Below are 110,470 nucleotides of genomic sequence, written 5' to 3'. Positions count from 1 at the left end.
CGCCGCTCTTCCTCTCTGCGCGGACGGGCCCCCCGCCCCGGGGGGAGGGCGCCGCCGTGCTTTGTCCGGGCCCAGCCGTCCATCCTGGCGCGAGCGGCCGCGGCGCCGTCCACTTCGCCCGGGTCACGCGGTACATCGGTGCAAGATCACCGCGCGGGTGGGCGGCGGAGTTAGGCTGCACCTCATGCGTAGGGGCCGCGTGGGGTTCGTGTCGCTGCTGACGGTGGCGGCGGGGCTGCTCGGCGGGTGCATGGCGGAGGGGCCGCCGCCGCGGGTGTGGGCAGCGTCGGTGTGCTCGGCGCTGAACCCGTGGCGGGACGAGATCGCCACGCTGACCACGCGCGCGCAGCAGCAGACTCCGCAGGCGACCACGCCCCAGCAGGCCAAGGAGAACCTGGTCCGGATGCTGGAGGGCGCCCGCGACGCCAGCGAGAAGGCCCGCGGCAGGGTCGAGGCGGTGGGTGTGCCCGAGGTGGACGACGGCCCCGAGATAGCCGACGGGGTGACCGGCTCGCTGGCCAAGGTGCGCGACGCGTACGGCCGCGCCGGCGAGGCGATGCGCGCCCTGCCCACCGACGACGCGGCGAAGTTCTACGACGACGTCTCCGCGGTCATGGTGACGCTGCAGCGCGAGTACGACGCCAGCGCGCTGGACACCGGCTCGCTGCGCTCGACCGAGCTGCAGCAGGCCTTCGGCGAGGTGCCGGAGTGTCTCTGAACCGCCAGCTCGCCATGTTCTCCGCGGAGTCGGCCCGGCCGTCCGCGTACGACCTGTCGGGGCTGCTCATCGGGCCCGGCCAGGTGACGCGGATGGGCGGCACGGCGCGGGTGTCGGTGGTGGTGGAGGCGGCCTGGCGGGTGCACGCGCTGGCGGCCGAGTTCACCGCGCGCGGCCTGGAGACCAGCTGGGAGCCGGCCGCGATCGAGGGCCACTTCGGCGTGCGCACCGCGTACACCGGGATGCTGGCGCCGCTGGCCGAGGCGTGGCTGCGCGGCGCGGGCAAGCGCCCGCCGGCGGGCTTCGCGCTGGACGGGGCGCGGCTGCGGCTGTGGTTCGCGGCCGCGGGCACGGTCGACCCCGAGGGCGACGGCGCGGTGCTGCGGCTCGGCGCGAACGACGAGCACTGCTCGGCGGTGGCGCTGCGCGCGTTCACCGCGCTGGCGTGCGTGGCGGAGCTGGGCCGCGGCCCGGCGCTGCGGATCAGCGGGCGGCGCCGGGTGGCCCGGCTCCGCGAGCTGATCGGCGAGCGTCCCGCCGCCGCCCCGCCGGGCGCCTGGCCGGGCGACCGGCCCGAGCCGGAGAACCTGCCGGACCCGGCGGAGGACGCCGCGCGGCCTGATCGTGTGCCGCGCGCGCCGCGCCGCCCGAGCGCCGAGGCGCCGGGCCAGTTGACCGCCGACGCCGACTGGGCCGCGGGCGGGTCGACGGCGGGCGCCGACCCCTCCGCAGGCGGCGAGACGATCGTGGCGGGTCAGTTGACGGCGGGCACCGGCCGTGCCGCGGGCAGCGAGCTGACCGGGCCGTAGCGGGCCACCGGCGCCCCGGTGACGTGCGCCCAGTACCGGTCGCCGTAGGACCAGTGCCACCACTCCGTGGGGTAGTTGACCATGCCGACCGAGGTGAGCGCGTCGGCCAGATACCGGCGGTGGCGCGCGGCCTCGGCCGAGACGTTGGCGGAGTCGGTGTGGCAGGCCTCGCTGTCGGTGTCGTTGACCTGCGTGCCCATCCACAGCTCGGTGCCGTCGGCGGTGCACAGCGTGAGGTCCACCGCGGCGCCCGCGACGTGCGGCGCGACCTCCGGCGGGGAGATGTAGCGGCTGGCGCGGCGGTGATACCAGCTCTCGTCGTGGCCGGGCTGGATGGCGCGCAGCCGGTCCTTGTGCGCCTCGAAGTAGTGCCGCTGCAGCGACATCGGCCGGTAGCACTCGACGATCAGCAGCCGCAGCCCGGCGGGCAGCAGCGTCTGCGCGGTGACCAGGCGGTCCACCACGCTCAGCCGGACATGCGCGTAGGCGCCCGCGGAGTCCGCGAGGCGCGAGTCGAGGCGCAGTGCGCCCACGGTGCGTAGATCCACCAGACGTTCGTCGCACTCGGCGACCGGTGTCTCCACGACGGCAGCATCCGACAGCAGCACCATCTCCGCCACGGCATCCCCTCCCCGGAGCAGGCAACGATCGGCGCGTCCGACGGTCCCCCGTCCGGCCGGTCGCTCCCTGGCGCCGGGCCGGGTGGCTCGCCCCGTGCCGAGCCACCCGTACCTCCGACAGGAAGAAGAGTCGCAGGGACCGCTGGAACTTTTCTGTAATCGCCGCAGCGGGGCGCGGAATCAGGCCGTGAGCTCGTGGTATTCACGGGCGCCGTGGTCGTGGAACACCCGGCGGGCGTGCTCGCGCGCGATCCGCGCCCCCGCGTCGTCGCCGCGGGCGGCCAGCAGCAGCGCCCGGTCGCGGTCGATGCGGGCCTGCCAGACCGGCACCTCCATCGACTGCCAGATGTCGCGGGCCGCGTCGAGGCAGGCCTCGGCCAGGTCGAGGCGGTCCTGCGCGAGATGGAGCTGGCCGAGCACGCGCAGGGTGGCGCCCTGCCCCCAGCGGTCGCCCATGGTGTGGCTGATCGACAGCGCCCACTCCAGCCGGGGCAGCGCCTCGTCGGGCCGGCCCTGGCGCAGGTGCGTCTTGGCCAGCGCCCGCACCGCGTACGCCTCCATCAGCTCGTCGCCCAGCTCGTGGAAGATCGCGACGGACTCGTCGCAGCGCTGCTCGGCCTGCGCCCACTCGTCGCGGGCCCGGTGGTAGAGCCCGAGCGTGCGCAGCGTGTGCCCCTCGCCCAGCCGGCTGCCGGCCCGCCGGTACGCCGCCAGCGACGCGTTCAGGTCGGCCAGCGCGCCCGGGTAGTCGCCGAGTTCGAGCCGCACCGACCCGGCGATGCGCCGGGAGTACCCGATGCCGATGTCGTCCCCGGCCTGCTCCAGCAGCGCCGCGGCCTGGTCGAGGAAGTGCACCCCCTCGGCGAACCGGCCCGGCTCGCGGCAGGCGATGCCCAGCCCGGCCAGCGCGGCGGCCTGTCCCGGCGGGTCGCCCAGCTCGCGGAACAGGCTCAGCGAGGCCCGGAAGTGCTGCCGCGCCTCGGTGTAGCGGTCCTGGTCGTAGCGCAGCTGGCCGAGCTCGGTCAGGATCACGGCCTCGTCGTGCGGCTTGCCCGCGCGCCGGGCCGCGGTCAGCGCCGCCTCGATCACCCGGGTGCGCGTGTCGAACCGGCCCGCGCCCATGAACGCCGACGCGTTGCGCGCCGAGGCGAACTCGCAGACCAGGTCGTGCAGACCCAGGGCGAGCGCGCGCTCCACCCCGGAGGCCAGCGCGGACTGCTCCGCCTCGAACCAGTCCCAGGGGTCCGCGATGACCAGCGCGGTCAGCTCGTCCGCGACGTCGTGCGGGCGCATCGGCCGCCGCCAGCGGATCTCGGCGGGCGGCGAGTCGGCGGCGGTGCGGTGGATCAGGGCCAGCCAGCCGCGCAGCGCCCGGGCCACCGCCTCGGCCAGGTCGTCGGCGGGCTCCTCCAGCGCCGCACACTCGCGGGCGTACAGCCGGATCAGGTCGTGCAGCCGGTAGCGCAGGCCGCCCATGCGGTCGACCCCGATGAACTCGACCAGGTGCGCGTCCACCAGCTGCTCGACCAGTTCCTCGGCCGCGGCGAGGCTCGTCTCGACCAGCCAAGACACCACCCAGGGCGAGAAGTCGGGCACGCCGAACCAGCCGAGCCGGCGCAGCGTCGAGCGGGTCTGCGGGTCGAGCGCGCGGTAGCTCAGCTCGATGCTGCTGCGTACGCCGACGTCGCCGGCGGACAGGTGGTTGAGCCGCCGGCTCTCGTCGGCCAGCCGGTCGGCCAGCGGCTTGAGCGGCAGCGCGCGGCGGCCCGCCAGCCGGGCGCTGACGATCCGCAGCGCCAGCGGCAGGTTGCCGCAGTACGCCGTGATCCGGCGCGCCGCCTCGACGTCCTCGTCGACCCGCGCGTCGCCGGCCAGGCGGCGCAGCAGGAGCAGCGCCTCCTCTTCGTCGAGCACCCGCAGGTCGGTCAGCGTGGTGCCGGACAGCCCGGCGAGCCGGTCCCGGCTGGTGATGACGACCGCGCAGCCGGGGCGTCCCGGCAGCAGCGGGCGCACCTGCTGCTCGGAGACGGCGTCGTCGAGCACGATCAGCATCCGCCGCTGGGCCAGCAGCGTCCGGTAGAGGTCGGCCCGCTCCCCGGTGCCCTCGGGCAGCTGCGCCTGCTCCACCCCGAGCGCGCGCAGGAACCGGGCCAGCACCTCGCCCGGGTCGGCCGGGGCGTCGCTCATGCCGCGCAGCTCCGCGTAGAGCTGGCCGTCGGGGAAGTCCTCGGCGAGCCGGTGCCCGACGGCGACGGCCAGGGTCGACTTCCCGGTGCCGCCCGGCCCGGCGATGATCTGCGTGGCCGGTGCGCCGCCCGCCGGGCGCAGCGCCGCCGTCAGCGCTCCGAGCTCGGCGGCCCGGCCGGTGAAGTCGGCGGGCACCGGCGGGAGCTGGGCCGGCACCGGCCGGACCGTGCCCGGCCCGGCCTGCTCCGGCGAGGCGGCCAGCTGCTCGGTCTCCCCGCGCAGGATCGCGTGGTGCAGCGCCGTCAGCTCCGCGCCGGGCTCCACGCCCAGCTCCTCGATGAGCGCCTCGCGCGCCTCGCGGTAGCAGGCCAGCGCCTCGGCCTGCCGGCCCAGCCGGTAGAGCACCGTCATCAGCTGGCCGCGCAGCCGCTCGTTGGTGGGATGCCGTCCGACGAGCACCGTCAGCTCGCCGGCCAGGTGCCCCCATTGGCCCGCCGCGATCTCCGCCGCGATGCGCTCCTCGACCGCCGCCGTACGCAGCCCGTCCAGGCGTGCCGCCTCGGCCGCCAGGCCGGAGTCCTCCAGCCCGGACAGTGCCGGGCCCGTCCACAGCTCGCCCGCCCGGCGCAGCAGCGCGGCGGCGCGCGGGTGGTCGCCCGCCGCCGCGGCGGCCCGTCCCTCGCCCAGCAGCCGGGCGAAGACCGCGCTGTCGAGGGTGTCGGGGTCGACGCGCGCGACGTACCCGGGGGAGGCGGTGGTGATGACGTCTCCGGCGCCGTGCCTGGCGAGCGCGCGGCGCAGCGTGGACACGTACGTCTGGATGAGCGCGCGGGCGGTGTCGGGCGGGTCGTCGCCCCACAGGATGTCGACCAGGCTGCCGGTCGCCACGACCCGGCCGTGCTCCAGCAGCAGGGCGGCGAGCAGCGCCTTGGGCTTCGCGCCGCCGAGCGGCACGGGCTGCCCGCCGTCGTGGGCGGAGACGGGGCCGAGCAGCCGGAACTCCACCGCACACCCCTTCGCCGCGCCGCACGCTCGGCACAGCGTAGGCCGCCGGATGCGGGTCCGGCCAGCTCACGAGCACTGATCAAGGACCAAGGGCGGTGTCGCGGCGGTCTGGCGGTCTGCTCGCAGTGACGGTGGCGCTACCAGCGGGTTGGCGGAGTTTCGCCATGGCGCAACTCCGCCACCGTGACCTATTCACCTGTGCCGTGGTAGGCCGGTAGACCCTTGTCATGTTCTCCCCCTCGTCACGTTCCCCCCTCTGGCGCAGGCGCTGGCGGCTGATTTCCGCGGCCAGCACGCTGCCGCTGCTGGCGGCCGGCTCGGCTGTCCTGCAGGCGCCCGCGCAGGCCGCCCCGCAGCGGCCCGCGGTGCAGGCCAAGCCCACCGCGACCCACCAGGTCACGCTGGTCACCGGTGACGTCGTCACGGTCACCACGCTGGCCGACGGCAAGCAGATCGCCGACGTCGACCGCCCGGACAGCGCCGTCGGCGGCGTCCGCATGCAGCAGATCATGGGCGACATCTACGTCATCCCGGACGAGGCCCTGGGCCTGCTGGCCGCGGACAAGCTCGACAAGCGCCTGTTCAACGTCACCGACCTGATCGAGATGGGCTACGACGACGCGAAGTCGGGCGGCGTGCCGCTGATCGCGACGTACGCGCCGAGCAAGGCCCGCACCGCGACCGAGCCCGCCGCCCCCCAGGGCAGCAAGGTGGTCCGCCGGCTGAAGGGCATCCGCGGCGCCGCACTGAAGGCCGACAAGAAGCAGGCCCGCACCTTCTGGACCGCCGTCGCACCACAGGGCAGTGCGACGCAGCCCCAGACGGCCGCGGCAGCCCGGCCGAAGCCGGTGCTCGGCGCCGGGGTCGCGAAGCTGTGGCTGGACGGCCGGGTCGAGGTCAACCTCAAGGAGAGCGTGCCGCTGATCGGCGCGCCCGAGGCCTGGGCGGCCGGCTACACCGGCGACGGGGTCAAGGTGGCGGTGCTGGACACCGGCATCGACGTCAACCACCCGGACCTGAAGGACCAGATCGACGCCACCGCGAGCTTCGTGCCCGGTGAGGCGATCACCGACATCAACGGGCACGGCACCCACGTGGCCGGCACCATCGTCGGCACCGGCGGCGCGTCCGGCGGCGACAACAAGGGCGTCGCCCCCGACGCCGACCTGATCGTCGGCAAGGTGCTCGGCGGCGTGGAGGGCTACGGCCAGGACTCCTGGATCATCGCCGGCATGGAGTGGGCCGCCCAGCAGGGCGCCGACGTCGTCAACATGAGCCTCGGCGACAGCTACCCGACCGACGGCAGCGACCCGATGTCGCAGACGGTCGACGCGCTGTCCGCGCAGTACGGCACGCTGTTCGTGATCGCCGCCGGCAACGCGGGCCCGGAGAGCATCTCCACCCCGGGCGCGGCCGCCTCGGCGCTGACCGTGGCCGCCACCAACAAGCAGGACGAGCTGGCGTACTTCTCCAGCACCGGCCCGCTGGCGTTCTCCGGCGGCATGAAGCCGGACATCGCGGCGCCCGGCGTGGACATCACCGCGGCCCGCTCGCAGGAGATGACCGACGGCGGCGAAGGCCTCTACCGCACCATCAGCGGCACCTCGATGGCCACCCCGCACGTGGTCGGCGCGGCGGCGATCCTGGCCGAGCAGCACCCGGACTGGACCGGCGCGCAGCTCAAGGAGCACCTGATGAGCACCGCGAAGGGCCTGGCCGAGTGGTACTCGCCGTACGAGGTGGGCACCGGACGCCTGGACGTGGCCGCCGCCGTGCGCGCCACCGTCCGCGGCACCGGCTCGCTCTTCTTCGGCAACTACACGTGGCCGCACGAGCCCACCGACGTGGCCGTGACGAAGGACGTGACCTTCACCAACACCGGCGCCACCGACGTCACGCTGAACCTGGCGCTGACCAACGCCGGCGGCCCGTTCACGCTCGGCGCGTCGACGGTGACCGTCCCGGCCGGCGGCAAGGCCACGGTCCCGGTCACCGGCGACCCGCAGGTGGCCTCCGCGGGCCGTCACGTCGGCTACGTGGTGGGCACCGACGCGAGCACCGGCCAGCCGGTGACCCGCACCTCGGTGGCGCTGCTGAAGGAGGAGGAGCGCTACAACCTGACCATCAAGCTGGTCGGCCGCGACGGCAAGCCCGCCTCGGGCTACGTCGGCATCAACCTGGCCGGTGACCAGTGGCCGTGGTCGGCGTACATCGAGGGCTCGCTCACCATGCGGATGATGCCGGGCACCTACTCGGTGGTCGGCGCGCTGGACGTGCCCGGCGAGAAGCCCGACCGCTCCGGCATGGTCGTGCTGGCCGACCCGGAGGTCGTGCTCAACGGCTCCGGCGCCGAGGTGGTGCTGGACGCGAGCAAGGCGCACCTGCTGGAGACCGCGGCGCCGCAGCGCACCGAGGACCGCCAGCGCAAGATCGACCTGAACATCCACTACCCGAACACCGACTCCTGGTACGACTTCCGCAACGCGTTCCAGATCCCACCGGCGGTCGACGACCTGTACGTGGCGCCGACGGAGCCGATGACGCAGGGCGGTGAGTTCGTGCTCACCACGCGCTGGCGCAAGGGTGAGCCAATGCTCGACCTGAGCGTGCTGGGCGGCCGGGTCCGCTTCGACGCCCTCACCCAGCCGGGCGGCCTGCAGGACACCGGCACGGACACCCTGCGCACGGTCTTCGCCGGCAAGGGCGCGGCGGCCGACTACGCCAAGGTCAACGCCAAGGGCAAGGTCGCGGTCATCCAGCGCAGCGACGAGGTCGCGCCGGAGGAGCGCACCGCGGCCGCCATCGCGGCGGGGGCGAAGGCGCTGGTCGTCGTCAACGACGGCGTCGGCGGCCTGATGGAGTACGTCGGCGAGTCGACGATCCCGGTGGCCACCGTGCACCGCGACGCGGGCAAGGCCGTCATCGCGATGGCGAAGTTCGGTCTCCCGCTGACGGTGAAGCGGACGGAGTACACGCCGTTCGTCTACGACCTGACCCGCGACTACCCGGGCCAGGTGCCGGACCGGCCGCTGGTCTACAAGCCGACCCAGCGCGAACTGGCGAAGATCGACAACCGGTTCTACAACGGGGCGACCCCCGGTGACGGCAGCGGCTACCGCTACGACCTGACCCTGTCGCCCTCGCTCGGCTTCCACGAGCGCGAGTGGCACCCGGGCACCCGGGTCGACTGGGTGACCCCGGACCAGGTCTGGGTGGAGTCGCACGGCCAGAACGTCGCGGGCAACCTGCCGTGGGCCATGGTGTCGGGCACCGACACGTACCGGGCGAACACCACCACCCGTCTGGACTGGTTCGCCCCGCTGAGCCGTCCCGCCCAGAGCAACTCGTTCGGGGTGTACAACTCCCGGGCGCGGGACTACATGACCTGGAACGTGCAGGCCTGGGCCTCGTCGGCGGAGAACATGCGGCTCGGCGGCTACCTGCCGTGGGGCGAGACCCCCTCGCAGCTGTGGGTGTACCAGGGCGACACCCTGATCGAGCACAACGACATGAGCGGGGACATGCAGTTCGGCCAGGTGCCGCCGGGCAACCTGCCCTACCGCGTGGTGCTGGCCGCGGAGCGGCCCGGTGACGTCTTCCGGCTGTCGACCCGCACGCACACCGAGTGGACGTTCATGTCCGACACCGTCGACTCGGACTACTTCCAGCGGTTCTCGGTGCTGAACCTGGACTACAAGCTGGATACCGACCTGCACGGCGACGTGAAGGCGGGTGACGTGCAGCAGATCTCGCTGCATCCGGTGTCGATGGACGGCGGCACCGTGCCCGGCGCCGTCACCAAGGTGACGCTCGACGTCTCCTACGACGACGGAGCCAGCTGGCAGAAGGTGACCCTGACCAAGGGCGCCGGCGGCAGGTGGACCGGTCAGTTCAAGACCGCGAAGAAGGCGGGCGGCTTCATCTCGGTGCGCGCGAGCGCCGAGACGAACGCCGGGTACAGCGTGAAGAACGAGGTCATCCGGGCGTACGGCCTGCGATGAGCACCAAGAACGGGCCCCGGGGAGGCGACTCCCCGGGGCCCTTCCCGTCGCACCCCTCGCCATCAGGGGCTATTCAGGATCCACCGGCATGGCGCATACTCTCCCCGCTGCGACGCGCGGAAGGGGGTCGGTCGCCGATGCTGGGAGCGCTCGGGCTCGCACCCGACGAGGAGGCCGTCTACCGTGCGCTGCTCGCCCGGCCGAGTGCCACCGCGATGCTGCTGGCCGACGCCTTGGAGCTGCCCGAGCCGGCCGTCGACAAGAGCCTGAACCGCCTGGTCGACTGGGGCCTGGCGCTGCGCTCCGGTGGTGAGGCGTTCATCGCCGCGCCGCCGGCGATGGCGCTGGGCGCGCTGATCACCGAGCGCCGCGACGGGCTGCGCATGGCGGAGCAGGCCCTGGTGTCGCTCGCCGAGGAGCACCGCGCGTCCGTCGCCGGGCGCAGCATCAACGACCTGATCGAGGTGGTGACGGGCGTGGACGCCATCCGGCTGCGCTTCCAGCAGGTGCAGCAGGCGGCCCGGCGGGAGATCCGCAACTTCGTCACCGCGCCCTACATCGCGGTGCGGCCGGGCCAGAACTCCCAGGAGGACGCCGCGGCCCGCCGCGGGGTCCGGTTCCGGGTGGTGCTGGAGCGCGCCGTGCTGGCCGAGCCGGACATCGTCGCGGAGGTCGTCGACTCGCTGCACCGCGGGGTCGAGCTGCGGGTCGTCGACAGCCTGCCGATGAAGCTGATCCTGGCCGACGAGGACCTGGCCCTGGTGCCGATCACGGCCTCGCTCGCCACGCCGCCCGGCAGCGAGCCCGGCGCCGTGCTGCTGCACCGCAGCGGGCTGCTCTCCGCGCTGGAGGCGCTGTTCGAGACGGTGTGGCTGCGCGCGTACCCGCTGGAGCTGTCCGCCTTCGGGGGTGAGCTGCCCTACACCGAGCAGGAGGGCGACGGCCCGACCGAGCTGGACCGCCGCATCCTGTCGCTGCTGCTGTCCGGCCTCACCGACCAGGCCGTGGCGACCCAGCTCGACCTGTCCCTGCGTACGCTGCAGCGCCGGCTGCGCCACCTGATGGACCTCGCCGGCGTCGAGAGCCGCATGCAGCTCGGCTGGCACGCCGCCCGCCACGGCTGGGCCTGAGTGAAGGGTCGATGGGTCCCGACATCCACGGTAGTGTGGATGTCGTGGTGGTGGCATACGAGGACCTTCCGTTCAGCGAGTTCCTACATCGGCCGGGAGCTGCGGCCAAACGCTTGAGCGCGGTCCGCGCGCTGCGGTTGCGGCGCCGCGACGACGTCGACCTGGCACTGATGCGCGTGGACCAGATGGAGCGGGATGGTGTGGTGGTCGACTTCACGGCCCGCCTGCTGGCCAGCCTGGTCCGCACCCAGCCGGTGGACGTGGTCTGGGTGGCGGTCCGAGACGCACTGCCGTGGACGACGTTCCTGCCGGAGCACGACCAGGATGCGATGCTCACCGAGCTGGTCGAGGTGGCTCGGGGTGCGGCGAGCCTGGCCAACCTGTCGCCGGTCGCGGTGCTGCTGGAACAGTGGCGGCACACCGCGGAGGTGTACGCGGACCCGGCGCTGCTGGAGATCCTGCGACGTGAGCCCGAAGGAGATCTCGGGGCGGTGCCGGTCCCGGATGGCGACCGTTGAGCCCCAAACGCGGAGAACGGGCCGCGCCCCCGCCCGTCGAGGGCGAGTTTGACCTGCGCTTCGCCAACTCCGCCGCAGCCGATGGCTGGGACCAGCTCGCCCGCCAGGTCCCCGGCAATCTCCGGCGCGCCCACGACGCGATCCGTGCGTCTCCCCGCTCCATGGCCGCGCCCGACCGGCAGCACAGGCTGAAAGGTTCGCTCGGCACGGGGTTGTGGAAGGGCGAGGCTTACGAGCGCTGGCAGTACGAGGTCAGTGGCGGTGGCCGTGTCTGGTACCTGATCGACGACGAACGACGCACCGCCTGGCTCACGTATGCGGGCACGGGGCACCCGAGCGAGACCGAATGACCAGCGTACGGTCACGGCGATATCCGAGCGGGAATCCCCGTTGTCCGGATTGTGGCCTGGAGTATCGTGTCAGCGGTCACAGGAATGTGCCCGTACGTCGATGGGGTGCGTGACCCCCGGCGCACACTGAGCGTTACCTTGGACATCCGCGGCCGGTGTCGCAGCGCCGAGACGCCCGCCGCAGCCCGACCGCTGCGTAACCTCAGACGAGCCACCTCAGACCGAGCCGCCGGATTCACGGCGGTATCAGCCACCCGGACCACCGCGGAGAGAGAACGTGCCGACAGCTGCCAGGAACCGTCTCGTGATCGTCGAATCACCGGCGAAGGCGAAGACGATCTCGGGGTACCTCGGCCCGGGTTACGTCGTCGAAGCGAGCCTCGGGCACATTCGTGACCTGCCCGCAGGCGCGAAGCAGATGCCCGAGAAGTACAAGAAGGAGCCGTGGGCCTACCTCGGCGTCGACGTCGACAACGGCTTCGCTCCCGTATATATCGTCAACCCGGACCGGGCCAAGCACGTCACGCGCCTGAAGGCGCTGATGAAGGACGCCGACGAGGTCCTGCTCGCCACAGATGAGGACCGCGAGGGCGAGGCCATCGCCTGGCACCTGGTGGAGACGCTCAAGCCCAAGGTCCCGGTCAAGCGGATGGTCTTCCACGAGATCACCAAGCCGGCCATCCAGGCCGCGGTGGCCAACCCGCGCGACATCGACCGCGACCTGGTCGACGCGCAGGAGACCCGGCGCATCCTGGACCGGCTGTACGGCTACGACGTCTCCGCGGTGCTGTGGAAGAAGGTCCAGCGCGGCCTGTCCGCGGGTCGGGTGCAGTCGGTGGCCACCCGCATCGTGGTCGAGCGGGAGAAGCAGCGGATGGCGTTCCGCGCCGCCGACTACTGGGACATCACCGCGACGCTGGCCGTCGACAAGGCGAGCCAGACCGGGCCGCGCACGTTCACCGCGACGCTGATCGCGCTGGACGGCGACCGGATCGCCACCGGCAAGGACTTCGACCCGACGACGGGCCGGCTGCGTCCCGGCTCGGGCGTGGTGCAGCTCGACGGCGACGGGGCGCGGGGCCTGGCAGCCCGGCTCGACGGCCGGCCGTTCACGGTCACCCGGGTCGAGGAGAAGCCGTACCGGCGCAAGCCGTACGCGCCGTTCATCACCTCGACGCTGCAGCAGGAGGCGGCCCGCAAGCTGCGCTTCTCCTCGGCGGCGACGATGCGCACCGCGCAGCGGCTGTACGAGAACGGCTACATCACCTACATGCGTACCGACTCGGTGAACCTCTCCGAGTCGGCCATCGCCGCGGCCCGCACGCAGATCGCCGAGCTGTACGGCTCGGGCGCCGTGCCGCCGCAGCCGCGCCGCTACTCGGGCAAGGTGAAGAACGCGCAGGAGGCGCACGAGGCGATCCGCCCCGCGGGCGACACCTTCCGCACCCCGGGCGCGGTGCGCGGCGAGCTGTCCACCGAGGAGTACAAGCTCTACGAGCTGATCTGGCAGCGCACCATCGCGTCGCAGATGTCCGACGCGGTCGGCATGACGGTGAGCGTGCGCATCCGCGCGACCACCCCGCAGAACGAGGACGCCGACTTCGCCGCCAGCGGCCGGACCATCACCGACCCCGGCTTCCTGCGGGCGTACGTGGAGTCGTCCGACGACGAGTCCGCCGAGGCCGACGACGCCGAGCGCAAGCTGCCGGTGCTGGTCAAGGACCAGCGGCTGACCGAGGAGGGTCTGGAGGCGGTGGGCCACACCACCCAGCCGCCGGCCCGTTACACGGAGGCCTCGCTGGTCAAGGCGCTGGAGGAGCTGGGCATCGGCCGCCCGTCGACGTACGCGTCGATCATGCAGACGATCCAGGACCGCGGCTACGTGACCAAGCGGGGCCAGGCGCTGATCCCGACCTTCGTCGCGTTCGCGGTGATCGGGCTGCTGGAGCAGCACTACCCGCGGCTGGTCGACTACGGCTTCACCGCGGCGATGGAGGACCAGCTCGACCAGATCGCGGGCGGCGACGCCACCGCGCTGGAGTTCCTGACCTCCTTCTACTTCGGCTCGCCGACCGCCGAGGAAGGCTCGGTCGCGCAGGCGGGCGGCCTGAAGAAGCTGGTCACCGAGCACCTGGGCGCGATCGACGCGCGCAGCATCAACTCGATTCGGCTGTTCACCGACGACCAGGACCGCGACGTCGTGGTGCGGGTCGGCCGGTACGGGCCGTATCTGCAGCGCACGCCGCAGGGCGGCGGCAACGGCAAGGGCCCGGTGGGCGGGAACATCCCCGAGGAGGGCGACCCCGACACCGAGACCGCGGCCGAGGGCGACCGGGTGTCCATCCCGGAGGGCATCGCGCCCGACGAGCTGACCCCGGAGAAGGTCGAGGAGCTGTTCCTCGGCGGCGGCGGCGAGCGCAAGCTCGGCGAGCACCCGGAGACCGGCGAGCCGGTGGTGCTCAAGTCCGGCCGGTTCGGGCCGTACGTCTCCAGTGGCGAGGTGAACTCCTCCCTGCTGAAGAACCAGTCACCCGATCAGGTGACATTGGCCGACGCGCTGCGGCTGCTGTCGCTGCCGCGCCTGGTCGGCCGGGACGCCGAGGGGCAGGAGATCTTCGCCAAGAACGGGCGGTACGGCCCGTACATCGAGCGTGCCGGGGACTCCCGCTCGCTGGAGAGCGAGGACCAGCTCTTCACGGTCACCCTGGAGCAGGCGCTGACGCTGCTGGCCGCCCCGAAGCAGCGGGGCCGCCGGGCCGCCCAGCCGCCGCTGCGGGAGATGGGCGTCGACCCGCTGACCGACAAACCGCTGGTCATCAAGGACGGCCGGTTCGGGCCGTACGTCACCGACGGCGAGTCCAACGCGTCGCTGCGTCGTGGGCAGACCCCCGAGGGGCTGACCATCGAGCAGGCTTCCGAGATGCTTTCGGAGAAGCGGGCCAAGGGCCCGGCGCCGAAGAAGGCGCCCGCGAAGAAGGCCGCGCCGGCCAAGGCGACGAAGGCCGCGACCAAGGCCACGGCGGCCAAGAAGGCGACCACGGCCAAGGCGGCGACCGCGAAGAAGGCCGCCAAGAAGGCCACGCCGAGCGTGCCAAAGAAGGCCGCGGCGAAGAAGACGACGGGCTGACCGCTTACCGACCCTGCCCAGGGTCGTTGACTCTGGGTAGGGTGTCGAATGCGAGCGTGGCGCCGGTTCTCGGAACGCACGCCACGGTGAGGAGCGGATCAGTGTCCACACCAGCTGTCAGCGCCGGGCCGCTGCGCCGGGTCCCGGTGCAGGGCCGCAGTGTCGCGCGGGTGCAGCGCATGCTCGACGCGTGCGCTGAGTTGATCGACGAGGTCGGTTACGACGGCCTCAGCACCACGCTGCTGGCCGAGCGCGCCGGTGTCGCGATCGGTTCGGTCTACCAGTTCTTCCCGGACAAGCGGGCCATCGTGCAGGCGCTGACCCTGCGCAACGTCGAGGCCTACCTGGAGCGGCTGGCCGAGCGCATCCCCGCGGGTGAGCTGGCCCACTGGTGGGACGGCGTCGACGGGGCCATCGAGGAGTACATCGAGCTGCACCGCAGCGTGCCCGGCTTCCGGACGCTGCACTTCGGCGACGTGGTGGACGTGCACCTGATCGACCCGGAGCGCGACAACAACGCGGTCATCGCCGACCACCTGGCCGATCTGCTCATCCGCTTCCACAACGCGCCGGACTCGGCGGACCTGCGCTTCGCGCTGACCGTCTCGGTGGAGGCCGCCGACGCGCTGATCAAGCTCGCGTTCCGCCGTCACCCCGACGGCGACGCCGCGGTGCTGGCAGAATCGAAGCGGCTGGTGCGCGGCTACCTCCAGGCGTTCGCTCTCACCTGAGATCGGCGCTGGTGAGCCGTACCACTCCCTCATTTTTGTGGCAAGTCTTCAGGGTCGAACCAGGGTAGGCCCTCGCCGGGGCAGGACTAGAGTGAAGCCGCAGGACGCCCGGGCGCTATTGCCATGGCCGCGGTCAGCGCACCCGCTGACCCGAGTCGAGCGGGCAGTGACGCGGGAGGCAGTGCCATCAAGGACAGGGCCAGCAGTACGCCGGGAACGGGAGCGGACGCCGCACCGTTCCCGGCCGCCGTCGCGCAGGCGGATCTGAACGGCGCCGCCGAGCTGCGGGCCATCCTGCGCATCCGCCCCTTCCGCCGGCTCTGGCTGGTGCTGAGCGTGGCGTCGCTCGGTGACTGGCTGGGCCTGCTCGCCACCGCCACCTTCGCCTCCGCGCAGGTCAGCGGCAACGCCGCGAAGGGTCTGGCGTTCGGCTCGGTCATCGCCGTGCGCCTGCTGCCGGCGCTGGTGCTCGGGCCGCTGGCCGGGGTGATGGCCGACCGGTGGGACCGTCGCTACACCATGGTCATCTGTGACCTGGTGCGCTTCGTGCTGTTCTTCACGATCCCCACCGTCGCGCTGTACTCCACCGACGCCAAGATCACTGTCGGCTGGGCGGCGGTGGCGACCTTCATCATCGAGGCGATCACGCTGATCTGGATCCCGGCCAAGGACGCCGCGGTCCCGAACCTGATCCCCCGCGCCCGGCTGGAGGCCGCGAACCAGCTCACCCTCATCACGACGTACGGCATCACGCCGGTGCTCGCCGCGGCGGTGCTGGCCCTGCTCAACCAGCTCTACCAGTCGCTGGAGAAGTCCGGCGTCACCGTCGCGGCCTGGGCCGACCCGTCCAGCCTCGCGCTGTACTTCCTCGCCTTCTCCCGCCTGGCCACCGCGCTGGTGGTGTTCTTCGGCATCCGGGAGATCTCCGGCCACAACGGCGGCGCCAAGCAGAGCGACAGCATGCTGCGCCAGTTCGTCGACGGCTGGCGCTTCATCGGCACCACCCCGATGGTGCGCGGCCTGGTGCTGGGCATCCTCGGCGCGTTCGCGGCGGGCGGCGTGGTCATCGGCACCGGGCAGTTCTTCGCCTTCTCGCTGGGCGGCGGCGACGCCACCTTCGCCATCCTGTTCGCGGCGATCTTCATCGGCCTCGGGCTGGGCATCGCGCTCGGCCCGCGCCTGATCGGCGGCCTGTCCCGGCGGCGCTGGTTCTGCCTGAGCATCATGCTCGCCGGCGCGTCCGTGGCGCTGCTGTCGCTGGTCCCGCACCTGTCGCTGGCCGTCATCGGCGCGCTGCTGGTCGGCTCCGGCGCGGGCATGGCCTTCCTGTCCGGCACCACGCTGCTCGGCGGCGAGGTCGACGACGAGGTGCGCGGCCGGGTGTTCGCCGTGGTGCAGACCGGCACCCGGGTCGTGCTGATGCTCGCGATCTCGCTGTCCGGCGTGCTCGTCGGCCTGGGCGGCTCGCGCGACGTCGGCAACACCGGCGTGCCGATCTCCTCGACCCGGGTGCTGCTCGGCGTCGCGGGCGTGCTCGGCGTGCTGGCGGGTTTCTGGGCGCTGCGCCAGATGGACGACAAGCCCGGCGTGCCGCTGCTGCCCGACCTGATCAGCTCGATGCGCGGCCGCCCGCTCGGCCTCGCCGAGGTCAAGCCGGGCACCGGCGTGTTCATCGTGTTCGAGGGCGGCGAGGGCGCGGGCAAGTCGACCCAGATCGGGCTGCTGGCGCAGGCGCTGGCCGCCGAGGGGCGCGAGGTCGTGGTGACCCGCGAACCCGGCGCCACCGAGGTCGGCGCCCGCATCCGCAAGATGGTGCTGGAGACGCACACCACCACGTCCGGGCCGGTCGGCGCGGCCGCGCTCGCCCCGCGCGCCGAGGCGCTGCTCTACGCCGCCGACCGGGCCCACCACGTGTCCACCGTGGTGCGCCCCGCGCTGCGGCGCGGCGACATCGTCGTCTCCGACCGCTACGTCGACAGCTCCCTGGCCTACCAGGGCGCCGGGCGTACGCTGCCGGTCGACGAGGTCTCCTGGCTGTCCGCCTGGGCCACCGGCGGGCTCAAGCCCGACCTGGTCGTGCTGCTCGACGTCGACCCGAAGGTCGGCCTGGCCCGGGTCGGCCGCCGCGGCGAGGCCGACCGGCTGGAGCGCGAGTCGCTCGACTTCCACGAGCGGGTCCGGCAGGGCTTCCTCGACCTGGCCGCCGCGGATCCGGCCCGCTACCTGGTGCTCGACGGCACGCGGGACCAGGCGCAGCTCGCCGCGGAGATCGCGGCCCGGGTCGCCCGGCTGCTGCCCCCCGCGCCGCCGCATGAGGAGTCCGGTGACGGCACGGCGGGCCAGGCGCAGCCCGGTCCGGTCGGCCGGGTGCCCGCCCCGGGCGAGCCACCCACCGTCGACGGCACCCCGGCTGAGTTACGGGCCGGGCGCGGCTGACGCCTGACTCCGCACCGGCCGTCCCGGGCGGGTGCCGGCCGGGCACGTGGCGTCGACCGTGTCAGGACTCCCACGTACTGTCGGAGCGTGCGACGAAGTGAGGCCCGGCCCGGCGAGGGGGCGCAGTGAGCGACGTCTTCACCCAGCTCGTCGGGCAGCCCGACGCCGTCACCACGCTGCGCGCGGCCGCGGCCGCGGCGTCCGCCGTCATCCGGGGCGAGACCGTCGGCGCGGGCGCGATGACCCACGCCTGGCTCTTCACCGGCCCGCCCGGTTCGGGGCGGTCGGTCGCCGCCCGCTCCTTCGCCGCCGCGCTGCAGTGCACCGACCCGGCCGCCGGGCCCGGCTGCGGCCACTGCGACGGCTGCCACACCACCCTCGCCGGCACCCACCCCGACGTGCGGCTCGTGGTGCCCGACGGGCTGAGCATCCCGGTGGCGCAGATGCGCGAGCTGGTGCTGCGCTCGGCCACCACCCCGGCCAACGGCCGCTGGCAGGTGCTGCTCATCGAGGACGCCGACCGGCTCACCGAGGCCGCGGGCAACGCGCTGCTCAAGGCCGTCGAGGAGCCGCCGGACCGGACGATCTTCCTGCTCTGCGCGCCGTCGGACCACCCCGACGACATCTCCGTGACGATCCGCTCGCGCTGCCGCGTGGTGCCGCTGCGCCAGCCCGCCGCCGACGCGGTCAGCGCGCTGCTGGTCGAGCGGGACGGCGTCGACCCGAAGACCGCCGCCTGGGTCGCCGCCGCGGCGCAGGGCCACGTCGGGCGGGCCCGCCGCCTCGCCGGGGACGGGCAGGCCCGCGACCGCCGTGCCGCGGTGCTCGCCGTGCCGCGCCAGCTCACCGGCGTGGGGGCCTGCTTCGACGCGGCCGCCGCGCTGATCGAGGCCGCCGAGGCCGAGGCCGCCGCCGCGGTCGCCGAGACCGACGCCGCCGAGCGGGCCGCGCTGGAGACCGCGCTGGGCGCGGGCGGCACCGGCAAGGGCGCCGCGGGCGCCGCCCGGGGCATCGCCGGGCAGCTCAAGGACCTGGAGAAGCGGCAGAAGTCCCGGGCCACCCGGGCGCAGCGCGACGCGCTCGACCGGGCCCTGCTGGACCTGGCCGGCTTCTACCGCGACGTGCTCAACGCCCGCTGGGGCGGGCCGGTCTCCCCGGTGCACGCGGACACGGCCGCGCTGGCCGAGGCCGCCGCGCAGCGCTGGACCGCCGAGAGCACCCTGCGCCGCCTCGAATCCGTGCTGGCCTGCCGCACCGCCATCGACGCCAACGTCAAGCCCCGCATCGCCGTCGAGGCCATGATGCTCGAACTCTGGCGCGGCTGACCCACTCCCGCCCGTTGTCCACAGGCGGTTATCCACAGGGGTGTCCGGGGGCGGGCATTTACCGGTAGCGTTTCGTCGGTACGCCGTCACCGTCCGATGAGGAGTCACCGCATGCCCCGGGAGATCGACGACGCCTGGATCGAGGAGGCGATCGCGTCATACCGGCGGATCGAGCAGCGGCAGGCGAGCCTCGCCCGTGCCGTCGCCGAGCTGGAGGTGACCGTCCGTGACCCCGAGGACCTGGTCGAGGTGGTGGTCGGCGGGGACGGCGCGGTGCGCCGGGTGGTGGTCACCGGCTCCCTGGACGGGCTGACCGGGCCGCAGCTGTCCCGCGCGATCCAGCAGGCGATCACCGCCGCGCACGACGCGGCGGCATGGGCCCGGCGCAAGGTGTACGAGGAGACGTTCGGCGACTTTACGGCGCTCGGAGGTGCCCGGTGACGGACGAGCTGGCAGCAACGGTCGACGCGCTCGCCGACGAGATGTCGCGACTGCGCACAGCGCTGCACCGCGCCGCCCCCGGGCCGCTGCGGCTCGACGTGCCGGGGCGCATGGCGAGCCTGGCCGGCGCCGCCGACCGGGCACACGGCGCCGCGTGGTCGGCGCACCTCGACGCCGCGAGCGGGTTCGACACCCGGCTGCGGGAGCTGGCCGGCAAGGTCCGCACCGCCGGAGCGAACTACCGCGCGGCCGACGAGGCGAGCGAGGTGGCGTGATGGACGTGCTCACCCACCTCTACGCGAACACGGCGGGGCTGCTCGCGCGCACCGACGACGCGCTGGCGCGCTGGGGTGCGCCGCAGACGCACGAGGTCTGGCCGCTGCTGCGCCGCACCGGTGCGCTGCCCGGCGACGCGGTGGCGGCACTGGCGGGCTGGTCCCCGCAGCCGTGGCGCGACCGGGCCGAGGAGCTGCGGCGGCAGGCCGACGCGGCCGAGGCCCTGGGTGAGCGTGCCGGTGGGCTGCCCGGCTGGGAGGGGGCCGCGGGCACCGCATTCCGCGCTGCGGCCCGGCAGCTCGACCGGGACGTCACAGCCTGGGCGGGCGGGCTGCGGGCCGACGCCGCCCACCTCGACGACCTGGCCAGGTGCCTGGCCGCCGGCCGCTCGCGCACAGCCCGCACGCTGGCCCTGGTGGCGGGCAGCGCCGAGGCCGTCACGCTGGTCACCGCACCCGCCGCCGGGGTGCCGGTCGGGCTGCCGCTCGCCAGCGTCCTGCCCGGGATGGCGGTGCCCGGCGCGGTGCTGGCCGGCACCGCGGTGGGCGGGCTCGGGCCGGACGGCGCCGGCCCCGTCGCCTGGGCGCGGGCCGCGGCCGAGATCGGCGCGGCGCTGCTGCGCGCGATCGACACGACGCTGACCGAGCTCGACGACCTCCTGGCCGCCGGCCCCGCCCCGGCGGACCGGCCGTCCGCGCAGGCCGCCCCGGCGGCGCACGTCCCGCCGACCGACACCACCCTGCGCATCAACCTGTAGCCGAACCACGCGGCCACCTGCCCGCGCTGTCCCGCGGCTCCCGCTGCCAGCGAGGCCCGCGCGCCACGCGCTGTCCCTGCGCCCGCGCTGTCCCGCGCCACGCGCTGTCCCCGCGGCTCGCGCGCCCACGGCTCGCGCGCCCGCGAAGATCGCGGAATTCGGTCAGAACTTTGAGTCTGACCACAGGATCTGACCGGAATTAGCGATCTTCGCCGCGAATCTGCCTGCCGGCGCCCGCGCGTCCGCCCGCGCCGGGGGGTGATCGCCGCGCCCAGCCCGGGCCGGTGGCGGCCGACACCGCCGGCCGCCGCCCGGAACCGCCGCCGCGCCCAGTGCCTGGACCGGCCGGGAAAGACGGCGGTGGCGGTGGACATCCCGTCCACCGCCACCGCGCTGCGCGTCGAGCTTCAGAAGGAGCGTCAGCCCAGCAGATCCTCCGGCCCGCTCGCGGTGCGGCGGCGGGTCAGCAGGAGCAGGAACCGGCCCGCCACGAACAGCAGGGTGCCGGTGCCCGCGATGAGGGCGATGCTCGTGCCCGTACGCGGCAGGCTGCAACCGGGACCGCCGCAGCCGTTGTCGTCGTCGTCATCGTTGCCGGAGGCCGGGGACGGGGTGGTGCCGCCACCGCCGCCGGGGCTGTCCGGGGTCGGGCCCGTGGACGGACGGGCCGTGGGGCTGGCGCTCGCCGCCGTACGCGCCGGGGCGGTCGCCGAGGCCTTGAGCAGGCCCAGGCCCAGGTCCAGCACGGTGGCCCGCTGGCCGTCCTGGCGGCCCAGCCCGATCAGCTGCACCCGCAGCGACGCTGCCTGCGCGGTCGCGCCGCGGTCGGTGACCCGCTTCTCCAGCTCCCCGATCGAGATCTTGACGATCACGATCTCGCAGAGGCCGGACAGGTTGCCCAGGCCGCCGCCGAGCAGCCCGCCCAGGTCGGGCAGGCTGCCGAGCTCCGGCAGGGCGGGCAGGCCGGACTCGCCGCCGCTGCCGCCGCCGAGGCCCTTGACCAGCTTGGTCAGGTCGTTCACCGGCAGGCCAGCGAGCAGCTTGCCCAGCGGGTCGGCGTCCAGCAGCGGCAGGCCCAGGGCCTCGGCGCGTTCGCGTACGCCGGAGGGGTCGAGGGCGCCGAGCAGGCCGCCGGAGGACGGGGCGGGCACGGCGATCTCGATCTCGCGGTGCAGGCTGTCCAGGGTCCGCGTGCCGATGCCGGGTCCGGTGATCCGCAGCAGCGGCGCGTCGTACTTCACCTGCGAGGTCGCGGCCTTGCCGGTGGCCAGCACGGTCAGCGCCGGCGGCTTGACCACCTCCACGTCGATCGCCCCGCCGAGCAGCTCCACCTCGGCCAGGCCGATCTGGGCGTACGCACCGGAGGCGAGCACCCCCGCGTGGCGTACCGTCGCGGTCTGCGTGGTGGCGGAGAGGGTGTGCGGGACGGCGGCCAGCGCGCCCCGGCTGCCCGGCAGCACCGCGGCGTCGACCAGGGCGGCGTCGGCCTCACCGGCCGGGCCCTCGGCCTTGCCGCAGCCCATGCCCTCGGTCCAGCGGGCGTGCGCGGCCAGGTCGCCGGTGCCCGCCTTGACCAGGCCGAGGTCGACGGTGAGCGCGTTGTTGCGGACGGCCCGCTGGTGCGACGGCGGCGCCTGCTGGTAGACCTTCGCGTCCAGCGGGCCGGTGGGCAGCTTCAGCCCGAGCAGGCGCGCGTCGGCGTAGCGGGCCGTCGCGGCGCTGTGCACCGGGTTGGTGGCGGACATGCCGCTGTCGGCCGACGCGATGGTCAGGTCGGCGACGGTCGGCACCTTCACGCCGAGCGGGCCGAGGTTCAGCGCGCCCACCTTCAGCAGGTCGGCGCCGGCGCGCGCGGCGTATCCGGCGGGCCGGTCGCACACCCCGGCCGTGGCCGGGGCGGACAGGACCGCCAGTGAGCTGAGCGAGACGAGAGCGACCGTGCTGGCTGCGGCGAAATGGCGACGCATGCTTCCTCCGGGGCGACGGGCACGCGGGGGTGCGTGCCTACGACGTGGCCCAACGAAGGCTTTCGGGCGTGGTTACGGCGGACGGGTGACACCTATCCGGAAGAGCTAACGACGAATCAACCGAAAAGGTACGCAACTAGATCTGTTCCGCCCGTCGCGGAACTTCACCCCGAACCCTCGGCATCAACGCCGATGGCTGATTCCGGGCTAGGGTGTGCGGATGGGCTTGCTGTGTGCCGTCACCTTCAACAAGTACGGGCGGCTGTACTACCTCGACCCCGCCGAGTTCCGCCCGCGCGTCGGGGACAAGGTGCTGGTGCACACCGATGACGGCCCCGAGGTCGCCGAGTGCGTGTGGGCGCCCGAGTGGAGCGACGAGGACACCGCGGGCTTCCCGAAGATCATCGGGATGGCCGCGGCCGACGACGTCGACCGCGACGAGCTGATCCGCCGCCGCAAGGCGGAGGCGCGGGTCGCCGCGAACCGGCTCATCCGCGAGCATCAGCTGCCCATGAAGGTCATCGCGGTGGACCATGTGCCCGGCGGCCCGGCGTCCGGCGACGACCCCGGCCCGAGCCCGCGCACCACGGTCTACTTCACCGCCCCGCACCGGGTCGACTTCCGCTCGCTGGTGCGCGACCTCGGCGCGACCCTGCATTGCCGGGTGGAGCTGCGCCAGCTGTCCGCGCGCGACTCGGCGAAGGTGCAGGGCGGGATCGGCTCCTGCGGGCGGGACCTGTGCTGCTCGACGTTCCTCACCGAGTTCGAGCCGGTCAGCATCCGCATGGCCAAGGACCAGGACCTGCCGCTCAACCCGATGCGCATCTCCGGGGCGTGCGGCCGGCTCATGTGCTGCCTGAAGTACGAACATCCGCTGTACCAGGACTTCCAGGCCACGGCCCCGGCGATCGGGGAGCAGGTGGTCACGGCCGACGGCGAGGAGGGGCGCGTGGTCGGGCACTCCGTGCCGCGCGACGCCGTGGTGATCAGGCTCGCCGCCGACGGCTCCCGCACCGTCTGCCCGAAGGCGTCGGTGTGCGGGAGCCGCAAGGCGTACGAGGACCGCTACGCGGTGTGACTCGGGTCCTCCGCGTCGGAGGGCAGGACGGCGGGCGGGGCGGCGTGCTGCTTGGCCGGGGCCAGCGTGATGACCTCGTCCACCAGCCGCGGCTTCAGCGGGGTCGCCGGGCGGAACCAGGAGCCGCTCGGCTGCGCGACCCACTTGCGGGAGACGGAGTCGACGCCGACGACGTAGATGCTCATGGTGCCGTCGGGGGCGAAGCGCATGCGCAGGAAGCACTTGAAGTCCTCGATGCCCTGCCCGGCGAACAGCTCGTTCACGTTCACCTTGAACGACGCCGCGATCAGCAGGTACAGCGACACCAGCAGCGCCGCCGCCACCCCGGCCGGGGTCAGATAGACCACCACCGCCAGGGCCGCCTGCACCGCGGGCTTGTAGTGGTCGAACGGCAGCATCCGCCACAGGAACAGCCCGCCCACGCCGAGCGCGAGATGCGCTATGCCGTGCAGGCCGCCCAGCACTATCGGTTTCAGCCGCGCCTCGCCCTCGGTGAGGCCCACCGCGAAGAACACCGTGGCGGCCATGACCGCCGCCGTCATCAGGAAGATCGGCACGGTGAGGATGCGCCCCGCCGCGTTGTTGAACGACAGCATGAGCATCGTGTGCATGATGCCGAGCATCGTGGCGAAGCCCGGGTTGCGCCACGGCAGCCGGGCGAAGACCCCGCTGCCCAGCCAGCGCGAGCGCAGCTTCGTCGGGTACGTCTTCTGCAGCTTGTACGGCCTGCCCAGGCTCTGCCGGCGCACCTGCGAGTGCCGCGGCGGCACGGTGATCTCCTCCGGCAGGTGGTTGGTCGCCGCCATGTAGGCGCCGCCGCCACCGCAGGTGATCAGCTGGCGGCCGATGTCGGACTGCGCGTACCGCGCGTAGTGGTGCAGGTCGCCGCTGAGCATCACCGCCACGTCCGCGCCGGTCGGGTCGATCACCGTACGCAGGAAGTAGTCGATGGTGTCGTAGTAGAGCGGGTGCTCCTCGGACTGCACCCAGGCCGGCTGCGGGGTGACCAGGATGATCCGGTCGCCCTCCTCGATATTGGCGGCCACGCCCCGGAAGTACTCCAGCTGCGGGTCGTCCATGTACGCCGCGCCCTGCGCGTCCAGCGCCAGCAGCCACCAGCGGTGCGGCAGCTGCAGCGCGAAGTAGCTGCGGGTCTGCTTGGTGCGCCAGCCGCCGATGCGCGAACCCTCGCGCCGGGCGAACAGCCGCAGGAACGCGGTCAGGCCGTCGTACCAGTCGTGGTTGCCGGGCAGCGCGAACAGCGTCGGCGGGTTCTCCGCCGGCACCTGCGGCAGCGCGGCCCGGTACGGGCCCTCGAACCGGTCCTCGTACGCCTTGCCGCTGGCGGTCGGGTAGACGGAGTCACCGCCGAGCACCAGGATCCGCCCGCGCGGCAGCGTCTCGCCGCCCGCCTCGATCTGCTCCTGCGCCAGCAGGTACGCCATCGTGTAGGTGGGGTTGAACCCGTCGCCGAGGTCGGCGATGTAGTCCAGCCACAGCTCGTCGTCGTTCACGTGGTCGTCGTGAACCTTGGTCGGGAAAGCGTTCTGCAGCTCGCGCTTGTCCAGATAGGCACCGAACTGCGCGGCGAACGCGACGCGTACGCCCGTGGCGGCCAGCTGCAGCGGGCTGAGCCAGGCCACCGGGCCCTGCGGGGTGAACCCGAGCTCGGCCGGCTCGAGTTTGCTCGGACGATGCGTCCGGCCGTCGACCGGCGTCGGGTCGGAGGGACTGCGCGGAGGGATCACGGTCACAGCAGGGCAGCCTAGTCCGCAGTGGACCGCATGACACCAGCCCAACGGGCATTGCATGCCCGGATGCCGCCAACCGGACAGCCCTGCCGGTCCCGTCGCCAACGCCGCGGTGGCGCTTCCGCGCCGGGTGGGTCAAGATCGCTCGTTTGGGTCAGAACCTGGAGTCACACCCGAGGTTTCGACACCGAACGGCGATCATCGCGGCCGCGGCCGCGGGCTCAGCGCTGGGCGACCAGCGGAAGTTAGGCTAACCTAACCGCATGTTGATCGTTGAGGGGAGCGCCCCCACCACCCGCGCCGCCCGGTACCTCAAGCAGGTGCTGAGCCACTTCAGCCACAAGATCGACGTGGAGCTGGCCGAGGACCGCGGCACCGCCGCCTTCGGCGCCGGCCGTGCCGAGCTGACCGCGACCGCCGACGCCCTCGTGGTCCGGATCGAGGCCGAGGACGCCGAGAAGGCCGCCACCGTCGAGCGGGTGATCGTGAGCCACGCCGAGCGCTTCGGCGAGAAGGACGGCCTCAAGTTCGGGCAGTTCACGCCGGTCGCAGCCTGAACATGTGACCCGCCGCCTACCCGTTGGCCGAGGCCGCCCTCGATCGCGTATAGTGATGCGACGTTGCCGCCTTAGCTCAGTCGGTAGAGCGTGTTACTCGTAATAACAAGGTCGACGGTTCGATTCCGTCAGGCGGCTCCACTGGTCAAGGGCCGGTTCTCCACCACGGAGAACCGGCCCTTGATCGTTTGCGCCCCCGGATTCGACCCGCGGGTGTCGGTCGCCGCAGAGAAACCCGGTTCATCACCGCTCACGCCTGATCTTGCGGGTCGCCTCGACGTCGATCGTCTTCGTGATCGTCGGCGAACTATGGTCCAAGACATCCCGAGTGTTCTCGATGGGCCTTTCCGGGTCATGCAAGATCGTCGCGCAGGAGTGCCGAAGATCGTGAAAACAGATCCGGGTACGCCCGCCCGGACCTGTGGTCGGCCGAACAGGCAATTGCCACCTCCGTCCAATGTGGCGTACATCTATCGAGGCGCATTCCAGCGCCCAGCATCCGACGGGGGTATGCCATGAAACTGCGCTTCACCAGAACCTTCGGTCGGCGGTTCACGACCGTCGCGGCCACCGTGGCCGCCGCGCTCGTGCTGACCGCAACGCCGGCCAACGCCGTCACCACCGACAACCTGAGCGACACCGCGACGTGGGGGTGGACGTCGGCGGTCATCACGTGGGGGGACGACTCCTTCCACGCCGGCCTCAACATCAATGTCAACGACAGCAAGACCGACGGCGTGTGCGTGAAGGGCCGGATCTCCTTCTACGACTACGACGGCTCCACGGTGCTGTCGAACTGGAGCACCAACGACTGCAGCGTCAACGGCGATGCCGAGTACGGCTACAGCAACAACATCAACTTCTACCCGAAGACGGTCTACTCGGCCTCCCTCCAGCTGTGCCAGTACAACGAGTCCAACGGCACCACGCTGAACTGCCGCACGCGCAAGTACGCGTACCGCTGACGATCCCGACCCGGCGCGATCTCAGCTGAACCTCGGACGCCGGGACAGGGTGCCGTGACCTGGCATCCTGTCCCGGCTTCACTCGCCTGGCCGGGGCGAGCGGGCGCTCAGCCCGTCACCCTGCCGGCGCCTGCGGGGAGCGAAGAGGCGTGCGCGTGCACCCACCAGGCGAGCGGGAGTGCGGTCAGCCCCACCGCCTGGATCGCGAGCAGCGCCGCGACGATGCCCCAACGGTCTGCCACCAGGCCGGCGCCGAGGGCGACGAGCCCGTAGAGCACGCTGCCGAGCAGCGCCGCGAGCGAACCCATCGTCGCGCGCTCCCGATCGGTGAACTCACGCTGCAGCATCGTCTGCTGGGCGATCGTCGACATGCCGTAGGCCGGTGACCCCAGCAGCACGGGCGAGAACACCGTCGGCTTGACCAGCGCCACGAAGTTCGCCACGTTGTCGAACACCTCCCCGGACAGCAGCGTGCGGGCCGCGCCCACCCGGCCGATCACCCGACCGCTGACGCGGAAGCCGACGAAGGCCACGCCATGGCCGAAGGTGCGCCACAGGCCCAGCGCCCAGAGCGGCCACAGCCCTGCCACGAAGACAGGCGACAACTGGGCCGCGCTTTCGCTGCTGAAACGGAGCGCCGACACCAGGGTCATCCGGCGGAGCACCGGACTGCGGCGGATGCCGCGCAGGGCCGATCCGAGGTGGCCCAGCACGTTCGACTCCAGCGGGCCGTGCACCCGCGGTTCCCGGACCCGCAAGGCGACGAGCACGCACAGCACCTGCGGCACGACCGACAGCACGACCACCGAACGCAGCGACCACGCGCCGGCGACCACGCCGCCGATGGGCGCCGCCAGGGCGAGCGCGATCTGGAACATCGAGTTCACCCGGCCCGAGTGCCGGGGGAACTCGTCCTCGCGGCCGGCGGCGAGCAGCGTGTCGTAGAGCAGGGACTCGTTGTTGCCGCTCCACAGTGCGGCCGCCAGTCCCTCCAGCACGACGGCTGCCAGGAGGAGGCCGTAGCCGGAAGCGCCGGCGTAGCCGAGGTGGGCGGTCACCATGACGACGGCGCCGGCGATCATCGTGCCGCGTCGGCCGAGGCGGTCGGAGAGCACCCCGGTGGGGACTTCGAACGCCGCCGAAGACAGCTTCTTCACCGCAAGGAGGCTGGCGGCCGCGGTGTACGAGTCGGTGACCTGCGCGAAGTAGATGACCATGATCGGCCCGTACATGCGGAAGTCGCCGCAGAAGTTGAACCAGCTCAGCAGACGGACGTTGCGGATGACGGTCTGGTCGGCGGGGTTCGGGGCAGGCGGAGCCGACCTCGACCGGCCGGATCTCCTGCCGAACGGGGCGGCGATCAGGCGTTCGACCAGGACACGGACAAGGAGCAGGGAAGAATGACGAGCGGACACAGCAGAACTCCCGGGAAGGCGAACGGAGACGCCGAACAGCGCCAAGGGCCGGTGACACGTGTCACCTCGCCCCGGCGACCGGGATGGGTGCTGGCTCTGCTGCTAGATGTGCGGCGTCACAAGCCTGCGACCGCGGTCGTCACGGGGCGATCGGAAGCTCCGGCCATCGTCACAGACATCAGTGCTCCTCAATTCCGCCGGGCGGACGCGATTGCGCAACAGCGCCGACTCTAGCGGCCGAAGAACTCACGCGCCTGTCACAGCTGAGCCCGGCCGCGCTTCACGGCCGATGCAGAGCGTTGTCCGACGGTGAGGCGGCTGCTTAGGTGGAGCCCATGCCGGTGGCAGCGTCATGAGGGTGATCGTTCTCGGGGGGACCTGGTTCGTCGGGCGGGCCGTCGTCGCGGCGCTGCTCGCGGCCGGGCACACTCCGCTGGTCGTCCATCGGGGCCGTGCGGAGCCGCCCGGCCTCGCCGATGTCGAGCATCTGCATGCCGAGCGTCGGTCGTGGCCGGCTCGCCGGGACGCTTTCGCGGCGTTCGAGCCGGACGCGGCGATCGATGTGTCCGCCGGGAACGGGGCGGGCGCCCGCGCGGCGCTGGAGGCACTGCCACCGGGTATCCGGCTCGTCGCCCTGTCCAGCGTCGACGTCTATCGAGCGTACGAAGGGATGCTCACTCGCCGGCACACCGACGCCGTCCCGTTGACCGAGGTCTCCGCCCTGCGCACCGTCCGTCACGTGGAGGGTCCGCACTGGGAGAACCTCGAGCTGGAGGAGGTCTACCTGGCCGCCGGCGCCGTGATCCTCCGCCTCGGCGCGGTCTACGGCGAGCACGACTACCAGCGCCGCTTCGAGCCGGTCCTGCGGCGCATCAGGGGCGGACGCGCGCAGCTGCCCGTGGGCGCCGGCAACTACCTGTTCAGCCGGGTCTACGTGGGGGACGTCGCGCAGGCGGTGCTCGCGGCCCTCGCCGCAGAGCAGCGGCACGTCGGCTGTTTCAACATCGTGGAAGCGCAGACCGCGCCGATGAGGCTGTTCTACGAACAGATCATCGCCGCGGCCGGTGCCGATCTCGAACTCGTCCGCGTCGCCGACGAGGTGCTGCCGGCGGACCTCCGGGCGTCCGGGGCCGTCGGCCAGCACGTCCTGGCCGGCGCGCAGAAGGCACGCGAGGTGCTCGGATGGCGGGACTCCGAGCCGCACGCAGCGCTACGACGCTCCGTGCGGTGGCACCTCGATCACCCGCCGAAGGACTGGGACACCGACTTCTCGCCCGACGACGCGGCGCTCCGTCAGGCGGCTCGCTGACGTTCGGGCCCGGGATCCCTGGGTCCGGGGCCCGAACGTGGGCGCGGGTCAGGCCGGGACGAGGTCCCAGTACGCCCCGTGCCGGTGATACGTGTGGTCGCAGCGGATGCAGGTCGCCGACCGGGTGCTCCACTCCAGGCGGGTCACGCAGGACGGGCAGACCACCCGGCGGGCCAGGCCGGCCAGCTCCGGCGGCAGGTCGGCGGTGTGCCCGCCGGGCCGGTCGTACGCGGGGCGCGCCGGGTCGTTGCGCCGGGCCACGAGGAACTGGCTCGGTCCCCACCAGCCCCGGCCGCAGGTCTGCACGGCCGCCTCCAGGCCGTACACGAACGGTTTGGCCAGCCTGTTGGCGCGTGGGGCGACCTTCTCCCACTGCCGGAAGTTGTTCACGCTCGCGCCCAGCGAGGTGCGCCAGCCCAGGTCGTCGAGGCGGTCGCGGACCGCCCCGAGCTGGTAGTTCCAGAACTGCTCGGCGACGCCCATGGCGACCGGCCGCCGGTCGCGGACCTCGCGCAGCCGCCCGCCGCGCAGGCCCCGGGCCAGGCCGAGGACGTGGTGCTTGATCGGCACGTCGACCAGCCAGCGGTCGCCGACGGTGCGGCTCATCTCGACCAGCCCGCGGTTCAGCTCGGACAGGTGGTGCAGCACCCGGACCACCATGCCCGCGTCGAAGGCGAAGTCGCGGAACGGGATGCGGTAGAGGTCCGCCCGGACCAGGTGCAGGCGGCCCGCGGCGATCTCGGCGGCGTACCGCTCGCCGGCGTTGCGCAGGTTGGTGGCGGAGTAGTCGAGGATCACGGCGTGCGCGCTGCGGGGCAGGTAGTGCGCGGCGTTGCGGCCGAAGGCGCCGCCGAAGTCGGCGAACCAGGCCGGTCGGCCGAGCTTCGGGACGAGGCGGCGCAGGACGCGCTGCTCGGCCCAAAGCTCGTAGTCGCGCCCGGCCCAGTAGTCGCGGTAGTCGTACCCGTCGGCGTCGTAGTCGATGACCTCGATGGGTGTGGTGGCGGTCTGCATGGCGTCCCTCCCGTCCCGAGCCGGGCTAATTGCCCTAATCAGGAGAGTAAGTTACATCACACCCAGAAACCCCATAAACGCCCACAAACCCCTTTGGTAACGGTCTTCGTGCGGGTTTCCCATCACGTGGCCGTTCGCATCCGGACCCTTACGGAGCCGCCGTCTCGGCCGCGGGCTGGAGGCCGGGCTGTCCAGGAGTGGCGGCGGCCGGGCCGCGGAGGGCGGCGAGTTCGGCGGCGCGGGCGGCCTCTTCGGCCTCCTTGCGGGCCAGGCCCTCGCGGCCGTCGTACTTGAGGAACGCGGGCAGGGCGGCGGCGAGCGCGCCGGTGCCGGCCACGCACAGCACGCCGCCCCAGACCACGGCACCGGCCGGGCCCCACCAGCGGGCGCTGAGCCCGGCGCGGGTCTGGCCCAGCATCGGGCCGGTCAGGTACGACAGCATCTCGATGCCGGCCAGGCGCCCGCGCAGGTGGTCGGGGATGGTCTGGTTCCAGATGATGCTGCGGAACAGGCCGGAGATCATGTCCGAGGCGCCCGCGACGACCAGGCCCAGCAGCGCCAGCCACAGCGAGCCGGCCAGGCCGAACAGCACGATGCCCAGGCCCCAGGCGCCCGCGGCCACCAGCACGGCCAGGCCGTGCCGGTGCACCCGCGCCGTCCAGCCCGAGGTCAGCGTGACCAGCATCGAGCCGGTGGCCAGGGCGGCGTAGAAGAGGCCGAGCACCGACGCGCCGCCGTAGCGGTCGGCCACCCACGGGTAGAGCGCCACCGGGAAGGCGAAGAACATCGCGTTGATGTCGATCAGGTACGTGCCGATCAGCTCGGGACGGCTGCGGGCGTACTTCACGCCCTCCACGACCGAGCGCAGCGAGGGGCGTTCCGCGGCCTCCGGTGGGGCGATCGCCTTGACCATGGCGAAGCAGATCAGCGACACGGCGAAGGTGGCCAGGTCGAAGGCGAACACCCAGGCCACGTCCAGGTTGGCGATCATGAGGCCGGCCAGCGTGGGCCCGGCGATCTGCGCGATCTGCCAGCGCAGCGAGTTGAGCGCGCCCACGGCGGGCATCTCACCGGGTGGGGCCAGCCGCGGCATCATCGCGTCCATGGCCGGGCGGTGGATGCCGTCGACGGCGGCGGCCAGGCCCGCGATGACGAACAGCACCCACACCTGCGGGGTGCCCACCAGCGCGTTGAGCAGCAGCAGCGCGGCGAGTACGGCCAGCGCCGCCTCGGCCCAGAAGACGAGCTTGCGGCGGTCCACGTAGTCGGCCAGCGCGCCGCCCACGAACGCCATGAACAGCAGCGGCGCCAGCTCCACCAGTCCCAGCAGGCCGACCGTGAGCGTGTCGCCGGTCATCTGCTTGAGCTGGAACGGGATGGTCACGTAAGTGATCATCGAGCCGAAGCTGCTGACCCCGGCCGCCGTGTACACCAGCCGGAAATCGCGCCGGCGCAGCGGCGACAGGTCCAGCGCGAAGCGCTTCAAGCTCGTCACGTGCGCCGATACTGCCGGGCGGGGGCGCCTGCGGCAAGCCGGTTTAGCTGGTCAGGGGTCAGTCCGAGTAGATCTCGCCGGTCGCCTCGAAACGGGCGAGGTGCTCCAGCGTCCACAGCACCGCGCCGGAGGTCGGCTCCGGCAGGTCGTCGGGGTGGAACCAGCCCGCGTCGGAGGCCTCGTACGGGTCGGGCATCAGCTCGCCGGAGACCTCGGTCAGCAGGTACGAGCCGGAGATGTGCTGGTAGGTGTCGCCGAAGACGTTGGTGAAGGTGTACTGCGGGCCGGAGAGGAAGGCGAACAGGGTCGCCTGGCCGGCCTTGAGCCCGGTCTCCTCGAACGTCTCCCGGATGGCGGTCTCGCGCATCGACTCGCCGAGCTCCATCGCGCCCGCGGGGAAGGCCCAGTAGCCGTTGTCCGTCCGCTTGATCAGCAGGATCCGGCCCTGCTCGTCCCGGATGACGCCGCGCGCCCCGAGGAAGAACAGCGTGGCGTCGCCCATGGCCGCCCGCATCCTGCCGTGGTACGAGTTCACCCAGCCGTCCTCAGCACCCATGGGTGCCACCCTAGAACCCTGGCGTTCTTGCGGTACAGGCCGCCCTATCGGTCATACTTCCCATATGAGGGCGATCTGGAAGGGCGCCGTCTCCTTCGGGCTGGTCTCGATCTCGGTGAAGCTCTACTCCGCCACGGAGGAGAAGGACATCCGGTTCCACCAGGTGCACAAGGCCGACGGCGGCCGGATCAAGTACCAGCGTGTCTGCGCCATCGACGGCGAGCAGGTCAGCTATGACCAGATCGCCAAGGGGTACGACATGGGCGGCGGCGAGATGGTGGTGCTCACCGACGAGGACTTCAAGAACCTGCCGCTGACCAGCTCGCGGGCGATCGAGGTGCTGGAGTTCGTGCCGAACGAGCAGATCGACCCGATCCTCTACGACAAGGCGTACTACCTGGAGCCGGACGGCGCCGCCGGGGTGAAGCCGTACATGCTGCTGCGGGAGGCGCTGTCGGACGTGGACCGGGTCGCGGTGGTCAAGGTGGCGCTGCGGCAGCGGGAGACCCTGGCGACGGTACGCGTGCACGAGGGCGTGCTGGTGCTCAACACCATGCTGTGGCCGGACGAGGTGCGCGAGCCCGCGTTCGACTTCCTGGACGAGGACGTGAAGCTGCGCCCGCAGGAGGTCAAGATGGCGTCGTCGCTGGTCGACTCGATGTCGGGCGACTTCCGGCCGGACGAGTTCACCGACGCCTACCGCGAAGCCCTGCAGCAGGTCATCGACGTGAAGGTCGGCAAGAAGGACACGGTCGTGCAGCCGACCACCGAGGAGCCGATCGCCCCGACGATCGACCTGATGGCGGCGCTGCGCGAGTCGGTGGAGCGGGCCCGCGCGGCGCGCGGCGGCGCGGCCGCGCCGGAGGAGAAGCGCACCGGGCACGCCACGGTCACCCCGATCAAGAAGGCGGCGAAGAAGGCCGAGCCGGAGAAGGAGGCCGCGCCGAAGAAGAGCACGACCAAGAAGGCCGAGCCGGCCAAGTCCACCACGGGGAAGACGACGGCCACGAAGAGCACGGCGGCGAAGAAGACGACCGCCAAGAAGGCTCCCGCGAAGAAGGCCAAGGCGGCCTGACGCGGTGCCGACGTCGTCGACCGGGCGGCCCCGCGCGTTGGCGGGCCCGAGTGTCGCCCCGATGCTGGCGACGGCCGGCCCGCTGCCCAGCGGCCCGCAGTGGGCGTACGAGGTGAAGTGGGACGGGTTCCGGGCGGTCTACGCCGGCGGGCGCTTCCGCGGCCGGTCGGGGCGGCAGCTCACCGGCCCGCCGATGCCCGACGTGCCGGAGGTGCTCGACGGCGAGCTCGTCGCGTTCGGCGCGGACGGCAGACCCAGCTTCCAGGCGATGCAGCAGGGCGTGGCCCCCGTGTACGTCGCCTTCGACGTGATCCGGCTCGACCTCACCTACGACGAGCGCCGGGCGGTGCTGGACGGGCTGGGCCTGGCCGCGGTCTCGCCCAGCTTCGACGACGGCCCCGCCACCGTCGCGGCAGCCCGTGAGCTGGGCCTGGAGGGTGTGGTGGCCAAACGCCGCGCCTCGCGCTACCAGCCCGGCGTGCGCTCGCCCGACTGGGTCAAGTGGAAGTTCGTCCGCACGGGAGAGTTCGTCATCGGCGGCTGGCGGTCCGGCGCCCGCCCGCTGGGCGCGCTGCTCGTCGGCACCCCGCTGCCCGACGGCACCCTGCGCTACCGGGGCCGGGTCGGCGGCGGCCTGACCGTGCGGGTGGAGCGGGCGCTGCTGCCGGTGCTGCGGGAGCTGGTCCGCGAGGGCTCGCCGTTCACCGGCCGGGCCGAGTCCGGCACCTGGGTGGAGCCGCTGCTCGTGGTGGAGGTGCGCTACAGCGAGATCACACCCGACGGGCGGCTGCGCTTCCCGGTGTTCCTGCGGCTACGCCCCGACAAGCTGCCCGGCGACTGCGTGGGCGAGGACTGCGGATGAAGGTCAGGGTCGACTCCCGCGAGCTCAGCCTCTCCAACCTGGACAAGCCGCTATTCCCCGACGGCACCACCAAGGCCGAGGTGATCGACTACTACCACCGGATCGCGCCGGTGATCCTGCCGCACCTGCGAGACCGGGCGCTGACCCGGATCCGCTTCCCCGACGGCGCGGACCGGCCCGGCTTCTTCGAGAAGAACGCGCCGGTCAAGAAACCCGCCTGGGTGCCCACCTCCCCCGACGGCCTGATCATCTGCAACGAGCCGGCCACCCTGGTGTGGCTGGCCAACCTAGCCGCCCTGGAACTGCACACCCACCAGTGGCTGGTCGGCGCCGACGGCCCCGACCGCGTCGTGTTCGACCTGGATCCCGGCCCGCCCGCCGGCCTCGACGAGTGCCGCGCCGTCGCCCTCGCCCTGCGCGAGCGCCTGGCCGTGGACGGCCGCGAGGCCTTCCCGAAGACCTCAGGCCGCAAAGGCATGCAGGTCAGCAGCACCTTCTCCGGCACCTTCGACGAGGTGTCGGACTACGCCCGCGGCATCGCCGCCGAGTTCGCCGCCGCCGCGAAGGACATGGTCACCGACCAGATGGGCAAGGAACTGCGCCCCGGCAAGGTCTTCATCGACTGGAGCCAGAACAACCAGGCCAAGACGACGGTATGCGTGTACTCCCTGCGCGCCAACCCCGCGCCCACCGTCTCCACCCCCCTGACCTGGGACGAGGTCACCCACGGCGACTTCACCGCCGCCTCCTTCGGCCCCGCCGAGGTCCTCGACCGCGTCGCCCGCCTCGGCGACCTTCACGCCGGCCTGCTCTGATCAGGCGCCGCGTGCCGGCGGCTGAGGCCGGTGTCGTGCGGGAAGCGGCCATGGCTGAAGCCGGTGTCGCGGTGAAGGAGGCCGTGGCTGAGTCCGGTGCCACGCCGAACGCAGCGGCGATCGCCGCCATGTTGCGCCGTGCCCAGCCCCGGCCAGGTCGAGTGACCGGCTGGCGGGGCCTGCGGCGGTGGACTGGCGGCCATCGCGATCAGGCGTAGTGGACTCGGCGGCGACCGGCCTGAGGCGGGGCGCCGGTTCGGCCGCAGGTCTGCGTCATCTCACCGTTGGCGCCCAGCACGACCAGCCGGCTGACGGGCTGGAGGGCCGCTGCGACAGCGCCTTGATGACAAGGCGCGGCTTCCGGCGAAGTACTCGCTGTTTCACGCGACAACTTCTGGGTTGTCCCGACAACCCAGAAGTTGTCGCGTTTCTAGAGATACCTACTCCTGCCGGGTTATCCACAGCCATAGATAGCGGTTCCGGCCGGTTATCCACAGCCCCTGGCGCCGCCGGAAGGCGACCGCGACGATCGGGTCGTGGATGAGAGGGTCGACGGGGAGGAGCGCCTGGCGTGGCAACTCGGTCTGCTGCTGCAGACCGCGCGGGCGCGGAGTGGCATCAGCCAGGCGCAACTGGCCGAGCGGGCGGGACTGCCCAAGCAGCAGGTGTCCCGGTTCGAGCAGGGTCGGCGGGCGGTGACCTCCACCCTGGTCGACCGGCTGTTCGGCGAGCTGGGGTTGCGGGTGCGGGTGGAGGTCGAGGCGGCGGGCGCCGGACTCGGTGCTGAGATCGAGAAGGTGCGGGCAGACCTGGCGGTGCGGCAGAACATGCTGTTCGCGAATCTGCGGCTGCTGAACGCGCGGCATCAGCCCCGGTTCGGGCACCTGCTGGACGGGGAGGGTGCGGCGCTGCTGCAAGGGGTGCCCGTGGCCGCGCGGCGGATCGACCTGCTGGTGGCCGAGGCCGAGGTAGACGCGCTGGCTGAATGGATCACGTCGGTGGGGCTGCGCCGCTATGACGAGCGGTGGGGTGAACTCGGCTGGTCCGATCCGGATCCGCGGCTGCCGGGGCCGCTGCGGTGGGGCAACGGTCTGGTCGAGGTGGCGGTGCGGCTCGTGGGGGAGTTGCCGCCGCCGGTGCTCGTCACCATCCCCGGGTTCGGGGCGGGTGAGGAGCACCGAGCGGCGGTGCGGGCGCTGCCGGAGGTCGAGGCCGACTTCCCGGCGGTGGCGCGGGTGCTCAGGCGCCTGCGGACGGGCCGCTGAGCACGTCGTCGGCGTCCACGATGGTGTAGGCGTAACCCTGCTCGGCGAGGAAGCGCTGGCGGTGGGCGGCGTACTCGGTGTCGATGGTGTCGCGGGAGACGACCGTGTAGAAGTGCGCCTGCCGGCCGTCGCCCTTCGGGCGCAGCACCCGGCCCAGCCGCTGCGCCTCCTCCTGGCGCGAGCCGAACGTGCCCGACACCTGCACCGCGACCGCAGCCTCGGGCAGGTCGATGGAGAAGTTGCCCACCTTGGACAGGATCAGCGTGCGCAGCTCGCCCGCGCGGAACGCGTCGAACAGCCGCTCGCGCTCCTTGTTGGTGGTGCCGCCGTGCACGATCGGCGCCGGCAGGCCCTGCTCCTCCAGGAACCGGCCGATGTCGTGCAGCTGCTCCAGGTACGCCCCGATGACCAGCACCTGCTCGTCGGCGTGCCGCTCGATGAGCGCCTTGATCACTGGGAGCTTCGCATCGGCGGTGGCCGCGAACTTGTACTTCTCCTCCGGCTCGATCGCCGCGTACGCCAGGCGGTCGCGGTCGGGCAGGGTCACCCGGATCTCGGTGCAGTCGGCGGGGGCGATCCAGCCCTGCGACTCGATGTCCTTCCACGGGGCGTCGTACCGCTTCGGGCCGATCAGGCTGAAGACGTCGCCCTCCTTGCCGTCCTCGCGGACCAGGGTGGCGGTCAGGCCGAGGCGGCGGCGGGCCTGCAGGTCGGCGGTGAACCGGAACATCGGCGCGGGCAGCAGGTGCACCTCGTCGTAGACGATGAGTCCCCAGTCGCGCGCGTCGAACACGTTGAGGTGCGGGAACGTGCCGTTGCGGCGCGTCGTGAGCACCTGGTACGTGGCGATGGTGACCGGCCTGATCTCCTTGCGTTCGCCGGAGTACTCGCCGATCTCGTCCTCGGTCAGCGTGGTGCGGGCCAGCAGCTCGCGGCGCCACTGACGGCCCGCGACCGTGTTCGTCACCAAAATCAGCGTGGTCGCGCTGACGTCGGCCATGGCCGCCGCGCCGACCAGCGTCTTGCCCGCGCCGCAGGGCAGCACCACCACGCCCGAGCCGCCCGCGGTGAAGTGCTGCACCGCCTCGCGCTGGTACGACCGCAGGTGCCAGCCGTCCTCGCGCAGCGCGATCGGGTGCGCCTCGCCGTCGACGTACCCGGCGAGGTCCTCGGCGGGCCAGCCGAGCTTGAGCAGCACCTGCTTGAGGTGGCCGCGCTCGGACCCGTGCACGGCGATGGTGTCCGGGTCGAGCTGCGCGCCCAGCATCCCGGCGACCTTCTTCGACTTGGCGACCTCGACCAGCACCGCGCGGTCCAGACCGCGCAGCACCAGGCCGTGCGCGGGGTCGTTGAGCAGCTGCAGCCGCCCGTAGCGGTCCATCGTCTCGGCCACGTCCACCAGCAGCGAGTGCGGCACGGGGTAGCGGGAGAAGCGCAGCAGCGCGTCCACCACGCTCTCGGCGTCGTGGCCCGCCGCGCGCGCGTTCCACAGGCCCAGCGGCGTCAGCCGGTAGGTGTGCATGTGCTCGGGCGAGCGCTCGAGCTCGGCGAACGGGGCGATCGCCATCCGGCAGGCGGTCGCGTCGGGGTGGTCCACCTCGAGCAGCAGGGTCTTGTCGGACTGGACGATCAGCGGGCCGTTCGTCATGCTCACCTCACGCTAAGGCGGTGCAGGGACAACACTCCAGTGTCCCACGTCGTGGCCGAACGGCCGACAACCTGCGCACGAACATGAGCGTCTATCATGCCGACACCGGCGGATCTTTCACCACCTGGGGAGGTTCTGGTGCGTCGTATCCTCGCGTGCCTGCTCGCGTCCGCAACGCTCGCTCTGGCGGCCGGCTGCGGTCCGGACGGCACCGCCGCGTCGGGCCAGCCCGGCTTCGTGTCGGCCACCGGCGACCTGGCCACGCCCGACCCCTCGGACCCGGCCGCGCCGAGCACCGCGCCGTCGCCGTCCGCACCGGCGGCGCCCTCGCCCATGCCCACGAAGTCGCCCACGGCCAAGCCCAGCCCGACCGCCGTCTCCTGCCCGCAGGGGGAGCACCAGAAGGCCGTGGAGCAGGCGCTGGCCACGCTCGGCGGCTACGGCGCGGTGACCGTGGACGGCAAGCAGTCCGCCGCGGACTGCGCCGCCATCAAGAAGTTCCAGAAGCGGTTCGACATCCGGCCGTACAACGGCAAGGCCGGCCCGATGACCCGCGGCGTCTCGCAGCGCCTGCTGCGCAGCAAGGCGAGCAGCTGCGGCGCGGGATCCGGGCTCACCGCGTGCGTGGACCTCACCAACCAGACCGTCTGGATCATGAACGGCGGCAAGATCGTCTACGGTCCGACGGTCACCCGGACCGGGATGGCCGGCTACGCCACCCCGTCGGGCACCTTCAAGATCTATGACCGGCAGCTGAAGAACTGGTCCGAGGAGTGGGACGTCTGGCTGCCGTACTGGCAGCGGGTGGTGGGTGGAAGCGGTTTCCACCAGACCACGACCTACATCCACAACACCGGCATCGGTTCGCACGGATGTATCAACCTGCTGCCCGCCGATGCCGTGAAGTTCTGGAACACGCTCAAGAGCGGCACTCCCGTGAAGATGTTCGGCCGTCGCCCGGGTACGTGACCCATACTCATCCGATTGGATGAAGCCTGTCATTCTTTCGGCCGAAACCAGCGCTGAGTCGCAACCGCTTACCGTCCGGGAGGCGTAATCCGAGTGCCGTGCGCGTTCGGGGCGCCAAACGGGGGCGAGCGCAACGTCGGGATGGGCCGTGGCGGTTAGGGGCAGCCACGGCCCATTTTTCGTTCACTGGCGGCTGCGGTGGGTGGCTCCGGCGATCGAGAAGAGCAGCAGCAGCAGGATGCCGCTGCCGATCGACTCGCCGGCCGCGTCCACGATGTTGCGCTTGAGTCCCAGCCAGGCGAAGAAGAACCAGGCCACCAGGGCGCCGGACACGCCACCGATGATCATTTTTGCGCGCCGGGACAGGCTCGCGGCCGGTACGGGCACCGGCTCGGCCTGCTCGCGCGCCGCCTCCTGATCAGTCGTCATCGCATCCCTCATCCCTTCCTACCTCCCAGCGTGCCATTCAGCGCCCGCTTACGGCTGAATTGCCAGGCATTCGGGTGATACGAGATCAGTGCGGCCGCGGGCGGCCAGCCCGCCGCCCGCCGCGTGTGCAGGAGCGTGTGCCGCCCGCTCAGTCGGCCGGTGCCGCCGCGGTGATCCGGTGCAGCGCGAACGTGTGCAGCGTCTGCGTACGGTCGTCCTCGGCGCGCAGGTAGCCCGCCCCGATCGACACCGGACGGACCAGCCGCGAGGCGTTGGCGCCGTGCGCGTCCACGTACCCCACCCAGACCTTCGCCCGGTCCCGGACCGCCTGCTGGAGCACCGCCAGGGCGTGGCTGTGCGCCTGCACCGCGGTGAGGCTGGACATGGGCTGCCCGGCGGCGGCGCGCACCGCGTCCGGCGCCCGGCGGGCGGCGCGGGCCCGCGCGTCCCCGCGCCGGATCTCCTCGACGATGCCGAGCAGGCGCGGCTCGGTCAGGCCGGGCGCGTCCAGGGCGTCGGGCTGCGCCTGCAGCGCCGCGCGGGCCGCCGCCCGGCGCATCCGGGGCTTGGTCAGCACGGCCGCCCCGGTCGCGTCCTCGGGCACGGGGGCATACCCGGCGTCGCGCAGCGCGGTCAGCAGCCGCGCCGCGCTGAACGTGGTGACCAGCACGGTCGGCGCCAGCCGGCGCAGCTGCAGCCCGGCCAGCCGCCGGTCGGCCAGCACGGCCGACACCAGGCCCTCGTCGTCACTGCGCAGGTATCCGTTCGCGGGGCCGGTGCGCAGCCCGCCGTGCGTGCGCGAGACGTCGTCCACCAGGTACGTCAGCGCCTGCGGCACCGACGTCTTCGACCGGCGGGCGAACAGCGCGTGCAGGTCCGGCCCGGCGTACCCGGCGTCCAGCGCCCGGCGCAGGCTCGCCGCGGTCACCCGGTACACACTCGCGCCGCCGCCGGACTCGTGCTCGGCCACCAGGTCCAGCTCGGCGGCGAGCGCCGGCTCGGGCGGGCCGGGCACCACCACGGTCAGGTCGGCCTGGATCAGCACATGGTCGACGGGCGGCGGCAGCAGCTCGGCCAGCGCGACGACCAACGGGGTCTGCTCCGGCGGCAGGACGGCCTCCGGTCGCAGCCCGAGCGGGTCGTCGTCGGACGGCCCCAGGTTGGTCAGCTCGACCAGCTCCCGCCCGTACGCGGTGAGCGCGCCGAGGCCGGTGACGCCCAGGTCGGCCGCTTCGGACAGCGCCTCGCGGTGCAGCTCCTCGCGCCCGCGCATGCGGCGCGGTGCCTGCCAGCGCAGCCATTCCAGCAGCTCGTCGGCGTCCGGCCCGGTGCCGGGGACCAGCTCGCCCAGCGCCGACAGCACCGCGCGCCGGGCGGCGGGTGTGCCGGCCCGTTCCAGCTGCGGGGACAGCACGGTCAGCGGCTTGTCCTTCAGGTCGCGCTGCCCGGCCAGCGCGGGCTGGCGCGGCATGGCCAGCCACGCCTCGGCCAGCCGGGCCCAGCGCTGGGCCAGCGGCGCGACGCGCCAGTCGTCGTACCCGGCCGCGGGCAGGAACACGGTCTCGCTGCCGAGCTCGACCTCGCCGATCAGCCCGGCCGCGGCGGCGGTCTCCAGCAGCAACCCGGCCAGCGGCTCGGCGATCCCGGCGGCCTTGGCCAGCCGCCGCAGCGGCAGCACGCCCATGCCGCCGCCGCGCAGCACCGTGGGCGGCTCCTCGTTCAGCGCCTCCAGCAGGTCCTCGGTGTGCCGTACGGCGGTCATCGCCTGCCCCGCACCCGCCCGGTCCACCGTGGTCACCGCGCGCGGCCCGGTGCCGATGGCGGGGGGCAGCGGGTGCAGCGGGCCGAGCGGACCGGCGTCGCGGCGCAGCAGCAGGCCCAGCTCGCGGGGCAGCTCGACCGCGCCCTCGGCCGTCTCCACCAGCAGGTGGTGTTCCAGCAGCCAGGTCACCGGCTCGGTGCGGTTGACGGTGGTGCCGACGGGCGGGCCCTCGGCGAGCCGGTCCAGCACCGCGCGGGCCGCGGGCGGGGCGGCCAGCAGCGTACGCCGCAGCCGCGCCGGGTCGTTGACCAGCGCGATCACCGCGCCCTGCAGCTCCGCGGCGGTGTCCAGCTCGGCGGCGGGACGGCCCAGGCCGGCCAGGTACGGCGAGCAGACCTCGTCGACCGTGGCCACCAGGCGCAGCGCTTCGTCGCCGGGCCGCGCCGGGTAGAGCAGGGCGCGCTCGCGCAGCCGGTCGAGCGCCTCGGTCACCCGGGCCGGTTCGGGGCCGCCGGTCGGGGCGCAGGCCATCGCGATGACCGCGGCGGCGGTGGTGCTGCCGTCCGAAGGCGAGCGGGTGAGCCGGACCGCGTCGAGGATCTCCAGCGTGAACCGGTCGAGCGAGTCGAGCGTACGGGCCACCGACACCCGGGTCTGGGCCCGCGCGGCCAGCACCGTCAGGTCCGTGGGCACGGGCGTGATCAGGTCGGGGCGCAGGCGCAGCAGCGCGCCGAGGGCGTCGTCGGACAGCGCGCGAAGGTGGTCGGCGAACTCGGTGCTCATCGTGCCTCCACGCTAGCCGGTTCGCGGTGTGCGCGCGGCAGTCGGAAGGACGGTACGGCGGGCCGGAAGCGGGGATTCAAGTTGGGCGCCCGGATCACGATCGCTAGCCTTGTCAGCGGGCCACCGCCGGCGTGGCTCCCAGACGTGCCGGGCGCCGGGCGCCCGCCGGAAAGAAGCAGGTGTGCAGCGGTGCCTACGGGTCGCGTGAAGTGGTACGACACGGAGAAGGGATTCGGTTTCCTGACCCGGGACGATGGTGGGGACGTCTTCGTGCACAAGGCCGCGCTGCCCGACGGCGTCGGTGACCTCAAGCCCGGGCAGAAGGTCGAGTTCGGCGTCGCGGCGGGTCGCAAGGGCGACCAGGCGCTGCAGGTGAAGCTGATCGACGCGCCGCCGTCGTTGCAGGAGCTGCGCCGCCGCCCCGCCGAGGAGCTGAACAACATGATCGAGGACATGATCAAGGTCCTCGAGGCGAAGATCCTTCCCGATCTCAAGCGCGGCCGCTTCCCCGAGAAGAAGGGCGCCCAGAAGATCGCCGAGGCCCTCCACGCCATCGCCCGCGAGCTCGAAGTCTGACCCGCGGCCCTCAAGATCGTCCGACTTGCCTGGCACATGGGCACTCCGGGGTCCCGGATACGCCCAGGTGCCAGGCAAGTTCGCTGGTCGAGGACTACAGGTCCACGGCGGGGACCAGGCCCGCGGCGGCGGCGCGGTGGAGCAGAGCGCGGGCGGCGGCCAGGCCGTCGGTGCCGAGGTCCTCGGTGAACTCGTTGACGTACAGCTTGATGTGCTGGTCGACGACGTCCGGCTCCATCTCCTGCGCGTGCGCGAGCACGTATGCGCGGCTCGCCTCAGGGTCGGCCCAGGCGGCCCGGACGGAGGCCCGCACCCATTCCGTGGCCGCGGCGGCGTCGACGGTGCCCCGCTTGGCCAGGATCGCGCCGAGCGGGATGGGCAGGCCGGTGTCGCCCTCCCACCACTCGCCGAGGTCGACCAGGCTGGTCAGGCCGTACCGCTGGTAGGTGAAGCGGGCCTCGTGGATGACCAGGCCCGCGTCGTAACGGCCGGCGGCCACCCCGGGCATGATCTCGTGGAACGGCACCACCTCGATGCGGCCCGGGACCTGCCCGGACTGCTGCGCCCACAGCCGGAACAGCAGGTACGCCGTGGTGCGGTCACCGGGCACGGCGACCGTCGCGCCGGAGATGTCCGGCCGTCCAGCGGTCAGCAGCAGCGGGCCGCAGCCGCGGCCGAGCGCGCCGCCGCAGGGCAGCAGCTCGTACGTGTCCAGCAGCCACGGCAGCGCCGCATAGCTGACCTTGACCAGGTCGAACCGGCCGTCCAGCGCGGCGGTGTTGGTGACGTCGACGTCGGCGAAGGTGACGTCCAGCTCCGGCGCGCCCGGCACCAGGCCGTGCACCAGCGCGTGGAAGACGAAGGTGTCGTTGGGGCAGGGCGAGAACGCGATCCTCATGAGCGGCGCGCCTTCCGGTGCCGGTCGTGCACGATCATCGTGAGCAGGCCGGGGATGCCCCACACCACGCCGGCGGCGCAGATCGCCAGCCAGCTCTCGTGGCCGTTGGCCGTCAGCCAGTCGCGGTTGAGCAGCAGGACGAGGCCGACCAGCGCGAACGCGGCCATGCCGGCGAGCGCGAAGGGAACGGTCGGCGGGTCCAGCGGTTTGGGTGGTTCCAGAGGCACGCTGACAGGGTACGCGCTGGCAGGATATGCACCATGCCCCTGCTGCAAGCGCTCCAGCGCCTCGCGGACGTGCTGGTCCGGATCGTTCGGGTGCTCATCGCCACGGTGAGCCGTTCGGTGGTCGGCATCCGCTGGCTCACCCGCACCGCGCTGCGGGTACGCGTCCAGGGCTCGAACGGCGTGACCGGCGTGGCCCGCCTGTACGACCTGCACGCCGTGGTCGTCGCCGCAGACCTGTCCCTGCTCGCGGGCCTGGTCTGGCTGGCGGGCGCGCCCCCGGTGGCGCACGTGTGGGCGGCGGCCCTGGCCGGGGTGGCCGTGGCGCTGCCGCTGGTGCTCGTGATCGGTCGCGCCCCGGCGGCGGGCCGCGCCGTGATCGGTCTCACCCTCGTCGGCCGCGGCGTGGCCACGATCCTGGCCGCGCAGTGGCTCGGCGGCACGAGCCTGCTGGTGCTGGCCCTGGTCGCGCTGATCCTGCCGCAGTGGGCGGTGCACCTGACCCTGCTGCGCCGCATGCTGCCCGCCGGGGCGCCGGTGCTGTCGACCTTGTGGCGCGCCAACCAGTACGCCCTCATCGCGGGCCTGGTGACCGGGGTGAGCGGCCTGGTCGTCGGCGCGTTCGCGAACGGCTGGCCGATGTGGGTCGCCGTGGTGCTGCTGACCGTCGGCGCGCTGCTGGCCCTGCGCCTGCCCGCCCCGGGCGGCACGACCACGGGCGGCTCCGGCGCGGAAGGCTCCGGCTCGCACCACTCCGGCCGGGGCACCGGCTCGGCAGGCACCGGCTCGGCAGGCACCGGCTCGGGCGGCCACGGCTCGACCGGATCGGGCTCCACCGGCTCGGGCCGCGCCGGATCCGGCTCGGCTTCCGCGGGAGCCGGCTCGGGCACCGGGGGCTCCGGGTCGAGCGGTGCGGGCGGAGCGGCGGGGTCCGGATCGGGCGCGCCGACCCAGCGGCAGCCCCGGCAGGACCAGCCGACCATTCCGGAGGGGTTCCACGTGTACCGTCCGTCGTCGCTGGAGCCGGGCGACGAGGGGCGGAAGAAGTGACACTGCTGGTGGTGACGGCGGTCGACGCCGAGGCGCAGGCGGTGGCCCGCGGGCTGCCCGCGGGCGTGGACGTGCTGGTGGCGCCGGTCGGGGTGGGTCCGGCCGCGGCCGCCGCGGGCACGGCCCGGCTGCTGGCGCTGGCAGGGGACCGTTACCGGGCCGTGGTGTCGGCGGGGATCGGCGGCGGCATCGGCCACGCGCCCGGCGCGACCGTGCTGGCGACCCGCAGCATCGCGGCGGACCTGGGCGCGCAGTCGCCGGACGGCTTCCTCAGCCTGGACGAGCTGGGCTTCGGCAGCGCCATCGCGGCGGTGGACGCCGGGCTGCTGGCGGGGCTGCGCGCCGCGCTGCCGGGTGCCGCGCTCGGCGACGTGCTGACCGTGTCCACCGTCACCGGCACCGCCGAGGGCACCGCCGAGCTGCTGCGCCGGCACCCGCACGCGGTCGCCGAGGCGATGGAGGGCTACGGCGTGGCCTGTGCCGCGCAGGGCGCAGGGCTGCCGTTCGCGGAGCTGCGTACCATCTCGAACCCGGTCGGCCCGCGGGACCGCGCCGCCTGGCGCATCGGCGACGCGCTGGCCGCGCTGACCCACGCGGCACCGGCGTTCGCCGGGCTGCTCAACTGAGCGAAGCTCCGTGCCCGCTGCGCGGGCAGCGGGCACGGAGCTTCGGCAGAAAGCGGGTCAGACCTCGACCTCTTCGACGCCGCCGTCGTCGTAGATGGTCGGCGGGGCGGGGATGACGGTCTCGTCGATCAGCACCTCGGAGTGGCCGCCGCAGCCGTGGTCGAGCGAGACGACGCGGCCGTCGTCGGGGGCGTACACGTTGGTGCAGGCGCCGAACATGCGGCCGAGCGCGCCGCCCAGCCGGACGTAGAACGCGCAGGAGACGCAGCGCGCGGTGCGCGGCGCGGCCACCGAGATGGGCGCGTCCGGGCCGGGGTCGCCGTCGTACCAGCGCTGCGCGGCCTCCTCGCGGCCCAGCGGGGACAGCACGCGCGGGCGGCCGAGGCCGAGCTCCCAGGCGACGTCGTCGACCTCCGGGTCGCCGCCGAGCATGTAGCCGGGGGTGAGCCGGTCGTCGTCCTCGGGCGTGGGCAGCAGGTCGCCGACGCCCAGGTCACCGGGGTGCAGCCGCTCGTGCCACGGCACCCAGCCGGGGGCGAGCAGCGCGTCGCCGCCGGGCAGCAGCACCGTCTCGCAGACGGTGACGTGCTTGCTGCGCGGGGCGCGGGTCACCGTGACGGCCCACTGCCAGCCGCGGTATCCGGGCAGGTCGCAGGCGAAATAGTGGGTGACGACGCGATCGCCTTCGGCGACGACGTTCAGGTGCTCGCCGACGTGGCCGGGATCCTCGGTGATCGCCGTACGGGCGATCTCGACGGCCTCGGCACAGGCCTGGTCGACTTTCGGGGCGCGGGTGGCGGTCCTGGTCACGTCCCCCATTGTTCCCTATCGCTGACACGCGCCTTCGCTGACCCGGCTGCCTCACGCGCACGTCGCCGGCGATACCTGTTCCGTGGGTCGGTACACAATCGGCCGTCGATCTGGAACGATGCGGCCCATGAGCACAGCAGGCGGTGCGGTCGGCGGGATCGACCGTTACTTCGAGATCTCCGCCCGCGGGTCGACGATGTCCCGCGAGGTGCGTGGTGGCCTGGCCACTTTCTTCACGATGGCGTACATCGTGGTCCTCAACCCGCTGATCCTCGGCGGGGGCACGGACAAGGACGGGCAGCCGCTGGCCCCGGAGAGCATGGGCGGTCTGGCGGCGATCGCCGCGGTGACCGCGCTGATGGCGGGCCTCCTGACGATCCTGATGGGCGTGGTGGGCCGGTTCCCGCTCGCGCTCGCGGCGGGCCTCGGCGTCAACGCCCTCGTGGCGTATGAGATCGCCCCGCAGATGACCTGGGCCGACGCGATGGGCCTGGTGGTCATCGAAGGCGTGCTCATCGGCATCCTGGTGCTGACCGGGCTGCGGCAGGCCGTGTTCCACAGCGTGCCGATGCAGCTGAAGTCGGCGATCGGCGTCGGCATCGGCCTGTTCCTGACCATCATCGGCTTCGTGGACGCGGGCTTCGTCCGCTCGACGGGGCAGGGCTCGCCGCCGATCGGCCTCGGCATCGGCGGCAAGATCGTCACGTGGCCGGGCCTGGTCTTCGTGCTCGGCCTGCTGGCGACGATCGTGCTGGTGGCGAGGAAGGTCAAGGGCGCGATCCTGATCGGCATCGTCGGCACGACGGTCCTGGCGATCGTGGTCGAGGCGATTGCGAAGGTGGGCCCGATGGGCGGCCCGACCGGCACCCCGGCCGGCTGGAGCCTGAACGTGCCGAAGGTGCCGAGCCAGTGGGTCAGCACCCCGGACCTGTCGCTGCTGGGCAACTTCAACGTGCTGGGCGGCTGGGAGACGGCGGGGCCGATCGTCGCGGCGATGTTCGTGTTCACGCTGCTGCTGACCGACTTCTTCGACACGATGGGCACCATGGTCGCCGTCGCCCAGGAGGGCGACCTGCTGACCGAGGACGGCATGGTGCCGCGCACCCGGGAGATCCTGCTGGTCGACTCGATCGCGGCGGCGGCGGGCGGCGCGGCGAGCACGTCGAGCAACACGTCGTACATCGAGAGCGCGGCGGGTGTCGCCGAGGGCGCGCGGACCGGGTTCGCCAACCTGGTGACCGGTGCCCTGTTCCTGCTGGCGATGTTCCTGTCGCCGCTGGTCACGATCGTGCCGTTCGAGGCAGCCTCGGTGGCGCTGATCGTGGTGGGCTTCCTGATGATGACCGCGGTGCGCAACATCGACTGGACCGACTACGAGATCGGCATCCCGGCCTTCCTGGCCATCGTGCTCATGCCGTTCACGTACTCGATCTCGAACGGCATCGGCGCCGGCGTGATCGCGTACGTCCTGATCAAGCTGAGCAAGGGCAAGCTGCGCGACGTGCACCCGCTGCTGTGGATCGTGGCGCTGCTCTTCGTGGTCTATTTCAGCGTGGGCGCGCTCGAGAAGCTGGTTTTCTGAGAGCGTGACCGCGCTCACCTCGGCAATCGTATTTCGTTAGCCAAGCTTATTAGTTAAGCTAAGAACCGTGACGGAGCAGGTGGTGATGGTGGCGCAAGCTTCTCCCGAGGAGCTGACGGAGCGGCTCCGCGACGCCATCACCCGGCTCAACCGGCGGTTGCGCCAGGAGCGCCCGGTCGGCGATCTCACCGTTACCCAGCTTTCGGCTCTCACCAGCCTGCGCATCGGCGGCGCGCTCACCCCGCGCGAGCTGTCCGAGGCGGAGCGGGTGCAGCCGCCCACGATGACCAAGATCGTGGCGAAGCTCGAGGAACGCGGTCTGATCAGCCGGACCCCGCACCCCACCGACGGGCGGCAGGTCCTGCTGTCGCCCAGCGACCAGGGGCTCGCGGTGCTCGAGGACTACCAGCGTGTACGCGACGAGTGGCTGGCCGGGAAACTGGCCGACCTCACCGCCGCCGAACGCGACACCGTGGCCCGCGCCGCGGCACTGCTGGAGCGGCTCGCTCGCGACTGACGGCGGGGCATCCCGCGCGTCGGCCCGCGAGGCCTGACCCGTCCGACCGACCGGGACCCCCGGCCGGCGAGCGGCGAAGGCTATCCGAGGAGGCGCACTCCGCGTGCGGGCACGATTGAGCACCACCTTCCGTTCCCTGACGGTTCGCAACTACCGGCTCTTCGCGGGCGGTCAGCTGATCAAGCTGATCGGCGTGTGGATGATGTACGTCGCCCAGGACTGGCTGGTCCTGGAGCTGACCCACGACTCGCCCACCGCGCTGGGCCTGGTCACCGCGATGCAGTTCGTGCCGGTCATGCTGCTCACCCTGTACGCGGGCACCCTCGCCGACCGCTTCGACAAGCGCACCCTGCTGATGATCTCCAACGGCGCCTGGGCGGTGCTGGCCATCCTGCAGGCGATCCTGGTCGCCACCGGCACCATCCAGCTCTGGCACATCCTGATCTTCGCGCTGCTGCTCGGCGTCGCCCAGTCCATCGAGACCCCCGTGCGCCAGGCCTTCGTCTCCGAGCTGGTCGGCAAGCCGCTGCTGCCCAACGCGCTGTCGCTGTCCGCGGCCACCTTCCAGACCGCCCGCATCACCGGCCCGGCCCTGGCCGGTGTCGCCATCGCCGGGCTCGGCACCGGCCCCGTCTTCCTGGTCAGCACCGTCATGGCGGTGGCCCCGGTCTTCATGCAGGCCCGGATGAACCCGGCCGAGCTGCACCGGCCCGAGCTGCCGCCGCTGGCCGAGCGGGACAAGGCCCGGGTGGGCGACGGCCTGCGCTACGTGCGCACCCGGCACGACCTGCTGCTGCCCATGGTGATGATGTTCGTGATCGCGATGTTCGGGTACAACTTCCAGCTCACCCTGGCGCTGCTGGCCAAGACGGTGTTCGACACCGGTGCGGCCACCTTCGGCCTGTTCAACACCGCGCTCGCGGTCGGCTCGCTGGCCGGTGCGCTGGCCGGCACCGCCCGCAAGGGCCGCCCCTCGGTGTACCTGCTGCTCGCCGCCGCGGTCGCGTTCGGCCTGCTCGCGGTCGCGGTCGGGTTCGCGCCGTACAAGTGGCTGGTGCTGGCGCTGCTGGTGCCGACCGGGTTCAGCACGGTCTTCCTGGGGCAGGCCGCCAACCAGCGGGTGCAGCTCGGCGTGGACGGCGCGTTCCGGGGCCGGGTGATGGCGCTGTACGTGCTGATCTTCCTGGGCACCGCGCCCATCGGCTCGATGATCATCAGCTGGATCGCGGAGACCTTCGGCGCCGCGGCGAGCATCTGGCTGGGCGGCGCGGTGTCCCTGCTGGCGGCGGTCGCCGCACTGGTCTGGCAGCTGCGCCACGCGGGCGACAAGCTGGCCTTCCAGGCCCGGCCCAGGCCACGCGTGCGGGTCGTGCACGCCGAGAGCGTCGCGGCGGCGTGACGGCGGCGGGCGTCCGGGACCGACGATCGTGACAGGGGGTGATCACTCTTGACTATCGAGGTGGCGGCGCAAGCACTATTGGGCATAGGGTCGGTGGATGTGGCGACCGAAAGCGCTCTTCCGCTCACTCTCGGAGTGATGGCGCTCGTCGGGATGCCCGCCGCCATCGCCGCGGTGATCTGTGCCGACGACGTGGTCACCCACGTACGCAGCAGGGCCGGGCAGGTCCGCGACTCGTGGCACGAGCAGCGCACCCTGGACCGGCTCGAGCGCGCGTTCGCCCCGGCCCCGCCCGCCGGCCCGCCGTGGGTCGCCGCGGCCCGGGTCGCCGGGGTCGCCATCGGCGCCGCCCGGGAGAGCATGGTCCTGTTCGCCGCGCAGCGGCTCAACGCCGTCGGCCTCGCACCGGACTGGCTGCCGCAGCCCGCCCCGGCCGGGTCGCCGCTGGTGCCGTTCGAGGAGATCGTCGACCGGCTGCGCCTGCTGGACCGTGACGACATCCGCTACGACCAGGCGCTGCGCGACGCGTGCCAGTGCCTGGGCATCGACGAGCACCTGACCGAGGTGGCCGGGCTCGACCTGCAGATCGAGCGGGTCCGGGTCGAGGGCGCGCTCATCGCCGCGGGAGTGGTCCTCACGGAGGGCTGATGCGCCTGTTCGTCGCCGTCTTCCCGCCGCCCGTGGCGGTGGACCACCTGGCCACCGTGGTGCAGGGCCTCGCGGTCGGCCGGGCCGGGGCACGGGTCGGCGCGACGGATCGCTGGCACCTGACCCTGGCGTTCCTGGGCGAGGTCCCCGACGAGTCGGCCACCGCCGCCACGCTGGCCGTGTCCGCCGTGGACGGCCCCGTCGGCGAGCTGTGCTTCCGGGGCGGCGGCAAGTTCGGCCACGGCCGCTCCACGGTCCTCTGGGCGGGCGTCGACGGCGACCTGGCCGGCCTGACCCGCGTCACCCGTGCGGTCCGCCGCGAGCTGCGCGCCCGCCGCCTGCACCCCGACGACAAGCGCTTCACCCCGCACCTCACCATCGCCCGCCCCGGCGACCGCGTCCCCCGCCCCGCCCTGGCCGCCGACATCGAGACCCTGCGGCAGTACGCGGGCCCCGCCTGGCCGGTCGCCGAGCTGGTCCTGGTCCGCTCCGAGCTGGGCCCCCACCCGCGCTACACCCCCCTGTCCCACCACCCCCTCTGACCCCCCCGCCCGTCCCGCCGCCAAGATCGCGTCGATCTTGCGCGAACTGTTGCCCATCTGTCCGGATGGTGCGTGTCGTACCCACAGTTCCCGCAAGATCGACGCGATCTTGGGAGGGGTTACCAGGCCCAGGCTTCGGGGCCGGGGCCGCCCTTGCCTACGGGCGGGAAGAGTTCGTCGAGGCGGGTGAGGGTGTCGGTGTCGAGGGTGACGGTGAGGGCGCCGAGGGTGGCGTCGAGCTGCTCGACGGTGCGCGGGCCGATGATGGGGGCGGTGACGCCGGGGCGAGAGAGCAGCCAGGCGAGCGCCACGTCGGCCGGGTCGGCGTCGAGGGACTCGCACAGCTTCTCGTACGCCTCGATGGTGGCCCGGTGCTCGGCGAGCGCGTCGCCGGCGCGGCCCTCGGCGGCCCGCGCCGCGGTGCCGTCCTTGAGCTTGCGGATCGCGCCGCTCAGCAGGCCGCCGTGCAGCGGCGACCACGGGATGACGCCCACGCCGTACTGCTGCGCGGCGGGCAGGACCTCCAGCTCCACGTGCCGGGTGAGCAGGTTGTAGATGCACTGCTCGGCGACCAGGCCGAGGAAGTGGCGCTGCTTGGCGGCCTCCTGGGCGGCGGCGATGTGCCAGCCGGCGAAGTTGGACGATCCGACGTAGAGCACCTTGCCGGCGGCGACCAGCGTCTCCATCGCCTGCCAGATCTCGTCCCACGGCGTCTTACGGTCCACGTGGTGCATCTGGTAGAGGTCGATGTAGTCGGTCTGCAGGCGGCGCAGCGAGGCGTCGGCGGCCTTGACGATGTGCCGGGCGGACAGGCCCTGGTCGTTGGGCCAGTCGCCCATCTTGCCGTACACCTTGGTGGCCAGCACGACCTTGTCGCGGCGGCCGCCGCCCTGCGCGAACCAGCGGCCGATGATCTGCTCGGTGACACCCTCGCCGAGCTTCCAGCCGTACACGTCGGCGGTGTCGAAGAAGTTGATCCCGTGCTCCAGCGCGCGGTCCATCATGGCGTGGCTGTCCGGCTCGGACGTCTTCGGTCCGAAGTTCATGGTGCCCAGGCAGAGCCTGCTGACGGTCAGGCCGGTGCGGCCCAAAGTGGTGAACTCCATGAAACCCGACCCTATCCCGGAGATCACCCGTTCACATGATCACGGCCGCCTCGATCGAGGCGGCCGGGACCGGGCGGGTCAGTTCTCGCGGGCCGCCGGTGCGCCGCCGAAGAGGACGTCGTCCCAGCTGGGCAGGCGCTTGCGCGGCTTCTCGCCGTTGCCGGCGGCCGGGGTGTCGGTGGCCTGGCGGCGCGGGCGCAGCACGGCCAGCGACGGCACCGCGGGCACTTCCTTCGGCGCGTCGGCGTCCTCGTCGAACGCGCTGCCCTGCCCGCCGATGACGGCGCTGGCCGGGCGCTGCCGCGGCGTGTCCGAGGGCACGTCGAGGCCGCGGCCGGGGCCGCTGCCCAGGGGCCGGTCCATCGCCGCGACGAGCGCGTCGCGCCCGGCCCGGATCGGGTCGCGGCCGGGACGGCGCGTGGCGTCGGTCGGCGTGGGCAGGCCGTGCCCGCTGCGGCTGGGCGCCGGGGTCTGCCCGGCGGTCGGGTCCTGGCCGAGGATCTGGGTCGGACGCTCGGCGCACAGGTACTGCGCCATGTCGTCGTGCGGGGAGACCGACTGGCGGTTGCGGTCGAGCTCCCAGATCGCCTGCGCGGTGGCCTTGCCCGAGGGCCAGGTCGCCACGACGCGCCAGGTGCCGTCGTCGCGCCGGTACGCATCCCAGGAGATCTTCTCCGTGTCGATGCCGTGCTGGGCCAGCCGGCCGTCGACGACGTCGGCGAGGGTCGCGCCCTTGTCGGAGTTCTTCAGCCGGGTGCGGCGCGCGTGCTGGGCCAGCATGGCCCGCTCCTGCAGCACCGGCCCGGCGTAGCGCAGCACCCGGTCCACCGGGACGCCCGCGATGCGCGCGACGTCGTCGGCGCTCTCGCCGGAGCGGATGCGCGACTGGATGTCCCGCGGGGACAGCACCGTGGCGTGGTCGAACGGCACCGCGGCGATGGTCACCGTGTGCGCGCCGGAGCCGCGGTCGGGGTGCGTCGCCGAGGTGACGCGATCGTCGATGGGCAGCGCGAGCAGACGACCGACCTCGTCCGCGAGGACGAGCGCCTGGCCGTCTTCGGAGAGGGCGACGAACCTTACGGGTCGCATCGCTGACCTCCGTCCCCTGTGCCGGTCCATACCGGGGCTGCCGGGGGGAGTGCCCGGCCACGGTATGACGTTCCCAAGAGAACACCGTACGCGTTGATGCCACACCCGCGCACCCGCCACGCCGAGTCTGACGACACGCTCACATTCGTGTCGCGTTATATGTCATCCTTTGCGGACCGCCGCGAGGGAGGCGTTCAGGCCGCTCCGGAGCCGCCGGCCGGCCGGGCGCTCGACGTAGCGGTGGATGAGCCAGGCCGCGCCGAGCATCACCGCCACGATCCCGGCCAGCAGGAGCCAGTGCGGCACATGCTCGCGCAGGCCCAGGATCAGCGTCTGGCCGATGGCCTGGTGGATCAGGTAGAGCGGGTAGGTCAGGCAGCCGGCCGTCACCAGCCACCGCCCGCCCACGCGGGCGAACGCGCCGAGCGCGATCGCGGTCATCAGCGCGAAGCAGCCGGTCACCGCCGCCGCCACGCTCCACCAGCTCAGGTGGAAGTGCTCCAGCGCCGGGTAGCTGGCCAGCCGGTACAGTGCCAGCAGCCAGTTCACCCCGACCAGGCCCCACAGCAGCAGGTTGCCGCCGAACCGGTGCACCAGGAACAGCGCCGTGCCCGCGACGAAGTACGGCGCGAACTCCGGCACGATCATGTTGTCCACCCAGCGCAGGTCCCAGGTGGAGGAGAACGCGGCGACGACCGTCCACAGCGCGCAGAAGTACACGACGCGCCGGTAGGTCACCCCGAGCCACACCACGACCGCGAACAGCAGGTAGAAGCGCAGCTCCGCGCCGAGCGACCAGTACGACCAGTCCTGGTCGGTCACGCCCAGCCCGCTCTGCAGCATGGTCAGGTTGACCAGCGACTCGGGCGCAGGCAGCGGCCCGCGCAGCACCGGCCACGCGGCCAGCACGGCCGTGGTCAGCACGACGCCGAGCCAGTACGCCGGGAACAGCCGCACCACCCGGGACACCGCGAACTCGCCGAGGCTGCGCCCCCAGCTGCTCAGGCAGATCACGAAGCCGCTGACGAGGAAGAACAGGTTCACCCCGAGCCAGCCGTAGGAGGCGACGGCCGCCAGCGGGCCGAACAGGCTGCCGGGCTCGGCGCCCCACGGGCCGCGTACCAGATGGTGCGCCACCACCAGCAGCGCGGCGGCCAGCCGCAGCCCGTCGAGGACCAGCAGCCGCGACTCACGCGGCTTGCGCTCCCCGACCGCCTGACCGTCCGCCTCCCGCGTCGTCCGCTGCGGCGCCGGGGCGGCGGCGGGCGCGGTGCCGGAGGCCGGTGCGGCCAGTCCTGGTGCCGCGGCGCGGACGGTGGCGGGCACCGCGGGGGAGACGGGCCCGTCGACCGGAGCAGCCGGGGAGGCCGGCGCGTCGACGGGAGCGGTCGGGGAGACCGGGGTGTTCAGGGGCGGCGCGTGGCCGGGCAGCGTCGGGGCGCGCCGGGCCTCCGCAGGTGGCGTGACCACCCGCACGGTGCGCGCGTGCGGGCCGTCCGGCGCTCCCGGGGCGGCGGGTCGGGTGCCGGCCGGGGCCTGGGCGCCCCGGCCACCGGGCCGGACCGGGCCGCGTGCGGCGTGCGGTGTGGTCGCGTCGTGCTGCGTGGTCACCGGAGGATCCCCCTGCGCTGTTCGGGCGGGCTCGCTCCGTAGCAGTTGCCCAGCCCTGTAGCGGTCTACACGCTTATGCGCCGAAAAACCACGACCCAGCGGGGGTACGCAGCAAAAAGCGGCGGGACCCTACGGGCCCCGCCGCATCACTTGCGCGAATCGGTCTACAGCTGCTCGATGACGTAGTCGATGCTCGCCGTCAGCGCCTGCACGTCCGCCGGGTCGATCGCCGGGTAGAGCGCGACGCGCAGCTGGTTGCGGCCGAGCTTGCGGTAGGGCTCGGTGTCGACGACGCCGTTGGCGCGCAGCGTCTTGGCGATCGCGGCGGCGTCCACGTCGTCGGTGAAGTCGATCGTGGCGACCACGTTGGAGCGCAGCCCCGGGTCGGTCACGAACGGCGTCGCCACCGGTGACTTCTCCGCCCAGCGGTAGATGATCTCGGCGCTCTCCGCGGTGCGCTGGGTCGCCCAGGCCAGGCCGCCCTGCGCGTTCATCCAGTCCGTCTGCTCGGCGGCCAGGAACACCGTGGCCAGCGCCGGGGTGTTCAGGGTCTGCTCCAGCCGCGAGTTCTCGATGGCGGTGACCAGGTCGAGGAAGGCCGGGATGTAGCGGCCGCCCGCCTTGATCTCCTCGGCGCGCGCGATGGCGGCCGGCGAGAGGATCGCGATCCACAGGCCGCCGTCCGAGGCGAAGCACTTCTGCGGGGCGAAGTAGTACACGTCGCTCTGGGTCAGGTCGACCGGCAGGCCGCCCGCCGCCGAGGTGGCGTCGTGCAGGATCAGCGCCCCCGCGTCGGCGCCCTCGACCCGGGCCACGGGCACCGCGACACCGGTCGACGTCTCGTTCTGCGGGATGCCGTACGCGTCCACGCCCTCCTCGGCGACCAGGAACGCGGCGCTGCCCGGCTCGCCCTTGTGGACGGTCGGCGCACCCAGGAACGGGGCGTCCTTGACGGCCTTGGCGAACTTCGCGCCGAACTCGCCGAAGGTGGCGAACTGCGCCCGATCCTTGATCAGCGAGAACGCGGCCACCTCCCAGAACGCGGTGGTGCCGCCGTTGCCGATGATCACCTCGTAGCCCTCGGGCAGGCCGAAGAAGTCCGCCAGGCCCTGGCGGAACCGGGCGACCTGGTTCTTCACCGTCTTCTGCCGGTGCGAGGTGCCGAGGAAGGAGCCGGCGACCGAGCTGAGCGCCTCCACCGCCTGGGGCCGGACCTTGGACGGGCCGCAGCAGAACCGGCCGTCTGCGGGCAGGAGCTCGGCGGGGATGGTGATCGGCGTCTCGGCCATGACATCAGTCCTTCAGGCGTGTCAGTACGTGCGAGATTTCAGCGGTCCCGGCGACGCTGCCGTATGCCGCATTCTCCCACGTCAACGACCCACCTCCCGCCGCCGTCCCACCCTCTCCCCCGTGACGGTCCTCACCTCCGCGCCGCGGCCCTCGTGAGCCGGTGCGGCCCACCCGACCCACCCACCTCCGCCCGACTTTGCTCTGCACACAAATACGCACCGCCACGCCGCTGCACACCACATGCGGATCCGGATGAGCTGTCGTCGTCCGAGCACCCACAGGTCATCCGGATCGCAGGCGGGCAGGCGTGCGCGTATTTGTGTGCAGAGCAAAGTCGCCAGGGGGTGGGGTGTCGGCCCCGGCAGACGGCGAAGGGCGCCCGCGCGGTGCGGGCGCCCTTCGGCGGAAGTCGTGCGGGTCAGCTGTGCGAGATGCTGTCCCAGCCCTCGACGTCGGAGGGCTTGCGGGTGCCGGGGCCGATGTAGCGGGCCGACGGGCGCACGATGCGGCCCAGCTTCTTCTGCTCCAGGATGTGCGCGGACCAGCCGGCCACCCGGGCGCAGGTGAACATCGAGGTGAACATGTGCGCGGGCACCTCGGCGAAGTCCAGCACCACCGCGGACCAGAACTCGACGTTGGTCTCCAGCACCCGGTCGGGGCGGCGGGCGCGCAGCTCGGCCAGGGCGGCCTTCTCCAGCGCCTCGGCGACCTCGTAGCGGGCCGCGCCCAGCTCCTTGGCGGTGCGGCGCAGCACGCGGGCGCGCGGGTCCTCGGCGCGGTAGACGCGGTGGCCGAAGCCCATCAGCCGCTCGCCGCGGTCGAGCACGCCCTTGACGTAGCCCTCCGCGTCGCCGGAGCGCTCCACGGCCTCGATCATGTGCAGCACGCGGGACGGCGCGCCGCCGTGCAGCGGGCCGGACAGCGCGCCGATGCCGGAGGAGATGCAGGCCGCGGCGTCGGCGCCGGTGGAGGCGACGATGCGGGCGGTGAACGTGGAGGCGTTCAGGCCGTGCTCGGCGGCGGAGATGAAGTACGCGTCGACGGCCTTGACGTGCCGCGGGTCGGGCTCGCCGCGCCAGCGCTTCATGAAGCGCTCGACGATGGTCTGCGCCTTGTCGATCTCCTTCTGCGGCACGGCGGGCAGGCCGAGGCCGCGGGCGGACTGGGCGACGAAGGACAGCGCGGTCACCGACACCCGGGCGAGGTCCTCGCGGGCCTGCTCGTCGGAGATGTCGAGGAGCTGGCCGAGGCCCCAGTACGGCGCGAGCATGGCCACCGCGGACTGCACGTCGACGCGGATGTCGCCGGAGTGCACCGGCACCGGGAACGGCTCCGCCGGCGGCAGACCGGGGCCGAACTTGCCGTCGACCAGCAGCGCCCAGACGTTGCCGAAGGAGATCTGGCCGATCAGATCCTCGATGTCGACGCCCCGGTAGCGCAGCGAGCCGCCCTCTTTGTCGGGCTCGGCGATCTCGGTCTCGAAGGCGATCACGCCCTCCAGGCCCGGCTTGAAGTCGGACATCTCGTTCTCCCGATCTGGTGACCTGAGGTTAGGTTCAGTTCGAGCAACATCTTGCCCCGCGGGTAACCGTTTGGCGACCCGCCCCGCATGCGGCCGAAGCCACATCTTCCCGCGCGGGCGGCGCGAGGGTGCGGAATCCACGTTCCCGGCCCCCGCGCGCGGCAGGATTTCCGCTGCTGGCGAGCAGTACGTCAGGATGACTACGTGAGTTGGAGCACACCTTGAGCCACGGGCACCCCGGCACCCCCGATCTGGCCCGGATGCGGCGCGAGTACGAGTCCGCCGCGCCGCACCGCCCCGCCGTCCGGGAGGAGCCGCTGGTCGAGGAGCACCTCGCGGCGGACTGGCCGACCCAGTTCGGCCGGTGGTTCGCCGAGGCGGTCGCGGCCGGCCTGCCCGAGCCGAACGCGATGATCGTGTCGACCGCGGACGCGGCCGGCCGGCCCAGCTCCCGCACCGTCCTGCTCAAGGGGTACGACGAGCGCGGGTTCGTGTTCTTCACCAACTACGACTCGCGCAAGGGCCGCGAGGCGCTCGCGAACCCGTACGCCAGCCTGCTCTTCCCGTGGTTCGCGATGGGCCGCCAGGTGGTGGTCTGCGGCCGGATCGCGCCGGTGGACCAGCACGTGAGCGAGGAGTACTTCCGGGTCCGGCCGCGCGGAGCGCAGCTGGGCGCGTGGGCCAGCGCGCAGTCGTCGGTGCTGCCCGACCGGCGGGCGCTGGAGGAGGCGTACGCCCGTGCCGAGCAGTCCTTCCCGGCGGAGGCGGAGGTGCCGCTGCCCGAGCACTGGGGCGGCCTGCGGGTGGAGCCGGAGACGGTGGAGTTCTGGCAGGGCAGGGTCAGCCGGCTGCACGACCGGCTCCGTTTCCGCAGGACCGCCCAGACCGGTGCGGACAGGTGGATCGTGGAGCGCCTCGCGCCGTAGAAAAGCAATGTAGGGTGCGGGGTCGTGACTGATTTTCGCCCATCCGGCACCCAGTGGACGCTTGCGCGCGGCGTCCAGACCGCGACCGTCGTCGAGGTCGGCGGCGGTCTGCGCAGCTACTCGGTGGGCGGGACGGAGATCCTGGACGGGTACGCCGAGGACGAGCTGTGCCCGGCCGGCGCCGGCCAGCTGCTGATGCCCTGGCCCAACCGGATCCGCGACGGGCACTACCGCTTCGGCGGGCAGGCCCACCAGCTGCCGCTGAGCGAGCCGCCGCTGCACAACGCCATCCACGGCCTGGTCCGCTGGCTGCCGTGGCAGGTGGTGAGCCGCGACGACGCGGCCATCACGCTGGAGTGCGGGCTGGAGCCGCAGCTCGGCTACCCGTGGCGGCTGAGCCTGCAGGTCGAGTACGTGCTCGGCGACGAGGGCCTGACCGTCACCCACAGCGTGGTGAACCGTTCCGCCGACCCGGCGCCGTTCGGCCTGGGCACGCACCCCTACCTGCGCGTCCCGGACTTCGCGGTGGACGAGCTGACGCTGACCGTGCCCGCCCGCACCCGGCTGCTGGTCGACGGCCGGATGCTGCCGATCGGCGCGGCCAAGGTCGCCGGTGGCGAGTTCGACTTCACCGAGCCGCGCCGCATCGGCGCGCTGGAGCTGGACACCGCCTTCGGTGACCTGGTCCGCGACGAGACCGGCGGCTCGACGGTCAGCGTGGTCGCGCCGGACGGGCGCGCGGTGCACGTCTGGGCCGACGAGAAGTTCCACTGGTGGCAGCTGTTCACCGCGCACACGCTGACCGGCGAGCGGCACCGCCGCGCGGTCGCGATCGAGCCGATGACCTGCCCGCCCGACGCGATGCGCTCCGGCCGCGATCTGATCGAGCTCGCCCCGCAGCAGACCTGGACCGGCACCTGGGGCATCCGCCCCCAGCTGGGGGCCTGAGCGTGGAGTTCGCCGACGTCGTGCGCCGGCGCCGGATGGTGCGCAACTACGACCCGGACCGGCCGGTGCCGGCCGAGGTCGTGGAGCGGGTCCTGCGGCACGCCACGCACGCGCCCTCGGCGGGCTTCGCGCAGGGCTGGGCGTTCCTGGTGCTGGAGACGGCGGCCGAGCGCGAGCTGTTCTGGGACGCGGCGACGCCGCAGACCGGGGGCCGGTCGCGCTGGCTGGCGAACATGCGCACCGCGCCGCTGATCATCGTGCCGCTGTCGAACAAGTCCGCCTACCTGGACCGGTACGCCGAGTCCGACAAGGGCTGGACCGACCGCGACGAGGCGCGCTGGCCGGTGCCGTACTGGCACGTCGACACCGGCATGGCGGCGCTGCTGATGCTGCTCACCGCGGTGGACGAGGGCCTGGGCGCGTGCTTCTTCGGCGTCCCGGCGCAGCGGGTCGGCGCGTTCCGGCAGGCGTTCGACGTGCCGGGCGAGTACACCCCGATCGGGGCGGTGAGCGTGGGCTACCGGGCGCCGGACCACCGCTCGGCGTCGCTGCGCCGGGGCCGCAGGTCACTCGACGAGGTGGTCCACCGCGGCCGCTGGTCGGGCACCGTGGATCGGGACGGGCCGTCGGCGGGTGCGCCGGTGCTCGCCGCCGACGGTTAGTCTGGGCGCACTCGGTTTCAGAGGGGAGGGCAGAGCGTGATCTTCAAGGCGGTGCGCGACGGGCGGCCGTACCCCGAACACGGGTACACCCTCAAGCAATGGGCGGAGATCCCGCCGCGGCAGGTTTCGCTCAACCAGCTCGTTACGATCAAGCTGGAGATGGCGCTGGACCGGGTGCTGGCGGACGACTCGACGTTCTACGGCGACCTGTTCCCGCACGTGGTGCAGTGGGAGGGCGAGCTGTATCTGGAGGACGGCCTGCACCGGGCGCTGCGCGCCGCGCTGCAGCAGCGCCACCAGATCCACGCCCGCGTGCTGGTGCTCAGTTGAGCTGAGCTGCCGGCGTCCGCCTCCGGCGGACGCGGCATCCGGCCCTGGCGGCCGGATGCATGGGCCGCTCCGGATGCATGGGTCGCTTAGTCGCCGTTAAGGTGGGCGCGTGACGACTCCGGTGCTTCCTCTCGACCTGCTCGACCTGGATTCGCTGCTCACCGACGAGGAGCGGGAGATCCGCGCCGTGGTCCGGCGCCTGGTCGACGACAAGGTACGTCCGCACGTGGCCGGCTGGTACGAGTCCGGCCACGCCCCGGTGCGCGAGCTCGCCCGGGACTTCGGCGCGCTCGGCCTGCTCGGCATGCACCTGTCGGGGTACGGCTGCGCCGGCTCCTCCGCGGTGGCCTACGGGCTGGCCTGCATGGAGCTGGAGGCGGCCGACTCGGGCGTGCGCTCGCTGGTGAGCGTGCAGGGCTCGCTGGCCATGTACGCGATCTGGAAGTACGGCTCCGAGGAGCAGAAGCAGCGCTGGCTGCCCGGCATGGCCAAGGGCGAGCTGATCGGCTGCTTCGGCCTGACCGAGCCCGACCACGGCTCCGACCCGGCCGCCATGGCCACCCGCGCGCGCCGCGACGGCGACGGCTGGGTGCTGCACGGGGGCAAGATGTGGATCACCAACGCGCCGGTCGCCGACGTCGCCGTGATCTGGGCGCGCACGGACGACGGCGTACGCGGCTTCGCGGTGCCGATGGACGCGCCCGGCGTGACCGCTCGGGAGATCACCGGGAAGCTGTCGCTGCGGGCCAGCTCCACGGGTGAGATCACGCTGGACGAGGTGCGCCTGCCGGCGGACGCCCAGCTCCCGGCTGCGGAGGGCCTGCGCGCGCCGCTGAGCTGCCTCACCGAGGCCCGCTACGGCATCGTCTGGGGCGCGCTGGGGGCGGCGCGCGACTGCCTGCACACGGCACTGGACTACGCGACCACCCGCACCCAGTTCGGCAAGCCGATCGCCGGGTTCCAGCTGACCCAGGCCAAGCTCGCCGACATGGCGCTGGAGCTGCAGAAGGGCTTCCTGCTGGCGCTGCACCTGGGCCGCACGGCGGACCGGGGCGCGCTGCGCCCGGAGATGGTCAGCGCGGGCAAGCTCAACAACGTCCGCGAGGCGATCGCCATCGCCCGGCAGTGCCGCACCATCCTCGGCGCGAACGGCGTCTCCGGGGAGTACCCGGTGCTGCGCCACGCCAACAACCTGGAGAGCGTGCTGACCTACGAGGGCACCTCGGAGATCCACCAGCTGGTGCTGGGCCAGCGCCTCACCGGCCTGGCCGCCTTCGGCTGAGCCGCCGACCTCTCATGAGCGAAGCGCCGGTCCCGCTGCTCCCGCAGCACGGCCGGCGCTTCGCTCGTGAAAAGGGGATCAGTGCGCCGCCACGGTGGCCGGCTCGCCGGAGCGTGGGGCCGGGATGCGGGCCTCGGCCTGCGCCTGCAGCGACTTGATCTGGCGCGCGGCGCCGGTGGTCGAGCGGTACAGCATGTAGATGATGGCCAGCTCGAACAGGACCATCAGGCCGGTCGAGATCGCGGTGACCCAGAGCAGCGCGTCCACGGTGCCGGCGAGCGCGGCCGCGATCGGGCCGACGATGAAGACGAACATCTGGTACTCGATGCCGCTGACCAGGTGCGGGCGGATGCGGCCGGCGCGCAGCCGGGTGCGGAAGCGCATGAAGGCACTGATCGCCTTGTTGCTCTCGCCGCCGCCGAGCACCAGCATGGAGCGGTCGCCCGCGTTCGCCGCGGCCTCGTCCGGGTTGGCCGGGTCCACTGCGACCACGATGCCCGCCGCCGCGCGCGCGGCCTCGAGCTTCTCGCGGGTCTCGGTGTTCACCCGGTAGACCTGCAGCGCGTTCAGGTAGCGGAACATGTCCATGAAGTTGACCGCGAACCCGGCGGCGAGGAACCACAGGTTGTCGGTGAGCGCGTACGCGGCGATGAACAGCGCCAGCGAGCAGGCCAGCACGCGCAGCCGGTCGAAGACGTAGTCGAGCCACGAGCCGAACATCGAGCCGGTGCCGTTCAGCCGGGCGATCTTGCCGTCGATGCAGTCCAGGATGAAGCTGATGTGGAACAGCAGCGCGCCCACCAGCAGGCCGGTCGCGGTCAGCGTCGAGAAGCCGTACGCCGCGCCGCAGCCGAACAGGAAGGCCGTCGTGGTGATCTTGTTGGGGGTGATCCACCGGTACGGCGCGATGAGCCGGACCAGGTGGACGGCGACCGGGTCGACCAGCAGCACTGTCCACCAGGCGTCCCGTGCCTTGTAGGTCCGGGTCCTGATCTCGTCGACAGAGGGGCGCACGCGTGCTCCATGGGGGGTGTGGCGCAACAAGAGGGCTGATCGCAGGTTACCGCAGGTGCGACCGAACATGAACGGCGATCATCAAGGGGCCGTCTGACATGCGAGGTTCCCTGTTGTCGGGGTGGGGTAAGACAATGGACGGCAGCCCCACAGGGCACCGCAGCCACGAGGGCACCACAGCCACGAGGGCATCACAGCCACGAGGGCACCACCGCACCGGCCAGGGGAGGACGCCATGGGCGCCGCTGACGAACCGACTCGCAACCTGCCCGAGGTCAGCTCGCCGCAGTACGCGGCCGGCCGGGCCAAGCCGACCGAGCCGCTGCCCCGGCAGCGCCCGGAGGACGACGACCTCGACGAGCACCCCGCCCCGCGCCCGCGCTGGGGACGCCGCCTCCTGCTCACCGTGCTCGTACTCGCCGTGCTCGGTGGCGCCGTGGCCAGCCTCAACCTGGCGGGGCTGCTGCCGAAGTGGCGCAACCCGTTCGCGGTGGAGACCACGGACAACAGCCAGCCGCCGCTGCTGCTGTCGATCAAGGATCTGAGCCGGTTCGTCGCGGCCGAGGGCAACTACGAGGTGATCATCGACCTCAAGGAGGACCGGCGCTTCATCCCCGACTGGCTGCTCAACCAGCGCACCCTGTTCGTCGCGTCCGGCAGCGTCGAGGCGTACGTCGACTTCGGCAGCCTGTCCGACGGCGCGATCGTCGAGTCGGCCGACCGCAAGTCGGTCACCATCACCCTGCCGTCGCCGCAGCTCGCCGAGCCGAAGCTCGACATCGACCGCAGCTACGTCTACGCCGAGGACCGCGGCCTGATCAACCGGGTCGGCGACTTCTTCGGCGGCGACCCGAACCGGCAGCAGGAGACGCTGAAGGTGGCCGAGCAGAAGCTCGCCGAGGCGGGCGCCAAGAGCACGCTGGTCGACCGGGCCGAGGAGAACACCCGCAAGACCCTGGAGGGCATGCTCCGCTCGCTGGGCTACACCAGCGTCACCGTGGTCTTCACCGGCGACTAGCCGGGCCGGTGCACCCGTGGCGTCCGGTGACGCCGCGGGTGCACCGGCGCATCGCGGCAGCCCGGGTCACCCCCCATCGCACAGGGGCTAAGCTTGCACGTCCGCGATGAGGGGGATGTCAGTGATCAGCGTCTTCGACCTGTTCAAGATCGGTATCGGGCCGTCGAGCTCGCACACGGTCGGGCCGATGCGCGCGGCGCATATCTTCGCATCCGGGCTGAAAGCGGACGGCACGCTGCACGAGGTCGTCTCGGTGCGCGCGGAGCTGTTCGGCTCGCTGGGCGCGACCGGGCACGGCCACGGCAGTGACAAGGCGGTCCTGCTCGGCCTGGCCGGCGACGATCCGGAGACGGTCGACACCGCCACCGCCGACGCCCGCTTCGCCGCGATCAAGGACGCCGGCCGGGTGTGCCTGCTGGGCGTGCAGGACGCCGCCTTCGAGCTGACCCTGCACCGCCGCCGCTCGCTGCCGTACCACCCCAACGGGATGACGTTCGCGGCCTTCGACGCCGCGGGCGGCTGCGTGCGCGAGCGCACGTACTACTCGGTGGGCGGCGGTTTCGTGGTGGACGAGAACGCCGCCGGCGCCGACCGGATCAAGCCCGACGACACCGTGGTGCGCTTCCCGTACCGCACCGGCGCGGAGCTGCTGGCGCTGACCCGGGACACCGGCCTGCGGATCAGCGACATCGTGCTGGCCAACGAGCTGTCCTGGCGCTCGGAGGCCGACGTGCGGGCCGGGCTGCTGCGCATCTGGCAGGTCATGCAGGACTGCGTCGAGGCCGGCTGCACCAACGAGGGCACCCTGCCGGGCGGCCTGAAGGTGCGCCGCCGCGCGGCCGAGCTGCAGCGCACCCTGTCCAAGGAGCACTACGCGACCGACCCGCTGCGGGTCATGGACTGGATCACACTGTTCGCGCTGGCGGTGAACGAGGAGAACGCCGCCGGCGGCCGGGTGGTCACCGCGCCGACCAACGGCGCGGCCGGGATCGTGCCCGCGGTGCTGCACTACTACGCCCGGTTCGTGCCCGGCGCGAACGAGGACGGGGTGGTGCGCTTCCTACTCACCGCGGCCGCCGTCGGCGTGTTGTTCAAGGAGAACGCCTCGATCTCCGGCGCGGAGGTCGGCTGCCAGGGCGAGGTCGGCTCGGCCTGCTCGATGGCGGCCGCGGGCCTGGCCGAGGTGCTCGGCGGCACGCCCGCCCAGGTGGAGAACGCCGCGGAGATCGCGATGGAGCACAACCTGGGGCTGACCTGCGACCCGGTCGGCGGCCTGGTGCAGATCCCGTGCATCGAGCGCAACGCCGTGGCGAGCGTGAAGGCGATCACCGCCGCCCGGATGGCGATGCGGGGTGACGGTAATCACTTCGTCTCCCTCGACAAAGTCATCAAGACCATGCGGGAGACCGGCGCTGACATGAAGATCAAGTACAAGGAGACCGCGCGCGGTGGCCTCGCGGTCAACGTGATCGAATGTTGAGCCGTTCGGCGGGGTGTCACAGCGCGCGGGGGCGCTGTTAGCCTTGTGCCCGCCACGTCCGACCCGAGGGTCGGCGTAGGGACCCTTTGACCCCGTTTCCGCGGCGTCTGTCGACTACCGTGATCGGGATTGGCTTGTGAGCAGCAGGGAGGCCGGGTTGACCTCGAGTATCGCGGCGGTGTGGAGTCATCGCAGCGTGCTTCGCCTGCTGGTGCAGCGCGACCTGACGGTCAAGTACCAGCAGTCGGTGCTCGGCTACCTTTGGTCGCTGATCGAGCCGCTGACCATGGCGGCGATCTACTACTTCATCTTCGGCGTGCTGTACGGCGGCGGCCGCGACGGCATGAGCGGCACCGACTACATCATGTTCATCCTGTCCGGCATCTTCGCCTGGATGTGGGCGAACAGCGCGATCAGCGAGTCGACGACCGCGCTCGTGTCGCAGGCCCGCATGATCACCACGATCAAGGTGCCGCGCGAGATCTTCCCGCTGGGCCGGGTGATCGGCCGCTTCGCCGAGTACGTCGCCGGCCTGCCGATCCTGATCATCGGCGCGATCGTGTTCAAGGCCGACTTCGGCTGGCACACGCTCTACGCGCTGCCGCTGGCGGTCCTCGTGCAGGCGATCTTCCTGGTCGGCATCTCGCTGATGCTGTCCTCGCTGAACGTGATGCTGCGCGACGTCGAGCGGTTCATGCGCCTGGCGCTGCGGATCCTGTTCTACGCCGCGCCGATCATCTACCCGCTGAGCCAGGTGACCGAGTCGCACATGCCGGAGTGGGTGAAGATCGTCTACCAGGCGAACCCGCTGGTGGGCATCTTCCAGCTGCACCACGCGGCCTGGTTCGCCGGCGAGTGGCCGTCGCCGGCCCTGCTGGCCACCTCGGTCGGCGGCAGCCTGCTGATCTTCCTGTGCGGCTGGCTGATGTTCCGCAAGCTTGAGCCGTCGGTGCTGAAGGAGCTGTGACCGTGCACGACCCCATCATCAGCGCCCGCGGCCTCGGGGTCCGCTTCAACAAGGGCCGCCGCCGCAACCTGCAGGTCCGCGAGATGCTGTTCTTCGGCAGCAAGCGCGACCCGAACAAGGCCGAGGACAGCTTCTGGCCGCTGCGTGACCTGTCCTTCGACATCCGCCCCGGCGAGGCCGTCGGCATCATCGGCAAGAACGGCACCGGCAAGAGCACCCTGCTGAAGATGATCGCGGGCGTGCTCATCCCGGACGAGGGCACCGTCGAGGTGCACGGCCGGGTCGCCCCGCTGCTGGAGCTGTCGGCGGGCTTCTCCGGCGACCTGACCGGCCGCGAGAACGTGATGCTGGTCGGCGCGCTGCACGGGATGAGCCAGAAGACGCTCAAGGCCAAGTTCGACGAGATCGTCGACTTCGCGGGCGAGCAGGTGGCCCGCTCCATCGACTCGCCGGTGCGGCACTACTCGTCCGGCATGAAGGTCCGCCTCGGCTTCGCGGTGATCGCGCAGCTGTCGCACCCGATCCTGCTCGTGGACGAGGTCATGGCGGTCGGCGACGCCGAGTTCCGCAAAAAGTGCTACGGCACGATGGAGAAACTGCTGGCAGAAGGCCGCACGCTCGTCCTGGTGTCGCACAATGAAGGGGACCTCACCCGCTTCTGCACGCGCGGTCTGTACATCAACGCCGGTCGGCTGACCGTCGACGGCACCGTGCAGGAAGCGCTCGACGCCTACAAGGGACTGGTTCGTACGTGACTCTCCTGAGCGTGGTCCTGCCCGCCTACCGCGTGCAGGGCTACCTCAGGGAATGTCTCGACTCCATCCTCGATCAGGGCTTCGACGACGTAGAGGTGATCGCGGTCGACGACCGCTCACCCGACCACTGCGGCGCCATCCTCGACGAGTACGCCGCCCGCGACCCCCGCGTCACCGTGCTGCACCTGCCGGACAACGTCGGCCTGGGCGAGGCCCGCAACGCGGGGCTGGACCGGGCCACCGGCGAGTACGTCTGGTTCGTGGACAGCGACGACGCGCTCAAACCCGGCTCGCTGGCGGCGGTCGCCGCCCGGCTGCGGGTGGACCAGCCCGACGTGCTGATCGTCGACTTCGAGCGCACCTGGCCGATCGGGAAGGGCCGGCGCAGCGGCATGCGCCGCCAGCTCGCCCGCTCGCCCGGCCCGGACGGCGTGGACATCACCGCCCGCCCCGTGCTGGTCAAGACCATCCACACCGTGTGGAACAAGATCGTGCGGCGTGATCTGCTGGTCAAGCTGGACCTGCGCTTCGGCACCGGCTGGTACGAGGACGTCTCGTGGACGTACCCGCTGCTGGCCGCCGCGGAGCGGATCTGCGTGCTGGAGCGGGTCTGCTACTCCTACCGCCAGCGCCGGGTCGGCGCGATCACCCGCACCCAGGACGCCCGGCACTTCGAGCTGTTCGACCACTGGGAGCGGGCCTGGCAGCTCGTCGACGGCCTCGGCGAGCGCGCCGACGCGGTCCGGCCGCTGATCTTCGAGCGCATGGTCTGGCACTGCATGACCGTCGTCGGCAACGACCACCGGCTGCCCCGGCGGCTGCGCCGGCGCTGCTTCCTGCGCATCGCCGACATGTTCCACCGCTACCTGCCGCCCGGCGGGTACGCCGAGCCGCCGGGCAAGGACGGCCTGCGCTACCGGCTGGTGGCCCGGCGGGCCTGGGCGCCGTACTGGCTGATGCGCTCGGTGACGCGGCTCGGGCGGCGGGCGGCGGCGCTGGGCCGGTCGGTGCGCGGCGCCGTGCCCAAGGTCGCCGGGCGGCTGCGCCGCGGGCCGTCGGGCCTGCTGGGCCGCGCCTACTACGAGTTCCAGCGGCTGCTGCCGGTCGACGACCGGCTCGCCCTCTACGCCGCGTACTGGTATCGCGGGGTCGCCTGCAACCCGGCCGCCGTCTACCACGAGGCGCGGCGGCTGGCCCCGCACGTGCGCGGGGTGTGGCTGGTCCGGCCGGAGACCGCCGGCCAGGTCACCGAGCCGCACCTGGTGGACGGCAGCCGTGCCGCGTTCCGGGCGCTGGCCCGCGCCCGCTGGCTGGTGAACAACGTGAACTTCCCCAACTACGTGCGCCGCCGCCGTGGGCAGGTCTACCTGCAGACCCACCACGGCACGCCGGTCAAGACGATGGGCCTGGACCAGCAGTACTTCCCGGCCGGGGCGGACCTGGACTACGCGGCGATGCTGCGCCGTTGCGACGCGTGGGACTTCAGCGTCAGCGCGAACCCGTTCAGCACGCAGATGTGGGAGCGGTCGTACCCGTGCCGCTTCGAGGCGCTGGAGACCGGGTATCCGCGCAACGACCGGCTGGCGCTGGCGGGCGCGGAGCAGGCCGCGGCGGCGCGGGCGGCGCTGGGCATCGCGGCGGACCGGATCGTGGTGCTCTACGCGCCGACGTTCCGGCCGGAGCCGATGGCGCTGCCGGTGTTCGACCCGCAGCGGGTGGCCGACGCGCTGGGGCCCCGCGGCCTGGTGCTGGTGCGCGGGCACTACCTGACCGACGACCGCTTCCCGGCCGGCGAGCAGGTGCGCGACGTGTTCGACCACCCGGTGGTGGAGGACCTCTACCTCGCCGCCGACGTGCTGGTCAGCGACTACTCGTCGGCGATCTTCGACTTCGCGGTGCTGGACCGGCCGATCGTGCTCTACACCCCCGACTGGGCGGAGTACCGGCGGCAGCGCGGCGTGGTGCTCGACGTGGTGGCGCAGCCGCCCGGCCCGGTGGTGCGCGGGTTCGACGAGCTGGTGGCGCTGCTGCGCGACGGCGGTCAGGCCGGGGACGCCGCGCTGCGCCGCGCGTTCCGGGAGCGCTTCTGCGCCTGGGAGGACGGGCACGCCGCCGAGCGGGTGGTGCGCCGGGTGTTCCTCGGCGAGCCGGCGAACACCCGGTGAACGTTTCCCAACGTGCCTTCTGAGGGCGTTTGTGCTGGGTAGGGTGTCCGCGTGCTCCGTTACGCGTCACCTGCCGATCGCGACGTGGTGCTGCGCTGGCGCAACCACCCCCAGGTCCGCCGGGCCAGCCTGACCACGCACGAGATCACGCCCACCGAGCATGCGGCCTGGTGGGCGACGGTCGCCGTCGACCCGCTGCGCCACGTGATGATCTTCGAGTGGCAGGAGCACCCCGCCGGGGTGGTCATGTTCGACGCCCGCCGGGCGCAGGAGCGGGGCGTGGTCTGGGGCTTCTACCTCGACGTGGACGGCCTCACCGCGCGCGGTGAGCTGCTGCCGGCCTGGCTGGAGATGGAGCGGGAGGCGGTCGACTTCGCCTTCGACGCGCTCGGCTTCGACCGGCTGGGCGGCGAGACGCTGGCCTGGAACACCCCCGTGCTGCAGCTGCACCGCAGGTTCGGCTTCATCGCCACCCGGCGCTACGAGTGCGTGATCGACGGCGTCCCGCAGGAGGTCGTGTGGACGGAGCTGGCCGCCGCCGACCGGCGCGGCCGCCGATTCACCGCCGGTGCGTCCCGGCCGGCCCGCCCTGCGCGACCGGCCGAGGGATTGACCGACGGCGACCAGGAACGGAGTGCGGCGCATGCCCACCATCAAGATCGGTGATCACCTCGTCGGGCCGGAGCACCGGCCCTTCGTCATCGCGGAGATGTCCGGCAACCACAACGGCTCGCTCGACCGGGCGCTGCAGATCGTGGACGCGGTCGCGGCCAGCGGGGCCCAGGCGCTCAAGCTGCAGACGTACACCCCCGACACGATCACCATCGACGTGGACGCGCCCGCGTTCCGCATCTCCGACGAGCACGGCCTGTGGGGCGGGGAGAACCTGTACGCGCTCTTCCAGCGGGCGCACACGCCGTACGAGTGGCACCCGGTGATCTTCGAGCGAGCCCGCGAGCGGGGCCTGACGGTGTTCTCCTCGCCGTTCGACCACACCGCGATCGAGCTGCTGGAGTCGCTGGGCACGCCCGCCTACAAGATCGCCTCTTCGGAGCTGGTGGACCTGCCGCTGATCCGGCTCGCCGCGAGCACCGGAAAGCCGATGATCATCTCGACGGGTATGGCCGACGTCGGCGACATCCACGCCGCGGTGCAGACCGCCCGCGCCGCCGGCAACGACCAGCTCGTGCTGCTGGCCTGCACCGCCTCCTACCCGTCGCCGCCGCAGGACAGCAACCTGCGCCGCATCCCGGTGCTGGCCGAGGCGTTCGGCACCCAGGTCGGGCTGTCCGACCACACCATGGGCATCGGCGTGCCGGTCGCCGCGGTGGCGCTGGGCGCGACGGTCATCGAGAAGCATGTGACGCTCGACCGCGCCGACGGCGGGGTGGACTCGGCGTTCTCGCTCGACCCGGGCGAGCTGGCGGCGCTGGTCGCCGAGACCGAGCGGGCCTGGCAGGCGCTGGGCGGCACCCGGATCGGCCCGACCGGCAGCGAGCAGGAGGGCCTGCGCTTCCGCCGCTCCCTCTACGTCACCGCCGACGTGCGCGCGGGCGACCAGGTCACCGCGGACAACGTGCGCTCCATCCGTCCCGCGGGCGGGCTGCCCCCCGCCGAGATCGGCAACGTGCTGGGCCGCCGCTTCACCCGCGACGCCGCGAAGGGCACGCCGCTGCGCTGGGACCTGATCTAGCAATCCGTCCCGACCGATTCTGGGCTTTGCCGGGCGCACGCGCCGGGCAGGGCCCAGAATCTTTTTATCGCGTCCCGGTCGGACGCGCATTCGCCGGTCGCGTTAACCGGTTCCATAAGAGCGCGGTGCGCGTTGTTAACGCGCTGTCAATCATCGGCGGAATGATCTCGTACATCCCCGTTGAACACTGGGGAAACTTCGCATTGCAAGCGTATCCAGGCGCTGGATCTGCGATTATGTTGGCACGGCACCGGGTGGTTCCCGGCCGCCTGGCACCTTTCTCGTCGGGCGATTCCATTGACGTGCAAGGAGCGACAAGTGAGTGTGCTGCGGGGTTCGTCCATTCTGATCACCGGTGGCACGGGATCGTTCGGCAAGGCGTTTCTGAGGTACGCGCTGGACAACCTCGACCCGAAGCGGCTCGTCATCATCTCCCGCGACGAGCTCAAGCAGTACGAGGTCCGCCAGATGTTCGGCAACGACGAGCGGCTGCGCTGGTTCCTCGGCGACGTGCGCGACCGCGACCGGCTGACCCGGGCCATGCACAACGTCGACTACGTGGTGCACGCGGCGGCCCTCAAGCAGGTCGACACCGCCGAGTACAACCCCTTCGAGTTCGTGCGCACCAACGTCGGCGGCTCGCAGAACGTCATCGAGGCCGCGATCGACAACGGTGTGCAGAAGGTGGTGGCCCTGTCCACCGACAAGGCCTCCAGCCCGATCAACCTGTACGGCGCGACGAAGCTGGTCGCCGACAAGCTGTTCATCTCGGCCAACCACTACGCGGCCAACCACCCGACCCGGTTCTCGGTGGTGCGCTACGGCAACGTGATGGGCAGCCGCGGCTCGGTGGTGCCGCTGTTCAAGCAGCTGCAGGCCGAGGGCCAGAGCCTGCCGGTGACCGACAAGCGGATGACCCGGTTCTGGATCACGCTGGAGCAGGCGGTGAAGTTCGTCGTCGACTCCTTCGACCTGATGAACGGCGGCGAGCTGTACGTGCCGCGCATCCCCAGCATGCGCATCCTGGACCTGGTCGAGGCTGTCGCCCCCGGCGCGCCCACGCACGAGATCGGCATCCGCCCCGGCGAGAAGCTGCACGAGGAGATGATCGCCCTCGGCGACGCCCACCGCACCCTGCGCCTGCCCGACCGGTACGTGGTCCAGCCGACCATCGCCGAGTGGGGTTACGTGCCGCCGACCGGCGGCGAGGGCGTGGCGGAGGACTTCAACTACCGCTCCGACAACAACGACCTGTGGCTGGGCGTCGAGGAGATGCGCGGCCTGCTCGGCGAGGCCTGATCACCACCGGGCGAGGGGAGGGATCATGCTTCCGTACGGACGGCAGTCGATCACCGATGAGGACGTCGCCGCGGTCGCCGAGGTGCTGCGCGGCGACTGGCTGACCACCGGTCCGCAGGTCGCCGCCTTCGAGGCCGACCTCACGGGGTGGACCGGCGGGGTGCCCTGCGCCGTGGTGAGCAACGGCACCGCGGCGCTGCACACGGCGTACGCGGCGGCGGGCATCGGCCCCGGGGACGAGGTGGTCACCACGCCGATGACGTTCGTGGCCACCGCCTCCACCGCGATCGAGCGGGGCGCCACGGTCGTCTTCGCCGACGTGGAGGAGGACACCGCCAACCTGGACGCCGCCGCCGCGCAGGCCGCGGTCACCGCGCGGACCAGGGTGATCACCGCGGTGGACTACGCCGGGCACCCGGCCGAGTACGACGACCTGCGCAAGGTCGCCGACGACGCGGACGCCCTGCTCATCGCCGACGCGGCGCACGCCATCGGCTCGGTGTACCGCGACCGCCCGGTCGGCTCGCTGGCCGACCTGACCACGTTCTCGTTCTTCCCGACCAAGAACCTGACCACGGCGGAGGGCGGCGCGGTCGCCGCGACCGACCCCGCCCGGCTGACCGCCGCGCGGCGGTTCCGCGGCATCGGCATGGTGCGCGAGCGCGACGAGCTGCGCGAGCCCGATGAGGGCGGCTGGCACCAGGAGGTGCACGCGTTCGGGCTGAACTACCGGCTGCCCGACGTGCTCTGCGCACTGGGCCGCAGCCAGCTGCGCCGGCTCGGCGCGTTCAAGGCCCGCCGCGCCGCGCTGACCGCCCGCTACCACGAGGCGCTGGCCGGGGTGGCCGGGCTGCGGCTGCCGGTGCAGCGGGCCTGGGTCGACCCGGCCTGGCACCTCTACCCGGTGCGGATCCTCGGCGGCCGCCGCCGCGAGGTCTACGACCGGCTCCGGGCCGCGGGCATCGGGGTGCAGGTCAACTACATCCCGGTGTACTGGCATCCGGTCTTCGCCGACCTCGGCTACCGGCGCGGCATGTGCCCCAACGCCGAGCGCTTCTACGCCGAGGAACTGTCCCTGCCGCTCTTCCCGGACCTCACCGACGCCGACCAGGACCGGGTGATCAGCGAGTTGGCCGCCGCCCTGCGCTAGCCCGTCCCACCTCTGCCACCCACAGGACGCTCCGTGCATCACGCGAACCACTTCTACGGCCACGCCCAGGTGCTCGCCCGGTACTGCGACCTCGGCGAGCTCGACGCCCCGCCGCGCATGCTCGGCTACCTGCAGCACGGCTGGAACATCGGCGACGGGCTCGCGCCCGGCACGCCGTACGTCGAGGGCGCCCCGATCTTCGTGTGGTCCGAGCAGACGCGCCGCCGCGCGTGGTCGCTCGGCCGCCGCAACGTCGTCGTGATCGGCGCGCCATGGATCTACCTGCTGGCCATGGAACCGGAGGACCCCGCCGCCCCGCCGCGGGAGGGGACCATCTGGTACCCGTTCCACGGCTGGGAGGGCCAGGAGGTCAAGGGCGACCACCGCCGCCTCATCGACACCATCGCCGAGGTCGAGCAGGGGCCGGTCACCGTCTGCCTGTACTGGGCGGAGTTCCGGATGAGGCGCGTCCGCCGCCTCTACGAGCGGGCCGGCTTCCGCGTCATCTGCCACGGCTACCGCGGGCACTGGTGGCGCGACACCGACCCCGGCTTCCTCTACGGCCAGCTCGCCGAGCTGCGCCGGCACCGCCGGGTCGCGTCGAACCGGGTGAGCAGCGCCCTGTTCTACGGCATCGCCGCGGGCTGCGAACCCGCCGTGTACGGCGACCCGATGGTGCTGCACGCCGAGGATCCGACGTTCGGCGGTGTGGCCCGCATCAGGCGGCAGTGGCCGCAGCTGCACGGCACCCACGTCGACCTGGCCGCCGCCCGCGCCGTCACCGACGACGAGCTGGGCACGGAGTACCTGGCCTCTCCCGCCTCCCTGCGCCGCCTGCTGGGCTGGGAGGCGCTGTACGACAGCACCCGGCGCGCCGCGATCCCCGCCGCCCGCGGCAGCGCGCCGGCGACCGGCGCCGGTTCCGGTGGCGCGACCGGCAGCGCGCCGACGACCGACGACGGTGCCGCTGGCGCGACCGCCCACCACCCGCTCACCATCCCCGCAGGAGCCGGCCGATGACCCCGCCGACCGCCACCGTGCCGCAGAACCTCCGCCTGATCGGCGGCGAGATGCTGGTCTGGACCGACGACGACGCGAGCGCCGACCGGCAGCCGGTCGCCGGGCCGGCGCTGCAGGAGATGCTGCGTGACCTGACCCGGCCGGGCGGCCGTGCCCTGGTCGCCGGCCCGCACGACGACGCGCTGCTCACCCTGCTGGCCGCCGCGATGCGGGTCACCTGCCTGGTCCGCGCCTACCCGGACGCCGAGGCGGTGGCCGCGCGCCACCCCGGGGTGACGGTGCTGTGCGGCAGCGTCGCGAAGCTGGACCCGGGCGACCGCTACGACCTGGTGGTCGCGTGCGACGGGCTCGATCGGCTGCCGTCGGTCGAAGGCGGTGCGCTGAGCTGGGCCGAGACCGCCGAGCTGGTGGCGGGCGCGGTCGCCCCCGGCGGCACGCTGCTGCTGGCGCAGGAGAACCTGCTCGGCGTGCACCGCATCGTGCGCATGTCCCCCTGGTACGGCGAGCGCACCGACGCGGACTGGACGCCGGTGGGCGAGTACGACGCCAGCCGGCCCGCCTCACCCGCCGAGCTGGTGGCGCGGCTGGCCGGGCTCGGGCTGACCGTGGCCGAGCCGATGGCGGGCTTCCCCACCGCGCGGGAGCCGTCCGTGCTCGCGCCGCTGGACCGGCTGGCCGACCCGCACCTGTCCGGCTTCGTGCGCATCGCCGTCGCCGCGGCGTACGGCGCGCAGCTCGCCGGGCGGCCGGTGCTCAGCGATCCGCGCGCCCTGGCCGGCAGCGCGCTGCGGGCCGGGTCGGCGGCCGCGCTGGCCCCGGTCTGGCTGGTCGCGGCGACCCGGGCCGGGGCGCTCATCCCGCGTCAGCGCGTGGTCGTCGCCGACGCCGACGCGGTACGGCACCCGGTGCGCTACGAGGTGGTGCGCGGCGAGCACGGCTGGACCCGCCGCGTGCTCGGCGACGCGACCCGGATCAGCCGCGACGGCGTGTACCGCGACCCGGCCGCGCTGGCCGGGCCGCTGCCGCGCGGCCGGCTGTTCGAGGAGCAGCTGATCGAGCTGTGCCTGCGCCGGGCCCTGCCCGAGCTGAGCCGGGTGCTGACCCGCTACGCCGGGTGGCTCGCGGACCGCGCCGGCGCCGACGGCACGGTGAGCGGCGTCGCGCTCTGGGCGGCCCCCGGTGACCTGCTCGGCGACGGCGACGGCTTCACGCCCTGGGACCCGACCTGGTCCACCACGCTGCGGGAGCCGGTGGCGGTGGCGCTGGCGCGCTCGCTGCGCTCGTTCGCGGTACGCCTGATCACGGGCGGCTACTCGCACCCGTGGCCGGTGCTTGTCGACGCCGACTCGCTGACGGTGATCCTGGCCGGGATGGCCGGGCACACCCTGGAGCGCCCGACGCTGACCGCCGCCGTGGCGCTGGAGGCCCGGCTGCGCGCGGCCGAGCTGGGCCTCGACGAGCAGGGGCGCGAGGAGCTGCACGAGCGGCTGGCCGCGGTGATGCCCGGCACTCCGCCGCTGGACCTGGACAGCCACCGCGAGCTGCACGCCGCCAACGAGCGGCTGCGCGCCGAGCTGGCGCATGCCGTGGCACGGACGGCGTGGGCCGAGGAGCTGCTGGGCAAGCGGGAGTCCGCGCTGCGCAACGCCGAGGACAGGCTGGACATGCTCAGCGGTTCGCTCAGCTTCCGGATCGGCAGGCTGGTCATCTACCCGCTGCGCCAGGCCAAGGCCCTGGCCAAGCGGCTGGTACGGCGCTGAGAGGGGACACGGTATGCGGATGCTCGGCGTGATCCAGGCCCGGATGGGCTCCACCCGGCTGCCCGGCAAGGTGCTGCGCCCGCTCGCGGGCAACACCGTGCTGGGCCGGGTGGTCCGCGCGGCCCGGGAGAGCGGCGCGGTCGACGAGCTGGTCGTGGCCACCACGATCGAGGACGCCGACGACGCGGTGGTCGCCGAGTGCGCGCGGCTCGGCGTCGACTGGCACCGCGGCCCGGTCGACGACGTGCTCAGCCGCTTCCTCGGCGCGCTCGACGCGCACCCGGCCGACGCGGTCATGCGGTTCACCGCCGACTGCCCGCTGCTCGACCCCGAGATCGTCGCGCTGGGCGGGCGGGTGTTCCGCGCGGTGCCGGGGCTGGACTACCTGAGCACGTCGCTGACCCGGATGCTGCCGCGCGGCCTGGACGTCGAGGTGATCCGGGCGGACACGCTGCGCTCCCTCGGCACCCTGGCCACCGAGCACCACCGGGTGCACGTGACGTCGTACGCGTACACCCATCCGGACCGGTTCCGCGTGATCGGCCTGACGCTGCCGCCGGACCGCGCCGACCTGCGGTTGACTTTGGACACGCCGGAGGACTGGCGGCTGGTCGAGGCGGTGGTGGCGCAGTTCGGCGACAGCAGTGTCCCGCTGGCCAAGCTCGCCGAGTGGCTGTCGGCGCACCCCGAGGTGGTCGCGTACAACGCGCACGTCGAGCAGAAGGCGCTGGAGCGCGGATGAGCGACCGAAGTGAGCGAATCATCGGCACGGCCACACATGCCGTCGACGAGCGGAGCGAGGAGCAGGCATGAGCCCGGTCCGGGTCGGGCTGCGCTGCGACGCCGGGGCGACTCGCGGCGTCGGCCACCTGGTGCGCTGCGTCGCGCTCGCCGAGGAGCTGGCCACGCGCGGCGTGCAGCCGGTGTTCCTCGGCGACCCCGGCGGCCTGCCGTGGGCGGCCGAGCAGCTCGCCCGGCGCGGCTTCCCGCGGCACCCCGGACCGGACACTCCGGACGCGATGCTCGCGGCGGTGAAGGAGCACGGGCTGGCGGCGGCGGTGCTCGACTCGTACACCCTCGATCCCGGCTGCGCCGGCGCGCTGCGCGAGCAGCGCGTGCCGGTGCTCGCCGTGGTCGACGGCGACCTGCGCGGCCAGGACGCCGACCTCTACCTGGACCAGAACCTCGACGCGGAGCTGTCCGCACCGCCGCTGCCCGCCGACGCGGTCCGCCTGGCCGGCCTGCGGTACGTGCTGCTGCGCGACGACGTGACCCGCCTGCGGCCTGCCCACCCGCCCCGCCGTCCGGCCTCGGCCCGCCCGCGCGTGCTGGCCTTCTTCGGCGGCACCGACGCGTTCAGCGCGGCGCCGCCGCTGTGCCGCCTGGTGCTGGGCACCGGGCTGCCGGTGGAGCTGACCGTGGTGGCGGGCACACCCGCGCTGCACCGGGAACTGCTGATGCTGCACGGCCTGCCGGAGCAGGAGCTGCGGGTGATCACACCGACGGACCGGCTGCCCGCGCTGGTCGCCGAGTCCGACCTGGTGGTCAGCGCGTCCGGCACCTCGACGTGGGAGCTGCTGTGCCTGGGCGCGGCGGCCGCGATGGTGTGGGTCGTCGACAACCAGCGGCTGGGGTACGACCGCGTCGTGGCGCGCGGGCTCGCCGCCGGGCTGGGGCATCTGCCCGACCTGACCGATCCGGACGGAACGCATGCGTTGGCCGCCCGTGACACATTGCGACGGCTTATGTCGTCGCCGAACGCCCGCGCCGCGGCCTCCGCACGGGCTCTTGGCGCAGTAGACGGCCTAGGTCGGGCCCGCGTGGCCGATGAGCTGCTCGCCCTGGTCGCCTCGCGTCGCGATCACTGACAGTGACGATAGCCGCGCAGTCGGGTAATCCCTTTGTTACGCAGGGAACATGGCACGTTTACCCGATATGACGTGCGGATATTTTCAGTGAGAGTAGCCACTTTCGGGGCCGGATCGAGGGGCTGTGGGAGGAGACGGTGACAACCGTCGCGCTCAAAGACGTCACCAAAGTGTTCCCTGACGGGACGGTGGCGGTGGACAACGTCAGCCTCGACGTGGCTGACGGTGAATTCATGGTTCTCCTGGGACCGTCCGGCTGTGGCAAGTCCACTGTGCTGCGAATGATCGCCGGACTGGAGGATCCCACCACTGGTGCGATCATGCTCGACGGCCAGCTGGCCAACCAGCTGCCGCCGCGTGACCGCCGAATCGCGATGGTCTTCCAGGACTTCGCGCTCTACCCCCACATGACCGTGGGCGAGAACATCGGCTTCCCGCTGCGGCTGTCCGGCGTCGAGCCGGAGCCGCGGGCCGAGCGGGTCGCGGACGTGGCCAGCGCGCTGGGCATAGGAGACGTGCTGGGCCGCAAGCCCAGCCAGCTCTCCGGCGGCCAGCGCCAGCGGGTGGCCATGGGCCGCGCCATCGTGCGCCGCCCCGGCCTGTTCCTCATGGACGAGCCGCTCTCCAACCTGGACAGCGGCCTGCGGGCCGAGCTGCGGGCGGAGATCTCGGGCCTGGTCCGCGAGCTCGGCGTCAGCACGGTGTACGTCACGCACGACCAGGCCGAGGCGCTGACCATGGCCGACCGCGTGGCCATCATGCGCAAGGGCGTCCTGCAGGACGTCGGCACGCCGACCCAGGTCTACGGCAAGCCGGCCACCCTCTACGTGGCCGCGTTCCTGGGCAGCCCGCGCATGAACCTGCTGGAGGCGTCGGTCTACGTGCACCTCGACCGCTACGTCCAGCTCAACCTGGGCGAGCAGTCGCTCTACCTCAAGTGGGACGACATCCGCGCCCGCGCCGTGTCGCACTTCCACGGCGAGCGCATCGTCATCGGCGTACGGGCCGAGGCCCTCACGCCCGTCGCCCCGGACACCCCGGGCGACGTGCTGCAGGGCCGCATCCGCTACCTGGAGCACCACGGCCACGAGTCGCTGGCGTTCGTCGACATCGGCGCCACCGCCGTCGTCGTCGACGAGATCGGCCGCTCCGCCGCCGAGCAGGAGGAGCACGGCTCCCGCCTGCGCCGCTTCGGCCACGTCATCAACCGGATGAAGGGCCGCACCAACGGCGCCGCGACCACGGTCGCGGAGCGGCCTGCCCAGCGGGAGAGCGTTCTCTCCGACCCGGGCCGCCACCACCGGCGCGCCGCCGAGCTCGCGGTGCGGCTCGCGCCGTACCCGCAGATCAGCTCCGGGCACCCGCTGTCCATCGGGGTGCGCATGGACGCGCTGCACTTCTTCGACGAGCGGGGCGACCGGATCGACGTCGGCTGGCGCTGACCTACCACCGTTATTCAAGATCGCTGTTTCGTGTCAGAAAGTGTGGTCACGCCGCACTTTCCGGCACGGAGCAGCGATCTTCGCTTTCCTCCGGTGGGCGCAACCTGCCGCGGGGCTTGGAAGTGTGACAGGGCATGACCACCGCGACCGTGACGCCGACAGGCGAGTTCGAAGACTTCTACCAGACGCACTTCTCCAACACGGTGCTGCTGGTGTACTCCTTCACCGCCGACATGGCGGCGGCCCAGGACGTCGCGCAGGAGGCGTTCGCCCGTGCCTGGCAGCGGTGGAACACGGTCTCCGGCTACGGCGACCCGCTCGCCTGGGTGCGGCGGGTCGCGATCAACCTGGCGAACTCCCGCTGGCGCCGGCTCCGGACAGCCCGCAAGTACCTGGACAGGCAGCGCCCGGAGCACGCCGCCGACGTCAGCCCGGACCATGTGATGGTCGTGGCGGCCCTGCGCCGGCTGCCCAAGGGCCAGCGTGAGGCGCTGGTGCTGCACTACCTGGCGGATATGCCCGTCGAGGACGTCGCGCTGCACCTGGAAGCCCCCGTCGGCACGGTGAAGTCCTGGCTGTCCCGGGGGCGTGCCGCGCTGGCCGGAGCACTGTCGATCGAGGCCCCGCAGGTCACCACCCCGGCCACCCGGGAGATCGTCGCGCGCGGCCGCGCCCGGCGGCGTACACAGCTCGCGACCGCCGCCGCCTGCGTGCTGGCCGTCGCCCTGGCGCTGACGTTCTTCACGTCGTTCCGGCCGGTCGCCGCCCCGGACCCGCTGTCACCCACGATGAGCCCGTCAGCGGCCCTGCCACCCGGCTGCGCGCCGGGACAGGTGCCGGTCGACCGCAGACTGCCGAATGCGGAGGCCGAGGTGACGATCAATGTGTTCAACGGCACCGGCATCGCCGGCCTGGCCGAGGACGTCGCCCAGGACCTGCGCAACCGCAGGTTCCGCACCGGCCTCGTCGGCAACGACCAGGGCAAGTACGCGGACGAGGTCGCCGTGCTCCGGTACGGCCCCAGAGTCGTCGGCCATGCCCAGCTGATGCGGGCCTACCTGCTGGGCGACGCCAGATCCGAGTTCGACCCGCTCCGCCAGGACGACGCCGTGGACTTCGTGGTGGGCGGACAGTTCCGGCAGCTGGCGACCCCGACCGAGATGCGGCAGTCGATCGCGGCACTGGGCCAGCCGCAGCTCCCGCCGAACACCTGCGACATGGCCCCCTAGACCGGGCGCCGCGTGGACTTCGTGGTGGCCGGACGGTCCAGGGGCTCGCGACGCCGGGTGGTCGGCGGCTGACGATGATCACTGGTTGCGGCGCGCATCTCTGCTGCCCACGGGCGAGCTGCACCTGCCGTGCCCATCGTGGACGACGGAGTTCATCAGATCAGGGGCACCGACCGGGACCCCTGATCTGCGTCGAGCGGTTTCCACCTGGGCCGCATGAGGGATGCGAATCCACGGGTCAGTGGCCGCAGATCCGACGCACCATGCGGTCACGATGGTTATGCCCCGCACATCTCCCTGACCTGCACACCGTCACCGTTGTCGTCCAGGAATCCCATGATGAGGTTGTCAGACGACATCCAGCCGTAGGTGGAGGTTCCGGAGACTCGGACGTACCACCACTCGTTGCCGTAAATGTTGTCGGCCCAGCAGTGGAGAAAGACCGTGACTCCCTTGCCGACCGATGCGACGTTGGAGCACGAGGCGTACGGCCCTACCTTGAGGTTCGCGGTGACCTCCATTGTCGCTTTGCCTTCGCCGTTGTTGGGGTGGATCCAACCGGAGCAGCTCTCCACCGCAGCGTGAGCTGCGGGTGCCGGCGAAACGATGAACAGGACGGCGGCACTCGCAACAGCGGCCGCAGCCCGTGCCATCGCAGACTTGGCGATCCTCAACTTAGTCCCCCTCAATGTCGTGCGAGCGCCACCGATTGCGGCATGCTCGCATGGTGGCAGCACCCTATTGCGCTATTGGTGCTACAGCGATGCATAGATACTTTCCTGCCCGTAGCGATGGGGAAAGCTCCTTTACGGACACGGCAAACTCTGAGGTAAGAGGCGCCCCGGAGACCAGTCCCCGGCCCTCGGCGGCGTCGTCGATCCGAGACACGCTTCGGCACGTCCGGCGGATCTGCTGATCGCTGGATTCATCGCGCCGACCAGGCGGTGGCCGCTATCGGCCGGAACGCCGATCGCCAGAGAAAGGTGGCTGCCGTCGAGCCGGGCAGCCTGGCCGCGTCCTGGTCGCGGCTCGTCGCCTCGGTCACGCGAACGCGAGCGTCACCACGCGGCACTACGCCCGGCCCATCGACAAGCGGGATGCGGAGGTCGCGGAGCACCTGGACAAGCATGGGGCACGCGACGAGCCCTCGGGCACGCAACGGCACGAGCGAAAGGCGATCAGCGTTGAAGATCTTTTGATCAGTGGTCTGACCTGGTGCCCCCGGCAGGAATCGAACCTGCGACCTGCGGTTTAGGAAACCGTCGCTCTATCCCCTGAGCTACGAGGGCGCGGAGTCAGCCTACCTGGCCTCCGCGCGGATTTTCGCACAGGCCTCAGCGGTTCGGCCGCAGCGTCCAGGTGATGGTCATCTCGCCCGTGGTCACGCCCTCGGTGTTCGCGATGGTGACCAGCACGTCGAACTCCGGCCGCTGCCCCGCGTCCAGCTCGGCGACCACGTCGGCGACCGGCCGGTCGAGCGTCGCGGTCGCGCTGACCACGCCCATGGCCAGCTTCTGGTACGCGATCCCGGCCCGCACCGCGAGCGGCGTGGCCCGGTGCAGCTGGTCGCCGAACGCGGCCAGCACGATCGCGCCGGACGCCGTCTCGGCCAGCGTGAACATGGCTCCGGCGTGCGGCCCGCCGACGTGGTTGTGCACGGCCGGGTCGTCGGGCAGCTCGACGACGGCGACGACGCCGTCCGCGTCCGCGGTGACCTTGGTGAACCGGATGCCGAGCGTGCGCGCGAACGGGACGCGGGCGAGCATGCCCTCGGCGACGGCGGAGGTGTCGATCGTCATGAGCGTATGTTACTGGTGGGTAATGTTGGTGGGCAATGTGGTTCCGGTCAGGAAGTGTGCTCGAACCCCAGATCCTGACCTGAGGAAGCCTTCCCCGCCGCCCCCGGCCCGAACATCCCCGGATCCGGCACCGCGGGCCGCAGCTCCCACCGCCTGGGCCCCGGTGACGCGGCACCCGGCGCTGCGGCAGACCCGTACGACCCCGGGGATCCGGACGATCCCGGCTCCCGTGCCTGCGCCGGCGAGTCCGGATCCGGTGCCCGGTGCGCGCCGGGCGGGATGGCGGCGGTGCGGGCGCGGCGGCTCGCGCGTACGTCGGCCAGCGCGATCACCAGCGAGATGACGACGAACCCGATGGTCACCCAGAGGCCGTCCCGGAACGCCTTCGCGAAGTCGCCGCCGCTGCCCGCGATCGAGTTGAAGAACACCGCCCCGACCACCGCGATGCCGACCGCCGCGCCGATCCGCTGCCCGGTCTGCAGCACGCCGCCCGCGCTGCCCGCCCCCACGACCGGCACCTCGGCCAGGGTGAGCGTCTGGTTCGGCGCGATCACCAGGCCGCTGCCGATACCGGCGATCAGCAGCGGCAGCGCGGTGGCGAAACCGTCGTTGCGACCGGGCACCAGCTCGACGGCGATCTCCACCCCGATCAGCCCGACCAGCACCAGCACCAGCCCGACCGCGATCAGCGCGCGGCCGACCCGCACCACGACCCGGCCGCCGAGGCTCGCCGACACCGCCGACCCGAGCGCGAACGGCAGCGTCGCGATACCGGCCTGCAAGGCGGTGTAGTGCAGCCCCTGCTGGAGGTACAGCGTGAAGATGAAGAAGATCGCGGTGAAGCCGCCGAAGTAGGCCAGGCCCAGCAGCGCGCCCAGGGTGTACGACCGGCGCCGGAACAGCCCCAGGTCCACCATCGGATGCCGGCCCGAGCGCCCGTAGCTGCGCTCCCACATGACGAACCCGGCCAGCACCGCCACCCCGCCCGCCAGCAGCAGCCACTTGCCCTGCCCCACCCACGCCTGCTCCTGGATCAGCGGCAGCAGCACCAGCACCATGCCGAACGCCAGCAGGGCGACGCCGACCGGGTCGAAGCTCTCCTGGCGGCGGTCCTCGTCGCAGAACTTCGGGATGAAGCGGTACGCCAGGAAGATCGCCAGCGCCCCGATCGGGATGTTCACGTAGAACACCCACCGCCAGCCCTCGGCCACCCCCGCGGCCTGGATCAGCAGGCCGCCGATCAGCGGCCCGACCGCCGTCGAGATGCCGACGGTGGCGCCCAGCATGCCGAACGCGCGGCCGCGCTCGGCGCCCCGGAACAGCTGCTGGATCAGCCCGCTGATCTGCGGGTTGATGATGCCGCCCGCGGCGCCCTGGATCACCCGCGCGACGACCAGCCACAGCGCGCCCTGGGCCGCTCCTGCCGCGGCACTGGCCAGCGTGAACAGGGTGACTCCGGCGACGAACGCGTTGCGCCGCCCGTGCATGTCGCCGAACCGGCCGGCGGGCACGAGCAGCAGTCCGAACGCGAGCGCGTACCCGGAGACGACCCACTGCAGGGCGCTGTCGGAGGCGTGCAGACCCTCGCGGATGGACGGCAGCGCGACGTTGACGATGCTGACGTCCAGCAGCGCCATGAACCCGCCCACCAGGCACACGCTGAGCGCACGCCAGCGGCGCGGGTCGGGCGTGTAGCCGTCACCGTCGCCATCCGTTCGCACAGCTCAGAGCCTATCGACCCCGTCTGCGGCCGGGCCGGGTTTCGCCGTGGACGGGCGGATCGAGTACGCGGCGGGCGGCACGCCGTCGAGCAGCAGGTCCATCCGGGCGCGGCGCGCGATCGCCTCGTTGATGAGCCGGGCAGCCTGCTCGCTCGTGCGCGGGCGGCGGCGCCAGGGCCAGAGCACGATCCGGACGACCGCCTCCGACACGAGAACCTCGCCGGTCGTGAGCCGGATCGCCAGGCCGCGACGGCTGACCGTCACCGTGCGCACGTCGGACAGCCGCACCTGCTGGAACGGGCCGTACCCGTTGCGGAAGCGCAGCGCCTGGTCGGTCAGCGTGAGCGTCGTCCGCGACGTGCGCCAGACGAGCTCCACCACCAGCAGCATGCCCACGGTGTGGAAGATGGCTCCGGCCGGTCCGGTCTCGCCACGCGGCAGCTGGTCCGACCAGGTCCAGACGACCGCGGAAACGGCGAACAGGCAGGTCGGCACGGCGAATGCGGCTCGAACCAGCGCCGACGGCCAGGTGCGTGGCATCGCGGCAGCCTACTCGGGTGACCCGGCGGGCGTGGGCCGCTCGCGCAGGGCGAGCAGGGTGAGCCAGGTCCAGCCGGTGAGCAGGGACAGGCGCTGCCACAGCCCGGCCGTGTCCACCAGGGACGGATCCTGCTGGAAGCCGACGCCGGACAGGAAGAAGAAGCCGAGGAACGCCACCCCGCTGAGCAGCGAGTACACCGCCCAGCGCCACCCGGACCCGGCGGCGAGCACGAAGCAGGCGGCGCCGAGGCCGAAGAACGCCAGCACGGAGAACACGTCGTGCAGGGTGCCGGTGGTGCTCATCGGGTCCGGCAGGGCCGGGGTGCCGACGGGGTAGCCGCTGACCGGGTCGGTCACCCACACCCCCGCACCGACCAGGCCGACGCCCCACAGGCCGACGAGGCACGCGCCGATCTTGCGGCGTACCCCCGGCAGGCGCAGCAGGCCCAGCGCGAACATGACCGTCAGCGCGCCGCTGACCAGGAAAACCCCGGTCTGCACCCAGCCGTAGGGGCCGAGGGCCAGCGAGCTGACCGGGTGGCGCAGCGCGTCGTAGCCGCCGGGCTTGACCACGCCCTGGGCGAGGAACGCGGCGACGAACAGCGGTCCGGCGAGGGCGCCGCAGGCGTACAGGGCCTTCATGCCCGTCGATTCTGCCCCGCCCGGGCAAGCGCTACGGTCGCGTCTGCTCCGCGATCCAGGCGAGATACGCCGCGCTGCCCGCGAGGATCGGGGTGCAGACGACCTCCGGCGTGTCGTACGGGTGCTCGGCGAGCAGGTGGCGCTCCAGCGCGGCGTACCCGGCGGCGGTGGTCTTGAGGACGACCGTCCACTCGTCGGCCTCCTCGACCGCGCCCTGCCAGCGGTAGGTGCTGCGGATCGGGCCGCCGACCTGCGCGCACGCGGCCAGCCGCGCCTCGACCGCCGAGCGGGCCAGGGCCTGCGCCGCCTCCCGCCCGTCCACGGTCGTGACCACCTGCACGAACTCCGCTTCCCCCATCCCGGCCTCCCGTCGGTGCGTACCGCAACGCTAGCGCCCGCGCCGGGTGCGGCCGCATGATGTTCCACCCGTGGCGGCGGTGGCGGACGTGTACCCGTCGAGGAGGCGTCGGTGGAGGACTTCGAGGACTTCGTGCGGGCGCGTTCGGCCGCGCTCGCGCGGACCGCGTACCTGCTCACCGGGGACCGGCATCATGCCGAGGACCTGCTGCAGGACACGCTGTCGCGGGTGGCCGAGCGCTGGCGGTCGCTGTCGCGTGGCGGCACCCGGAGCCGTACGTGCGCCGCATGCTCTACACCCGCGCCGTGGACGGCTGGCGCAGCCGGCGCCGCCGCGAAGCGTGGGACGAGGCGGCCGCGCGGCAGCGGCCGGAGCTGCGCTGCCATCCCGACGACGCGGAGACGGTGACCCGGCGGCTGGTGCTGCGCGAGGCGCTGGCGAAGCTGACCCCGCGCCAGCGGGCGGTGCTGGTGCTGCGCTTCTACGAGGACCTGACCGAGACCCAGACCGCCGAGGCCCTGGACTGCTCGGTGAGCACGGTCAAGTCGCAGACCCGGTACGCGCTCGACCGGCTGCGCCGGATCGCCCCCGAACTGGCCGAGACGTTCGGCCACGGCATCCCGGTGGAGGCACGATGAGCACCGCGCTGCGTGAGGCGTTCGACGACCTGGTCGAGGATGTGGCGCCGTTCGTCGTCGCCGACGACCTCGGCGCGACGGCCTGGCGGACCGGGCGGCGACGCCGGTCCCGGCGGCTGCTGGCCAGGTCCGCCCTGGTGGTGGCGGCGACCGCGCTGGCGGCGGCGGCGCTGCTGCCCGGCCTGGCGGGCACCCGCGCGCTGCCGCCCGAGCCCGCGGACCGCGGCACCGGGCCGGGGGTGACCGGGCACCCGACGCGCATCGAGGATCCGTGGCTGCTCGACGACCTGCCCGACCGGCCCGGGCCGGCCGCCGCGCTGCTGTCCGTCGTGGGCAGGGACAACGCGATCGGCTGGCGGGTGGTCGCCGCGAGCGGGCACTCGTGGCGGCTGTCCCGGCACTACAGCGCGGGCGGCGACCGGCCCACCCTGTCGCCCGACGGCCGCTATCTCGCCTACCGCACGGAAAAGGGCTGGCCGTACGTCATCCACGACCTCGTCGAGGGCCGCAGGATCGTGTTCCGCCACCAGCCCGCGCCGGGACAGGACGGCACGAGCTACCTGGTCAGCGGGGAGTCGCCGACCTACTGGTCGCCGGACGGCACCCGGCTGCTGGTCCCCGCGTTCTCGTTCGAGGCGCAGGACGGCGTGCTGGTGCTGGACGTCGACGGGACCGAGCGCTTCACCCCGGCGCCGGGAGAGGCCGGCGGCTCGCCGAACGCCGCGCCGTGGCTTTCCGCAGGCTGGGCCGACGATCGGACGCCGGCCTGGGTTCGGCTGTCCAGAACGCAGGATCGTGCCGGGCGGGAGGTGACGGTGCAGCTGACCGACCTGGCCGGGGCGCGGGTCCGCTCGCTCGCCCTGCGCCCGGCCACGCCGTGGCAGGGCGACTTCCCCGAGCAGTGGACGGCGACGGTCTCCCCGGACGGGCGCGAGCTGCTGGTGCTCGACGACGTCAGCGGCGGAGCGGTGCTGGCCCGCCGGTTCGCGATGGCCGACGGCGCGGAGCTCGGCACCGGCGTCCGCGTGGACGGGTCACCGAGGTGCGGGACGAGCTGGGTGGGGAGCACCCCCGCCATCGCGGTGGCGGTGCCGAACGGCTCCCGCGGCGGCGCGTCCACGGCGCTGCTGGAGCCGGCCGGGCCGCGGCGGGTGGTCGCCGTCGATCCCGCGCTCGACTCCCGCTGCCTGGTATGGGCGGCCGACGCGCTGGCGGGCGAGGCGCGCCGGGGCCTGTTCGGCATGGACGCCTGGGCGCTGACCTGGCGCTGGCGCGAGCTGCTCGTGGGTGCGCTGGCGATGGCCGTGCTCGCCGCCCTCGCGCGCCCCGCGATCCGGCTCGGCCGCCTCTTCCGCAACGCGTTCCGCTGACCACGTCCCCGGGCGTGCGAACGACCTGGCTCCCGGGCGTTCCCGGGCGGGCATGGGGCGCAGGTTCGGGGAAACTGCGCGTTTCCGGTCTCTGGAGGGTGCAGTTTCCCTGAAATTGGCGGCAGGGTCGGGCCGCGGCGGGGCGGAGCGGGGCGGGCCGGGTGGTCAGTTGGCGGTGCGGGAGGCTTCGACGACGACCTGGGTGTCGGTGATCGAGGTGACCTTCACGCTGAAGTCGCCGACGTTGACCCCGTCACCGCGCTGGATGGTGACCTGCTGGCCGCCGACCTTGACCGTGGCCGAGTTCTCGTCGGCGCTGACCAGCTGCACCTCGATGCCCAGGATCGAGATCTTGGCGTTGGTGACGTTGCGCTCGAACGTGATGGTGCAGGTGCTGGTGCTGCAACTGGCGGTGGCGCCTTCACCGCTGCAGCCCGCGAGCGCGCCACCGGTGAGCGCCGCCACGAGCGCGGCGGTCGCGGAGAGCCGGGCCATCCTCCGTGCGAACATGTACGTGATCATAGACCGCCGGTGATGAGGATGTGACGATGATCGACCAGGTGCTGAGCGTGTTGCGGGAGACCGCGGAGACGGTCGTCCTGCCGAGGTTCCGCAACCTGGCCGACGGGGAGATCATCGAGAAGAGCCCGGGGGACCTGGTCACCATCGCCGACCGCGAGGCGGAGGTGGTGCTGTCGGCGCGGCTGGCGGCGCTGCTGCCGGGCTCGCTGGTGGTCGGCGAGGAGGCGGTCGCGGCCGACCCGTCCGTGCTGGCCCGGATGGCCGACGACGGCCCGGTGTGGGTGATCGACCCGATCGACGGCACCGGCAACTTCGCCGCCGGGCGGGAGCCGTTCGGCATGATGGTCGCTTTGATGCGCGGCGGCGTGCCGGTGCTCGCCGCGATCTACGAGCCGGTGCCCGGCACGGTGACCGTGGCCGAGTCCGGGGCGGGTTCCTATATAGACGGCGTGCGGATGGTGTTCGACCACACCCCGGTCGACGCGGCCGAGCTGCGCGGCGCGGTGATGACCAAGTACCTGCCGCCTGCGGTGCGCGAGCAGGTGGAGGCGCGCCTGCCGAAGCTGTCCGAGGCGATCCCGGGCCTGCGCTGCGCCGCGCGGGAGTATCCGGAGCTGCTGCGCCAGACCCGGCATTTCGCCATGTTCTGGCGGGCGAAGGCGTGGGACCACGCGCCCGGCACGCTGGTCGTCCGTGAGGCGGGCGGGGTGGTCAAGCACTTCGACGGGGCTGACTACGACCCGGTGCGCCCGCGCGAGGGACTCGTCATCTGTCGTGACGATGAGGTGTTTGGGCTGGTACGGAGCGTGTTGCTGGCATGAACAACTTTCCTGTCCCGGTGACGCTGCGGTAATCTGCGTCGCGGTCGCACGTCTGCGGGTGCCCCCGACTCCCGTGGCGGCCGCCGCCGCGTGTATTTGAGCGCCTTCCTTTCGCGGCGTGAGACGGAAGGATCCACGTCCGTGACCCTGACGGTGCACCCCCGCCGACGGTTCGCGTCAGTGCCCGCCCTCCTCGCCGTCCTCGTCGCGGCTGCCGTGCTGGTGACGGGCCTCCCGTCCACCGCGCACGCGGAGCCCAACGAGGTCGGTTCGAGCAAGGTGGCGCAGATGCGCAAGACGCTCGACAGCGCCGCCGCGCAGTACCTCGAGGCCGAGGGCATGCTCGAAGCCTCCAAGACGCAGCAGCGCGAGCTCAACCAGAAGCTGACCGCGGCGGAGAACCGCTACGCCCGGGCCCGCGCGAGCATCGTGAAGTACGCCGCCGAGGCGTACAAGACCGGCCGGCTCGGCGTCTTCGGGGTCATGCTCAACGCGACCTCGCCGGACCAGCTGCTGAGCCGGTCGGCGGCGCTGGAGCGGATGACCGCCCGCGACGAGGCCCGCATCAGCGAGTACGTCTCCGCGCGCGACGAGATCGACCACACCAAGTCCGCGATCGACGCCCAGGTGGCCGAGCAGTCCAAGCAGCTGGCGGAGATGACGAAGCTGCGCAAGGCCACGGAACGGGCGCTGTCGGCCGTGGGCGGCTACGCCGTCGACGGCTGGGTGGACCCGTACGCGAAGACGGCCGTGGCGGCCAAGCGCAACCGCGACGGCAGCTGGCCGCGGGAGAGCTGCTCGGTCGACGACCCGACGCCGGCCAACGGCTGCATCACGCCGCGGACCCGGCACGCCCTGCTGCAGGCCCAGCGCTGGTTCGGCTACTACGCCTCCTGCTACCGCCCCGGCGACATGTACGAGCACCCCAAGGGCCGGGCCTGCGACTTCTCCTCGGAGCCGGACGGGTTCAAGAACTTCTCGTCCAAGAATGAGAACCGGCTCTACGGCGACAAGCTCGCCTCGTTCTTCGTGAAGAACGCGAACCGCCTGGGCGTGATGTACGTGATCTGGTACTGCAAGGTCTGGGTGGCCGGTTCCGGGTGGAAGCGGTACTCGGCGGCGGGTGGCAGTTGCGGCGACTCACCGGCCGGCGACCACACCAACCACGTGCACGTGTCGATCCTCTAGCTGTTCACGACATCACTTCGGCGGCTGTTGTGGGTCCGGCCCACATGGCTGCGTGTGAGGTGTCTCTCTAGCGTGGTCCGCGACCACGAGGTGACTCAATCCGGCAACGCTGCGGAAACCCGCCTCGCGGCATCGGCAGGACCACTCAATGAGGAGATGCAGTGAGCGAGCGAAGCAGACTGCACATTTTTGCGCAGCATGCCGGATTGTCCCGGCGGGTACTCGTCGCGTCCACGGTCGCCGCCGCCCTGCTGGCCGCGGCCGGTTGCAGCAGCCCGCAGGAGGCGGCGCAGGGCGGGGAGGGCGCACCGGTCAAGGTCGGCCTGGTGTACTCCCAGTCCGGCGCCCTGGCCAGCTACGGCAAGCAGTACATCGACGGCTTCAAGGCCGGCCTGGCGCAGGCCACCGGCGGCACCAACAAGGTCAACGGGCGCAGCATCGAGCTGCTGGAGGCCGACGACGCCGGTGACCCGGCGAAGGCCGTCACCGCGGCGAAGGACATGCTCGGCAAGGGGGTCAAGATCCTCGCCGGCTCGGCCTCCTCCGGGGTGGCCCTGCAGGTCGCGCCGATCGCGGCGCAGAACAAGACGCTGTTCATCTCCGGCCCGGCCGCCACCGACGGGGTCACCGGCGTGAACCGGTACACGTTCCGCTCGGGCCGCCAGTCGTACCAGGACGTGCTGGCCGCGAAGTCGTTCATCGGCGACGCCACCGGCAAGAAGGTCGTCGTGTTCGCGCAGGACAGCGCGTTCGGCAAGGCCAACGAGGCGGCGGTCACCGCGGTCATCGGCGGCGCGGGCGCCAAGGTCTCCTCGATCCTGGTCCCGGCCAGCGCGACCGACTTCACGCCGTTCGCCAACCAGGTCACCACCGCCAGGCCGGACCTGCTCTTCGTGGCCTGGGCGGGCACCACCGCCACCGCCATGTGGGGCGCGCTGGACCAGCAGGGCGTGCTCGCCAGCACCACCGTGGTGACCGGCCTGGACCAGAAGGCGTCGTACCCGGTGTTCGGCGCGGCCGGCGAGAAGATCTCCTTCCTGTCGCACTACTTCGACGGCGCGACCAGCAACGAGGCCGCCAAGGCGGCCGCGGCGAAGATCAGCGGCGGGCTCGACCTGTTCCACCCGGACGGCTTCAACGCCGCGCAGATGGTGGTGCGGGCGATCGCCGAAGGCGGCGACGACGTCGAGAAGATGATCACCGCGCTCGAGGGCTGGAGCTTCGACGGGGTCAAGGGCAAGATGACCATCCGCAAGGACGACCACGCCATGATCCAGCCGATGTTCCAGGTCAAGCTGGTGGGCTCCGGCGACGCGGCCAAGCCGCAGCTGGTCAAGGAGCTGGCCCCGGAAGAGGTCACCCCGCCCGCCGTAGCGATGAAGAGCTGACCTGTGGACCACCCCTCCCCGGGTCCGACCGAGGCTGTATTCACGCCGCAAGGGCGGCGTGAATACAGCCTCGGCTCTGCCGAGACTGTCACATGTGTACTGGCCACCGACGGCCTGACCTGGCGCATCGGCGAGGTCGCCATCGTCGACGGCGTGTCCCTGCGGCTGCGGGCCGGGGAGTTCCTCGGCGTGATCGGGCCGAACGGCGCGGGCAAGACCTCGCTGTTCAACCTGATCTCGGGGCTGCGCGCGGTCACCGCCGGCCGGGTGCTGCTGCACGGCGCCGACATCACCGCGCTGCCCCCGCACCGCCGCGCGCGGCTCGGGCTGGGCCGGACCTTCCAGTCCTCGTCGGTCTTCGGCGGCCTGCCGGTCCGCGAGAACGTCCGGCTCGCCGTGCAGGCGCACCGGGGCGGCTCGATGGCCCTGTGGCGGCGCGCCGCGGCGTACCGCGAGGTGGCGGAGCGGGCCGACGAGTGCCTGGCCACGGTGGGTCTGGCCGGGCGCGGGGAGGTGCTCGCGGGCACCCTGGCGCACGGCGAGAAGCGCAAGCTGGAGATCGCGCTGCTGCTGGCGGGCGAGCCGTCGGTGCTGCTGCTCGACGAGCCCATGGCCGGCGTGTCCGCCGAGGACGTGCCCGAGCTGGTGGAGGTGATCCGGGGCCTGACCGCCCACAGCGACCGCAGCGTCCTCATGGTGGAGCACCACATGGACGTGATCCTCGAACTGGCCGACCGCATCGCCGTGATGCACCACGGCGCGCTGCTGGCCTGCGACACCCCCGACGCGGTGATGGCCGACGCCACCGTGCAGGAGGCATACCTGGGGGAGGGTCTCTGATGGCGCTGCTCGCGGTGACCGATCTCTCCGTCCGCATCGCCGGGCTGCACATCCTGCAAGGCGTGTCGTTCGCGGTCGCGCCGTCCGGGGTGACCGTGCTGCTGGGCCGCAACGGCGTGGGCAAGTCGACCACGCTGCGCGCGATCCTCGGGCTGACCCCGCGCAACGGCTCGGCCACCGGCTCGGTCCGGCTGGCCGGCGAGGAGATCCTCGGCCGGCCGACCCACGCGCTGGTCAAGAACGGTCTCGGCTTCGTGCCGGAGGACCGCTGCGTGTTCGCCGGACTGACCGTGGCGGAGAACCTGCGGCTGGCCGAGCGCACCGAGACCCCCGACTACGACCTGGTGTTCGGGCTGTTCCCGGAGCTGTCCAAGCGCGCCCGGCAGCGGGCCGGGTCGCTGTCCGGCGGTCAGCAGCAGATGCTGTCACTGGGCCGGGTGCTGCTCAACGACAACCGGCTGCTGCTGATCGACGAGCCGACCAAGGGCCTCGCGCCCAAGGTCGTCACCGAGGTCGCCGAGGCCCTGGAGCGGGCCGCGCAGGCGGTCCCGGTGCTGCTCGTCGAGCAGAACCTCGCGGTGGTACGCAGGCTCGCCGGCGACGCCGTGGTCATCGCCGCCGGGCAGGTCGCCTGGACCGGCCCCGGCGCCGAGCTGCTGGCCGACCCGGAACTCACCAAGTCGCTGCTGGCCGTGAACGCCGCCGGGGGGCACTGATGTCGACCGTCATCCTGATGACCGTCACCGGCCTCGGCCTGGCGGCGCTGTACTTCCTCGTCGCCTCGGGCCTGTCGCTCGTGTTCGGCCTGGCCGACGTGCTCAACTTCGCGCACGGGCTGTTCCTGTCCGTCGGCGCGTACGCGACCTGGTGGGCGGCGGGCAACCTGCCCGGCGCCGGGTCGGACGGCTGGGGCTTCGTGCTGGCCGTGGCGTTCGGCGTGGCCGCCGGCACCGCCGTGGCGGCGCTGGTCGAGCTGGTCATGATCCGGCCGCTCTACTCGCGCACCATCGAGCAGGTGCTGGTCACCGTCGGCCTGTCGCTGGCCGGGGTGGCCGCGCTGCAGGCCGGGTTCGGCGCGGACCCGCGCCCGTTCCCCCGGCCGCAGTGGACCCAGCAGGTGGTCACCGTGGCGGGCGCCCGCATCCCGCTGGACCGGCTGCTGCTGATCGTCGCCGCGCTGGCGGTGCTCGGCGCGCTGCTGGCCTTCCTGCGCTGGACCCGGTACGGCCTGATCATCCGGGCGGGTGTGGAGAACCGGGAGATGGTGACGGCGCTCGGCATCGACGTGCGCAAGGCGTTCACGCTGGTCTTCGCGATCGGCGGGGCCGCCGCGGCGCTGGCCGGTGCGCTGGCCGGGGTGTACTCCGGCAGCGTCTCGCCGACCAGCGGCTCCTCCCTGCTGATCTTCGCGTTCATCGTGGTGGTGATCGGCGGCATGGGCTCGGTGCTCGGCTCGGCGGTCGCGGCCGTCGCGGTGGGCCTGCTGCAGCAGTTCGTCAACTACTACGGCGGCTCGGGCGCCGGAGACGTCTGCGTGGTCGCGCTGCTGGCCCTCGTGCTGCTGGTGCGTCCCGCGGGCCTGGCCGGGAAGGCGGCGGCGTGATGGCGATCCTGAAGAGGTTCTGGCCGGTCGGGGTGTTCGTCGCGCTGGCGCTGGTGCCGTACAGCGGGATCACGGTCCCGGGACTGTTCGACGGGCCGCTCAACAGCCCCGGCGCGCTGCAGGTGCTGGCGCTGTGCCTGGTCTTCGGCGGCCTGGCCGCCGGGTACGACCTGCTGTTCGGGCGCACCGGGCTGCTGTCGTTCGGGCACGCGCTCTACTTCGCGCTCGGCGTCTACGGCACCGACATCCTGATCACCAAGTTCGGCTACCCGCTGCCGCTCGCCGCGCTGCTGGCGGTCGGGTTCGCGACCACGGTCGCGGTGGCGCTCGGCGCGGTCGCGCTGCGCGTGCACGGCATCGCGTTCTCCATGGTCACGCTCGCCTTCGCCCAGGTCGGCGCGATCCTGGTGGCGCGCGACCCGCAGGGGCTGACCGGCGGCGAGGAGGGCCTGTCGCTGGACGCCTCCCGGCTGCCGGACGCGCTGGTCGGGGTGGTGAATACGGCCAACCTGTACTGGCTGGCGCTGGCCTACCTGGGCCTGGTGCTGGTGGTGCTGCACCGGGTCGCGCAGTCGCCGACCGGGCGGGTGCTCGCCGGGCTGCGCGACGACGAGCGGCGGGTGGGGGTGCTCGGGCTGGACCCGTACCGCTTCAAGCTGGTGGCGTTCACCCTGTCCGGCGCCCTGGCGGCGCTCGGCGGCGTGGTGTACCTGCTACTCGCCGCGGGCGCGTCGCCGCACGTAGCGTCGTCCGACCTGACCCTGACGCTGCTGGTCATGGTGGTGCTGGGCGGTCCGGGCACCCGGTTCGGCCCGGTGCTGGGCGGGGTGCTTTTCACCTACCTGGACCACCGCCTGACCGACTTCGGCGCGTCCGGCGCGGTCGACTCGCTGCCCGGCGTGCTCGCCGGCCCGCTGTCACAGCCGCTGTTCGTGCTGGGCACGGTCTTCATCCTGGCCGTCTACTTCTTCCCCGGCGGCCTCGCCGGCCTGCGCACCCGCATCACGGCCCTGCGCCGCACCGTCACCCCACCACCCCGCACCTGACCCCCACGGCCCCACAGGGCCTCGCCCACCCGCGCCCGCCCCACCCCGGGCCCGCCTCCCCTCTGGCGCAGCTCTTGAAGACTCGCGGTCTCCGACCCTGGCGAACGCACAAGTCTTCAAGAGTTGCGCCAGGTGGTGTGCGGGCCGGGGGTGGGTCGGGTCAGGGGGAGGGGGCGACGACGCGGCCGAAGCTGTGGATGGGGAGGCTGTCGATCGGGTCGACGCGGACGCGCTCGCCGAACTGGGGGGCGTGCACCATCCGGTTGCCGCCCAGGTAGATGCCCACGTGGTGCAGGTCGCGGTAGAAGAACACCAGGTCGCCGGGGACGAGCTGGCCGCGGTTGATGCCGCGGGAGCGCTGCTGCTGGCGGCCGGACTGGTGCGGCAGCTGGATACCGATCTTGCGGAACGCCGCGGCGACCAGGCCCGAGCAGTCGAAGCCGCCGGGCCCCTCCCCGCCCCACTTGTAGTCCTTGCCGACCTGGTCCATGGCGAACCGGACGACCTTCTCGCTCGCGCCCCGCACCCGGGGCACCGCCACCCGCTGCCGGTCGGCGGCGCGGGTGGCCCGGCCGGTCGGCCCGTACGCCTTGGCGCGCAGCTTCTTGAGCTCGGCGATCTTCGCCTCGATGGTGGCCCGCTCACGGCCGAGCTGCTGCTGCTGGCTGCGCCCCTGCTCCAGGAGCGCGTCGAGGGTGCGCTGCGCGGTGGCGTAGCGGTCGGAGGTGAGCGCCAGCGCCTCGATCTCGCGCTGCTGGTGCTGTGTGTACGACTTCATCAGCAGCAGCCGGTCGACGATGTCGCGGGTGTTGCCCGCGTCCAGCAGCAGGCTCAGCGACATGCTCCGCGTGGACCGGTATCCGGCGGCGGCGAGCCTGCCGACGGCGCCCCGGCGCTGGGCGATCTGCTCCTTGAGCGGCTCGATCTGGCGCTGCAGCACGCCCGTCTGCGCGGCCGTGGTCTTGAGATCCTCGCGGAGCTCGTGATACTTCTCCACGACGACTTCAAGCTGGTCGGACTTGGTATGGATCTGGCGGTCGAGCTCGGCGCTCGACGGTTCGGCATAGGCGGCACCCGCCATGAGCACGGTCGACGCGATCAGCGTCGCGCCGGCCCATAACACCAGGCGCCGCGTGGCGGAGTACGACACGTGGGTAATAACGACAAAAGTGCATGATCGGTTTAAATGGCCGGTGACGTGGTGTTCGGCGTCACCCGGCGTGTCTTGGCGGCAGTACCCCCAGGGGGTATGGTGGGATCGTGGACAGCACAGAGAAGGCCACGGAGAAGGCACCGGTCAGCTACAGCCACGCCGACGACAAGCAGGCGCTGCTGGCCCGGCTGAAGCGTGTGGAGGGCCAGGTCCGCGGGTTGCAGCGGATGGTGGAGCAGGACACGTACTGCGTGGACGTGCTCACCCAGATCTCCGCCGCGACGCGGGCGCTGCAGGCCGTGGCGCTCGGGCTGCTGGAGGGACACCTCAACCACTGTGTGGTGGACGCCGCCCGGGAGGGCGACCCCACCGCGAAGGTCAAGGAAGCCACCGAGGCGATCGCTCGCCTGGTCCGGTCGTAGGGAGACCGCGATGTCCGTACGGACGACATACCAGATCACCGGCATGACCTGCGGGCACTGCGTGAACGCGGTGACCGCGGAGCTGTCCGCCCTGCCCGGCGTGCAGGAGGTGCAGATCGACCTGGCCGCCGGCAGCGCGCTGGTGACCAGCGACGCCGTGCTCCCGATCGACGAGGTGCGCAACGCCGTCGACGAGGCGGGCTACCAGCTGGCGGGCGTCGATGCCTGAGCAGGCCACGCAGCCCGACGCGCACGTGCCGGAGCAGGTGGTGCGGGCGCAGTCGGGCGGCGGGGGCGGGGCTCCGGCCGACCCGGCCGGGACGCGGCTCGGGGTGTTCGTCGGAGGGCTGATCCTGGCCCTGGTCGTCGGCTTCACCCTGGGCAAGCTGCTCGGCCCCGCCGAGAGCCCCACCCAGGGCGCGACCACCGGCGCACCGGCCTCCTCGCCGGACGCCATGGGCGGCGCGCACGTGCACAGCCCGCTGGCCAGCGCCGGCTCCGAGGTCGGCGGCCTGTCCGTGAGCAGCGGCGGCTACACCATGGCCCCGGCGGCGGCGGTGTTCGCCGCGCCCGGCCCGCAGGACCTGAAGTTCACCATCAACGGCGCCGACGGCAAGCCGGTGACCAAGTTCGCGATCATGCACGAGAAGCCGCTGCACCTGGTCGTGGTGCGCCGCGACATGACGGGCTACCAGCACCTGCACCCGACCATGGCGCCCGACGGCACCTGGTCCGTGCGGGCCGACCTGGCCACCCCGGGCGTCTGGCGGGCGTACGCCGACTTCACCGCGATCAACGCGGCCGGCACGCAGACCGCCCTGGCGCTGGGCACCGACCTGGTCGTGGCCGGCGACCACCGGCCGCAGCCGCTGCCCGCGGCGGCCCGCGAGGCCACCGTGGACGGGCAGACCGTGGTGTTCGAGGGCACCCCGGTCATCGGCGCGAGCCAGCCGCTGCTGTTCACCGTGAAGCAGGGCGGCGCGACCGTCACCGGCCTGGAGCCCTACCTCGGCTCCTTCGGCCACCTGGTGGTGCTGCGCGAGCTCGACCTGGGCTACGTGCACGTGCACCCCGAGCCCGCGCTGGTCAACGGCGGGGTCAAGTTCTGGATGTCGGCGCCCAGCCCGGGCCGGTACCGGATGTTCTTCGACTACTCCGTGGGCGGCAGGGTGCGCACGGCGCAGTTCACCCTCGTGGTGAAGTAACCGGACGGGAGGCGGGTCGTGGACCTGCGGCAGGCGAACGTCATCGAGCTGAACATCGGCGGGATGACCTGCGCCACCTGCGCGGGGCGGGTGGAGAAGAAGCTGAACCGGGTGGACGGCGTCACCGCCACCGTCAACTTCGCCACCGAGACCGCGCACGTGACCTACCCGGAGACGGTCTCCGTCGACGACCTGATCAAGGTCGTGCAGGCCACCGGGTACACCGCCGAGCTGCCGCAGGCCGCGCCGGCTGAGACCCCGGAGCACGCCGAGCCCGACCCGCTCGGGCAGCGGCTGCTGGTCAGCGCCCTGCTGACCGTGCCGGTGGTGCTGCTCAGCATGATCCCGGCGCTGCAGTTCCCGAACTGGCAGTGGCTGGCGTTCACGCTGGCCACCCCGGTCGCGGTGTGGGGCGCGTGGCCGTTCCACCGGGCCGCCGCGCTCAACGCGCGCCACGGCAGCGCCACCATGGACACGCTGATCAGCCTCGGCGTGCTGGTGTCGTACGGGTGGAGCGTCTGGGCGCTGTTCCTCGGCGGCGCCGGGATGACCGGCATGACGATGTCGCTGAGCTGGCTGGCCACCCGGGGCGAGGACCCGGGCATGCACCTCTACCTGGAGGTGACCACCACGCTGACCACGTTCCTGCTGGCCGGGCGGTGGTTCGAGCACCGGGCCAAGCGGCGGGCCGGTTCGGCGCTGCGCGCCCTGCTGGACCTGGGCGCCAAGGACGCGGCGCTGCTGCGCGACGGGGTCGAGCAGCGGGTGCCGGTGGACCGGATCACGGTCGGCGACCTGTTCGTGGTGCGCCCCGGCGAGAAGATCGCCACCGACGGCGTGATCGTCGAGGGCGCCAGCGCGATCGACACCTCCCTGCTCACCGGCGAGAGCATGCCGGTCGAGGTCGGGGTAGGCGACGCGGTGGTCGGCGCGACCGTCAACGCGGGCGGCCGGCTCGTGGTGCGGGCCACCCGGGTCGGCGCGGACACCCAGCTCGCCCACATGGCGAAGCTCGTCACCGAGGCGCAGTCCGGCAAGGCGCCCGTGCAGCGCCTGGCCGACCGGATCTCCGCGGTCTTCGTGCCGGTGGTGATCGCCCTGGCGGTGGGCACGTTCGCGTTCTGGACCGCGTACGACGGCGGGATCACCACGGCCGCGGTCACCGCGGCGGTGGCGGTGCTGATCGTCGCCTGCCCGTGCGCGCTCGGCCTGGCCACGCCCACGGCGCTGCTGGTGGGCACCGGCCGGGGCGCCCAGCTCGGCATCCTGATCAAGGGCCCGGAGGTGCTGGAGTCGACCCGCCGGGTGGACACGGTGCTGCTCGACAAGACCGGCACGGTGACCACCGGGGTGATGACGCTTTCCGGCGTGCTGCCGGCCGCCGGATTCACCGCCGAGGACCTGCTGCGGTACGGCGCGGCCGTGGAGCACGCCTCCGAGCACCCCATCGCCCGCGCGGTCGTCGCGGGCGCCGAGGAGCGCGGCGTGCCCGTGGCCCCGGTGTCCGGGTTCAGGGCGCTGCCCGGCCTCGGCGCGCAGGGTGTCGTCGACGGCCGGAAGGTTCTGGTCGGCCGCGCGTCGCTGCTCGCCGAGCAGGGCATCACCGTCGACCCGGCCGGCGGCGCGGCGGTGGCCGAAGCCGAGCCGGGCCGGGGCGCGGCGGGTGCCGGGCCGGACGGCGTGGCCGCGGCGGATGGGGTGGCCGCGGCGAGCGGGGCGCCAGGTCAGGGTGTGGGGTCGGCGGATGCCGAGCCGGGTGCCGCCGAGGGGGCGCAGACCGTCGTGGCGGTGGCGGTCGACGGGACGTTCGCCGGGTGGCTGCTGGTCGCCGACCAGGTGAAGCCCGGCTCGGCTGACGCGGTGGCCGAGTTCCGGCGGCTCGGGCTGCGGCCGGTGCTGCTCACCGGGGACGCCGAGGCGCCCGCGCGGGCCGTGGCGGCCGAGGTCGGCATCGACGAGGTCATCGCGGGGGTGCTCCCGGCGGGCAAGGTCGACGCCGTACACCGGCTGCAGGAGCAGGGGCGGGCCGTGGCGATGGTCGGCGACGGGGTGAACGACGCCGCCGCGCTGGCCGCCGCCGACCTGGGCCTGGCCATGGGCACCGGCACCGACGCCGCCATCGAGGCGGCCGACCTGACCCTGGTCCGTGGTGACCTGCGGGTGGCCGCGGACGCGATCCGGCTGTCCCGGGCCACGCTGGGCACGATCAAGGGCAACCTGTTCTGGGCGTTCGCCTACAACGTGGCGGCTCTCCCGCTGGCCGCCGCAGGCCTGGTCACGCCGGTGCTGGCCGCCGCCGCGATGGCGCTGAGCAGCATCTTCGTTGTGACGAACTCGCTACGGTTGTTCCGTTTCCGCTGACTCGTCACGCTGGGTGGCCGCCGTACCGTAAATGAACCTGCCCTTTCACGCAACAGACCGCCGCTGAGATCGCCGAAGACGCAACAGACCAGCACAAGGACGCAATCCTTATCGCTACTGGGCGGCGGCCCGGGTGCGTAACCTTGCTGATCGTGACAGAGCGTGACCTGACCCCCACCGCCCGGCGGCCCCGCCCGCGCACCTACCTGATGTGCGCCCCGGAGCACTTCGTCGTCGAGTACGCGATCAACCCGTGGATGGACACCACCGCGCCGGTGGACACCGCGCTGGCCGTCAAGCAGTGGGACGTGCTGCGGCAGACCATGGTCGACCTCGGCCACACCGTGCACGTGCTCACCCCGCAGGCCGGGCTGCCGGACATGGTGTTCTCGGCCAACGGCGCGTTCGTCGTCGACGGCGTCGCGTACGGGGCGAAGTTCCGCTACCCGCAGCGCGCCGACGAGGCCGCCGCGCACCGCGCCTTCTACGAGTCGCGCGACGAGTACTCGTTCGTCGCCCCGACCCAGATCAACGAGGGCGAGGGCGACTTCGCGTACCTGCCGGACGCGCACGGCGGCATCGCGCTCGCCGGGTACGGCTTCCGCACCGAGCCTGCCGCGCACGCCGAGGCCGCCGAGGCGCTGGGCCGCCCGGTCATCTCGCTGAAGCTGGTCGACCCGCGCTTCTACCACCTCGACGTCGCGCTGACCGTGCTCGACGACGAGAACATCGCCTACTACCCCGGCGCGTTCTCCGAGGCGTCGCAGAAGGTCATCGCGCAGCTGTTCCCGAACGCCGTGCTCGCCGACGAGGCCGACGCGCTCGCGTTCGCGCTGAACCTGGTCTCCGACGGCCGCAACGTCGTGATCAACACGGAGTCGACCGCGTTCGCGGACAAGCTCACCGCCGCCGGCTACCACCCGGTGCTGGTCGACCTCGCCGAGCTGAAGAAGGGCGGCGGCAGCGTGAAGTGCTGCATCGCCGAACTGCGCGACTGACGGCGTACCCCCTGATCGAAAAGGCCGGCCGCGGGACCGCAGGGGTCGCCGGCCGGCCCGTTTTGTTATAGACGCTGGCCTATCTGGATGACGAAATCGAGATCGAGTTCATCCAGATAGGCCAACGTCAATGCAAAACCGGGGGGTCAGGCGGGCGGGGTAAACGAGGTGGTGCGCTGCATGCCGGCGGCGCGGCCCTTGGCGGAGATGACCAGGGCCATCTTGCGGGAGGCCTCGTCGATCATCTCGTCGCCGAGCATCACCGCGCCGAGGCGGCCGCCCTGCTCCGAGGTGTAGTAGTCGTACGCGTCGAGGATCAGCTCGGCGTGGTCGTAGTCGGACTGGGCGGGCGAGTAGACCTCGTTCGCGGCGTCGATCTGGCCGGGGTGCAGCACCCATTTGCCGTCGAAGCCCAGCGCGGCCGAGCGCTTCGCCACCTCGGTGAATCCGTCCACGTCCTTGATCTGCAGGTACGGCCCGTCGATGGCCTGCTTGTCGTGCATGCGGGCGGCCATCAGGATGCGCATCAGGATGTAGTGGTACGGGTCGCCGGGGTAGCTCGGGATGAGCGCGCCGACGACCAGGGACTTCATGTTGATCGAGGCCATGAAGTCGGCGGGGCCGAAGATGATGGTCTCCACGCGGGGCGAGGCGGCCGCGATGGCGTCCACGTTGACCAGGCCGGCCGCGTTCTCGATCTGGGCCTCGATGCCGATGCCGCCGACGGGCAGGCCGAGCGACTTCTCCAGCTGGGTGAGCGTCAGGTCGAGCCACTCGACGTGCGACGCGCTCTGCACCTTGGGCAGCATGATGCAGTCCAGGTTGGCGCCGGCGCCCTCGACGATCTCGATGACGTCGGTGTACGTCCACGGCGTGGTGAGGTCGTTGACCCGGACCACGCGCGTCTTGCCGGCCCAGTCGCCCTCGTTCAGCGCGGCGACGATGTTCTTGCGGGCCTCAGGCTTGGCCAGCGGGGCGACCGCGTCCTCCAGGTCGAGGAAGACCTGGTCGGCGGGCAGGCCCTGGGCCTTGCCGAGCATCTTGACGCTGGAACCCGGCACCGCCAGGCAGGACCTGCGGGCGCGACCGAGTGCGGCCATCGATACTCCTTAGGGAGCGTTCAGTAGTTGACGCCACGGTAACCTTCCTCCCGTCGAGAGGAGAACGGGACTGTGGAAGATCTCACGCGGCACGCGGTGATCACCGGCGCCACGTCCGGCATCGGCCAGGCCGCGGCCGTCGCCCTGGCGCGACGGGGCTGGCAGGTCACGGTCGTCGGGCGCGATCCCGGCCGGTTGGACGCGACTCTCGGGGTGGTCCGCGCGGCGGCGACGGGACCCGCCCCGGCCGGCCTGCTGGCCGACTTCGCCGAGCTGGCGCAGGTGCGCGAGCTCGCCGCCAAGCTGTCCGGGCAGCGTATCGACGTGCTGGCCAACAACGCCGGCCTGGTCGTCGGCAAGCGCACCACCACGGTGGACGGTCACGAGCTGACCGTCCAGACCAACCACCTGGCGCCGTTCCTGCTGAGCAGCCTGCTGCGCGAGCAGCTCGCACCGGGCGCCCGCATCGTGAACACCGCGTCCATGGCCCACGCCATGGGCTCGGTCGACCCGGACAACCTGGACCGGCGCGGCGGCCTCTACAGCAGCTGGCTGGCGTACGGTGCGTCCAAGCGCGCCAACATCATGTTCGCCGCGGAGGCGGCGCGCCGGTGGCCGGAGCTGCTCAGCTTCTCGTTCCACCCGGGCGTGGTGCGCACTCGTTTCGGCACCCCGCTCGCGCGCCTGTTCTACAAGATCGGGCCGGGGCTGGCCACCCCGGAGCAGGGCGCCGACCAGCTCGTCTGGCTGGCCACCGAGGACCCGGCACGGCTGGAGAACGGCGCGTACTACGTACTGCGCAAGGTGACCGCGCCGCACCCCGCCGCCCGCGACCCCAAGCTCGCCGCCCGCCTCTGGGACGCGACCGAGGCCGCTGTCGCCTGAGGCTGCGTGAGCCTCGCGCTGACGTGGCTCTTGCGGACGTCACCTGTTTCGGGATGTACCCACATCCCGAAACAGGTGACGCGCGGCGGAGTGTTCGCTGCTCCGGCTCAGTTGATGCTGGACGAGCCGGCCGCGCCGAGCAGGCCCAGCAACGGCAGGCCGAAGACGCAGAGGCAGCCGAGGATGCCGAGGCCGGTGAGGATCCAGCCGACGATGATGGCCGCCTTCGCCATGCCCTCGCCGTCCTCGCCGGACTGGCGGATCTGCTTGAGCGCCGAATGGCCCAGGATCGCCCCGATCGGCGCGGTGATCCAGGTCATCAGGCCGACCAGGGACAGGATCAGCGCGACCAGGGCCATGCTGTTCTGCGGCCGGCCGACCGGCTGGTAGCCGTAGGGCTGCTGGCCGTACTGCGGGGCGTACGGCTGCTGCCCGGTGGGCTGGCCCGACTTGTACGGGTCGCCGTAGGACGGGGCCGGCGGCGACGAGGACGGCACGGCCGGCGAGCCCGGGGCCACCGGCGAGCCGGGCGCGATCGGGCTGCCGTAGGCGGGCGGCTGCGCGTAGGGGTTGCCCGACGGCGGTGGCGCGTACGGGTCCGGCTGGGCCGCGTACGGGTCCTGGCCGGGCGGCGGGGGCGGGTAGGTCATGTCGTGTCTCCCTGGGTCACCAGTCGCTGCTGCTGCTGCCGTTCTGGATCTCGTTCATGAAGTTCGGGTCGCTGATCACGCCGACGATGAGCAGCACGACCCCGATCGCGGTGAGCGCGACGGCGGCCCAGCCGGTCGCGATGCCGGCGATGGCCATGCCGCGGCCCTGCTGCCCGCGCTCCTTGATCTGCTTCAGGCCGATGTGGCCCAGGATCGCGCCGACCAGGCCGGGCAGCGCGCCCATGCCGTAGCAGCAGCAGGTGGCCAGGCCCACGATGCCCAGCACCAGCGAGGCGATGGCCATGCCGTTGGTGCCCCCGCCCGCGGCCACGGGCTGGTACCCGCCGTACGGCGTCGCGTACGGCGAGGGCGGCGCCGGGGAGTACGGCGAGCCGCTGGTCGGCGGGGTGCTGTACGGGTCGGCGCTGACCGGCGGGGAGCTGTACGGGTTCCCGCTGACCGGCGGCGCGGCGTACGGGTCCGGCGCCATCGGCGGCTGCGGAGCGTAGGGATCGGGCTGTGGCGCGAAGGGATCGTTGCCGGCCGGCGGCGGGTACGTCATGGGGGTGCGGTCTCCTCGTCGAAGGGTTCAGCGCACGGTAGCGAACCCGGTGAACCTTTTCACAGTGACGGTGCTGTCAAGCGCCTTGGATGGGACGGTGGCCCGGCTCATACTCAGCAAAACTGAAGCTTCGTTCAGGGTCCCTGGAGGCTGACTCATGGCTCGTCTCGCCCGTACGCCCGGCTTGTCCGATGTGCAGACCGCCATCCTCGAGACGGTGCGCGAGTTCGCGGACAAGGAGATCATCCCGCGCGCGCAGCGGCTGGAGCACGACGACGAGTATCCCGAGGAGATCCTCGCCGGGATGAAGGAGATGGGCCTGTTCGGCCTGACCATCCCGGAGGAGTACGGCGGCCTCGGCGAGTCGCTGCTGACCTACGCCCTGGTCGTCGAGGAGCTGTCGCGCGGCTGGATGTCGGTGTCCGGCATCGTCAACACCCACTTCATCGTGGCGTACCTGGTCTCCCAGCACGGCTCCGAGGAGCAGAAGCAGCGCCTGCTGCCGCGCATGGCCACCGGGGACGTGCGGGGCGCGTTCAGCATGTCCGAGCCGGGTTGCGGCTCCGACGTCTCGGCGATCAAGTCGAAGGCGGTGCGCGACGGGGACTCGTACGTGCTCAACGGCCAGAAGATGTGGCTGACCAACGGGGCGTACTCCTCGGTGGTGGCCACGCTGGTCAAGACCGACCAGGGCGCGGACACCGTCTACGGCAACATGACCACGTTCCTGCTGGAGAAGGAGCCCGGCTTCGGCGAGACCGCGCCCGGCCTGACCATCCCCGGCAAGATCGAGAAGATGGGCTACAAGGGCGTCGAGACCACCGAGATGGTGCTCGACGGCCACCGGGTGCCCGCGACGGCGATCCTGGGTGGGAGTGAACAAGCGGGCCGCGGCTTCTACCAGATGATGGACGGCATCGAGGTGGGGCGGGTCAACGTGGCCGCCCGCGCCTGCGGCATCTCGCTCCGCGCGTTCGAGCTGGCCGTGGCGTACGCCCAGCAGCGCTCCACCTTCGGCAAGCCGATCGCGCAGCACCAGGCCGTGGCCTTCAAGCTGGCCGAGATGGGCACCAAGATCGAGGCGGCGCACGCGCTGATGGTCAACGCGGCCCGGCTCAAGGACTCCGGCCAGCGCAACGACGTCGAGGCGGGCATGGCCAAGCTGCTGGCCAGCGAGTACTGCCACGAGATCGTCACCGAGTCGTTCCGCATCCACGGCGGCTACGGCTACTCCAAGGAGTACGAGATCGAGCGGCTCATGCGCGAGGCGCCGTTCCTGCTCATCGGCGAGGGCACCAGCGAGATCCAGAAGACGATCATCTCGCGTGGCCTGCTCAAGGAGTACCGCGCGCGCTGACGCCGGTCAGTGCGAGCGCAGCTCCGGCGGGGCGGTGGGCAGCCGGGCCAGGTCGCCGCGGCGCTCCGGATGCTCCAGGTAGAACTGCAGGACGCCGACCACGTCGGCGTCCTGCACACCGTAGTCCGCGCCGCGGATCCGCAGCGTGCGCTCGGCCGTCTCCAGGCGCAGCCCGGCGCCGCTGTTCGCGCGCACCGAGCGGATCTGCGACCACGGGAAGTGCCGCCGGAGCACCCGCACCCCGGAGGCGTTCAGCACGAGCTGCCGGTGCCGCTCGCCGGGCGTGCTCACCGCCGACCACAGCAGCCACAGCGCGAGCAGCGTCCAGGCGACGGCGAGGCCCAGCTCGCGCCCGTCGTGCAGGCGCGCCCAGCGGGCGATCACCGGCAGCTGCACCGCGAACACCGCGGCGTCGAAGGCCCGGTCGTGCACGAGGGTGAGCACCAGGCCCGGCTCGCCGTCGGCGGCGCCCTGCCGCCACTGCCCGTCGCGCCGCCGCCACCGGTGGAAGGCGCGCACGGCGCCCGCGGCCAGGCCCGCCAGGACCAGCCAGATGGTGAGCGCCTCGTCGTCGGACAGCGGGTGGATCGGGGTCGTCCGGCCGTACCACCACGCCCCGGCCAGCAGCAGCACACCGCCCGCGGCGAGGGCGGCGGTGCGGGTGCGCGGGGTCATCGGCACGGCGATCACCCGGAAAGGCTACGAGACCGGCTCGGCTCAGCCAACGGCGCGGCCGGTGTCGATCCCCTCACCGGTGAGCCTCCCGACGCGAACCTGAAAGCCGCACTCAGCAGGCGCCCCGCCGGCGGCAGGTACGCTGGCCCGCGTGCGACGACTGCTCACCCCCGGCTGGCTGGCCGGCCATGCCCTCATGGTGCTCGCGGTCGTCACCTGTCTGGCCCTCGGCTGGTGGCAGGCGGGCCGCGCCGCCGAGGGAAACACTCTGAGCTGGGCGTACACCTTCGAGTGGCCGCTTTTCGCCGTCTTCTCCATCCTGATCTGGTTCCGGGAGGTCCGGCTCACCCTGCGCAAGGGCCGTGCCGACGAGCCGTCCCCGGGCGTTGAGCCGGTGGACGACCGGCCCCGACCGGTCATCACCCGGCACGTGAGATCGACCACTGCCGAGGTGGACGAGGAGGCGGATCCGCAGCTGGCCGCGTACAACCATTATCTGGCCTGGCTGAGCGAGCACCCCGAGGCACGACCCGGCGACTATCCCGCTAAGGAGTATCGATGAACGGCGCACTCACCCGGTACCGCATCATCGCCTGGATCGTGGGCGTGCTGCTGGTGGCGCTGACCCTGGTCGCCATGCCGATGAAGTACTTCGCCGACAACAGCATCGGCGTGATGATCATCGCTCCGGTGCACGGCTGGCTGTACGTGGTCTACCTGGCCGCCGTCGGCGACCTGGCCCGGCGCGTGCAGTGGCCGGTCACCCGGATCCTGCTGGTGGCGCTGGCCGGCACCGTGCCGTTCCTGTCGTTCATCATGGAGCGCCGCGTGGTGGGCTGGATGCAGGGCACCGACCGGCAGCCCTCCTTCACAGAAGCGTGAGCTGGACGTCCGTCGCCGTCGCGGCGGCGGGCGCCTCCTCCTCCGTCTCCTCCGGCTCGGTGGCCGTGAGGTCCCGGGTGAGCCCGTCCCGGGGCAGCAGCCCGTGCCGCCGCATGGCCCGGCGCACCCGCGCGGTGACCAGCCGCTGGTAGTCCGCGTTCGCGAAGGCCCGGCCCGCCGGGTAGAGCCGCTCGTACAGCGACGTCAGCTCCGGGTGGTGCTCGCCCAGCCAGCGCAGATACCACTCGCGCGCCCCGGGGCGCAGGTGCAGCACCAGTGGGGTCACGCTCGCCGCGCCCGCCCCGGCCAGCGCGGCCACGGCGGCGTCGAGGTGCTCCTCGTCGTCGGTGAGGCCGGGGAGGATCGGCGCCATCAGCACCCCGATCCGCATCCCGGCGTCGCTGAGCCGGCGCACCGCGTCCAGCCGCCGGGCCGGGCTGGGCGTGCCCGACTCGACCGAGCGCCACAGCGCCTCGTCGAGGAAGCCGACCGAGAACGCCACCGACACCCGGGTCCGCTTCGCCGCCCGCTCCAGCAGCGGCAGGTCGCGCAGGATCAGCGTGCCCTTGGTCAGGATCGAGAACGGGTTCGACCAGTCCGACAGCGCGCCGATGATGCCCGGCATCAGCCGGTAGCGCCCCTCCGCCCGCTGGTAGCAGTCGACGTTGGTGCCCATGGCGATGGACTGGCCGCCCCACCGCGGCGCGGCCAGCTCCCGTCGCAGCACCTCGGGCGCGTTTACCTTAACCACGATCTTCGAGTCGAAGTCGTGCCCGGCGTCGAGGTCGAGATAGGTGTGCGTGTTGCGGGCGAAGCAGTTGTGGCTGACCACGCCGTTGGCGATGAAGTCGCCGGTGCCGGTGGTGATGTCCCACAGCGGCAGCTCCAGCCCGAGCGGCTCGATCGACTCCACGTGCAGCGGCACGGTGCCCTTCACCGCGATGCCCTGCACCCCGCGTCGCCGGGTCACCGCCGGGTCGGTGAGATGGAAGAAGCGCAGCTTCTCCGGCAGGCCGCCGAGCAGCCGCAGGCTGAGCAGGCCGATCGGGGAGCGCCGGTCCTCCACCGCGAAGTCGAACCCGAGCCCGCGCAGCGCCCGGCGCGTCGGCTCGACCAGCTCGGCGTCGGTGTGCACGACGCGCCACAGGCCCGAGGTGTGGCTGCCCTCCGCGTCGAAGATGCCCGCGAGGAAACCCTTGTCCCACTCCGCGTCGCGTTCGGCGGGCCGCTGCCGCAGCGTCGTGATCAGCTCCAGATCGCGGCGGGCGTACGTGCTGACGCCGGTGCCCCGGCCCAGCGGCTCGAACGCGGCGGTGTGCGCGCCCGACTCGCGCAGGTAGCCGATCACGCGGCTCATCACCTGCGGCTCCTCGGTCGCCAGCCGGAACCGCGGCACGGTGCCGTACGGGTCGCGGTAGCCGGTCTCCGGCTCCGGACGCAGCACGGCGTGCAGGTAACCGCGCCGGTACTCCGGGGAGTCCTTGGGCGGCTCGGCGAAGCGGCCGGTGCCCATCAGCTTGTTGCCCGTGGTCAGGTGCGGCCGCTGGGCGGCCCCGGCCCGGGTCCCGGTGACGTGCTTCCAGCCTCGGTCGGTCAGGAACCGGTGGTCGCCGCTGGCCACCAGCTCGGTGCCGTCGCGCAGGGTCACCCGGAAGGCGGGCTTGACCGTGGACCACTTGTCCCGCACGTGGGTCACGGCGTAGCGCCGGTAGGTGCCCTCGCGGACCGTGCCGATGATCGCGTCACCGACGCGCAGCTCGGCGATGGGCTTGGTGCGCCCGTCGGCCATCAGCACCGGCGTCTCCCCGGCCAGGCAGTACGAGCAGGCGTGGGTGCAGCCGCGGTAGGGGTTGACCGTGTATTCGAACGGCACCCGACGGTTCTCGCCGCCGCTCACTTTGTTGATCAGCGACTTGGCGCGGACCTCGTAGAACGTCATCCCGGCGAACTCGGGCGTGTCGAACGTCCGCACCACCGCGCCGGGCAGCGGCTGCTGCACCGGCGCGGTCGCGTCCGGCGGGGGGCTTTCGGTCAGATGACTCCAGCGCACCCCGCCATTGAAACATATGTTCGAAGACTAGGCAGCCTTCGCGTCCGCCTTAACCTGCTCCATGTCGAGCTCGCGCACCTTCTGGATCAGATCGGTGAACGCCACCTCCGGCAGCGCGCCCGGCTGCGCGTACACGATCACGCCGTCGCGGATCGCCATGATGGTCGGGATCGACTGGATGTTGAAGTGCGCGGCCAGCTCGCCCTGCGCCTCCGTGTCGACCTTGCCGAACGTGATGTCCGGGTTCGCCTCGGCGGCCCGCTCATAGACCGGCGCGAACCGGACACACGGCCCACACCAGCTCGCCCAGAAGTCGACGAAGGTGATGCCGTCCCCACTCGTCTTCTCGCCGAAGTTCTCGGTGGTGAACTCCACGGTGCCCGTGCCCATGTTCGTGCTCCTCATTTGATCGAGTGACCAGCGTCCATATCAACCGCCGGTCCGGCTACCTCATTCCCATCCCGTCCACCGTACCGAGCGTGACATCACGCACAGGGCATACGGCCACAGCCCGGACACGTGGCGGGAGAGTATGGAAGGCGTGAGTGCCACCTTCGTGTACGACGGCGACTGCGCCTTCTGCACCGCGTGCGCCCGGTTCCTCGAGCGCCGGGTGCCGACGGGGGCGCGGATCGTGCCGTGGCAGCACACCGACCTCGCCGCCCTCGGCCTCACCCGCGAGCAGTGCCGGGAGGCGGTCCAGTACGTCGCGCCCGGCCGCCCCGCACTCGCCGGCCCCGACGCGATCGCCGCCCTGCTCCGTTCCAGCCACGCCGGCTGGCGCCCGGTCGGCGGCGCGCTCGACCTGCCCGGCGTCGGCGCCGTGTCCTGGCCGGTCTACCGCTGGGTCGCCCGCCACCGCCACCAGCTCCCAGGCGGCACGGCCGCGTGCGCCGTACCCCCAAGCTGACACCCGGCACCCCCTCACCGCACTGGCCCGCAGGCCCGGTCTTTTACGTGCGTCTTGACCGTGTTCTCGCTGACGAACAGCGCCCTGGCCAGCTCCGCGTTGGACAGTCCCCGGCCGAGCAGCACCAGCGTCTCCCGCTC

General features: G+C 72.4%; 101 protein-coding genes, 2 tRNA genes and 4 pseudogenes. 71 read left to right on the top strand and 36 right to left on the bottom strand.

All coding sequences use genetic code 11. The features are described from left to right. The first annotated feature begins 184 nt into the window (after nt 1–184). Both AB0J67_RS04710 and AB0J67_RS04705 read left to right on the top strand, forming a co-directional pair. Nucleotides 185–718 carry a hypothetical protein gene (locus AB0J67_RS04710; protein ID WP_363476227.1) on the top strand — a complete coding sequence of 178 codons (534 nt, stop codon included), beginning with the start codon at nt 185–187 and terminating at the stop codon, nt 716–718. Beyond that, the gene (locus tag AB0J67_RS04705; RefSeq protein ID WP_363476225.1) at nt 709–1,527 is read left to right on the top strand and encodes a hypothetical protein; all 819 of its coding nucleotides are present in this window, start codon (nt 709–711) and stop codon (nt 1,525–1,527) included. The genes AB0J67_RS04710 and AB0J67_RS04705 overlap by 10 nt, the downstream gene beginning before the upstream one ends. On the opposite strand, the gene AB0J67_RS04700 is transcribed toward AB0J67_RS04705, so the two are convergent. Then, nucleotides 1,473–2,138 carry a M15 family metallopeptidase gene (locus tag AB0J67_RS04700; protein WP_363476249.1) on the bottom strand — a complete coding sequence of 222 codons (666 nt, stop codon included), beginning with the start codon at nt 2,136–2,138 and terminating at the stop codon, nt 1,473–1,475. The genes AB0J67_RS04705 and AB0J67_RS04700 overlap by 55 nt on opposite strands. 189 nt (nt 2,139–2,327) lie before the next feature. After that, entirely contained in the window at nt 2,328–5,339 is a 3,012-nt protein-coding gene (locus AB0J67_RS04695; protein ID WP_363476223.1) for a BTAD domain-containing putative transcriptional regulator, read from the bottom strand. 227 nt (nt 5,340–5,566) lie between these two features. Between AB0J67_RS04695 and AB0J67_RS04690 the strand changes: the two genes are divergently transcribed. From AB0J67_RS04690 to AB0J67_RS04640, 11 genes are all read left to right on the top strand, one after another. Then, nucleotides 5,567–9,340 carry a S8 family serine peptidase gene (locus AB0J67_RS04690; RefSeq protein ID WP_363476222.1) on the top strand — a complete coding sequence of 1,258 codons (3,774 nt, stop codon included), beginning with the start codon at nt 5,567–5,569 and terminating at the stop codon, nt 9,338–9,340. Nucleotides 9,341–9,477: 137 nt separating this feature from the next. Next, on the top strand, nt 9,478–10,470 hold the full coding sequence (locus tag AB0J67_RS04685; protein WP_363476220.1) for a helix-turn-helix domain-containing protein: 993 nt from the start codon (nt 9,478–9,480) through the stop codon (nt 10,468–10,470). Nucleotides 10,471–10,583: 113 nt separating this feature from the next. After that, entirely contained in the window at nt 10,584–10,988 is a 405-nt protein-coding gene (locus tag AB0J67_RS04680) for a hypothetical protein (protein WP_363476218.1), read from the top strand. Then, entirely contained in the window at nt 10,985–11,338 is a 354-nt protein-coding gene (locus AB0J67_RS04675; protein WP_363476217.1) for a hypothetical protein, read from the top strand. The genes AB0J67_RS04680 and AB0J67_RS04675 overlap by 4 nt, the downstream gene beginning before the upstream one ends. Before the next feature lie 277 nt (nt 11,339–11,615). Continuing rightward, nucleotides 11,616–14,465, top strand: a complete 2,850-nt coding sequence (gene topA / locus AB0J67_RS04670) for a type I DNA topoisomerase (RefSeq protein WP_363476215.1) — start codon at nt 11,616–11,618, stop codon at nt 14,463–14,465. 101 nt (nt 14,466–14,566) lie between these two features. Further along, the gene (locus AB0J67_RS04665; protein ID WP_363476213.1) at nt 14,567–15,196 is read left to right on the top strand and encodes a TetR/AcrR family transcriptional regulator; all 630 of its coding nucleotides are present in this window, start codon (nt 14,567–14,569) and stop codon (nt 15,194–15,196) included. Between the two features lie 327 nt (nt 15,197–15,523). Next, complete coding sequence (gene tmk, locus AB0J67_RS04660) at nt 15,524–17,632, top strand: dTMP kinase (RefSeq protein ID WP_363476247.1); 2,109 nt, start codon at nt 15,524–15,526, stop codon at nt 17,630–17,632. Nucleotides 17,633–17,757: 125 nt separating this feature from the next. Next, a complete protein-coding gene (locus AB0J67_RS04655; RefSeq protein WP_363476211.1) occupies nt 17,758–18,957 on the top strand; it encodes a DNA polymerase III subunit delta' in 1,200 nt (399 codons plus the stop codon). Between the two features lie 111 nt (nt 18,958–19,068). Further along, a complete protein-coding gene (locus tag AB0J67_RS04650; protein ID WP_363476209.1) occupies nt 19,069–19,398 on the top strand; it encodes a YbaB/EbfC family nucleoid-associated protein in 330 nt (109 codons plus the stop codon). Further along, on the top strand, nt 19,395–19,673 hold the full coding sequence (locus AB0J67_RS04645) for a hypothetical protein (protein WP_363476207.1): 279 nt from the start codon (nt 19,395–19,397) through the stop codon (nt 19,671–19,673). The genes AB0J67_RS04650 and AB0J67_RS04645 overlap by 4 nt, the downstream gene beginning before the upstream one ends. After that, a complete protein-coding gene (locus AB0J67_RS04640; RefSeq protein WP_363476206.1) occupies nt 19,673–20,431 on the top strand; it encodes a hypothetical protein in 759 nt (252 codons plus the stop codon). Before AB0J67_RS04645 ends, AB0J67_RS04640 begins: the two co-directional genes overlap by 1 nt. A gap of 419 nt (nt 20,432–20,850) precedes the next feature. On the opposite strand, the gene AB0J67_RS04635 is transcribed toward AB0J67_RS04640, so the two are convergent. Further along, nucleotides 20,851–22,398 carry a hypothetical protein gene (locus AB0J67_RS04635; RefSeq protein WP_363476204.1) on the bottom strand — a complete coding sequence of 516 codons (1,548 nt, stop codon included), beginning with the start codon at nt 22,396–22,398 and terminating at the stop codon, nt 20,851–20,853. Between the two features lie 220 nt (nt 22,399–22,618). Here AB0J67_RS04635 and ricT point away from each other — a divergent pair, with 220 nt between their 5' ends. After that, a complete protein-coding gene (gene ricT / locus AB0J67_RS04630) occupies nt 22,619–23,476 on the top strand; it encodes a regulatory iron-sulfur-containing complex subunit RicT (protein WP_363476202.1) in 858 nt (285 codons plus the stop codon). Here ricT and AB0J67_RS04625 read toward each other — a convergent pair. Further along, the gene (locus AB0J67_RS04625) at nt 23,464–25,230 is read right to left on the bottom strand and encodes a metallophosphoesterase (RefSeq protein ID WP_363476200.1); all 1,767 of its coding nucleotides are present in this window, start codon (nt 25,228–25,230) and stop codon (nt 23,464–23,466) included. The two genes, ricT and AB0J67_RS04625, sit on opposite strands and share 13 nt — an antisense overlap. Nucleotides 25,231–25,490: 260 nt before the next feature. On the opposite strand from AB0J67_RS04625, the gene AB0J67_RS04620 reads away from it, so the two are divergent. The 3 genes from AB0J67_RS04620 (at nt 25,491) to AB0J67_RS04610 (ending at nt 26,749) form a co-directional block, all read left to right on the top strand. Next, entirely contained in the window at nt 25,491–25,784 is a 294-nt protein-coding gene (locus AB0J67_RS04620; RefSeq protein ID WP_363476198.1) for a DUF2218 domain-containing protein, read from the top strand. Between the two features lie 65 nt (nt 25,785–25,849). After that, a tRNA-Thr gene (locus AB0J67_RS04615) sits at nt 25,850–25,925 on the top strand. A gap of 374 nt (nt 25,926–26,299) precedes the next feature. Beyond that, complete coding sequence (locus AB0J67_RS04610; RefSeq protein WP_363476196.1) at nt 26,300–26,749, top strand: hypothetical protein; 450 nt, start codon at nt 26,300–26,302, stop codon at nt 26,747–26,749. A 107-nt stretch (nt 26,750–26,856) separates the two neighbouring features. Here AB0J67_RS04610 and AB0J67_RS04605 read toward each other — a convergent pair whose 3' ends face one another. After that, nucleotides 26,857–28,209 carry an MFS transporter gene (locus AB0J67_RS04605; RefSeq protein WP_363476195.1) on the bottom strand — a complete coding sequence of 451 codons (1,353 nt, stop codon included), beginning with the start codon at nt 28,207–28,209 and terminating at the stop codon, nt 26,857–26,859. A 313-nt stretch (nt 28,210–28,522) separates the two neighbouring features. Between AB0J67_RS04605 and AB0J67_RS04600 the strand changes: the two genes are divergently transcribed. After that, entirely contained in the window at nt 28,523–29,473 is a 951-nt protein-coding gene (locus AB0J67_RS04600; protein WP_363476193.1) for an NAD-dependent epimerase/dehydratase family protein, read from the top strand. 48 nt (nt 29,474–29,521) lie between these two features. On the opposite strand, the gene AB0J67_RS04595 is transcribed toward AB0J67_RS04600, so the two are convergent. The 3 genes from AB0J67_RS04595 to AB0J67_RS04585 all read right to left on the bottom strand — a co-directional run bounded on the left by AB0J67_RS04595 (nt 29,522) and on the right by AB0J67_RS04585 (nt 32,538). Beyond that, nucleotides 29,522–30,487, bottom strand: a complete 966-nt coding sequence (locus AB0J67_RS04595) for a class I SAM-dependent methyltransferase (RefSeq protein ID WP_363476191.1) — start codon at nt 30,485–30,487, stop codon at nt 29,522–29,524. 148 nt (nt 30,488–30,635) lie between these two features. Beyond that, nucleotides 30,636–31,982 (bottom strand): MFS transporter, encoded by a 1,347-nt coding sequence (locus tag AB0J67_RS04590; protein WP_363476189.1) that lies wholly within the window; start codon nt 31,980–31,982, stop codon nt 30,636–30,638. Nucleotides 31,983–32,040: 58 nt separating this feature from the next. Continuing rightward, on the bottom strand, nt 32,041–32,538 hold the full coding sequence (locus tag AB0J67_RS04585; protein WP_363476187.1) for an NUDIX domain-containing protein: 498 nt from the start codon (nt 32,536–32,538) through the stop codon (nt 32,041–32,043). Between the two features lie 64 nt (nt 32,539–32,602). On the opposite strand from AB0J67_RS04585, the gene AB0J67_RS04580 reads away from it, so the two are divergent. From AB0J67_RS04580 to AB0J67_RS04565, 4 genes are all read left to right on the top strand, one after another. After that, on the top strand, nt 32,603–33,613 hold the full coding sequence (locus tag AB0J67_RS04580; RefSeq protein ID WP_363476185.1) for a Ku protein: 1,011 nt from the start codon (nt 32,603–32,605) through the stop codon (nt 33,611–33,613). Nucleotides 33,614–33,674: 61 nt separating this feature from the next. Next, nucleotides 33,675–34,475, top strand: a complete 801-nt coding sequence (locus AB0J67_RS04575; RefSeq protein ID WP_363476183.1) for a DNA ligase — start codon at nt 33,675–33,677, stop codon at nt 34,473–34,475. Continuing rightward, nucleotides 34,472–35,290 (top strand): non-homologous end-joining DNA ligase, encoded by an 819-nt coding sequence (gene ligD / locus AB0J67_RS04570; RefSeq protein ID WP_363476181.1) that lies wholly within the window; start codon nt 34,472–34,474, stop codon nt 35,288–35,290. The genes AB0J67_RS04575 and ligD overlap by 4 nt, the downstream gene beginning before the upstream one ends. A gap of 536 nt (nt 35,291–35,826) precedes the next feature. Continuing rightward, nucleotides 35,827–36,555, top strand: a complete 729-nt coding sequence (locus AB0J67_RS04565; protein ID WP_363476179.1) for a helix-turn-helix transcriptional regulator — start codon at nt 35,827–35,829, stop codon at nt 36,553–36,555. Here AB0J67_RS04565 and AB0J67_RS04560 read toward each other — a convergent pair. Beyond that, on the bottom strand, nt 36,530–38,203 hold the full coding sequence (locus tag AB0J67_RS04560) for a DNA repair helicase XPB (RefSeq protein ID WP_363476178.1): 1,674 nt from the start codon (nt 38,201–38,203) through the stop codon (nt 36,530–36,532). The genes AB0J67_RS04565 and AB0J67_RS04560 overlap by 26 nt on opposite strands. Before the next feature lie 138 nt (nt 38,204–38,341). Between AB0J67_RS04560 and AB0J67_RS04555 the strand changes: the two genes are divergently transcribed. Further along, entirely contained in the window at nt 38,342–39,172 is an 831-nt protein-coding gene (locus AB0J67_RS04555) for a L,D-transpeptidase family protein (protein ID WP_363476176.1), read from the top strand. A 183-nt stretch (nt 39,173–39,355) separates the two neighbouring features. On the opposite strand, the gene AB0J67_RS04550 is transcribed toward AB0J67_RS04555, so the two are convergent. Continuing rightward, nucleotides 39,356–39,601 (bottom strand): hypothetical protein, encoded by a 246-nt coding sequence (locus AB0J67_RS04550; protein ID WP_363476174.1) that lies wholly within the window; start codon nt 39,599–39,601, stop codon nt 39,356–39,358. A 148-nt stretch (nt 39,602–39,749) separates the two neighbouring features. Beyond that, nucleotides 39,750–42,146 carry a helicase-associated domain-containing protein gene (locus AB0J67_RS04545; RefSeq protein WP_363476172.1) on the bottom strand — a complete coding sequence of 799 codons (2,397 nt, stop codon included), beginning with the start codon at nt 42,144–42,146 and terminating at the stop codon, nt 39,750–39,752. 189 nt (nt 42,147–42,335) lie between these two features. Between AB0J67_RS04545 and AB0J67_RS04540 the strand changes: the two genes are divergently transcribed. Beyond that, nucleotides 42,336–42,722 (top strand): cold-shock protein, encoded by a 387-nt coding sequence (locus tag AB0J67_RS04540; RefSeq protein ID WP_363476170.1) that lies wholly within the window; start codon nt 42,336–42,338, stop codon nt 42,720–42,722. Nucleotides 42,723–42,816: 94 nt separating this feature from the next. On the opposite strand, the gene AB0J67_RS04535 is transcribed toward AB0J67_RS04540, so the two are convergent. Both AB0J67_RS04535 and AB0J67_RS04530 read right to left on the bottom strand, forming a co-directional pair. Next, nucleotides 42,817–43,620, bottom strand: coding sequence for a 1,4-dihydroxy-6-naphthoate synthase (locus AB0J67_RS04535; protein ID WP_363476169.1), 804 nt, complete (start codon nt 43,618–43,620; stop codon nt 42,817–42,819). Then, on the bottom strand, nt 43,617–43,787 hold the full coding sequence (locus AB0J67_RS04530; protein WP_363476245.1) for a DUF2530 domain-containing protein: 171 nt from the start codon (nt 43,785–43,787) through the stop codon (nt 43,617–43,619). Before AB0J67_RS04530 ends, AB0J67_RS04535 begins: the two co-directional genes overlap by 4 nt. Nucleotides 43,788–43,880: 93 nt before the next feature. Between AB0J67_RS04530 and AB0J67_RS04525 the strand changes: the two genes are divergently transcribed. Further along, nucleotides 43,881–44,894, top strand: coding sequence for a hypothetical protein (locus AB0J67_RS04525; RefSeq protein ID WP_363476167.1), 1,014 nt, complete (start codon nt 43,881–43,883; stop codon nt 44,892–44,894). After that, nucleotides 44,891–45,520, top strand: coding sequence for a futalosine hydrolase (locus tag AB0J67_RS04520; protein WP_363476165.1), 630 nt, complete (start codon nt 44,891–44,893; stop codon nt 45,518–45,520). Before AB0J67_RS04525 ends, AB0J67_RS04520 begins: the two co-directional genes overlap by 4 nt. Nucleotides 45,521–45,580: 60 nt before the next feature. On the opposite strand, the pseudogene AB0J67_RS04515 reads toward AB0J67_RS04520, so the two are convergent. Then, nucleotides 45,581–46,339 (bottom strand): annotated as a pseudogene (locus AB0J67_RS04515) (DUF3027 domain-containing protein); the annotation flags it as partial. Nucleotides 46,340–46,457: 118 nt separating this feature from the next. On the opposite strand from AB0J67_RS04515, the gene AB0J67_RS04510 reads away from it, so the two are divergent. The 5 genes from AB0J67_RS04510 (at nt 46,458) to thpR (ending at nt 51,018) form a co-directional block, all read left to right on the top strand. Beyond that, entirely contained in the window at nt 46,458–47,912 is a 1,455-nt protein-coding gene (locus tag AB0J67_RS04510; protein ID WP_363476163.1) for an NCS2 family permease, read from the top strand. 85 nt (nt 47,913–47,997) lie between these two features. Then, nucleotides 47,998–48,429, top strand: coding sequence for a MarR family transcriptional regulator (locus AB0J67_RS04505; RefSeq protein WP_363476243.1), 432 nt, complete (start codon nt 47,998–48,000; stop codon nt 48,427–48,429). A gap of 103 nt (nt 48,430–48,532) precedes the next feature. Then, entirely contained in the window at nt 48,533–49,828 is a 1,296-nt protein-coding gene (locus AB0J67_RS04500; protein ID WP_363476161.1) for an MFS transporter, read from the top strand. A 138-nt stretch (nt 49,829–49,966) separates the two neighbouring features. Then, a complete protein-coding gene (locus AB0J67_RS04495) occupies nt 49,967–50,476 on the top strand; it encodes a hypothetical protein (RefSeq protein WP_363476159.1) in 510 nt (169 codons plus the stop codon). Beyond that, nucleotides 50,476–51,018, top strand: coding sequence for an RNA 2',3'-cyclic phosphodiesterase (gene thpR / locus AB0J67_RS04490; RefSeq protein WP_363476157.1), 543 nt, complete (start codon nt 50,476–50,478; stop codon nt 51,016–51,018). The genes AB0J67_RS04495 and thpR overlap by 1 nt, the downstream gene beginning before the upstream one ends. A 119-nt stretch (nt 51,019–51,137) precedes the next feature. Here thpR and AB0J67_RS04485 read toward each other — a convergent pair whose 3' ends face one another. The 5 genes from AB0J67_RS04485 to AB0J67_RS04465 all read right to left on the bottom strand — a co-directional run bounded on the left by AB0J67_RS04485 (nt 51,138) and on the right by AB0J67_RS04465 (nt 57,636). Next, the gene (locus AB0J67_RS04485; protein WP_363476155.1) at nt 51,138–52,124 is read right to left on the bottom strand and encodes an aldo/keto reductase; all 987 of its coding nucleotides are present in this window, start codon (nt 52,122–52,124) and stop codon (nt 51,138–51,140) included. A gap of 78 nt (nt 52,125–52,202) precedes the next feature. Beyond that, on the bottom strand, nt 52,203–53,213 hold the full coding sequence (gene sepH, locus AB0J67_RS04480) for a septation protein SepH (protein WP_363476153.1): 1,011 nt from the start codon (nt 53,211–53,213) through the stop codon (nt 52,203–52,205). A gap of 162 nt (nt 53,214–53,375) precedes the next feature. After that, a complete protein-coding gene (locus tag AB0J67_RS04475) occupies nt 53,376–54,824 on the bottom strand; it encodes an acyltransferase family protein (protein WP_363476151.1) in 1,449 nt (482 codons plus the stop codon). A gap of 164 nt (nt 54,825–54,988) precedes the next feature. Further along, entirely contained in the window at nt 54,989–56,113 is a 1,125-nt protein-coding gene (gene serC, locus AB0J67_RS04470; RefSeq protein WP_363476149.1) for a phosphoserine transaminase, read from the bottom strand. 419 nt (nt 56,114–56,532) lie between these two features. Beyond that, entirely contained in the window at nt 56,533–57,636 is a 1,104-nt protein-coding gene (locus AB0J67_RS04465) for a citrate synthase 2 (protein ID WP_363476147.1), read from the bottom strand. A gap of 260 nt (nt 57,637–57,896) precedes the next feature. Between AB0J67_RS04465 and pdxH the strand changes: the two genes are divergently transcribed. The 5 genes from pdxH (at nt 57,897) to AB0J67_RS04440 (ending at nt 61,784) form a co-directional block, all read left to right on the top strand. Continuing rightward, nucleotides 57,897–58,562 carry a pyridoxamine 5'-phosphate oxidase gene (gene pdxH, locus AB0J67_RS04460; RefSeq protein WP_363476241.1) on the top strand — a complete coding sequence of 222 codons (666 nt, stop codon included), beginning with the start codon at nt 57,897–57,899 and terminating at the stop codon, nt 58,560–58,562. A gap of 24 nt (nt 58,563–58,586) precedes the next feature. Then, a complete protein-coding gene (locus AB0J67_RS04455; protein ID WP_363476145.1) occupies nt 58,587–59,510 on the top strand; it encodes an aldose 1-epimerase family protein in 924 nt (307 codons plus the stop codon). 2 nt (nt 59,511–59,512) lie between these two features. Then, nucleotides 59,513–60,172 (top strand): nitroreductase family protein, encoded by a 660-nt coding sequence (locus AB0J67_RS04450; protein WP_363476143.1) that lies wholly within the window; start codon nt 59,513–59,515, stop codon nt 60,170–60,172. A gap of 36 nt (nt 60,173–60,208) precedes the next feature. Further along, nucleotides 60,209–60,502: a type II toxin-antitoxin system VapB family antitoxin gene (locus tag AB0J67_RS04445; RefSeq protein WP_363476141.1), complete on the top strand. Its 294-nt coding sequence runs from the start codon at nt 60,209–60,211 to the stop codon at nt 60,500–60,502. A gap of 121 nt (nt 60,503–60,623) precedes the next feature. Then, nucleotides 60,624–61,784, top strand: a complete 1,161-nt coding sequence (locus tag AB0J67_RS04440) for an acyl-CoA dehydrogenase family protein (protein WP_363476239.1) — start codon at nt 60,624–60,626, stop codon at nt 61,782–61,784. A gap of 78 nt (nt 61,785–61,862) precedes the next feature. On the opposite strand, the gene AB0J67_RS04435 is transcribed toward AB0J67_RS04440, so the two are convergent. Next, the gene (locus tag AB0J67_RS04435) at nt 61,863–62,798 is read right to left on the bottom strand and encodes a CDP-alcohol phosphatidyltransferase family protein (RefSeq protein ID WP_363476140.1); all 936 of its coding nucleotides are present in this window, start codon (nt 62,796–62,798) and stop codon (nt 61,863–61,865) included. 235 nt (nt 62,799–63,033) lie between these two features. On the opposite strand from AB0J67_RS04435, the gene AB0J67_RS04430 reads away from it, so the two are divergent. From AB0J67_RS04430 to AB0J67_RS04360, 15 genes and pseudogenes are all read left to right on the top strand, one after another. Next, nucleotides 63,034–63,816: a DUF4230 domain-containing protein gene (locus AB0J67_RS04430; protein ID WP_363476138.1), complete on the top strand. Its 783-nt coding sequence runs from the start codon at nt 63,034–63,036 to the stop codon at nt 63,814–63,816. A 121-nt stretch (nt 63,817–63,937) separates the two neighbouring features. Continuing rightward, complete coding sequence (locus tag AB0J67_RS04425; RefSeq protein ID WP_363476238.1) at nt 63,938–65,296, top strand: L-serine ammonia-lyase; 1,359 nt, start codon at nt 63,938–63,940, stop codon at nt 65,294–65,296. 157 nt (nt 65,297–65,453) lie between these two features. Then, nucleotides 65,454–66,263: an ABC transporter permease gene (locus AB0J67_RS04420; protein ID WP_363476136.1), complete on the top strand. Its 810-nt coding sequence runs from the start codon at nt 65,454–65,456 to the stop codon at nt 66,261–66,263. A 2-nt stretch (nt 66,264–66,265) separates the two neighbouring features. Beyond that, nucleotides 66,266–67,018 carry an ABC transporter ATP-binding protein gene (locus AB0J67_RS04415; RefSeq protein ID WP_363476134.1) on the top strand — a complete coding sequence of 251 codons (753 nt, stop codon included), beginning with the start codon at nt 66,266–66,268 and terminating at the stop codon, nt 67,016–67,018. Then, nucleotides 67,015–69,183 carry a bifunctional glycosyltransferase family 2 protein/CDP-glycerol:glycerophosphate glycerophosphotransferase gene (locus tag AB0J67_RS04410; protein ID WP_363476132.1) on the top strand — a complete coding sequence of 723 codons (2,169 nt, stop codon included), beginning with the start codon at nt 67,015–67,017 and terminating at the stop codon, nt 69,181–69,183. The genes AB0J67_RS04415 and AB0J67_RS04410 overlap by 4 nt, the downstream gene beginning before the upstream one ends. A 51-nt stretch (nt 69,184–69,234) precedes the next feature. After that, nucleotides 69,235–69,717: pseudogene (locus AB0J67_RS04405) on the top strand (GNAT family N-acetyltransferase); the annotation flags it as partial. 109 nt (nt 69,718–69,826) lie between these two features. Beyond that, complete coding sequence (pseI, locus tag AB0J67_RS04400) at nt 69,827–70,876, top strand: pseudaminic acid synthase (RefSeq protein WP_363476130.1); 1,050 nt, start codon at nt 69,827–69,829, stop codon at nt 70,874–70,876. A gap of 324 nt (nt 70,877–71,200) precedes the next feature. Then, nucleotides 71,201–72,175 carry a UDP-N-acetylglucosamine 4,6-dehydratase (inverting) gene (pseB, locus tag AB0J67_RS04395; RefSeq protein WP_363476236.1) on the top strand — a complete coding sequence of 325 codons (975 nt, stop codon included), beginning with the start codon at nt 71,201–71,203 and terminating at the stop codon, nt 72,173–72,175. A gap of 25 nt (nt 72,176–72,200) precedes the next feature. Further along, nucleotides 72,201–73,325: an aminotransferase class V-fold PLP-dependent enzyme gene (locus AB0J67_RS04390; protein ID WP_363476128.1), complete on the top strand. Its 1,125-nt coding sequence runs from the start codon at nt 72,201–72,203 to the stop codon at nt 73,323–73,325. Between the two features lie 33 nt (nt 73,326–73,358). Beyond that, nucleotides 73,359–74,189, top strand: a pseudogene (locus AB0J67_RS04385) (hypothetical protein); the annotation flags it as partial. Between the two features lie 152 nt (nt 74,190–74,341). Beyond that, a complete protein-coding gene (locus tag AB0J67_RS04380; RefSeq protein WP_363476126.1) occupies nt 74,342–76,105 on the top strand; it encodes a class I SAM-dependent methyltransferase in 1,764 nt (587 codons plus the stop codon). 13 nt (nt 76,106–76,118) lie between these two features. Further along, on the top strand, nt 76,119–76,847 hold the full coding sequence (locus tag AB0J67_RS04375) for a glycosyltransferase family protein (protein ID WP_363476124.1): 729 nt from the start codon (nt 76,119–76,121) through the stop codon (nt 76,845–76,847). Between the two features lie 67 nt (nt 76,848–76,914). Then, nucleotides 76,915–77,973, top strand: a complete 1,059-nt coding sequence (locus AB0J67_RS04370) for a spore coat protein (protein WP_363476122.1) — start codon at nt 76,915–76,917, stop codon at nt 77,971–77,973. A 137-nt stretch (nt 77,974–78,110) separates the two neighbouring features. Further along, complete coding sequence (locus tag AB0J67_RS04365) at nt 78,111–79,415, top strand: ABC transporter ATP-binding protein (protein WP_363476120.1); 1,305 nt, start codon at nt 78,111–78,113, stop codon at nt 79,413–79,415. Nucleotides 79,416–79,549: 134 nt separating this feature from the next. Beyond that, a complete protein-coding gene (locus tag AB0J67_RS04360; protein WP_363476118.1) occupies nt 79,550–80,644 on the top strand; it encodes a SigE family RNA polymerase sigma factor in 1,095 nt (364 codons plus the stop codon). Between the two features lie 278 nt (nt 80,645–80,922). Here AB0J67_RS04360 and AB0J67_RS04355 read toward each other — a convergent pair whose 3' ends face one another. The 7 genes from AB0J67_RS04355 to cutA form a co-directional block, all read right to left on the bottom strand. Continuing rightward, nucleotides 80,923–81,318, bottom strand: a complete 396-nt coding sequence (locus AB0J67_RS04355) for a hypothetical protein (protein WP_363476116.1) — start codon at nt 81,316–81,318, stop codon at nt 80,923–80,925. Between the two features lie 539 nt (nt 81,319–81,857). Then, nucleotides 81,858–81,933, bottom strand: a tRNA-Arg gene (locus tag AB0J67_RS04350). Nucleotides 81,934–81,978: 45 nt separating this feature from the next. After that, nucleotides 81,979–82,443, bottom strand: coding sequence for a DUF4442 domain-containing protein (locus AB0J67_RS04345; RefSeq protein ID WP_363476114.1), 465 nt, complete (start codon nt 82,441–82,443; stop codon nt 81,979–81,981). A 47-nt stretch (nt 82,444–82,490) separates the two neighbouring features. Beyond that, nucleotides 82,491–84,164 carry an MFS transporter gene (locus AB0J67_RS04340; RefSeq protein ID WP_363476112.1) on the bottom strand — a complete coding sequence of 558 codons (1,674 nt, stop codon included), beginning with the start codon at nt 84,162–84,164 and terminating at the stop codon, nt 82,491–82,493. 3 nt (nt 84,165–84,167) lie between these two features. Beyond that, complete coding sequence (locus AB0J67_RS04335; RefSeq protein WP_363476110.1) at nt 84,168–84,704, bottom strand: hypothetical protein; 537 nt, start codon at nt 84,702–84,704, stop codon at nt 84,168–84,170. A gap of 9 nt (nt 84,705–84,713) precedes the next feature. Beyond that, nucleotides 84,714–85,346: a DUF998 domain-containing protein gene (locus tag AB0J67_RS04330; RefSeq protein ID WP_363476108.1), complete on the bottom strand. Its 633-nt coding sequence runs from the start codon at nt 85,344–85,346 to the stop codon at nt 84,714–84,716. Nucleotides 85,347–85,377: 31 nt separating this feature from the next. Further along, a complete protein-coding gene (cutA, locus tag AB0J67_RS04325; RefSeq protein ID WP_363476106.1) occupies nt 85,378–85,704 on the bottom strand; it encodes a divalent-cation tolerance protein CutA in 327 nt (108 codons plus the stop codon). A 287-nt stretch (nt 85,705–85,991) separates the two neighbouring features. Between cutA and AB0J67_RS04320 the strand changes: the two genes are divergently transcribed. Beyond that, nucleotides 85,992–86,342, top strand: a complete 351-nt coding sequence (locus AB0J67_RS04320) for a sigma-70 family RNA polymerase sigma factor (protein WP_363476234.1) — start codon at nt 85,992–85,994, stop codon at nt 86,340–86,342. Then, entirely contained in the window at nt 86,339–87,712 is a 1,374-nt protein-coding gene (locus tag AB0J67_RS04315; RefSeq protein ID WP_363476104.1) for a hypothetical protein, read from the top strand. Before AB0J67_RS04320 ends, AB0J67_RS04315 begins: the two co-directional genes overlap by 4 nt. A gap of 165 nt (nt 87,713–87,877) precedes the next feature. On the opposite strand, the gene AB0J67_RS04310 is transcribed toward AB0J67_RS04315, so the two are convergent. Continuing rightward, entirely contained in the window at nt 87,878–88,222 is a 345-nt protein-coding gene (locus AB0J67_RS04310; RefSeq protein ID WP_363476102.1) for a hypothetical protein, read from the bottom strand. 38 nt (nt 88,223–88,260) lie between these two features. Here AB0J67_RS04310 and AB0J67_RS04305 point away from each other — a divergent pair, with 38 nt between their 5' ends. The 7 genes from AB0J67_RS04305 (at nt 88,261) to AB0J67_RS04275 (ending at nt 95,120) form a co-directional block, all read left to right on the top strand. Then, nucleotides 88,261–89,055, top strand: coding sequence for an inositol monophosphatase family protein (locus AB0J67_RS04305; protein WP_363476100.1), 795 nt, complete (start codon nt 88,261–88,263; stop codon nt 89,053–89,055). Nucleotides 89,056–89,196: 141 nt separating this feature from the next. Continuing rightward, entirely contained in the window at nt 89,197–90,243 is a 1,047-nt protein-coding gene (locus AB0J67_RS04300; RefSeq protein WP_363476098.1) for a hypothetical protein, read from the top strand. A 206-nt stretch (nt 90,244–90,449) separates the two neighbouring features. Continuing rightward, nucleotides 90,450–91,631 carry a substrate-binding domain-containing protein gene (locus tag AB0J67_RS04295; RefSeq protein ID WP_363476096.1) on the top strand — a complete coding sequence of 394 codons (1,182 nt, stop codon included), beginning with the start codon at nt 90,450–90,452 and terminating at the stop codon, nt 91,629–91,631. Nucleotides 91,632–91,730: 99 nt separating this feature from the next. Continuing rightward, nucleotides 91,731–92,471, top strand: a complete 741-nt coding sequence (locus AB0J67_RS04290; RefSeq protein WP_363476232.1) for an ABC transporter ATP-binding protein — start codon at nt 91,731–91,733, stop codon at nt 92,469–92,471. Beyond that, nucleotides 92,471–93,187 carry an ABC transporter ATP-binding protein gene (locus AB0J67_RS04285; RefSeq protein ID WP_363476094.1) on the top strand — a complete coding sequence of 239 codons (717 nt, stop codon included), beginning with the start codon at nt 92,471–92,473 and terminating at the stop codon, nt 93,185–93,187. The genes AB0J67_RS04290 and AB0J67_RS04285 overlap by 1 nt, the downstream gene beginning before the upstream one ends. Beyond that, nucleotides 93,187–94,074: a branched-chain amino acid ABC transporter permease gene (locus AB0J67_RS04280; RefSeq protein WP_363476092.1), complete on the top strand. Its 888-nt coding sequence runs from the start codon at nt 93,187–93,189 to the stop codon at nt 94,072–94,074. Before AB0J67_RS04285 ends, AB0J67_RS04280 begins: the two co-directional genes overlap by 1 nt. Further along, complete coding sequence (locus AB0J67_RS04275) at nt 94,074–95,120, top strand: branched-chain amino acid ABC transporter permease (RefSeq protein ID WP_363476090.1); 1,047 nt, start codon at nt 94,074–94,076, stop codon at nt 95,118–95,120. Before AB0J67_RS04280 ends, AB0J67_RS04275 begins: the two co-directional genes overlap by 1 nt. A 160-nt stretch (nt 95,121–95,280) precedes the next feature. On the opposite strand, the gene AB0J67_RS04270 is transcribed toward AB0J67_RS04275, so the two are convergent. Then, on the bottom strand, nt 95,281–96,270 hold the full coding sequence (locus AB0J67_RS04270; RefSeq protein WP_363476088.1) for an NlpC/P60 family protein: 990 nt from the start codon (nt 96,268–96,270) through the stop codon (nt 95,281–95,283). A gap of 179 nt (nt 96,271–96,449) precedes the next feature. On the opposite strand from AB0J67_RS04270, the gene AB0J67_RS04265 reads away from it, so the two are divergent. From AB0J67_RS04265 to ddaH, 5 genes are all read left to right on the top strand, one after another. Continuing rightward, nucleotides 96,450–96,695, top strand: coding sequence for a metal-sensitive transcriptional regulator (locus AB0J67_RS04265; RefSeq protein WP_363476230.1), 246 nt, complete (start codon nt 96,450–96,452; stop codon nt 96,693–96,695). Nucleotides 96,696–96,705: 10 nt separating this feature from the next. Beyond that, nucleotides 96,706–96,924 carry a heavy-metal-associated domain-containing protein gene (locus AB0J67_RS04260; RefSeq protein ID WP_363476086.1) on the top strand — a complete coding sequence of 73 codons (219 nt, stop codon included), beginning with the start codon at nt 96,706–96,708 and terminating at the stop codon, nt 96,922–96,924. Further along, nucleotides 96,917–97,900: a hypothetical protein gene (locus AB0J67_RS04255; RefSeq protein ID WP_363476084.1), complete on the top strand. Its 984-nt coding sequence runs from the start codon at nt 96,917–96,919 to the stop codon at nt 97,898–97,900. Before AB0J67_RS04260 ends, AB0J67_RS04255 begins: the two co-directional genes overlap by 8 nt. A gap of 18 nt (nt 97,901–97,918) precedes the next feature. After that, a complete protein-coding gene (locus AB0J67_RS04250; protein ID WP_363476082.1) occupies nt 97,919–100,261 on the top strand; it encodes a heavy metal translocating P-type ATPase in 2,343 nt (780 codons plus the stop codon). A gap of 152 nt (nt 100,262–100,413) precedes the next feature. Beyond that, a complete protein-coding gene (gene ddaH / locus AB0J67_RS04245) occupies nt 100,414–101,259 on the top strand; it encodes a dimethylargininase (protein WP_363476081.1) in 846 nt (281 codons plus the stop codon). Nucleotides 101,260–101,405: 146 nt separating this feature from the next. Here the strand turns inward: ddaH and AB0J67_RS04240 are convergent, their stop codons facing one another. Next, on the bottom strand, nt 101,406–102,359 hold the full coding sequence (locus tag AB0J67_RS04240) for a CoA ester lyase (protein ID WP_363476080.1): 954 nt from the start codon (nt 102,357–102,359) through the stop codon (nt 101,406–101,408). Between the two features lie 72 nt (nt 102,360–102,431). Here AB0J67_RS04240 and AB0J67_RS04235 point away from each other — a divergent pair, with 72 nt between their 5' ends. After that, entirely contained in the window at nt 102,432–103,244 is an 813-nt protein-coding gene (locus tag AB0J67_RS04235) for an SDR family NAD(P)-dependent oxidoreductase (RefSeq protein WP_363476079.1), read from the top strand. Between the two features lie 107 nt (nt 103,245–103,351). Here AB0J67_RS04235 and AB0J67_RS04230 read toward each other — a convergent pair whose 3' ends face one another. Together AB0J67_RS04230 and AB0J67_RS04225 are read right to left on the bottom strand one after the other, a co-directional pair. Then, on the bottom strand, nt 103,352–103,894 hold the full coding sequence (locus AB0J67_RS04230; RefSeq protein ID WP_363476077.1) for a DUF4190 domain-containing protein: 543 nt from the start codon (nt 103,892–103,894) through the stop codon (nt 103,352–103,354). Nucleotides 103,895–103,910: 16 nt separating this feature from the next. Next, complete coding sequence (locus tag AB0J67_RS04225) at nt 103,911–104,198, bottom strand: DUF4190 domain-containing protein (protein ID WP_363476075.1); 288 nt, start codon at nt 104,196–104,198, stop codon at nt 103,911–103,913. Between AB0J67_RS04225 and AB0J67_RS04220 the strand changes: the two genes are divergently transcribed. Together AB0J67_RS04220 and AB0J67_RS04215 are read left to right on the top strand one after the other, a co-directional pair. Next, nucleotides 104,197–104,403 carry a hypothetical protein gene (locus tag AB0J67_RS04220; protein WP_363476073.1) on the top strand — a complete coding sequence of 69 codons (207 nt, stop codon included), beginning with the start codon at nt 104,197–104,199 and terminating at the stop codon, nt 104,401–104,403. The genes AB0J67_RS04225 and AB0J67_RS04220 overlap by 2 nt on opposite strands. Nucleotides 104,404–104,613: 210 nt before the next feature. After that, nucleotides 104,614–105,813: an acyl-CoA dehydrogenase family protein gene (locus tag AB0J67_RS04215; RefSeq protein WP_363476071.1), complete on the top strand. Its 1,200-nt coding sequence runs from the start codon at nt 104,614–104,616 to the stop codon at nt 105,811–105,813. A 6-nt stretch (nt 105,814–105,819) separates the two neighbouring features. Here the strand turns inward: AB0J67_RS04215 and AB0J67_RS04210 are convergent, their stop codons facing one another. Then, nucleotides 105,820–106,503, bottom strand: coding sequence for a hypothetical protein (locus tag AB0J67_RS04210; protein WP_363476069.1), 684 nt, complete (start codon nt 106,501–106,503; stop codon nt 105,820–105,822). Nucleotides 106,504–106,639: 136 nt separating this feature from the next. Here AB0J67_RS04210 and AB0J67_RS04205 point away from each other — a divergent pair, with 136 nt between their 5' ends. After that, the gene (locus AB0J67_RS04205) at nt 106,640–107,050 is read left to right on the top strand and encodes a hypothetical protein (protein WP_363476067.1); all 411 of its coding nucleotides are present in this window, start codon (nt 106,640–106,642) and stop codon (nt 107,048–107,050) included. Next, a complete protein-coding gene (locus AB0J67_RS04200; RefSeq protein ID WP_363476065.1) occupies nt 107,047–107,370 on the top strand; it encodes a DUF3817 domain-containing protein in 324 nt (107 codons plus the stop codon). The genes AB0J67_RS04205 and AB0J67_RS04200 overlap by 4 nt, the downstream gene beginning before the upstream one ends. Here the strand turns inward: AB0J67_RS04200 and AB0J67_RS04195 are convergent. After that, entirely contained in the window at nt 107,357–109,405 is a 2,049-nt protein-coding gene (locus AB0J67_RS04195) for an intein-containing Rv2578c family radical SAM protein (RefSeq protein ID WP_363476229.1), read from the bottom strand. The two genes, AB0J67_RS04200 and AB0J67_RS04195, sit on opposite strands and share 14 nt — an antisense overlap. Before the next feature lie 42 nt (nt 109,406–109,447). Continuing rightward, on the bottom strand, nt 109,448–109,810 hold the full coding sequence (locus AB0J67_RS04190; protein WP_363476063.1) for a thioredoxin domain-containing protein: 363 nt from the start codon (nt 109,808–109,810) through the stop codon (nt 109,448–109,450). Nucleotides 109,811–109,952: 142 nt separating this feature from the next. Between AB0J67_RS04190 and AB0J67_RS04185 the strand changes: the two genes are divergently transcribed. Then, nucleotides 109,953–110,330 carry a DUF393 domain-containing protein gene (locus AB0J67_RS04185; RefSeq protein ID WP_363476061.1) on the top strand — a complete coding sequence of 126 codons (378 nt, stop codon included), beginning with the start codon at nt 109,953–109,955 and terminating at the stop codon, nt 110,328–110,330. Nucleotides 110,331–110,374: 44 nt separating this feature from the next. Here AB0J67_RS04185 and AB0J67_RS04180 read toward each other — a convergent pair. Beyond that, a pseudogene (locus tag AB0J67_RS04180) lies at nt 110,375–110,470 on the bottom strand (LuxR C-terminal-related transcriptional regulator); the annotation flags it as partial.

It is taken from the genome of Catellatospora sp. NPDC049609 (assembly GCF_040675365.1).
Lineage (GTDB): Bacteria > Actinomycetota > Actinomycetes > Mycobacteriales > Micromonosporaceae > Catellatospora.
The sequence above is the reverse complement of the archived record's forward strand: the minus strand, read 5'-3'. Positions and strand labels throughout refer to the sequence as shown.

Excerpts from the sequence above, each read along its gene's own strand:
- ricT (WP_363476202.1), top strand. The coding sequence starts at position 22,619 with ATGGGCTTGCTGTGTGCCGTCACCTTCAACAAGTACGGGCGGCTGTAC.
- AB0J67_RS04185 (WP_363476061.1), top strand. The coding sequence starts at position 109,953 with ATGGAAGGCGTGAGTGCCACCTTCGTGTACGACGGCGACTGCGCCTTC.
- sepH (WP_363476153.1), bottom strand. The coding sequence starts at position 53,213 with ATGCGACCCGTAAGGTTCGTCGCCCTCTCCGAAGACGGCCAGGCGCTC.
- AB0J67_RS04260 (WP_363476086.1), top strand. The coding sequence starts at position 96,706 with ATGTCCGTACGGACGACATACCAGATCACCGGCATGACCTGCGGGCAC.
- pdxH (WP_363476241.1), top strand. The coding sequence starts at position 57,897 with ATGCGGCGCGAGTACGAGTCCGCCGCGCCGCACCGCCCCGCCGTCCGG.
- serC (WP_363476149.1), bottom strand. The coding sequence starts at position 56,113 with ATGGCCGAGACGCCGATCACCATCCCCGCCGAGCTCCTGCCCGCAGAC.
- AB0J67_RS04345 (WP_363476114.1), bottom strand. The coding sequence starts at position 82,443 with ATGACGATCGACACCTCCGCCGTCGCCGAGGGCATGCTCGCCCGCGTC.
- AB0J67_RS04360 (WP_363476118.1), top strand. The coding sequence starts at position 79,550 with ATGACCACCGCGACCGTGACGCCGACAGGCGAGTTCGAAGACTTCTAC.
- AB0J67_RS04550 (WP_363476174.1), bottom strand. The coding sequence starts at position 39,601 with ATGACGACTGATCAGGAGGCGGCGCGCGAGCAGGCCGAGCCGGTGCCC.
- AB0J67_RS04220 (WP_363476073.1), top strand. The coding sequence starts at position 104,197 with ATGCCGTTGGTGCCCCCGCCCGCGGCCACGGGCTGGTACCCGCCGTAC.
- AB0J67_RS04700 (WP_363476249.1), bottom strand. The coding sequence starts at position 2,138 with ATGGTGCTGCTGTCGGATGCTGCCGTCGTGGAGACACCGGTCGCCGAG.
- AB0J67_RS04430 (WP_363476138.1), top strand. The coding sequence starts at position 63,034 with ATGGGCGCCGCTGACGAACCGACTCGCAACCTGCCCGAGGTCAGCTCG.
- AB0J67_RS04305 (WP_363476100.1), top strand. The coding sequence starts at position 88,261 with ATGATCGACCAGGTGCTGAGCGTGTTGCGGGAGACCGCGGAGACGGTC.
- AB0J67_RS04585 (WP_363476187.1), bottom strand. The coding sequence starts at position 32,538 with ATGGGTGCTGAGGACGGCTGGGTGAACTCGTACCACGGCAGGATGCGG.
- AB0J67_RS04375 (WP_363476124.1), top strand. The coding sequence starts at position 76,119 with ATGCGGATGCTCGGCGTGATCCAGGCCCGGATGGGCTCCACCCGGCTG.
- thpR (WP_363476157.1), top strand. The coding sequence starts at position 50,476 with ATGCGCCTGTTCGTCGCCGTCTTCCCGCCGCCCGTGGCGGTGGACCAC.
- AB0J67_RS04635 (WP_363476204.1), bottom strand. The coding sequence starts at position 22,398 with ATGCGTCGCCATTTCGCCGCAGCCAGCACGGTCGCTCTCGTCTCGCTC.
- AB0J67_RS04525 (WP_363476167.1), top strand. The coding sequence starts at position 43,881 with ATGCCCCTGCTGCAAGCGCTCCAGCGCCTCGCGGACGTGCTGGTCCGG.
- AB0J67_RS04650 (WP_363476209.1), top strand. The coding sequence starts at position 19,069 with ATGCCCCGGGAGATCGACGACGCCTGGATCGAGGAGGCGATCGCGTCA.
- AB0J67_RS04240 (WP_363476080.1), bottom strand. The coding sequence starts at position 102,359 with ATGGCCGCACTCGGTCGCGCCCGCAGGTCCTGCCTGGCGGTGCCGGGT.
- AB0J67_RS04255 (WP_363476084.1), top strand. The coding sequence starts at position 96,917 with ATGCCTGAGCAGGCCACGCAGCCCGACGCGCACGTGCCGGAGCAGGTG.
- AB0J67_RS04225 (WP_363476075.1), bottom strand. The coding sequence starts at position 104,198 with ATGGCCATCGCCTCGCTGGTGCTGGGCATCGTGGGCCTGGCCACCTGC.
- AB0J67_RS04710 (WP_363476227.1), top strand. The coding sequence starts at position 185 with ATGCGTAGGGGCCGCGTGGGGTTCGTGTCGCTGCTGACGGTGGCGGCG.
- AB0J67_RS04390 (WP_363476128.1), top strand. The coding sequence starts at position 72,201 with ATGCTTCCGTACGGACGGCAGTCGATCACCGATGAGGACGTCGCCGCG.
- AB0J67_RS04560 (WP_363476178.1), bottom strand. The coding sequence starts at position 38,203 with ATGACGAACGGCCCGCTGATCGTCCAGTCCGACAAGACCCTGCTGCTC.
- AB0J67_RS04275 (WP_363476090.1), top strand. The coding sequence starts at position 94,074 with ATGGCGATCCTGAAGAGGTTCTGGCCGGTCGGGGTGTTCGTCGCGCTG.
- AB0J67_RS04465 (WP_363476147.1), bottom strand. The coding sequence starts at position 57,636 with ATGTCCGACTTCAAGCCGGGCCTGGAGGGCGTGATCGCCTTCGAGACC.
- AB0J67_RS04190 (WP_363476063.1), bottom strand. The coding sequence starts at position 109,810 with ATGGGCACGGGCACCGTGGAGTTCACCACCGAGAACTTCGGCGAGAAG.
- AB0J67_RS04485 (WP_363476155.1), bottom strand. The coding sequence starts at position 52,124 with ATGGAGTTCACCACTTTGGGCCGCACCGGCCTGACCGTCAGCAGGCTC.
- AB0J67_RS04280 (WP_363476092.1), top strand. The coding sequence starts at position 93,187 with ATGTCGACCGTCATCCTGATGACCGTCACCGGCCTCGGCCTGGCGGCG.
- AB0J67_RS04575 (WP_363476183.1), top strand. The coding sequence starts at position 33,675 with ATGCTGGCGACGGCCGGCCCGCTGCCCAGCGGCCCGCAGTGGGCGTAC.
- AB0J67_RS04580 (WP_363476185.1), top strand. The coding sequence starts at position 32,603 with ATGAGGGCGATCTGGAAGGGCGCCGTCTCCTTCGGGCTGGTCTCGATC.
- AB0J67_RS04530 (WP_363476245.1), bottom strand. The coding sequence starts at position 43,787 with ATGGCCGCGTTCGCGCTGGTCGGCCTCGTCCTGCTGCTCAACCGCGAC.
- AB0J67_RS04200 (WP_363476065.1), top strand. The coding sequence starts at position 107,047 with ATGAACGGCGCACTCACCCGGTACCGCATCATCGCCTGGATCGTGGGC.
- AB0J67_RS04330 (WP_363476108.1), bottom strand. The coding sequence starts at position 85,346 with ATGAAGGCCCTGTACGCCTGCGGCGCCCTCGCCGGACCGCTGTTCGTC.
- AB0J67_RS04380 (WP_363476126.1), top strand. The coding sequence starts at position 74,342 with ATGACCCCGCCGACCGCCACCGTGCCGCAGAACCTCCGCCTGATCGGC.
- AB0J67_RS04535 (WP_363476169.1), bottom strand. The coding sequence starts at position 43,620 with ATGAGGATCGCGTTCTCGCCCTGCCCCAACGACACCTTCGTCTTCCAC.
- AB0J67_RS04685 (WP_363476220.1), top strand. The coding sequence starts at position 9,478 with ATGCTGGGAGCGCTCGGGCTCGCACCCGACGAGGAGGCCGTCTACCGT.
- AB0J67_RS04510 (WP_363476163.1), top strand. The coding sequence starts at position 46,458 with ATGAGCACAGCAGGCGGTGCGGTCGGCGGGATCGACCGTTACTTCGAG.
- AB0J67_RS04595 (WP_363476191.1), bottom strand. The coding sequence starts at position 30,487 with ATGCAGACCGCCACCACACCCATCGAGGTCATCGACTACGACGCCGAC.
- pseI (WP_363476130.1), top strand. The coding sequence starts at position 69,827 with ATGCCCACCATCAAGATCGGTGATCACCTCGTCGGGCCGGAGCACCGG.
- AB0J67_RS04610 (WP_363476196.1), top strand. The coding sequence starts at position 26,300 with ATGAAACTGCGCTTCACCAGAACCTTCGGTCGGCGGTTCACGACCGTC.
- AB0J67_RS04690 (WP_363476222.1), top strand. The coding sequence starts at position 5,567 with ATGTTCTCCCCCTCGTCACGTTCCCCCCTCTGGCGCAGGCGCTGGCGG.
- cutA (WP_363476106.1), bottom strand. The coding sequence starts at position 85,704 with ATGGGGGAAGCGGAGTTCGTGCAGGTGGTCACGACCGTGGACGGGCGG.
- AB0J67_RS04335 (WP_363476110.1), bottom strand. The coding sequence starts at position 84,704 with ATGCCACGCACCTGGCCGTCGGCGCTGGTTCGAGCCGCATTCGCCGTG.
- AB0J67_RS04285 (WP_363476094.1), top strand. The coding sequence starts at position 92,471 with ATGGCGCTGCTCGCGGTGACCGATCTCTCCGTCCGCATCGCCGGGCTG.
- ligD (WP_363476181.1), top strand. The coding sequence starts at position 34,472 with ATGAAGGTCAGGGTCGACTCCCGCGAGCTCAGCCTCTCCAACCTGGAC.
- AB0J67_RS04320 (WP_363476234.1), top strand. The coding sequence starts at position 85,992 with ATGCTCTACACCCGCGCCGTGGACGGCTGGCGCAGCCGGCGCCGCCGC.
- AB0J67_RS04215 (WP_363476071.1), top strand. The coding sequence starts at position 104,614 with ATGGCTCGTCTCGCCCGTACGCCCGGCTTGTCCGATGTGCAGACCGCC.
- AB0J67_RS04310 (WP_363476102.1), bottom strand. The coding sequence starts at position 88,222 with ATGTTCGCACGGAGGATGGCCCGGCTCTCCGCGACCGCCGCGCTCGTG.
- AB0J67_RS04640 (WP_363476206.1), top strand. The coding sequence starts at position 19,673 with ATGGACGTGCTCACCCACCTCTACGCGAACACGGCGGGGCTGCTCGCG.
- AB0J67_RS04230 (WP_363476077.1), bottom strand. The coding sequence starts at position 103,894 with ATGACCTACCCGCCCCCGCCGCCCGGCCAGGACCCGTACGCGGCCCAG.
- AB0J67_RS04495 (WP_363476159.1), top strand. The coding sequence starts at position 49,967 with ATGGCGCTCGTCGGGATGCCCGCCGCCATCGCCGCGGTGATCTGTGCC.
- AB0J67_RS04370 (WP_363476122.1), top strand. The coding sequence starts at position 76,915 with ATGAGCCCGGTCCGGGTCGGGCTGCGCTGCGACGCCGGGGCGACTCGC.
- AB0J67_RS04315 (WP_363476104.1), top strand. The coding sequence starts at position 86,339 with ATGAGCACCGCGCTGCGTGAGGCGTTCGACGACCTGGTCGAGGATGTG.
- AB0J67_RS04545 (WP_363476172.1), bottom strand. The coding sequence starts at position 42,146 with ATGAGCACCGAGTTCGCCGACCACCTTCGCGCGCTGTCCGACGACGCC.
- AB0J67_RS04620 (WP_363476198.1), top strand. The coding sequence starts at position 25,491 with ATGTTGATCGTTGAGGGGAGCGCCCCCACCACCCGCGCCGCCCGGTAC.
- AB0J67_RS04505 (WP_363476243.1), top strand. The coding sequence starts at position 47,998 with ATGGTGGCGCAAGCTTCTCCCGAGGAGCTGACGGAGCGGCTCCGCGAC.